This window comes from Shewanella sp. KCT, from assembly GCF_007636505.1.
Classification (GTDB): Bacteria; Pseudomonadota; Gammaproteobacteria; order Enterobacterales; family Shewanellaceae; genus Shewanella; species Shewanella halotolerans.
This window is the reverse complement of record NZ_LVDJ01000004.1, coordinates 229,824-345,166: the sequence shown is the minus strand read 5'-3', so window position 1 is coordinate 345,166 and position 115,343 is coordinate 229,824. Positions and strand designations below refer to the sequence as shown.

The following is a 115,343-nucleotide window of genomic DNA, read 5'->3' as shown; positions in this document are numbered from 1 at the left end:
TGAGACTCGGGCAGCTTGATAGACCAAGCCTTATGGGTCTTGATGCTAAAGAGGGTAAGCATCACCTTATCGACATCCTCATCTAAGGGGATGACACTGCCATCTTCCTTAACCACATAGAGATCGTCATTTGTAAAATTAAAACGATAGACACCCGCCAGCACCACTAGAACCAGCAAACCCACAATCAACAATAAGATCTTACGCGCCATAGACTTCCCTTTATCTCGCTTCACACTCATCGCGCCATGCCCTTTATGCAATGCCTCATACACGAAACGAGCTGAATTAAACAATATCAGCACGATACCCTGAGTAATACTCAGATACCATGCACAGCGCATTAAACTATCTTTATTTTTCAGTAATAAGACGCTAATTCGGCAAGATGAAGATGCTTGGTCAAAGCCAGAGCACTATGACAGAAGGCGAAAGCGACAGGAAAAGATTGGGCGGAGATCTGGACGCTTAATAATCCAAGGCCCTAAAAGAAAAATACCCCAGCAATCTTTGCTGGGGTAAACCAAAACTAGGATGATGGTTTTAAGGCTAGCATTGTTTTAGTTCTTAAACCGCTGCCAGCATTGATTCAAGATTGCAGTAACGCCGACCTGTGTAACCAAACGAGAGAGGGGTCATTCTCTGGCTCGGCTAACTGATTCAGGTCATCCCGATATCAACTGCCACCATTGTATTAAATTAAGAACAGACTGCAACGTGAATTCCTCTCAAGCTTTAGCTCAAGCTAAATAAGTCATCGCAAAACAGAGAGGTAATACCAGTGCAACTATATGATTATAAAAAGATAACCCCCGACATCAAAAATACCGGGGGTTATCGTCTTGTTATCAGAACAATGTTTTTAAGTTATTGATAACTGAAAATCGTAAAGACCTTAACAGCAACATGGATAAAATGCTGTTTTTTCAGCCACATCCTGCTACTTACGCTGGGCATAAAGGGCGGCGTATGGCTCGTCCCAATATGGTGGTGAACCGATATGATCCTTAATGAAGTCGATAAAGGCGCTCACCTTAGGTGCCAGGTGTTTACGTCTTGGGTAAACGGCCTGCAATGGCAGATGGTGGGTCAACTGCCATTCTGGCAATAAGGGAACCAGGGTGCCCTTCTCTATCTCATTCTCAAGCAGGTAACTGGCAAGATACACCACACCCAGGCCGCTCACCGCGGCGGACTTAAGCGCAGGCGCGTTGTCGACCCTGAAGTTACCCGATACGCCAATTTCACAGTAATCGTCACCCTTCTTAAACTGCCACACGCTGTGCTCATGCCACTCGCCGTGATACACAAGGCAGTTATGGTCCACCAGCTGCTCTGGACGCTCAGGATAACCATGCTTGGCCACATACTCGGGAGATGCCGCCAACAGGAACTGACACTTCATCAGGGGTCTGGCCACCATGCCAAGCGGCAGCTGCTCAGACATGGTCAACAGGAGATCTAAGCCCTCACTGACCACGTCAACCTTATGGTCCAACAGGCTAACCTGTAGCTCCAACTCAGGGTGTCTGGCCATAAAATCTGGTAAGGCTGGAATGATGTGCATGGTACCGAAGGATTGGGAGATCCCCACCTTGAGTACGCCGCGCGTGGCATCGTTGAGATTGTGTACGCTGGCGACTGCCTGATCGGCATCGCGAAGCAACTCTTCACCCTGGGCATAAAGCAGCTGTCCGGCCTCGGTTAAACTCAGACTCCGAGTGGTACGCTGTATCAGCTGAACACCTAATTTATGCTCAAGGTCGGCAACCTGAGTACTGACCTTTGATTTAGAAATCCCCAATTTTCGCGCGGCAGAGCTAAAGCTCCCAGCGCGAGCAACATGAGTAAAAATTGCAATAGGTTCTAAAAGTTCTAACATTTAAATAGCCTTAAGGTGTTTGCGACCCTATAAATACCAATTATAAATCATAGAGATACCTCCTAAGTGCGAAGTTATCCCCTTGACTATGCAGATTATTTTAAGAGTAGAGTCAGACTGTTAGCCATTTCGTTATCGAAATTTCGCCAGCATTGTTATTATTTTTTACAAGTATACCAAAGATTTGCTCTTTGATTCTAATACCTATTTTCTAGCCACTATACACCCAGTTAGGAGTGGAGGAAAAGTCATAACAAATGCAGGCCCAGAATAAAAAAAGCCCTGCACCCAAGGTAAGTGCAGGGAAATGTGGATGTTGCTATGCCAGAGGAAATCGTTTGCGGGCTATTCCCGCAGGGTTTGTTGCTTAGCGCTCACCAGTGGATAGTCACGTAGGGCCGGGACTTCGCTGCGCATCTGAGACTCTAGAGCCGCCAGCTGCTGGAAGTTGTCACACAGCTTATCGGCGCGCGCCTCGAGATCTGTGGCCTGCTGTTCAATCTGGGCTTCGATATCGTCGCCCACCTTGTCCATCTTGGCCGAGAAGGCGTTCATCTTCTCCTCGAAACTCTCGCCGTCGCCCTTCATCATCTCGCTACCCAGAGTCATCATCATGCTGCCGATAGAGCTCTGCACCAGCTGCTCCATCTCTTGCTCGAACTCTTTGCCAAAGGTGTCTTCGATAGAAGATTCGGTGGCGCCCAGGTAGAACTTATCGCCATTTTGGTAAGCAACCTTGTCGATGCGCTTCGACATGCCATCCATCATCTCATCTATCTTGGCTCCGGCGGCGTCACCCAGCAGCGGCGTGAGCGCCATGCTCACGGCGGTAGAGGCTATATCGACTGTGTCATGCACCACGTCGATCACCTCAGGAAGCTGCTTTGACACCTCACCGGCATATTGATTAACCAACGCCTGCTGCTTGTCGTTTAGCTCCACCTTGTCACCATTAACGTAGAGACGGCCAAGCTCGATGCGATACACTTCTTTCTTCGCCTCACTGACCACCAACTTGCTAGGTTCGACGGAAACATCGTAATTGAGGCTCACCTCGCACTGTTTGTCATCCCGTCCAAAGGAGATGTGGTTATCTTTATCTTCACCGGCCCAGGCGGCGCTGGTGGTGGCAAGTACAAAAGCTGTCAGTCCAAGAGATGCGGTCAATTTCTTCATATTCTTATTCCTTAAGTCATCGAAAATCACATGATGAGAAGCTTAAGGTGCACCATGTGTCGTTGATGACTAACAATACAGGTATCGTGCCAACTTTAACTAATTGAATATAATCAATGGGTTAGATAAAAATGACGATATATACCAAGACTATAAGTCGGCTATGGGCTAACAAAAGTAAAGCCTTCAACCAGTTTTTAGTAAATTTCACCATCGACGCGAATACAACTAAGACATGAAAAGTAGAATGCAGAGAAAGATAAAAACAAAGCAAAGAGTTAAATGAAAGAGCGCCTAATCAGGCGCTCTGTTAGAAGATAGAACGGCCCAGGGCTTGGGAGAGTTTCTCGAGTGCGGCGGTGCCCGCCAGAGAGTTACCGTTCTTATCTAGCTCGGGTGACCAAACACAGATGCTCATATCGCCCGGGATCACGGCGATGATGCCGCCGCCCACGCCGCTCTTACCCGGCATGCCGACCCGATAGGCAAACTCACCCGCACCATCGTACAGACCAGATGTGGCCAGCAGGGCGTTAAGCTTACGTGTCTGTATGGGCGAGACCACCTGCTCTGCCGAGAGGCTCTGGCCTCGATTGGCCAGATAGAGCATGGCTTTGGATAGATCGGCGCAGCTCATCTTCAGCGCGCAGTAGTGAAAGTAGTTTCTCAGCACCCTATCGACATCGTTATTAAAGTTGCCGAAGGACTTCATCAGGTAAGCGATGGCCGCGTTACGGGCGCTGTGCTCATATTCAGAGGCCGCGACACGCTTATCATAAATCACATGGGCGTTGGCGCTCAGCTTTCTGACCACCTCGAGCATATGATGCTTAGGCGCGCCGAGGCGGCTCTGCAACAGATCGGCGATGATCAGAGCGCCGGCGTTGATAAAGGGATTTCTCGGCACTCCGCGCTCGAGCTCTATCTGCACCAGGGAGTTAAAGGACTGCCCCGAGGGCTCCTTGCCGACGCGGGACCAGATCTCGGCCTCCTCATACAGGGTCAAAGCGACCGTGAGGCTAAAGACCTTAGAGATACTCTGGATCGAAAAGGGCTCGAGATAGTCTCCAGCCCCTATGGTTTGACCATCGATTGTGGTCACGGCGATCCCAAGCTTGGTAGGGTCCACCTCGGCCAGGGCGGGAATATAGTCGGCAACCTTGCCCTTTCCCAGCAGAGGACGCACCTGCTCGATAATGGTCTCGAGCAGGTCCTTCTGTGGCATTAGTTCCACCAGATATCGTAAAGCTCGCTAACCACGACATCTTTCACCGGCTGACTCTTCCAGAAGTCACTCACGGCTTGCCTGTCTTCTTCGGTGCACTTGCCGATAGTTTGAGTGGCGATGATGCCTTCCCACTCTTTATGGCCGCCACCGTGGAAACCCAGCTTTCTCACCTCGATCACCTGGTCGATAAACTGATCGACGATAGCATCGATCTGCTCTTCGCTTACCGAATCATCGAAGGTCCAATTCACATCGAAGCCGAACTCTTGAAACTCATCAATGCGTAATTTTTTACGTAAACGACGACTACGTGTTGCCATGTGTATTCCCTCTTTTTATAGAAATTAAGCTTACTCGGTACGCTCGAACATCAGATCCCAGACGCCATGCCCTAGACGATGGCCCCTGGCCTCAAACTTGGTCAGCGGACGATGATCGGGACGGGGCACAAAGTCGCCATCCTGCGCCTGGTTCTTATAGCCAGGCGCCGCGCTCATCACCTCTAACATGTGCTCGCTATAGTTTTCCCAATCGGTCGCCAGGTGGAACACACCACCTATCTTAAGGCAGCGGCGAATAAGCTCGGCAAATTCCGGCTGAACGATACGGCGCTTATGATGACGCTTCTTGTGCCAAGGATCTGGGAAGAATAGCTGTACTCTGGCCAGGCTGCCGCTTTGGATGCTGTTTTCCAACACCTCGATGGCGTCGTGGTGGAACACACGCAGGTTGGTGACGCCGGCCTCAGCCGCATCAGCAAGACAAGCACCTACGCCAGGCTTGTGAACTTCGATACCGATAAAGTTAAGCTCGGGAGCCGCCTTAGCCATCTCAACCAGTGAGGCGCCCATGCCGAACCCTATCTCCAGCACGGTATCGGCTTCGCGGCCAAACACCTTGACCAGATCCAGAGGCTCGGGCGAGTAGTCCAATCCCATCACAGGCCATTGTTGCTCCATCGCCTGCGCCTGGCCCTTGGTCAAACGTCCTTCTCGTAAAACAAAGCTTCTCACTTTGCGAAGGTATTTACCCTCTTCGTTAAACTCTGCGGTGGTCACTTCGCTCATTATTTTTCAGCCTCAGATCTGCCATTGGTTGGCCATATAGCGCCGAGAAAAAGTCAGCGTCAAGCGACTCTAGGCTCGACTCACAAACTCATATGATCCCACGGGATCCTGACACTTATATGATTGGAAAATTATAAAAAGAAGGGCATTATCCAAAGTTACTGCGCTAAGGCAAGCCCTATGTTGCCAAAGTATACCAATTATCCCACGGCGTGCGAGCCATGGCGCCCTTGAGATGCCATTTTGGTTGAGAAAAACCTTGCCCCTCTATAGACTGAGCGCCATGAAAACAGAGCAATTTCACCAGCGCATCGTCACCTGGTACGACAAACACGGACGCAAGCATCTTCCCTGGCAACAAGATAAGACCCCCTATAAGGTTTGGGTGTCCGAGATCATGTTGCAGCAGACTCAAGTCGCCACCGTTATCCCTTACTTCGAAGCCTTTATGGCGCGTTTCCCCACTATCTTGGACTTGGCAAGTGCCGAACAGGATGAGGTGCTGCACCACTGGACCGGCCTTGGCTATTACGCCAGGGCGCGTAACCTACATAAGAGCGCCCAGCTGATCGCCAGCGACTATGATGGTGTGTTCCCAACCCAGTTCGAGCAGGTACTCGCCCTGCCGGGCATTGGCCGCTCGACCGCTGGGGCGGTACTCTCACTCTCTCTTGGGCAGCATCACCCCATATTAGATGGCAACGTCAAGCGAGTGCTTGCCAGGCACGGCGCCATCGCCGGCTGGCCCGGTAAGCGCGAGGTGGAGGAGCAGCTATGGCAGCTCACCAACAGCCTGACCCCTAAGACAGGCGTAACCCAATATAATCAGGCGATGATGGATATTGGCGCCAGTATCTGCACCCGCTCTAAGCCCAGGTGCGAGCTCTGCCCCGTCGCCATCGACTGTAAGGCGCAGCTGATGGGCCGCCAGACTGAGTTTCCCGGCAAGAAACCGAAGAAGACGATTCCGGAAAAGCTCGGCTATATGCTAGTGATTAAAGATGACGATCGGGTGCTGATGAGCAAACGCCCACCGGCTGGGATCTGGGGCGGGCTCTGGTGCTTCCCACAGTTTGACAGCCAGGAGGCGCTCGAGGAGTTTGCCGAAACAAAAGGGCTTACACTCGAAAGTCAGGAGCCGATAGACAGTTTTCGTCACACCTTCAGCCATTTCCATCTGGATATCAGCGCCTTTGTGGCACACCAGGCCACAAGCGCACATGAGATCATGGAAGAGAGCGCCTCTCTCTGGTATAACATAGCCAAGCCACCCAAGGTTGGTCTGGCCGCCGCCACAGAGCGGATCCTCACCAACTTAGGTTCAGTATCAAATAAGGAGTAATCATGGCGCGTACAGTGAACTGCCAGTATCTTAAGAAAGAGGCAGACGGCCTAGCCTTTCAGCTCTACCCGGGTGAACTCGGTAAGCGAATTTTTGACAACATCAGCCAGGAAGCCTGGTCACTCTGGCAGGCCAAGCAGACCATGCTGATTAATGAGAAGAAACTCAACATGATGAATGTTGACGATCGCAAATTCCTCGAAGAGCAGATGGTTAACTTCCTGTTTGAGGGCAAAGAGGTCGAGATCGAAGGCTATGTGCCGCAAAAAGATGACGAGTAATAGATAGCTCGCTCTATAAAAGTAAAAAGCGCCAATGGGCGCTTTTTCTATAATGGGGACTTGCTTAAGCAGTCACTACTGACGAATGCCTTCTACCACGAGATCTAGGGTCACATGGCTGGACGCGGGACCCAGATCCATCTTGATATCATAGTCCTTCAAGGCAAATTCAGTCTGGCCGACGAAACCGGCGCGGTAGCCACCCCAAGGGTCTTGTCCCTCACCAATAAACTTTGCATCGATTGCCACAGGCTTAGTCACCCCGTTAAGGGTCAGCATGCCATTGAGCACAAACTTGCCGTCACCCAGCTCTTTGACCGAGGTCGATTTAAAGCTAGCCTCGGGATGCTTAGCCACATTAAGGAAATCCTCGCTTCTCAAGTGCTTGTCACGCTCGGCGTGGTTAGAGTCGAGGCTCGCCGTGTTGATCGTTACATTTACCTTGGCATCAGCGATATGCTTGCTATCGAAACTAAAGTCGCCAGCAAACTCGTTAAATCGCCCCACCACGAAGCTATAACCTAAGTGACTCACCTTAAACTGCACCGAGGCGTGGGCACCTTGGGTATCTATCACATAATCGGCGGCATTGGCGGTAGCCGGTAACATGAATGCACCCGCGCCTAGTGTGCTAATAAGTGCGGCGCTCAATATAGCCTTCTTCATTGTGTCTCCTTAATGTTTAACATGCGTTTCAAGCTTGCGTCTTTGTCGATGAAATGGTGTTTTAGTGCCCCAAGGGCATGCAGAGTTACCAAGGCGATAAAGCCATAGGCCAGATATTGATGTACCTTGCCTGCAATATCCGCCTGCCCCTCAAACAATAGCCCCAGGCTCGGCAGCTCGATGAGTGAGAAGACGCCAATGGCCCTGCCGTCGGCGGTCGAGATAAGATAGCCAGAAATCAAGATACCAAGCAGTATCAGATACAGCAGGCGATGCACCAAGCCCGCGGCCAGCTTCTCCCACCTTTGATGCCCGGGGAGCCCCTTAGGCGCCGGGTTTAAGCAACGCCACAGCAGACGGCACAGGGTTAACACCATCAGCAGCACGCCTATGCTCTTATGCAGATCCGGCGCTCGCTTATACCAGGCGCTGTAATAGGTCAGCTCGACCATCCACACGCCCAGGGCAAATAGCGTTAACACGGCAATCGCCGTCAGCCAATGCAGGCCTATGCTCACCAAGCCATAGCGGCTCTGGGTATTTTTAAACACGATTCATCCTCATTTATCACTTAACACCATATTAACTTCGATTTATATCGACGAATATCGCGTAATTTCGCCAATAAATTTCTAATTTTTAGAAAGGTAGCACTAAGACAAAATGGATAAGTGGGGCGTTGGGAAATAAGAGGCCTGAAAACGCGCCTTTAAGAACAAATAGTGGCTTAAATCTGGGTTTTAACCACAGCCACTGCGCTAAAAAACGGCATAAATGCCAAAAAGCCAGCACTTTGCACATTAACTAGCCATGCAGTTAAATTTCTCCAAAAAAGCGCTTGCAGGATAAATATCAGCGCTATATTATACGCGCACTCCAAACGGCAAGGGTCACAGAGACCTGGTTTGAAGTAGTTAACTAGACACTTAGTTTAGTTGCCCGAATAGCTCAGTCGGTAGAGCAGAGGATTGAAAATCCTCGTGTCCCTGGTTCGATTCCGGGTTCGGGCACCACAATTTAGCCGGCATAGCTCAGTTGGTAGAGCAACTGACTTGTAATCAGTAGGTCCCGAGTTCGACTCTTGGTGCCGGCACCATATAAAACAGCCTCGACAGTGTCGGGGCTTTTTTATATTTGAAATTTACCGCCCTTGATGGGATTCATGGCACTCCTGATACAAACATCCCCTCTCCTAATAAAGCCGTCATTAACGAGTTGCCCCTTTTGATACTAAGCAACAAAAAAGGAGCACTAGGCTCCTTTTAATTCGATAAACACTCTCGGCTATTTCCAGCTACGCATCTTATAGCCTTTCACGGCATAGAAGAGGATAAACAGGTAACAAGGCAACATCACCATATAGCCGCCCTGCTGACCAAGCGATGTGGCCGAGCTGGTTAATCCCCAAAACAGCGGACCGAATGCGCCACCTGCAATGCCCATCACCAATAGCGCAGAGCCTGTGCTGGTCAGTTTGCCCATGCCAGATAGCGCCAGCGGCCATACTGCTGGCCAGACGATGGCGTTAGCCAAGCCTAAGAAGGCGATCATCAACAGGGTATCTGGCAACATGGCGCCGCCGAAGGGAACCAGCAACGCATTGGCGATAGCATAGGACTCGTTGTCACCAAATAAGATCCCCAGCGTCAGCATTAGGCCTAGTATCGCCGAGATCATCAGCGCCTTAGGCTGAGAGATGAAACGGGGAATGGTCAGGATACCCAGGGAGTAGCCGATGACCATGCAGATCATGGTATAGGAGGTCATCACACCATAGTTTTCGACTCCGAGAGAGAGGGCGAAGGTGCCTATGGTATCGCCGGCGATCACTTCTACCGCCACATAGAAAAACAGTGCTACTACACCTAATGCCAGATTAGGATGAGACAGCGCCTCACGGGTATGCCCCTTGGTGCCCTGCCCTTGCTCGTCTTCATTTTCAAGCTCTGGCAGAGGCGACTTCTTCACCAGTAGCGCCAGCACACCGATAAAGATAGCCATGCCCAGATATGGGAACACTAGGCCATTGGCCATCTCGTCGATCTGCGCCTGGGTCAACTCTACGCCGACTCTGTCCTTAAAGCTATCGAGGATCAGGGCAGTAAACACCAGCGGCGCGATCACCCCTGCGCCCTTGTTGAGGATCCCCATGACACTCACGCGAGCGGCGGCCGACTCCTCGGGGCCGATTCTGACCACATAGGGATTCACCGCCGTCTGTAGCAGGGTCTGGCCCGTGCCCATCACCAGCTGAGCAAACAGAAATAACACAAATACCTGCGTCTTGGCCGCTGGTATGAATAGCAGGCCGGCTATCATCATGATCCCCATGCCCATCGCCATGCCCGTCTTGTAACCCACCTTACGGATCACCCATGCCGAGGGCAATGCGGTAAAGGTCACGGCGATATAAAAGGAGAAGAGAATGAGGGAGGCTTGAAGCGGGGTGAGTTGCAGGATCTGCTTGAGGTAAGGCATCAAGGACCCATTTAGCCAGGTCGCAAAACCCAGAATGAAGAAGAGTCCGGCAACGATCGCCATGGGGATCACGCTGCTGCGCTTACTTTCACTATTTAATGTCATTTCCATAAGCCTGTTTTCTTATAGTAATTAATCTTTGGATATCAGCTCGTGATATCGGCTTGGTACATTACAGCTTGGGCGGCAAGTAGCCCCCTTGTTTCATCGATGTTAAAACATAACCAGAAAAAAGACAACGCTGTCATTTTGGCTTTTTAGCCTTTGCAGGCTAACACAGCGTTTTCCTTATTAAATTGCCCAGCCATTATCTTCTATAAGACTTAAACCTTGATGAAGATGCCGCGCTTATACATCCAGTAGAGCAGCAGCCATTGCACCGAGAGCAAGGCGCTGGCAGACGCCAGTGGCTGCATCTCGATCGGCAGCGCCAGTATCGCGCCGCCAAATAGGCTGCTGGCAAGGTAGTCCCACTTCACCAGACTCGAGGCCAGATAGATGATGATGGCATTGCAGCCTATGACCACAAAGGCAAAAGCCAATCTGTGCAGCTTTAGCACATCCACCAGCGCATAGAAGATGGCAAGTAAGATAAGGCTCCAGCCCAGGGTGACCATAACAAAACTACTGGTCCAGAGATCTTTATTCACCGGAATATAAGGATTCATCAACCAGCCGAGCCCCAGGCTGAGCAAGCCAGCTAGTAACAGGATGCCAACCTTGGCCCATTCGCCCTTTGCCCCTCCCCACTTGGGATGAGACTTAACGATGAAGCGACCGGTAAAGACGCCGACTAAGGCATTGACTATGGCTGGAAGCGTCGAGAGGATCCCCTCAGGGTCTGTCGCCCTGCCCTGATAGCTAATACCGGGCAGAAACTTGCCGTCCACATAGGCGTTGATCGAACCAGACATAGAGAAGTCCCCGGCCACACCGCCGGGAACCGGCAGCAACAGCTGCATCGCGGCGTATCCAAGGAGTATACCGATGGCGACCAAGATCTGCGTCTTCAGCCCGGTATGCCACACCAGTAAGGCGGCGAAGAACCAGGCAAAGGCGATGCGTCCCAGCACGCTGGCATATCTCACCTCATCCGCCGCCATCGGCATGCCAGTGCCCCAGCCATGGTTATAGAGCACGCCAAACAGGAGGAGCAGCATCAGACGTTTTATCGCGTGGCGATAGAGGGAAAGACGCTCGGGCCAGGGCATTGAATCCAGGCGTTTGGGCGATAGGCCCAAGGCGACGCCGGAGAGGAAGATAAATAAAGGGAAGATAAGATCATAGAAGGTAAAGCCGTGCCACTGACTGTGGTGCATCTGGGCATCGGCGATACGCCAGCCCTGCCAGCCAGTCCAGACGAGCAGCGCCGCAAACAATGCCTCGCCCCCCAGGATCCAGAACATATCGAAGCCCCTTAGGGCATCGAGCGACATCAGCCTGGGTTTCGCGGCCGGTTTTGGATGGGTATCTGTTTTAGGTTCCATCAGGAGCCTCTCTCTTATCGTTATTATTATAAATCAAACACTAGGCTTAACCCGATCGGCACGAGCACTGAGCCTAATTAGCGCCTCAATTACGAGCAAAAATAGAGCGCTTGTTTCAGCGCCTTTTCCAATTCTCTAGCGCGACGACTAGGCATCTAATGGGGTCACTATGCCTGATAGACCAGCTGGCCATCTATGTAGGTGCGCGCCACTTGATTATCGCTGCCCAGCAACACCATATCCGCCCTGGCGCCTATGGTAAACACGCCGCGCTGACGATGACCGATAAACTCGGCGGGATATCTAGCCGCCATCCGCAGCGCCTCTTCCTGGGTCACGCCTAGCATGCTAACGCAGTTGTTGACCGCGCCAATCATATCCAGCACACATCCGGCAAGCTCGCCAGTTACTGCATTTAACCTGTCACCGCGGCGCACCACTTGGGTGCCAAACAGCTCGAAGCTGGCGTTATCGTCCATGCCCACAGGCGGCATGGCATCTGTCACCAGCATCACCTTGCCCCTTGGCTTGGCGGCGATAGCTACCTTAGCCGAAGCCGGATGCACATGGTGACCATCGACAATCAGGCCGCACCAGGCATCCTGACTTTCGAGCGCCGCGCCTACCATGCCCGGCGTCCTGGAATCCATGGGTGACATGGCGTTAAACAGGTGCGTGAAACCGGTAGCTCCCGCCTCAAGCGCCTTAATAACAGTGTCGTAGTCGGCATTAGAGTGACCGAGACAGACTCTGACGCCACATTCGACCAGGGCATGAATCACCTCTGGTGCGACGTTCTCCGGCGCCAGTGTCACCACCTTAGTCCCCAGATCATCACGGGCAAAAACCGCCAACTCTTCATCTGAGATACGTCGAATATAATTAGCCGGATGGACGCCCTTCTTGGGCACACTGAGGTGCGGCCCCTCGAAATGGATCCCCAGCACGCTTGGCGTATTCAGCGCCAGCGCCTCGGCCACTGCATCGGCGGCGGCGCGCATTACCTCAATTTCGTCGGTGATCAGGGTCGGCAAGAAACCCGTGGTGCCAAATCTGGCATGGGCCTGGCCTATGGTCTTTATCTTCTCGACGCTGGGCGCGTCGTTAAACAAGGCACCGCCGCCACCATTGACCTGAACATCAATAAAGCCAGGTACCAGGGTGCCGGCCAGCAAAATAGGCTCGACATCGCTCGCCCTATCGAAAGAGACGATACGCCCGTCCTCTATGGTGATGGCCTGGTTAAGGTGGAAGTGTTCGCCGTCAAATACCCGTTCGGCAATCAGTGTCTGTTTCATCGATTCGATTCCTGGCAAAACATCATCTACAACTCGTTAGCTTGGCTCACGCCTGACTGCTAAATCTTAACTGCTAAAACTTAAGTGCAAGAGCTTAACTGCAATAGCCTAACTACTAGAGCCTAGCTGCTGGCGCGCAAAATAGGCGGCGCCTAATTCGGGCGGGGCAAGGATTGGCGAGATCTTGTCGACCACCCGCCTATCCAACCAGGGAGCCAGAGGCTCGGCGAGGCCACCTATCATGGAGAAACGCGGCGGGTGGATCTCAAATAACTTGTGGGCCAAGGCACTGATATACGCGGCGCCCTCGACCACTATCGCCTTAGCCACCTCATCCTGGGCCTGTGCACAAGATAACACCGTGCGCGCCATGGTGGCATAACAACCGGATGATTTGCCCGCCAGATGCTCGACTATGCCCATGGCATCGTTCACCTTGAAGTGCTCCAACAGACGCTCTGTTAGCTGGGTAGCCGGGCCGAAGCCATCGAGATCTAACAGTACCTGCTGCGCGGCCTGTAAGCCAAGCCAGGCGCCGCTGCCCTTATCGCCCAGGGCAAAGCCGTGTCCGCCTAGGCTCAAGGACTGCTCGCCCACGTGGGCATAGCCGCAGGAGCCGGTACCTGTGATGATCACAGCGCCATCGCCACCTTTATGGGCGCCGATGCAGGCAGTGTGCAGATCTGTGGTGACATACATATCTGCGAATGGATGCTGCCATGCTTTGATCGCCTGATAGAGATGCGCGACATTGACTCCAGCCAGGCCTACGCCCGCCACCAGTGTCTTGCTGTCGCCAGCTTTTAGTCCGGCGTCTTCTAAGGCGAGCTCGGTCGCACGCGAGATAGAGTCGAAGGTATGTGTCAGGCCGTAAAGCGGATTTGCACGCCCGGCCACACCAGTGCCGATCACACTGTCATCGGCGGCGTAGATAGTCGCGCGGCATTTGCTGCCACCACCATCTATGCCTATGACGAGGGCCTGTTCCTCTGTCTGGTTAAATCCCATTACCAACCTCTTTCACAGTTTTATTATCCAGGGCATCTAGCTTCGCCCGCCCTGCCCACTGACTAAGTTAATGTCATGTTACAACAAAAATGACAACGCTGTCATTTAAAATGTTCGCTAAATTTGTGACAGCAAACTTCTCGGTCACTGCCCGGCTAACGCCTCTAAGGCGCCCAGATTTTTATTTGCTATTTAACAGGGAGGAAAGCGGTTATCGGCTCTTCGATAACCGCGCTAGCTTACATTGCATTTTCATTAGCTGGCTTAAGTCGCTTTTTCATTAGCTAGCTAAAATGAGCTATTTAGGCCAGTAGACTAATGCTGTCAGCGAAATACTAATTGACCTTGAGTATGCGCCCCTTGCGGATACCATCGGCGGCGACGCCTCTGACCTCTACTCTTCCTGAGACTCTAACCGCCTCTGTATATTGCTGCCACTGGCCGCCATCGAGTCGATACTCTATCCCAAGCCCGGGGTAGATGCTGTTCGCCTGCAGGTAACCCTCCTTGATCTTGGCGCCTAGGGTTGGCACACGATAGGCTATTCCTGCCCTATCCAGCTTAGCCAGCTCCTTATAGCCTAAGGTGTTGGCAAAGGTCTGCCACTGCACGCGCTGCTTCTCGCGCATCTCGGCCGTGAAGTAGTTTGTCTCAGGGCCATATTTAGCCCCCTGATATTGATATGGCACCTCCCAATCGGCTTTGTGCCATGCCCTTTCGGCGAGCACTAACAGGCGAGGAAACACCATATATTCCACCACTTGATCTGAGCGTATGGTCTCGCTCCAGAGCTGGCCCTGGATCCCTTTGAATCTAACGCCTTGATTTAGCGGGCCGCTGAGGCGTTTGCCCGCGTCATCCAGCTTAAGGGTATCGTCGGCTTCAAATGGCTTACCTTCTATATCCGTCCACTGCTCGGCGTTGGCCGGAAGGTTATCTGGCATGAAGCTAAAGAGTTTGCGCTCGTTGGTGCTGCGACTCGCCCAGTAGTATCCATGCTCTTTGGGATCGGCCTCGTAAGGGAAATCGAAATAGAGCACCTCGGGATTACTCAGTACCGTATCCCAGCCCAGGTTGGCCTGTGCATGGGCGCGCTTATGGCCGCCGTGGGCAACCACATCCCAGATGTTAGTTTGATTCTTTGCCGGCATACGCTCGGGTCGGGTATGGCTCATGCCATCGCTCCAGCCCGCGGTTTCAATCCCTTTATCGGCCAGCATCTTGGCTACCCGCTCGATGAAGTAAGCCCCATAATGTGCCTCGCTATCCAGGCCGCTGTCTTTGTCTGCAAGCAGTGCCTGACAGACGGGTGACTCGACCCAGGCACCGGCGGTTTCATCGGCGCCGATATGATAAAGCTCTAGGCTCTGACCTGCAGCCTGATGCAGCTTGGCTATCTCACTCACCACCTTATCGACAAAGTGATAACTGGAATCCATACAGACGTTGAGCGTATTGTCGTCATAATATTGGATCGAGGCGTAGCGGGTCTTATCCAGCGGATCGATGAGGCGATACTCGTTTGCAGCGGCTTCATTGCCTTCAGCCATCAGACGGCGATACCTGGCCTCCATCGACTTGATGGCGGCGCGCGAGTGACCCGGCATATCCATGGACGGTATCACCTGAATTTGGCGCGCGCCGGCATACTTAAGGATCTCGATATAATCGGCCTTTGAGTAGAAACCATTAACCTTACTATCGCCATCTGGGCCGCTGCCCAGCTGCGGCAATAAACAGGTATCTTCCTGCAGGTCGTGACAGCGACGACTGCCCACCAGGGTCAGCTCGGGCAGGCCGTCTATCTCTAGGCGCCAGCCCTCATCATCGGCCATATGCAAATGTAGCTTGTTTAGCTTATAGGCCGCCATCTGATCCAGCAGGTCTAAGATAAACTGCTTGCTGTGAAAATTACGCGCCACGTCGACATGCATGCCGCGAAAGTCATATCTAGGCTCATCTTCAATCTGCATGGCATTGAGCGATAGGGTGTCGAGAGAGATAAGGCTTGTTAGCGAGGCCAAGCCATAGGAGAAACCGGCATCGTCGCTGGCGCCTATGGTGATGCCATCTGAGGTAATATCGAGGCGATAGCCCCCTTCGGCGAGTTTAGTCTTCGACGGCTCTAACTTGAGTGGGATACCTTGAGGCGACGGCTTAACGCCAAGGCGGGCCAGGCGAGCCAAGGCCGCCTCCACAGACGCCTTAGCTACACCGCCAGCATCCAGATGATAGCCAGAGGCCAGGGATAACACTGGGCTTTGACTATTGATTATTTGTCGCTTGGGCGTTGGGATGATCGCGTTGACGGCAAGCTCAGGGCGACTCTCGATATCCTGGTTTGCATCAAACAAGACCTGAGGTGTCGCCCACTTAAGCTTATCGGTATCGCTACGCTTATATTGGCTCTCAGCACTGACATAAGTCTCGACATAGGGCCGCTGCTCCATGCCGGTACTGGCATCGACAGTCAGCTGAGTACTGCTGATGATCTCGGGCTTAAGGCCGGGAACGACGATATAGTAATTGGGCATGGCATCGGTTTCCGATAGCTGCCATAACTCACCGAGAAAGGCGATGTCGACCGGTTGACCTTTCTTGAAACCGCTAAATTTATCCGTGGGCGTGATGCGATGCAGATCCCCTTTAACCTGAGTCAGCTCAAAGGCATCGGTTAGCACCTGTTTTACCGGCCGCATCTGGCTGTAGTAGATAGCCCAATCCTTACGGCCAAAATCGACACCCGGGACTAATTCGATCTGGGCGGCAAAACAGCGGCCATCGACACCTGTTGAGGTGCACTGCTGAGGATAATTGGTCAGGGTGTGATAATTAACGGCAAGGCTAGTAGCAAACTGATACAGTACCTGCTGAGCAGAACTTTCGCTGACCTGCTGCGCCGCGACGCCTTTATCCTTGGCAATTTGGTTAGTGGTTGGCTGACTGCACCCAAACAGTCCCAGGCTCATGAGTAATGTTATTGGAATGAGCTTATTATTCATTGTTATCCTCACTTTTCTCGACTTGAACTATCAAGTCTCATTGCAGCCACCCTTCCCCGTCAGCATAGGCAATCAGCTTCCTGTTATTGCGATATCTGAGATAGCCACCACTTTATGCCAATCCTAATAAATAACTGTTCAAGCTAACTTGTTAAAACGTTCGATAACTGCATTACTTTTTTGATTGTAGAATCACTACTTACCTAAAAATTCAGCCTTGCTCTCAATCGTTTTCCCTGCGCTATTGCTGATCACTTACTTATTGCACTTGGTCTTATTTGCCGCCGCATCTTGCCCTATTTGCAAATAGATGCAACGGCGAAAACAGATCATCGTCAGACATTTATAAATCTGGCGGCTCCCCGAACCCCACCTGGCAATTACAAGCATCTAGAATTGGCATGTAATCAGGCTATAGAAAGCGTTCTGGCTACGGCAAGCAATCTGACAATGAAAGAAATCTGTTTATTTAATCTGAAGCTCTGCAAGACAACGAACGCCCAGCTCTGCTGTGCTTTGCTCGCTGCTCCGCATTTCCCTAGAGCCCACTCATCAGGCGTCACTCTAATCCAGAAAAAAGCGCTAGATGCATCATGTATCAAGTGCCACCGATAAAGGCGCCTTTTGAGACATAACACATCTAGCCATCTCTAGTATCTGGGGAGAGACTATAGGAAAAAACAAACACAATAACCATTGCTACAAACTTAATGGCTACTGCCAATGCACAGGTTAGGAGACCTCTTCCTAACAATGCAAACCTTACAAAACGAACGTGCCACACAAGCAAATGACAACGCTGTCATTTATTAATCTACCTAATAAAGAACAGAATTTCTACATTTTTTTGACATTCTGAGGCAATTTTTTATCTGCCCGTTGAAAACCGCCAGTCCCAGACACAGCTACAAAGACAGTACCCAACATCAAATGCCACATAAATATGACAACGCTGTCAACTGTTGATAACATCCAGGAGATACTCAAAGCCGAAAACGAGCACCAATGCTAACGAAAAGGACCTATGAGTATGGGTGTGGCGCCAGATGATAGTGTGGAGAAAATGGGAGGTCTTATGAGAAGAGTATCAAAAAGAGCAAGCTTATGCCCTCCCAGTGATAAATTTAATTCGAAGCGCCGAACAGTGAAAATTGCTCAACTTAACGCCTTTATCGCACCACTTTAGCGCCTACTAGATTTAATAGTACTTGCACTATGGTCGCCACTAGCGGTAAAAGATTAACCCAGCGTTTCCCTGCCTAACAAACAATGGGCTGGGAACAGACACCACAAACTAAAATTAACTAAGGTAAAAACATGGCAAAGATTGTCCCCCTATCGACAGAAAAGCATCTCAACATCAAGCTGACTCATTCAAACGATTTCAGCCGTTTCAACAAGGAACACCTGATCCCTGTACTGGCCAGGGAGATCCCTAGCCTGGCAGCCGAATTTCCCATCGTTTTCGTGAAGAATGGCGAGACCGGCCAGTTTATTCCAGTAGCCATCATGGGGATCGAGCCCGAAGTTAACCTCTACTGCCAGAGCAACCAATGGGATGCGCCAATCAGCCCAATCGGCTTTAGCAATGCGCCGCTGTCCATCGCCAGAACCTCGGAGGAAGGCGACAATGTGATCGTCTGCATCGATGAGGAGAGCCCTATGGTGTCAGAGGACGCTGGCAATCGACTCTTCACCGACGAGGGTGAACGTAGTGAATACCTGACGGCGCGAACCAATGCCCTGCTGGATGTCGCCGCCATGCATCAACAGACACAGGCTGTTTGCCAATACCTGGCAGATAAGAACTTACTGGTTTCTCAGCAGCTAACGATTAAGCTGGAAAGATCTGAGCAGAAGATCAACATCAATGGTGTCTACCTGATCGACGATAAGGTGCTGAACGAGCTAAGCGATGAGGATTTCCTCGAGCTTAGAAAGAAAGGTTTGCTGCCTATCGTCTATGCTCACAGAGCCTCACTTAACCAGCTGTCTCGCCTTATCGCCAAGCAAAATCAGTTCGATAAGCTGCAATAAGTATCCGCTACAAGCTAATGGCGGGACGTTGGATTAAACTGCGCCCCGCCAAAGCGATTGTGCCCATTCAGAACTCAAACGTCATAGCGCTTCGAGCTCAACATTTTTGTAAGCCATATACCGCGATCTTCTCTAGCAACTCCCTGTGTTCTGGCAGCTCCTTCATCAGGTGCTCACCCACACTCGCTATCTGCCGTGCCTGGGCCTGCCAGGCTTCTCTGCGATCTTTACCTGCAACTTGAGGCACCGTTGGATAATGCATGCCATAGAGGACATAGAGATAGTTCTCTAAGTCGAACACCTCAAACTTGCTGAAGAAATCTTGCCTTATGGGGTAATGGTTTTGCCAAAGCTTGAGTCGAGTGGCGAGCTCACTCGGAATCGTTGCCGGATCGCGATTATCGACCCAGAACGGCGAGTCACTCCTGTCTGACAGGCAGTAGTGCATCTTGATAAATTCGACGACGCGCTCCCAGGCATAGGTCATCACCTGATTAAATTGTTCAGAGAGCAAGGCAAGCGCCTCGCTATCCTTAGGCATGCGATTAGCCACGAAGCCTGCGGCAAAATCGGTCAGCAAGATAGAGGTGGCTTCCAAGGGCTCGAGGAAGCCCTGAGCCAACCCCAAGGAGAGGCAATTCTTATGCAAGAACTCACTGCGATAGCCAAGCTTCATCGGCAAGACCCGATATTGATACTGGGCGACATCCTGCCCCAGATATCGGGAGAGCTTGTTAAGCGCTGTGTCATCATCCATATGTTTAGAGGAGTAGACAAAGCCGACACCACGCCTATGGGTCAAGGCGATATCCCATATCCAGCCGGCCTGATGCGCCGTCGCCAGGGTATAAGGCGGGATCGCCTCATTCTCATCGATAGGTACCTGCACTGCTATCGCCTTGTCGGCAAACAGCTGATGAGACTTATCGACAAAGGGCACCTTGAGCGTCTTGTCGATAAGCAAGGATTCAAAGCCACTGCAATCGATAAAAAAGTCGGCGCCGATACTGCCCCGGCAATCGGTTTCCAGGGAGGCTATTTCACCATTTTCCCTTAACGTGACCTCTTGCACATTGGCCATGATATGTTCGACGTTGAAACGCCTGATGGCATTTTCGGCAAGCAGCTTGGCAAACTTAGCCGCATTGAGGTGATAGGCGTAACCCAGCGCTCCCTCATATTCGCTGTGGGTGATCCGCTTCGGCGCTCGTCCGGCTTCGCACACCTTGTGCTGAGGCGAGACCATGTCGCCGTATGCGGCATTAGCATTATCTAACCAATGTTGGGTCAGATCCTCCCCCAAAGGGCTCGGCATATCGAACAGGTGATGATAGAAGTTCCCTGCCCCGTGACGGTCCTTATCCATCCAATTGACGAACTTAATAGACTGCTTAAAGGTGACGTCACACCGACGAATAAACTCAGATTCACTTATCCCAAAGCGTTTCAGACTCTGACGAATGGCGGGCACTGTACCTTCGCCGACCCCTATGATGGGAATATCGGGAGACTCCACCAGCGTAATGGTCACGTCCAGGCGATGCTCAAGGGCCTTGCCCAGGTGATTGGCCGCCAACCAGCCTGCCGTGCCGCCGCCCAATATAAGGATACGCTTAATGTCCATGGTTTCACCTCTGCCCTACTCTTGGTCTAATTAAAGGTCGGTGCAAATAACAAGTTACTACTAAAAAGCCGGTGCTAATAAAAAGCCCAGCATAAGCCGGGCTTTGTACACTCATGTGTCGATTAGAAACGCAGTGCGACACCCACCTTGTATCTCGCTTCGCCTTCGAAGCTCCATACCGGGTAGTTATCTTTAAACTCGGCAATCACATCTGGGTTGTCGACAGGCGAGACACCTATCTGGATACTGTCTTCCTCTGTGAGGTTAACGGCTTCGAAGGTCAGATCCATCCAATCGGTCACGCTGTAGTTCATGCTCAGATCCAGCGAGCCATAGTCTTGGTGCTGACGGTTACCATAGAAACCTGGTAGCTCACGCATCATGTATTCGCTGCGCCAGTTGTAGGCCAAACGCGCAGAGAAGCTTTCCATCTCATAGTAGCCCACAAGGTTAACCGTGTGCTTAGAAGAGTCAGAGAAGACACCCACTTTATCTGGGTAATTCTCGGCTGGAGAGCCGGCATCGGCGAAGGTATAGTTAACCGAGTAGCCCAGGCCGTTTTCAAACGAGTCTTGCAGCTGCAGCTCAACCCCTTCGATATGACCACCGTTAGCATTGTACTTCTCGCTGACTGTCCAGCAGTCATAGACGCCAACACCACAGGCGCTGTAGCCTTGATCTCTGAGGTTATCGTCTTCGATGCCAATCTGTTGATTTAGCTTCTGACGTGTGGTGATGAAAGAGCTCACGTCTTTGATGAAGTAGGTCAAAGAGGCCAGACCCTCACCGCCGAAGTACCATTCCAGGCTCACATCGGCCTGGGTCGCCTTAAATGGCTCCAGAGCAACAGAACCACGGTTGAGTTTTTCGTTGCCTGGCGTGCCATCGTTCAGACCAGGAAGAGTCGAAGTAGCAAACAGGTCTGCGTAGTTAGGACGAGACATCACCTGAGCCGCCGTGGTACGTAGCAAGAGATCCGGTGCTAAGTCGAACGTCACGTTGATGCTTGGCAATACGTCGCTATAGCTCGACTTGTCAGTGCTCAACTCATCGGCGAACTGACCACTTGAGCTCAGCGCATAGTAATCAGACTCGATATCGGTGGAGATGAAACGTAGACCAAAGTTACCGCGGATCCCTTCCGCCTCGAAGTTAGCCATGGCGTAGGCGGCCAGGTTCTTCTCATTCAGGGTACCGTAACCAGACTTATCGCGGGTAAAGCCATCAACTGAGGCTTTAGCGTCACGGATCATGGCATCGAAATTTGGCTTAGGCAGAGTAAAACCTGCGCCAGATGAGATGGTGCCTGAGTAGTATTCAGAGGCATCCTTAGCCACTATGTCACCCACGATTGCCGCGTCAGTTTGCTGTGTCACGTCATGGTCGGCATAGCGCACGCCGGCTTTAATCGAGGTGATGGCACCAAAATCAACCGGGAAGGTCAGATCGAACTGAGCGTAGGTCTCTTCGTCGGTGTTAGGCTGTTTCTTCAGCGCCCAACCTGCAGTTTCTAGCTGACCATTGAAGTCGCCCGCATCGAAAGACTTGTTGGCAATGTCGATAATGATCTTCTCACCAGTAGCGTCATAGTGACCGGCGAAGTCACCAGGCTGACCGATAGAGTTACCATAGTTAGAGGTTAGGCTAGTACCACCATCTGCCTTGGTGTTACCGACGCGGCCTTCGAGGGTGAAACCTTCACCTTCATACTTGAAGTCCAGGTCATAGGTATCTGAAGACATCTCGGCTTCACGAGCCCAAGTCTGTGCCCAGGCAAATCCACCCTCGCCCGTATGGGTAATGTCGGTACAAACACCCGCAGCATTAGTCTTATTACAGGTGCTTACACCTTGCTGAGTAGGGAAGAGGAAGATAGAGGTGTTGGCGTTATTTGCTTTTAGATCTAGGCTAGTAACCGTTAGGCCGAACTCTAAGTTGTCGGTTGGACGATACTGAGCGGCAATGTTGTAAGCGGTGCGCTCACGATCTTGTTGGAAAGTTGTCGGTACAATTTCGCCCCAACCCAGTAAGGTTTCGATACCGTTGCGCTGATAGTCGGTTTGAGAGCCCGCAGCAGAGACCAGAACACCGAAGGTTTCGTCCTCATTAGCCCAGCTATACAAGCCAGAAACCGCAGGATCTGTCGCCTCAGAGACAGTACCATAGTCGCCCTTGGCACTTAAGAATAGGGTATTAGCATCTAAGTCCAGCGGCTTACGGGTCTTAACAACCACGGTACCACCGATACCACCTTCTGTGATGTCGGCCTGAGAAGACTTAAAGACTTCGATGCCACTGATCATCTCGGGTGGCAGCAGAGAATAGTTAAAGCTACGGTCGATAGCCTGTTGGTCAAACCAACCGGTCGAGGCAACCGAGTGACCATTTAACAGTGTGCGAGTTAGCTGAGCAGAGGCGCCGCGAATCGACACCTGCTGGCCTTGACCAAACTGGCGGTTAACGGTAACACCAGGAATACGACCCAGTGACTCACCTACATCGCCATCGGGGAATTTACCAATGTCTTCGGCCGTAACGGCGTCGACAACGGCATCAGAAAATCTTTTGGCGTTAATTGACGCCTTCATCGAAGCACGCAGACCACGTACTTCAATTTTTTCAATATTATCAGTATTAACCGCTTCTGCATCGGCCTCTGCCGCTAGAGCAGAAACAGACACTGCACCGCTCATCAGCAGGGCAATATTTGTAGCTAGTACACTTTTCTTAAAAGTAGATGGTCGCATCTCGTTTCCCTTCCATAACTTTATTATCTTTTTTCGTATTCATAACCATCCCCGAAGGAATGACAACGCTGTCATGTGAGTACAAAGATTACACAACAATTAACAGATGCGCCACAACAAAATAACCAAAAGCAGGAATTTCTTTGGATTTATACATTTATTAAACAAAACACGCTCTTTGCATCTTGTTGCAATTCACTGATAAACAAGGATAAAAATCACTAGCTTTCGAAACGGGACAAATGTAATTCGGGATAGAAATCAATTTGATGATTGCTTAATAGCGTAAAACTCAGCAATATTGTCGCCAGGGGAAGTGAGATCTGCTGTGTAACCATACAGTACATTGTTTGAGACATATTTGAATTCTGAAGCAGCTAGACGCTGTGCAGACACAAAGAGTATCCGCTAGATGAAAGTCACCATTAATGACGTCGCCAAATATGCCGGCGTCTCCATAAAAACGGTTTCACGGGTCACAAATAACGAGCCTTCGGTTCGTCAGGCGACGATTGATAAAGTGAATCAGGCGATTGCCGCACTTAATTACCAGCCTAATGTCGCTGCCCGTAATCTAGCCGGCACAAAATCCTATGTGATCGCCTTTGTCTACGACAACCCCAATGCCTACTATGTCATTGATATGCAAAATGGTATTTTGTCTTCCTGTAAGCAAAGAGGCTATGAGCTACTCATCCATCCCTGCGATGCTAAGTCAGATAATATCTGCCAGGAGCTGGTCGATATGGTGCGCCATGCCAGGCTGTCAGGCTTGGTATTAACCCCGCCTCTATCGGAAGACCCAAAAGTCTTGGCGGCCCTGGATCAGATTAACGCCAATTATGTACGCATTATTGCAGGTGAAGAGGTGAGCCCAACCGATGGCTTAGCGATCCTGGTCAACGATAAACATGGCGCGGTTTCCATCACCCAGCACCTTATCGATCTCGGCCATAAAAATATCGCCTTTCTGAGCGGTGACCACCAACACGAATCCACCAAGGAACGTCTTGCCGGTTTTAAGGCCGCCTTACAAAGCAATAATCTATCCCTTGACGAGTCCAACATCATCAATGGTCAGTATTCTTTTGAATCGGGTGTTGAAGGCGCTAAAACACTGCTGGCTAAAGCCAATCAACCTACGGCCATAGTCGCCTGTAACGATGAAATTGCCGCGGGGGCTCTCTTCGCTGCCAGATTAGCAGGGGTAGCAATACCCGAGGAACTCTCTATCGTGGGTTTCGAGGATAGCCCCTTCTCGAGACAGACCTGGCCTAAGCTAACCACAGTCCATCAGCCAAATAAGTTGATAGCGCAGACGGCAACCGAGTTACTTATCGAGAATCAGGGCAACAAGCAGAGTGAGACGACTCATCAGGTCTTCATTCCCGAGCCGGTACTGAGAGACTCATCGGCAAGCCCAAAGGCCTAGGAATCGGCATCAAACTTTGATTAATGATTATCTACAGACAATAAAAAACCGCTGATATCTCAGCGGTTTTTTTATAACTTTAGACCTAAACGGCTTCTTCGTTCTCTTCACCGGTACGAATTCGAATCACACGTTCGACTTCGGTAACAAATATCTTACCGTCACCTATCTTACCCGTTCTCGCAGTATCAACGATGACTTCGAGCGCCTGATCTAGCTGCTCATCTTGAATAACCAGCTCAATTTTTACCTTAGGCAGGAAATCCACCATATACTCGGCGCCGCGGTAGAGCTCCGTGTGCCCTTTCTGGCGTCCAAAACCTTTGACTTCAGAAACCGTCATGCCGGTAATACCGATCTCCGCCAGAGATTCGCGTACATCATCTAACTTAAACGGCTTAATAATGGCCTCGACCTTCTTCATCAAACGCTCCCTAAAATTCTGCTAACCCAATTCGACAAAACCTAAGTTTATTAGGCACTAGCTTATCACGTCCATCCAAACCACCAAAGATGATTATATCGAGAGATAAAATGATTCAATATTCATAGAGCAGAACAATATATACCCATCGCCTAAAGTTGAGCCAACTCTTCTATACTCAATGAACTCGCCCCAGAAACGAGTTCAGGTCATTGCAGGAAGCATAGACTACATACAGCAAGGATTAGCCATGAAACATCATAATGGATTTACACTCATTGAATTAATGGTCACACTCGCCGTTGCGACCATACTCCTCTCGGTTGGCCTACCAAGTCTTACAGATCTCTATCAGGCTTACCGAGCCGACGCCGCGATAAAGATGATTCAACAGACACTACAGTTTGCCAGAAATACTGCCATCAACTACGGGCTTAGGGTAACGGTTTGCCCAATAAAAGATAACCAATGTACCAATGACTGGCACCTAGGCCTGGGTGTATTTACCGACTCGGGGACCAGCAACCAGCTCGATGGCACAGACAAATTGCTGATGCAAACAGGTTCATTTGATAGCGGTGACTTTGTCTACTACAACCGAGCCTCTGCTCGTTTTCAGCCTGATGGGCTCGCATCAGGCAGCAACGGAACCTTAAGGTACTGCCCAGGCTCGGCCAACAGTCCTTATTCCAAAGCTGTTATCGTCAATCAAGCCGGTAGGATACGCTTTTCAAAGGAGAAAAATATTAGCTGTAACCAATAACAGATTCAAAGCTAACGACTCACGCCAATTTTAAACAAGCCGACAAATTATTGGCATTAAAAAGAATAGCTTATATATACTGAAATCCTAAAACTTCTCGCTTATACTAGTGTTAAGTGAATAGAGGATTTTACTCATGATGAAGAATAAAAATGGGTTCACACTGGTTGAACTCATGGTGACTATTGCAGTTGCAGCCATACTATTGGCTATTGGCGTTCCTGCTCTAACAACAGTTTATGAACAAGTTCGAGTAAACAATAACGTAGAAAAAATCAATAATATCCTCGCCTTTGCCCGAAACCAGGCCATCAGCTATGGCGCAGTAGTTAATGTATGTGCGTATGCATCTGAAACATCTTGCGGTACAGATTGGGGAAAGGGTATTCGAATTTATGTAGCGACAGGAAATAAAACACTACGTGTCATTGATAGCTTTAACAATAATGACGCCGTTTCTGGTCCCGAAACTGAGGTGACGTTTTCTTCAGAAGGGCTATCCCCTTCCAATGGAACCTTTATTTATTGTCCAAGTGGTAAAGCAAACTCCTCTAAAAGCGTTACTGTAAGTTCAAGTGGATTAATAACCTACGGCACAAATAATCAAGCTTGCTCTTAAACTGCATATGTAAAAGCCCATACCTAAATTAATATGGGCTTTTACTTAAAACTTTATCAAGCTTATCAGAGACTTGCACCTTATCCTAAACACCTATCTCAAAGTGCGCTTGTCTAGCGCTTTAGCTTGCTTACTGCTGAACTCTTCATTTAAAGGCACACACTCTTCAACGCTCTTGATAAAATACTTTTTACCTTTACTATCAGTTAATTGTTTCCCTGGCAAACTGGCAACTCTTAATTTAACATCCTTATCATTCCAGCGATAAAAAACGACTTGGTCGCCCTTTTTAGCGCTATTAATAAAGCACTTATAATCCTTCTTAGCCGCAAATGCCGAACTGGCGACACTTGATAGTACGATGCATAATACGCAAACTATTAATTTATTCATTTCCAACACTCCGCTGAAGGCCCTTTAACACCTGCAGATGTCATAGTAATGGTTCCACATGTCGAGTCTCTGCTAGCCTGTGCACCTTGTGCTGTTGCAGTAATAGTAAACGAGCTAGTACCGGATGAAGCCACACTATAATGCCCATGTTCGGTTACAAATGGACTCGCTCCCAATCCGAGCTTCGTCATATCCGTCGCATAGGCACGATTATCAAGATAATACTGCTCCTGCAAATTAGCGACTCGCATTACCGCTGCTACCCCTTCAGAGCGGCCACTCTTAGTCACATAATTGATATATGAAGGATAGGCTATTGCCGCCAATATTCCGACAATAGCAACGGTTATCATTAACTCAATTAGGGTAAACCCAAGTAGTGAACTTTTCTTCATTAAAACGCTACTCATCTATGTGGTAATAAATTTTGTTTGTGTTCAAGCCCGATTCAATATCTACAGTCCCTGAGCAATTCTCACCTTTTTCATCACATTTTCCTCGACCAATGATAAGAACTGCATCGGGATTATCGGGATCATTTGGGTCATCCGATTTTGGTGGAGTTATAATTTTGGGTGGCTGAGGGATACAGTTGTCACACACATCAATGACATACTCTTCTGAATACCTTCCCCCCTTATGCAGATCTAATGTATACAATTTCCCTACAGATTGGAGAGAACATGAATTTGGATCTGGCGCTGGGCCTGTTGGCGTAAACGAAGTGAAATATACTTTACCGCTAATGATCACTGACGGTGACAAACTTTTCTCACCAGCTCCTGCAAAATCATAATACCAACCTCTTTTCGCGCCAAAGGCGATATTTTCACTCTCAGTGGAAGGAGCTCCAGACGTAATGTTGTAAAGATTATCTGGATAGCTCAGCGGAGCTGGTACTGCGGTCCCACCTACACCAAACTGCTGTGTAATCACATTCCTATCTTGAAAAACAAAAAACATATCGTCTGTGGCGGTACCCAATGGATTGGCTCGGTTACCAGAACCTAAAGTCACCGCATCATAAGGAACATTCTGATAAGCCACTGTTGTCGTTGTACCAGATTCGTCTGTGACAGTGACTTTTGATGTATTGGTAAAATAAGTTTGTGCGACAGTAGGTTCATAAAAAAACCTCCTATCATTATTACTTAGTGCACCACCAGCTTTTGCAAATTTAAACCCACTCCAAGTAGCTTTGTCCTCTGAAGGCATGTCAATACGCCACACATTTCCACCAAGATCTGCCGCGTACAACCTGTCTGTTACACCATCGCTGTTGCTGTCTAATGTTGCTATTGAACCAACTATAGAATCTTCAATGTTAGGTAGCGATGTATTACCTGACGCGCCGAAAGAATGAATAAGTTGGCCATTCGCAGCATTTACAATATACACCATCCTTCCCGAAGCATTTTTGCCTCCGCCGCTGTCATAGCCAGCGTTATATCCGCCGCCAAAAATAATCACGGGTCCGTCAAAACCAGGGATCCTTGTCACGACCGGAGTTGACCATGTCTGTCCTAAATCTTCAAAGCCTACGGTTGTATTGGATATTTGCCACTTCAGACTAGGGACATCGCCTTTAACGTCCAATGCATAATAAGTTTGACCACCTCTGCGTAAACCAAAAAACAACCAAGCTTCGTCTATCGTCGCACCATTTCTTTGTACATAAGCTACAGGCGAACCATCCACCCCATAAACACTGTGGCCTGCGGAATAATCATTTCGCCTAATAACACTAATATTTGGCAGCAATTCATATGGCATAAAAGCCCAACTTTCGGATACTGCGTTACCAGTATCTTTAAATGCATGCATAAGACCATGATTAGTACCCACAAAAATCATAGTATGGTCACCGTAATCAATAGCCAAAGGCTGAGAATGCAGCGGATCTCCCATGATGTCAGCTCTAACACCATTGATGTCAATCGAGGTGTACTCTTCTACCTCTCCAGTATCTTTGTAAGAAGCAACGTCAACATTCCACCCTTGGATCCATTTAAACGCCCTAGTCAATTCATCATCTAAATTCTCAGTGGGTACCCCCATATAAGTCGCTAGATTGCTTTCCCCACCGGCAACCGAAGAAAACATACTAATAGTGGTATCGATCTCGATGTAAGATCCGTTAGGCAGAGGGCCGGCAAACTGCATTAAGCCACCTAAATCACTATAAAGACGTCGTTCTCTAGGGATGATGCTTCGTGCAGCTCCCCCTGCGGCAACGATATTGCCGCCATCAACGGGCTTGCCTTCATCATCGGTATATCCACTTTTATCACCGTTGGTACTGCAATCACTCCATATAGTACAAGCCGTACTAGCAATACTCCCCGATGAATCAATTGCTGGGTTCCCATTAGCATCAACTAACCCTCCGCTAGAGTTAACTTTTAACTTCTTAAGATTACCTGTCCATTTAGGACTTTGCGAAGGTTCAAAAAGGGCATAATAAGCGGCATCTAAAGTTCGGGTAGGATCTGCACTACTAAACGCTACACCTGGGGCTGAAAAACGCTGCCCTGTGCTATCAATCTCGCCAATGAGTTTAGTAATCGCTTCAATCAACTGAACTGTATTATCAGCCCTAGAATAAGTGCCTCTAAGTCCATTTTTTGGATCATTTGAACGTCTGGCCGTTTCTTTAAGCAAAGGCTCTGCCGCTTCTTCATCCTCACCCAAGCTAAAGCCAATGGTATGGGTTATAACACGTTGAAAACCATCTGCTGGAGACATATCGTTATTAAACATATACTCAGCTAATGCTGGCAGATAACTCTCTTTAGCGGGTTGGTCTCCCTCTGCGGGGCGATAAGTAAATGGCGTACCACCTACGGCAATAATTAAATTATCAGCTGATTTATCTAATACTGGCGCCCCGTCAGTAATGTAGATGATATGTGCGAGGCGATTACACTTTGATAACGGCGAAATATAATTTCCACCGCTTTCAATACTGGTATCATACATTGGCTGATTAGCATCATATTTAATATTGATGCCGTCACTGTTGCCGTTATAATCACTATCTGAATGACCAAAATGTATTGCGCCACCACTAAAATAACGGTAAGCCTCATATAAGGTTTCGCATAATGGGGTGTTGGTTTCTGCTGGTAGGTTAGTAATGGTATTAATTAACGCTTCCTTTTCAGAAGCCGTACGTTGTTTTATCCCTGCAACAATTCGCCCACCATCGCTGTCGCCCTCATTTGGAAAATTCAAATTAAATACGGCCAAACCGAAATCTACAGATGGAACCGTACTTATCACACTCGAGATGGCATTTTTAGCAATAGCTAAGCGAGTTTGATCTGGGAAATCAGAATTACTTCCTTCCGCAACATCTTTCTGGTAATGACGATACCAACGTAAATAGTTAGCTGAATAAAGCGTAACTAACTCACCTGTATTGAAACCACTGACACCAGGAGTTTCTCCCCAAGGAAAATATACTGCATTATTTCCATTACCTTCCTTTTTGCTGTCTACAGGGTAGCCAGTGTCAAATGATGTTATACTATTATTGTTATCAGTTCTTTTTGCAGGAATATCTTCCCAACAATCAACAGGATTATTTTGATCTTTGCCCGAGTTATTCTTTATCGGTTGCCAGGTGCCTTTACCATTTCCACTGGTAATGTACTCTCGAATATAACCGGTAAATCGTCCGTATTTATTTAACGCCTCTCTAGCAACAGAACATCCATTAAGCAAATCATTAAATCTATTGGTTTCTGAAGGGCTATCAGGAATACCTAAACCCGCTTCATCAATACCAACACCGATAGCAAAATAAACCATGCCATCATCATAGGAGTTAGCGCTATCTAATGGCTCGTATGGATTATCTGGATCATTAACGTACCCTCCCGGCAAACCTTCAACAATGGTGTCCATACTTCCTGAGTTATCGAAAATTATCAGCACTTGGGGCCGTACATTATTTTCCGCTGGATTAAGATAAAGATCAGTATCATCCGCAAAGGACTGAACAGGCAAAGCCAATGCTGTCACTAGGCTTGCAAAGATAATTTTATTAAACTTCATGACCCGCTCCCACTGAGCACTTCCTGCTCAATACCTGTAACAACCAAAACTTGCCCTAGATTATCTCGACCAAAACTAACCTGACTCGAGATTTCAATCCGGCGACATTTAAATAGATCCGTTCCACTAGCTGCAGCACTTCTCTGACAAGACACATTTTTAGGCTGCACAACTAAACTCCCCCCAACATTTACTAATGGTAAAGGAGTCAATATCTGCTTACCTCCAGAAAAAGAATTCTGATTATCAATCGCAGTCATGGTTGCCAAAAATGCAGGTGTTTTATTTAAAAGCACCGCTGCGACACCACCATCGGCCAATGCCTTTGCTTCAATGCGCTCGGCCCCAGCGCCCGCCATTCTTAATGACTGAGTAGAATTTACCGCCAGCGCTACCCCTATTACAGTCATAAGAATCAGAACGATTAGTGAAAAAAATAGCACAATACCCTTCTGTTTTCTCATCTAAAACCTCTACTAATTCCTAATCAATACTGGGTTTTCAAGCATGACAGTCGTCGACATCACTTTTCGCCTAAAATGCTTCTGGTCTTCCAAAATGGTTATAGTTTTATCACCCAACTGATATTGAGTATCATTAGTATAGCTAGGATCTTGATCCACCGAACGAACCAGCAAAAACACTTTTAATGCCACGATCCGTTGAAATGATTGGTTATCCCACATAACGGTATTCACACTACCTACGGGTACGTATCGGTTAGGGATATCATCACCATCATCATCAACCCCGTACAAAATCCTTAAGTTTTCTATTCCTTCAACGAGTTGCTCCTCGTTATTCATTCCGTTTGCAACGGAAAGTGTTCTTCTTCTTAAAACAGGAACTGTTCCATCATTTTTTACAAAATAGATATGATGTTGATATTCCCAAAATCGACTATTTGTGAGCACCGGAGTGACTTGATTTCCGGTAAAAAAAATCGCCTGGCTTGAGGTCGTTGCAACATAATGACTAGACCCATTATTTGGAACTAACGTATTAGGCCCAACCAAACGCTTAATTTGCAATACATCTGTATTCTCATTCACCCCGGTAAGACAACTAAAGCTTGTTCCACTAACACCAGCTTCATAGCCCCAAACCCGCCTAAAATGCGATGCGGTACCATTAGGAAGAGTCGCATTATTGACTCCCCCACCAATACAGTCGTTCGGTACGGCAGCAGAAGATATCGTAGTATTAGTTCCCACGATAAAATCTGTTCCTGTCATATCCCCCATGAAGGCAAGTTGACTGATATCTCGCTCCATAATAGCTAGAGCTATGCGACCATTCTCTTGCAACTGATTAAACTGACTTGTAGTCGTCACGTTAGAGGATGACATGCTAAACATAGTGAAAATGCCTGCCGATAAAAACAGACTAATAACGAGTGCTACCATCAACTCAACGAGAGACATCCCTGACTGATTGCGCATAATTAAAATCTTCATCCCGTTTAAATCACCGTTTGAACTGAATAGAGTCGTCGATTTTTGGTTGTTGAACCACAATCAGAAGTAGCGGAAGCAATTTTAGTTTCACGAATGCCCTTCCATGCCATAGTGACTGTCACGTCATTTCCTTCAACTACAATACAAGCAGTAGGCGTATCCAACCCTCCAACATTCTGAGTACCGACCTTCTCGGCTGTACCAAAAAATAATGTTTGCCACTCATAGAGATCCCAGGCTGTCATCTCAGAAGGTGAGCAAATCGTAACACCTTTGCATTCTTTACCAACACTGCTAGGCAAATTACTGTATTCACCCTCATAGTTATCAATTTCACTAGGATTCAATCGCATACGATTGATAATATCGTTGGCGTAGTAGGAAGCCTGGGTCTGTTGAAAAGACTCGAAGCTGCCTCGCTTAGAAACAACGTGTAGATTAAATATGCCGATCAGGCCAATAACAAGAATGACGAGCGAAACCATCACCTCTATTAGGGAAAACCCTTTCCCACGTTTTACCATGATGTCAAATCTCCGATATTAGCCATACTTTTGACAGTCGTTTCAGTCGTTTAGTCTTTTAAAATCTGAAAGTTAGCATAACTTTAAACTATACTAGTTAATCATAGATTAGTCGAATGTTACTCGCTAGTAATATTAGGTCTAAAAAGGAAATTCGATATGCCAAGGGTAATTTTTAGGCAACAAAAAAGGAGGCTTTAGCCTCCTTTTCTCATCAAAACAGTAAGATACCTAGCGTAGTTCAGCCGGTACGGCAAATACGGTATCTTCTTTACGCCCTTCCACTTCGGTGATCACGCTAGGTGCCAACTTGGCGATAGCATCGATAACCTGTTGTACCAACACCTCCGGCGCCGATGCGCCAGCGGTAACGGCAACCTTCTCGATATCGTTAAACCACTCAGGTTTAATGTCGTCGGCATTATCCACAAGATAAGACTGTGTGCCCTTCTTAATGGCCAGTTCCATCAAACGATTCGAGTTGGAGCTGTTCTTAGAACCCACCACAATGAAGAGGTCGACGTCATCGGCGACGTTACGCACCGCATCTTGTCGGTTCTGGGTCGCGTAGCAGATATCGTCCTTACGTGGTCCCTGGATTGACGGGAAACGCTTCTGCAAAGCCGCTATCACGTCTGCAGTATCGTCCATAGACAGAGTCGTCTGCGTCACGAAGCAGAGGTTTTCCGGGTCTTTCACCACTAAGGCTTCAACATCGGCCGGCGACTCCACCAACAACACGCCGCCCTCAGGGTTGTCGTATTGTCCCATGGTGCCTTCAACCTCTGGATGGCCCGCATGGCCGATAAGGATGCATTCAATACCCTTACGGCTGGCACGAGTGACCTGCAGATGCACCTTGGTCACCAATGGGCAGGTGGCATCGAATACTCGCAGGCCACGTTTTTTCGCCTCGGCACGAACCGCCTGGGATACACCGTGAGCACTGAAGATCACTATGCTGTCGTCCGGCACTTGGTCTAGTTCGTCAACAAATACCGCGCCCCGGTCTTTCAGGTTTTGCACAACATATCGATTATGCACCACTTCATGACGTACATATATTGGCGGCGAGAACAGTTCGAGCGCCCTCTCGACAATGCTGATGGCCCGATCGACACCGGCACAAAAACCTCGCGGATTGGCCAGTTTAATCTGCAGACTTTGAGGAGGTTGCGTCATGATTAGAGCTCCTGAACCACTTCCAATTCAAATGTCACCGCCCGTCCCGCCAATGGATGGTTAAGATCGACGGTTACCGAATCCCCTACTACCTCGCGGACGATACCTGGGATCTCACTGCCACCAGGACCGGCGAAACTGACGATTACGCCCGTTTCGAGCTGCATATCCGCAGGAAACTTACTCCTGTCCATATGGTGAATAGCATCCGGGTTTGACTCACCAAAGGCATCCGCAGCAGCCAGAGTAAAGCTATGCTTATCCCCTTGCTTCAGGCCCTTCAGCTCTGCTTCAAAAGCAGGACTCAAGGTTTGATCGCCTATGTTTAACTTGGCCGGTTTACCAGAGGCCTTAGTGCTATCTGCCGTCGAACCATCTTCCAGCAGGATATTCATATGGCACAATAATGATCGTGTAACTGTCACTTCTTACCCCTTTGCAACGTCTTCGCCATTTGGCTTACGCTCTGAAATAAACGAATCCAAGATGATGAGTCCGGCTCCGACACAGATCGCCGAATCGGCAATGTTGAAGGCGGGGAAATGACTCGTCTTCCAATAGAAATCGAGGAAATCGACCACAAAGCCATGCTGCAATCTATCGATTAAATTCCCCAGCGCACCACCAATGACTAAGGTATAGGCCAGATTCAGTCGCCATAATCCTTTCGGTTGCTTACGCAGCCAGACGGTCAGCAAGGTACTAAAGCCGACGGCAACCAAGGTAAATAGCCAACGCTGCCACCCACCGGCATCATTTAGAAAACTAAAGGCGGCACCATAATTTCTCACATAGGTGAAATTAAAAAATGGCAATAAGTTGACTGACTCTCTCAGGTCAAAATTGGCTAGTACCCATTGTTTGGATAGTTGATCGGCGACGAACACCAATACAACTACCCAATACCAACGTAAGCCACTCTCTTTCCAGCTAGATGGCATTCGATTCCCTTATGCGAACTGGCGAACTTCGCCATCACCTTCGATATTGGTCACACAGCGTGTACACAGCAGTGGATGCGCTTCAACCTGACCCACATCTTCTCTGTGATGCCAGCAGCGATCGCACTTGGCCGCCTCTGTCTTAGCCACTAATAGCTTAAGACCAACCAGCTCTGTCTCAATCGCATCGTCACCGGCATTCGCCAACGGGGCAATCTGAGTATTAGAGGTCAACAGCACGAAGCGCAGCTCATCACCCAGCAGCGCCAGAGACTCTTTTAAGGCCTCATCGGCATAAAGAGTCACTTCGGCTTCTAACGAACCGCCGACACGCTGCTCGCGGCGCGCCTGCTCGATGGCCTTGTTCACCTCATCACGTACTGTGATGAGATTTGCCCAATAGTCGTCACTCAGGTCACTATCTAGGGTCACAGAGACCAGGCCTTCGAACCAAGTCTGAGTAAAGACAAACTCTTCACGTTCACCCGGCAGCGATTGCCATACCTCATCGGCGGTAAAGCTGAGGATAGGCGCAATCCAGCGCACCATGGCTTCGGCAATCAGGAACAGCGCGCTCTGACAGCTACGACGTGCCAGGCTGTCACGCTTAGCCGTGTACTGTCTGTCTTTGATGATATCCAGGTAGAAACTGCCAAGCTCAACAGAGCAAAACTGCATTAGCTTCTGGGTCACTAGGTGGAAGTTATATTGCTCGTAAGCCTCTAAGATCTCGGCCTGCAAGGCGGCAGCGCGGCGCACCACCCAGCGATCCAGCGCAACCATATCTTCGATGGCAACTGTGTCGTTTACTGGATCGAAACCATTCAGGTTAGCCAGCAGGAAACGCGCCGTGTTACGGATACGACGGTAGGCATCGGCGCTACGCTTAAGGATCTCATCGGATACTGTCATCTCACCGCTATAATCGGTCGCCGCTACCCAAAGACGCAGAATGTCGGCGCCCAGTTTGTTGGTGACTTGCAGCGGGGCGATCACGTTACCTATCGACTTTGACATCTTACGGCCCTGACCATCCACGGTGAATCCATGGGTCAATACCTGCTTGTAAGGCGCCTTGCCGTTCATGGCAGTCGAGATCATCAGTGATGACATGAACCAACCACGGTGCTGGTCGCTACCTTCCAGGTAGAGATCCACCGGATGACCATTGTATTCAGGACGCGCGGCAACCACAGATGAGAAGGTAGAGCCTGAGTCATACCATACATCTAAAGTGTCTGTGACCTTACGGTATTGGTCGGCTTCTTCGCCTAACAGCTCTGCGGCGTCGAGATCCCACCAGGCCTGAATGCCTTCTTGTTCGATGCGATGGGCAACGCGCTCCATCAGGGCAACGCTGTCAGGGTGCAACTCTTCGGTATCACGGTGCACGAACAGGGTGATAGGCACGCCCCAGGTACGTTGACGTGAGATACACCAATCTGGACGATTCTCGACCATCTTCTCGATACGGCTCTGACCCCAGTCAGGGATCCATTGCGTCTTCTCAATCTCGCTCAGCGACTGAGTACGTAAGCCTTTTTGGTCCATAGAGATGAACCACTGCGGCGTCGCGCGGAAGATGATGGGAGTCTTATGGCGCCAGCAATGTGGGTAGCTGTGACGATAAGCCACATGATTAAGCAGTGCGCCCTTCTCTTCGAGCAATGCCACCACATTATCGTTGGCTTTAAAGACATGTTGGCCGGCGAAGAACTCGGTATCTGGCTTGTAGACGCCGTTATCCCCTACAGGGTTAGCCACTTCCAGGCCATACTTTTGACCAATCACGAAGTCATCCTGACCGTGACCAGGCGCGGTGTGTACTACACCGGTACCCGAATCGACAGTAACGTGGTCGCCTATGATGACAGGCACATCAAAATCATAGAAAGGATGCTTAAAGCGTAGCAGTTCCAGCGCCTGACCTTTCACTGTGCCCAGCACACTGTGCGACTCGGCGCCGTAACGCTCGATGCAAGACTCAACCAGCTCCTGCGCCACAATAATCGCGCGCTTGCTGCCATCTTTAGTGAACTCAACCAGATCGTAATTGATATCACCGGCCATTGAGAGACCACGGTTAGCAGGCAGTGTCCATGGCGTTGTAGTCCAGATAACGGTCGCCACTTCGGCGTCAAATTGCTCCAGGCCGAATTTAGCCAGCACAGCCGCTTGATCGACCGCCACAAAGGCAACGTCAATTGCAGGTGAAGTCTTATCTTCATATTCAACTTCCGCTTCAGCCAGTGCAGAACCACAATCGGTACACCAGTGCACAGGCTTAACACCTTTGTGCAGGTGGCCATTGTCGATCACCTTAGCCAAAGAGCGAACTATGTTGGCTTCGGTGTCGAAGTTCATGGTGAGGTATGGGTTTTGCCAGTCACCCAGCACGCCAAGACGGATAAAGTCTTCACGCTGACCATCTACCTGAGCCGCGGCATATTCGCGACACTTTTGACGAAACTCGGCCGCTGACACCTTCTGGCCAGGCTTACCCACTTTCTGCTCGACCTTAAGCTCGATTGGCAGACCGTGACAGTCCCAGCCTGGAATATAAGGCGCGTCAAAACCCGACAGGGTCTTAGACTTAATAATAATGTCTTTAAGGATCTTATTTACTGAGTGACCAATATGAATGCTACCGTTAGCGTACGGTGGGCCATCATGCAGAATGAATGGCTTAGCACCTGTGCGGCTTTCACGAATCTTTTGGTACAGTTTCTTTTCTGTCCAAGATTTCAACATCTCTGGCTCACGTTGTGCCAGATTACCACGCATCGGAAACTCAGTTTCCGGCAAGTTTAAAGTAGATTTATAGTCGCTCATTGATCCTATACCGTTAATTTAGCTGATTGCTCTCAGCCTGCATCGCAGCCAAGCAGGGCCTTGGCCCTGTCAGCATCATCTTTAATTTGTAGCTTCAGCGCATCTAAAGACTTAAATGGCTGTTCATCCCTAATCTTTGCCACCAGTTCGACTTCGACGGTGCGACCATAAAGGTCTCCTTCAAAATCAAACAGATGGACTTCTAGCTGACAATTTTGTCCGTTGACCGTTGGCCTAAAGCCAACGTTGGCCACCCCTTCATAGATATCACTACCATCCCAATACAGCTTAACGGCAAAGACGCCCCTGACCGGAGACACCTTGCGTTTCAAGGCGATATTGGCAGTAGGAAAACCTATGGTGCGACCAATTTTCTCGCCATGGGCAACCTTGCCACTCAGGGCATATGGATGGCCTAGCAGGCGTCTGGCCTGCTCCAGGTTCCCTTTGGCGAGTAGCCCACGAATCTCGGTCGAGCTCACCCGTTTATCCCCTAGGATAAAGCTATGGGTATTGACCACGGCGAAACCATATTTTTCACCGGCGGCCTTTAACATCTCAAAATTACCGCGACGCTGCTTGCCAAAACAGAAGTCATCCCCCACCACCAGGTATTTCACCCCTAGCTGTTTTACCAGGAGATCCTCGATAAAGGCTTCGGCGGGCATGGCGGCAAACTTCTGATTAAAATTGACGCACAGCAGACGATCTATGCCCAGCTCATCGAGCAAGACGATCTTATCGCGCAGCAGACTCAGCCTAGCCGGGGCATTATCCCCCTTAAACAACTCTTGCGGCTGAGGTTCGAATGTCATGAGTGTTGCAGGAACCCCATGTTGCTTGGCTTTTTTTACAAGGGCAGCAATGACTTCGGCATGCCCACGATGCACGCCGTCAAAGTTCCCAATAGTCAGCACGCAACCCTGGTGTCTGGGTAAAATATTATGTATACCGCGGATCAGTTCCATTACATTCAATAACTAGCAAGCATAAGTTCGCGGATTATATACCAGCTGAGAAGGATAATCAGCAATCAAAAGCCAGCTTTCATCCTCCAGGGGCGAATTCCTAACAATAACATAGCTAGCAGATAGACCACAGCCCCTGCGCCAATCAAATAGGCCAGCTGAGTTGCCCTGCCCATAAATGAAAACGCTAACCAGGTATCAACGCCTGGCAACAACAGATAAAGCACGGCGATCATCAACGCAGCGGCAACCAAGGTTTTGCCCATAAACACAAAGGTCTGACGAGGAATTTGGTACACCCCCGCGCGATGCAGACCACGGTAAAGCAGACTTGCATTGAGCAGCGCCGATAACGAGGTGGCTATCGCCAAGCCCACATAACCGAATGGAAACACAAAAATCAGGTTAAACACCATGTTACTCACCATGGCGACTATGCCGTAACGCACAGGGGTTTTGGTATCCTGACGGGAGTAATAGCCCGGCGCCAACACCTTGATCAGCATGAAGCTCAGCAGCCCCGAGCCATAGGCCATTAAACTATAAGAGGCCATATCCACATCATCTAGTGTGAAGGCGCCGCGCATAAAGAGCACCATCAACATGGGCTTAGCCAAGACGATCAGGCCGCACATGGCTGGCACCCCCATCAGCAGAATCGCCTTGATCCCCCAATCCATCGTCTTGGCAAACCCATCCCCCTCGGCGTTAACATGCTTCTTCGACAGCGCCGGCAAGATAACGGTAGCAATCGCGATACCAAACAGACCTAAGGGGAATTCCAGCAGTCGATCTGAGTAGTAGAGCCAACTGATGGAGCCCGTCACCAAGAAACTGGCGATAAAGGTATCGAGCAGCAGATTGATCTGCGACACAGACACGCCAAACAGCGCGGGAAGCATCAGGGTGCGGATCTTAACGACGCCCGGGTGATGCCAGCCCCATGACGGCTTAACCAAGGCCTTCTCTCTAAATAGAAAAGGAATCTGAAACAGAAACTGGATCAGGCCACCGGCGAAGACGCCCCAGGCCAGGCCTATCTCCGGCTGATCGAGCTTAGGCGCCAGAAACAGCGCCGCACTGATGATGGCAACATTTAAAAACACCGGCGTGAAGGCAGATACCGCAAAGCGACCACGGGTGTTGAGTATCGAGCCAGCCAGGGCTGTAAAGGTAATAAACCAGAGGTAGGGGAAGGTGATCTTCAACATTAGTGATGCCAGCTCGAACTTCTGACCATTTGGCTCATCGTTTAGCCAGGCCAGGAACCAGCCGCCACCAAACAGTGCCGTTAATAGTGGCGAAGCGATCACCCCCACCAGAGTCACTAACGTCACCACCAGTCCAAGCGTACCGGCTACCTTGGCGAGCAACTCGCGAACCGCCTGGTCGTCATGTTTCTCTTGATATTCGGTCAAGACAGGCACGAAGGCCTGGGCGAAGGCGCCTTCGGCAAATAATCGGCGTAAAAAATTTGGGATCTTGTTGGCAAAAAAGAAGACGTCGGCGCTACTCCCTGCCCCCATTAAATTGGCGATAACCACGTCTCGCACTAAGCCTAAAACACGAGAAATCAGCGTCATAGCACTCACGATCATGCCTGACTTAAATAGTTTCTTGCTCAAAGTTCCCCCTGAAACGAGCACTACAGGTGTATCGAGCAAGTTAAAAAGTCGACTACCCCCTGTCACCAAGCAGCAAATACTGCTAGAATAGCGCACCATATTACACGAGTTAGGTTGAAGAACGCCAAGTCTGCTCTGATTAATTTATCTTTAGGATAAAGATCCGATCATTGTCATTGACAAACTGACGAAAAAAAGGCATATTCCTCGACCTTTAAAAATATCTAACCCTTTTAGGAGTTGCACCTTGGCTAATAGCAAGTCTGCAAAGAAGCGCGCGCTTCAATCTGAAAAACGTCGTCAGCACAACGCTAGCCGTCGTTCTATGCTACGTTCTTACGTTAAGAAAGTAATCGCTGCGATCAACACTGGCGATCACAAAGCGGCAACTGAAGCATTCAATGCTGCACAACCAATTGTTGACCGTATGGCGACTAAAGGTCTTATTCACAAGAATAAAGCTGCCCGTCATAAGGCTCGTCTAAACGCTAAGATCAAAGCACTAGCTGCTTAATCTTTTAGCGATATAAAAAAACCGGCTCAGGCCGGTTTTTTTGTGCCTGTCGTTCGAGCACCAATCAATCTCGCCACTTCACACAAACAGCATTCAAGCGGCATTAGTGTCACTCGAAAATTCACAAACACCCTATGCCAGCAAACTCCCAGAGCCAAAAAACAAAAAAGCTGACGGCCAGTAGCCCATCAGCTTTCTATCTGCGCTATTTTCAAGCCTTTTAGTGGCAATAGATAGTGTTAAGTAACTTAATAATTTCAGATACTTCCTTGCTTTTCAGCGAATAAAATACCGTTTGCGCTTCTTTTCGCGTTTCGACCAAATTGTCTTTACGAAGCCATGCTAAGTGTTGCGACAGCGCAGATTGGCTAAGCCCTAGCTTTTTATTCATCTCACCGACGCACATCTCACCTTCGCTCAACAAGTAGCATAAGATGAACAGCCGGCGTTCATTTGCTAAAGCCTTTAGCAATACAACAGCATTATCCGCTCGTTGCTGCATCAATTCTATATTCATTACGAGCAATTTCTCCTAAAACAAACCCCGGCACTAATATAGCGTTGACTTAAAGATATAGTCGGGACATAAAGCACACTTTTTGCTAGATTGTTTTCAAAAATGGGACATACGTAATAAAAATAAAGGAAACTCATGAAAAGCTCCCCTCTCATCCTCCTAACGACACTCTTTTTCGGCGGCCTATTTGCCTGTCAAAATGCGGCGGCAACAGACACAAATCAAAGTGTTAGTGCCAAGCTACAGCAGCTAGCACTCTCTTCAAGCCTGGCATATGATATTGTCGAATCACTCACGGTCGAAGTAGGCCCTAGACTCGCGGGCAGCGACAAAGACTTGGTCGCCGTAGAGTGGGCAGAGAAAAAGTTAGGCTCCCTAGGTTTTGATAAGGTCTATAAGGAAGCCGTTCAGGTGCCCGTATGGCAACGAGGCGAGGCCACGGCCAATATCGTCTCCCCTTACGCCCAACCTTTGGTGATCACCGCCCTAGGTGGCAGCGTCGGCACGCCGGAAGAAGGGATCAGCGCGCCAATCGTCCGCTTCGAGACCCTGGATGCCCTTAAACAAGCCGATCCGAGTCTGGTTGCAGGCAAGATTGTCTTTATCGACCACATCACCCCTAGATTCAAGACGGGTAAAGGCTATGGCATGACGGTTGGCGGACGCTCACGGGGCGCCATCGCCGCGTCTGAGAAAGGCGCACTCGCCATAGTGATCCGCTCCATCGGCACAGACCATGACAGAATGGCCCATACTGGCATGATGCGCTATCAAGAAGGGGTAGATAAGATCCCGGCTGCAGCCATGTCCAATCCCGATGCAGACTTGGTGACCCTGATGCTTAAGCGCGATCCCAATGTCGTGCTGCATCTTGAGATGAGCCCCAAGAACCTTGGCTACGCCACATCCTATAATGTAATTGCCGAGGTTACCGGCAGCAGCAAACCCGATGAGATAGTGCTTATCGGTGCGCACTTAGATTCATGGGATGAAGGTACTGGTGCCATCGATGACGGCGCAGGCGTGGCCATTGTGACCGCCGCAGGCCACTATATTGCTCAATTACCCAAAAAACCTGCTCGCACGGTACGTGTCGTCCTCTACGCCGCCGAAGAACTGGGGTTAATTGGCGGTAAGAGCTACGCCAAAGACCATCAAGCCGAGCTGGCGAAACATTATATTGCCGCCGAATCTGATTTTGGCGCCGGGCGTATCTATCAGATCGACTTTAACGTTGCCGATAAGGCCTTTGCCGCCATGCAGGCTCATACCGGCTCGATGCAGGATAATGGCATCGCCCCAGGCAACAACAAGGCCTCTGGTGGCCCTGACGTCTCCATGCTGCCAGGCTATGGCGTACCTGTGGCGTCGCTCAGACAAGATGGCAGTGACTATTTCGACTATCACCACACGCCAAACGATACCTTGGATAAAATTGATCCTGAGGCGCTGGCGCAAAATGCGGCCGCCTACGCCCAGTTTGCTTACCTCATGGCGCAATCTGAGATTGAACTAAGACCGCTAACTCCTAAGGCCAAATAATCAAAGCAAGGCTTGATAATCGGCCTCAGATGATAGCCAACGTAAGTTCATGGCCAACGTGAACTTATGGCCAACGAAAGTTAATTTGCCTTAAGACTAAAAAAGCAGCCTATGGCTGCTTTTTTATCGCGTTGACAGAGTCTTTCACTCTGCAAATCAGTTCTTAGCTTAGGCTTGCTCTTCTCGCAGGAACACAGGCTCATTAACGCTGGACTCCGCCTCACTGTAGTAATAGCCCGCGGTGTCAAACTTAAGCAGCTCTTCATAGCGGCTCACTTTGTTATCAAGCATGTAGCGCACCATCATGCCGCGGGCCTTCTTGGCGAAGAAACTAATCACCTTATACTGACCATTCTTCTTATCCTTAAAGATAGGCGTGATCACCTGTCCCTGGACCTGCTTTGGCTTCACCGATTTAAAGTACTCGTTTGATGCCAGGTTCACCAGGATATCATCGCCCTGCTCGGCCAGCGCCTTGTTGACCTCCTGAGTGACGATATCGCCCCAAAACTGATATAGGTTCGCCCCGCGGTCATTCGCCAGCTTAGTGCCCATCTCCAGACGGTAAGCCTGCATCAGGTCCAGAGGGCGCAGCAGGCCATAGAGGCCTGACAGGATACGCAGATGCTGCTGAGCGCGCGCTAGGCTCTCCTCAGACAGAGTATCGGCATCCAGCCCGGTATAGACATCGCCACGAAAGGCAAACAGCGCCTGCTTGGCATTGCCCAGATTAAAATCGCGATGCCACTCGGCGAAACGCGCGGCATTGAGTCCGGCTATTTTGTCGCTGACCTTCATCAAGGAGGCGATATCGGCTGGTGTTAGCTCTCGACACACCTTTATCAAGGCTTCACTGTGTTCGAGCAGTGCAGGCAAAGTAAAGGTTTGGGTACTTGCTGGCGTTTCATAATCCAGGGTTTTAGCCGGAGAGACTAAGATCAGCATAAATTATCCTTTGTTTCTAACATTAAGCGAGGTGACTATCATACTGACGCAGACAGTAAAAAACCACGCCCTTGGAGCGTGGTTTTTTAGATGGAACTAATAGAGAGGCGCGATTAACCCGCTTGGGCTAGACCTCGGGGACGGCAATCGACTTACCTTCCTCTTTCGCCAAGACGTCGGCACTGGGCTTACCCTTCCAGATCTTCTCATCCAGACCGTTAAGCTCAGGGAAATGCGCCGCATCGAAGGTCGGCACCTTACCGGCTTTTAGCTGCACTTCGTAATCTTTGATCACCGCAAAGGCCACCTTAGAGAGCATGACGATGGCGGCAATATTCACTAGCGCCATCAAGCCCATAGAGACATCGGCAAAGTTCCACACCAGTTGCAGAGAGGCCACAGAACCCGCCATCACCATGGCCAAAACCAAGGCGCGGAAAGTATAGAGCACCTTCTTGCTCTTACTCAGGAACAGGATATTACTCTCCGCATAGCTGTAGTTAGCGATGATCGAAGAGAAGCAGAAGAGAATGATAGCGAAGGCGACAAAATAAGCAGCCCAGCCACCCACCTCGTTGGTGAGCGCTAATTGCAACAGACCTATGCCCTTCTGCTCACCCGGCGCATCCAGTACGCCCGATAACAAGATGATCGCCGCGGTAGCGCTACAGATCACTATGGTATCGACAAACACGCCAATCATCTGCACGAAGCCCTGAGAGGCTGGATGGTTAGGATTTGGAGATGCTGACGCCGCAATATTGGCCGCACTGCCCATACCCGCTTCGTTAGAGAATAACCCTCTTGCGATACCCGCCATCATGGCGCCCATGGCGCCGCCGGCGGCTTCTTCCCAACCAAAGGCGCTCTTGACGATATAAGCCAGCGCCGCAGGCACCTGCTCAAGGTTCATCACCAGAACGATCAGGGCAATCGCCAGATAAGCCACCGCCATCACAGGCACGATAAGCTCAGAGGCCTTAGCCACTTTCTTCAGGCCGCCGCTGATGATATAAGCCGCAACAGCGACGATCACCAGACCCACCATAGTCTTATCTAACCCAAAGGCATTGTTGAGTGCATCAGTCATGGTATTGGCCTGGGCCGCATTGAAGGCGAAACCGAAGGCGATGATCAGTAAGACAGAGAACAGGGAACCCATCCAGCGTTTGCCTAGCCCTTGCTCCATATAATAGGCCGGGCCACCACGGTACTGACCGTCGCTGTCTTTAACCTTGTATACCTGAGCCAGGGTCGACTCGATGAAGGCGGTTGCCATCCCAAGCAGGGCGATGAGCCACATCCAGAACACGGCGCCGGCGCCACCGACTGTAATTGCCACCGCGACACCTGCCATGTTACCCGTGCCCACACGGGCCGCCATAGAGGTACAAAATACCTGGAACGACGAAATGCCATTGGTTTTTTCACGGCCTTGTAGCACTAACTTGCTACCATGACCAAACATACGTAATTGGATAAAGCCCAATCTCAATGTAAACAACACGCCCGCAGCGACCAGCACGTAAATCAACACACTGCCCCACAGCATGCCGTTTACCGCGTTGATAGTCGAATCGACTAAATTTAATACAGATTCAAACATAGAACTTCTATAACCCTTAGGACGTTTATGGTGACCTTGCCGAGCAAGCCGCCACCTTTGTTGAATTTCCTTCCCAATTTGATCGAATATTTTCGGCAGGATTATCTTTTCGAATTATCCTTTCATGATGCCAAAACAACATGCCTGCCGAATTCGACACGCCAAAATAGCATACCATCAAAAAAGCACCATGTGATACAGATCACAGTTACCCATTTACATGACATTGCCATCACGCAATCAGACATAAATAAGCTACTGTATTAACGTAACTAACATGGTGTTTACCACCAAAAAATTAACATTCGGCAAATTTAATGACTTTGCAAAAATAAGATATTGAACACATTTTTGTAATAAAATTACAAATATAGTGCCTCACATGAGCTTTGATTAACTTATTGCTTACTATAAATGGGGTTATTTATGTCACAACAGCAAGAGATCACCGCACTAAAGAAATTTGTAAGAGCGACCAACTTCTTGGCCACCTCGCAAATCTACCTTAAGCAGAACGTACTGCACAAGCGTCCGCTAGAACATAGCGACATCAAACCCAGACTGCTAGGGCACTGGGGTACTTGTCCAGGTATCAACTTCGTCTACGCAAACGTCAACCGTCTCATCAAGAAAACCAACCGTCCTTTCCTCTACCTTGTCGGCCCAGGCCATGGCTTCCCAGCCGTACAAGCTAACCTGTTTATGGAAGGATCTTTGAGTCATTTCTACCCAGAGACGATTCCATACAACGAGACAGGTATCGAAGATATCTGTAAGAAATTTTCAGCCGCCTATGGCTACCCTTCTCACGCTAACCCAGAAGCACCGGGGCAGATCCTCGAAGGTGGTGAGCTAGGCTACTCACTCTCAGTTGCCTGGGGTGCCGTGCTGGATAACCCTAACCTAATCGCTACCGTACTTATCGGTGACGGTGAATCAGAAACCGGCCCACTGGCAGCCTCTTGGTATGCTAACCGTCTGGTATCTCCAGCCAACAACGGTGCCGTACTGCCAATCGTTCACATCAACGGCTACAAGATCTCTGGCCCAACCCGTATGGGACGCATGAGCCACGAAGAACTTGAGCTTGAATTCAAAGGCCTTGGCTACCACCCAATCATTGTCGACAGCGACCTTGAAGAAGATGTCTACGTACAGATGACCAAGGCGATGGATGAGTCCTATGCCATGATCGACGCCATTCAGACCAAGGCACGTAGCGGCGAAGATGTCGTTAAGCCTCGCTGGCCAGTGATTCTGATGCGCACCGCAAAAGGTTGGACAGGCGTTGCCGAAGACAATGGTAAGAAGCTAGAAGGCAACTGTGAATCTCACCAAGTTATCGTTAACAAGTGTGCGAAAGACAAACAACACCTTGAAGCCTTAGATCAATGGCTTGCCAGCTACAAGTTCAACGAACTCTATAGCATCAACGAGCAAAACCAGATCGTGTTTGACAAAGATATTCAGTCTTTGCTCCCACCAAAAGAACTTTGCTGTGGTCGTCAACACCTGAGCTACGGCGGCGAAGTGGTACGTTCACTGAACAATCCTAAGCTGGAAGACCTGGCCTACGGTGCAGAAACACCTCGAGGCCAACGTGGTTACTCTATGCTGAAGATGGGTCAATGGATGCGTGATGCATTCAAGCTCAACAGAGACCAGCGCAACCTGCGTATCTTCAGCCCTGACGAAACCTACTCTAACCAGCTGCAAGCTGTGTTTGAAGAGACAGATCGTGCATGGCAGTGGCCTATCGAAAGCTGGGACGAAGATATGTCTCGCGACGGTCGCGTACTCGAGCTACTATCTGAAAACCTGCTGTTTGGTATGCTACACGGCTACACAGTAACGGGCCGTCACGGCATGTTCCCAACTTATGAGTCATTCTCACAGGTGGTCTCCTCTATGGCCGACCAATACTGTAAGTATGTCTATGCAAGCCAAGGCGTACACTTCCGTAAGCCGGTTCCCGCTTGTAACGTCGTGCTCTCTTCACTGCTCGAGCGCCAAGACCACAACGGTTATTCTCACCAGAACCCTTCTTTCCTGGGGGCTATGCTTGAGAAACACCCAGAGATCATCTCGGCTTATCTGCCAGCAGATGCTAACTCTACCCTGGTCTACACAGAACGTGCCTTTGCCGATCGCGATAAGCTCAACATCATCGCCGCCGGTAAGAAAGAGTTGCCACAATGGTTAACTTTGGACGAAGCCCGTCAACAGGCTAAAGATGGTGTCATGGTGTGGGATTTCGCCTCAGATGAAAACCCAGACGTGGTACTGGCAGGCTGTGGTGACTATGTCACCCAAGAATGTATGGCCTCTCTGGTCATACTGCGTGAGCTGCTGCCAAGAGTGCGCGTACGCTTCGTCAGCGTAACCGAGCTAACCAGCAGCGGTCTGGGTAGCCGTAAGTTCCAAAGCAAGCCTTGGATGATGGATGAGATCTTCACCGCCGATAAGGGTGTGGTCTTCAACTACCACGGTTATCCAAATACCATCAAGAAACTGGTATTCGATTACAAGGGTAGCCACAGATTCCGCATCAAGGGCTATGAAGAGGAAGGTTCAACCACTACGCCATTCGATATGGGTGTGCGTAACGGTACTTCTCGCTACCACCTGGTTATCGATATGGCTTACAAGCTATTCCAACAAGGTGTGATCGACGAGACACAACACGTCGCCATCACCACTGACATGCTACAGCGTCTGGTTGACCACCGTAACTACATCAAGGCAAACGGTGTCGACCCAGAAAACATCGAAAACTGGATCTGGACACGTTAAGAATAGATTAACGCTACGTTAATTATTCTACTAGAAAAAAGGCGATTCCTAGCGGAAACGCCTTTTTTATTATCAAGTGACCAATGATCCTAAAAAAAATGCCTGTTAATCATGGCAATTTCTATATTCACGTAAGATAATACAAAGGCTAGCGATAATACCAAAGGAATCCCCCCACAAAGTGCTGGCATGTTTTTACAGGATAAAAACAGCATGGGGGAAGATAGTAAAACAAAGGAATTGGAAAATGATGAACAATACATTGAAAGCTATTCTGCTTACATCAATGCTCCCATTTGCAGCCAATGCAGCACAAGAACTCACCCCTTGGTACGTCGGTGGCGGTTTAGGCGTTAACAACTACGAGCCTAACTGCGATCAGAAGACCATGAAACAGTGTGGTGAAGACGATCCTTATGCTTGGGATGTATTTGGTGGTTACCTCTTTAACGACTATTTCGGTGTAGAACTAGGTTATCGTGACCTGGGCCGCGCCGAGTGGGTCGACTATGCCAACAAACTTAACGACGTCGGTGCTCGCGGTATGACACTCGGCCTGGTAGGTTTCTGGCCATTTGCCGACCGTTGGAGCCTGTCTGCCGAAGCGGGGGCAATGAACTACCTACTGTCGAACAACAAACAGTGGGGTAGCGAGTACTACAGCGACAGCGGTGTTGCACCATACTTTGGCGCAGGTATCGGCTACAACTTCACCGACAACCTCAAGCTGCAAGCCAAGTATCGTCGCTATGAGAATCTCGACGAAGACAAGTGGAACACACTTGATATGGAAAGCAATTACTGGGGTCTTGAACTGAGCTACCGTTTCGGTCGCGCAGCACCAGCCGCTGTGGCAGCACCTGTAGTTGTTGCACCAAAAGATTCAGACAACGACGGTGTGACAGACGACAAAGACCAATGTGCCAACACGCCAAGCAACCACAAGGTTGATGCCAATGGTTGTACGGTTTATCGCGAAGTCACCGAAAAGCATGAACTGGGTTCAATTCGCTTTGCCAACAACTCAGCCGAGGTGAACTCTGCGTCTTACGGTCAAATCGAAAAGTTGGCCAACTACATGAACCAAAACCCACGTGCAACCGTGTTAATCGGTGGTCACGCCTCTAACGTAGGTAACCCAGACTACAACATGGATCTGTCTGAGCGTCGTGCCAATGCCGTTGCCGAATTGCTGGTTAGCAAATACGGTATCAGCCAAGATCGCGTCAGCGCAAAAGGTTACGGTATCACTCAGCCTCTGATTGAGGGCCGTAGCGCCGAAGCCAACAAGGCTAACCGTCGCATCGAAGCCCACGTCACTGGCGTGCGTAAAGAGCCGGTTCTAAAGTAAGTCTTTACGATTAACTTAATGATCGACCTCACTAAAAATCGCTGCTTAGGCAGCGATTTTTTTTCCTGTCATAATTTAATGGTTATACTCTAAGTCCGTTTAGCACAAGCGTCGGTCAACTGAACGGCAACGGCTAAAATGCCTTTTACTGATATTTAGCAACTTTTCTGTAATTTTTTTTCATTCACGGTTGGAAATATCGGCAAAATCGCGTCTAATAGCCGTTAGTAAACCACACACTTAAGCTGCTTCTTAAGAAGGATGTAATTTTCATGGCTAATACACTAGAGCAATTCAAATCTATCACTACCATAGTTGCCGATACCGGTGACATCGAAGCCATCAAGCGTTATCAACCACAAGACGCCACCACCAACCCCTCTCTTATCCTGAAAGCAGCCCAAATTCCTGAATACAAGCACCTGATTGCCAATGCCATCGAATGGGCCAAGGCGCAGAGTGACGATCTGGCTCAGCAGGTCGAAGATGCCGGTGACAAGCTGGCGGTCAACATCGGCCTGGAGATCCTAAAGATTGTTCCTGGCCGCATCTCGACCGAGGTGGACGCTCGTCTTTCGTTCGACAAGGCTGGTTCTATCGAGAAGGCGCATAAATTGATCAAGCTCTATGAAGAGGCTGGCATAGACAAGTCTCGTATCCTGATCAAACTCGCCTCGACCTGGGAAGGGATCTGCGCCGCCAAAGAGCTTGAAAAGGAAGGCATCAACTGTAACCTGACGCTACTCTTCTGTTTTGCCCAGGCCAGAGCCTGTGCCGAAGCCGGCGTTTACCTGATCTCGCCTTTCGTCGGCCGTATTCTCGATTGGTACAAGAAAGACACTGGCCTAGAGTACAGCGCCGCAGAAGATCCAGGCGTTGTCTCAGTCACCAACATCTACAACTACTACAAGCGTCACGGCTACAAGACGGTTGTGATGGGCGCCAGCTTCCGTAACACGGGAGAGATCATCGAACTGGCAGGCTGTGACCGTCTAACTATCGGCCCTGCGCTGCTTGAAGAGATGGCCAACAGCGACACACCAGTCGTGCAAAAACTACAGGCGGCCAGTGAAGTGGTCGCTCCTGGTGCGGCGCTGAGCGAAGCCGAATTCCGTTGGGAGTTCAACCAAGATGCTATGGCGGTAGAGAAGCTGGCCGAAGGTATCCGCAACTTTGCCATCGATCAAGGCAAACTTGAAACCATGTTAAAAGCAGAACTCGAAGCCTAAGGGAATAGACGCCATGACTAAGCTTACTCAGCAAGACGCATGGGCCCAGCTCGAGGCACAAGCCGCGAAGCTGCCCCACATGCGCGAGCTATTTGAGGCCGATCCACAGCGCTTTGACAAGATGTCACTGTCCGCCTGCGGCCTGCTGCTGGATTACTCCAAGAACCGAGCCGATGAGCAGACGCTTGAACAGTTGTTTAAACTGGCCAAATCTGCCGGTCTAAGCGATAAGATCCGCGCCATGTTCGATGGCGAGATCATCAACAACACCGAAAAACGCGCCGTGCTGCACACAGCCCTCAGAGCCGAAGCCGACGAGGTCATTCTGGTCGATGGCCAGAATATCGTTCCCGAGGTAAAGCAGACTCAAGCCAAAATGGCCAAGTTCGTCGAGGCTGTCACCTCCGGCGAGTGGAAAGGCTACACGGGTAAGGCGATCACAGATATCGTTAGCATCGGAATTGGTGGCTCCTTCCTGGGACCTAAAATAGTTACTCAGGCCCTGAGACCATACTGGAATCCGGCGCTCAAGTGTCACTTCGTCGCCAACGTCGATGCCACCTCTCTGTGTGAGAAGCTGCGTCTGGTCGATCCGGAAACCACCCTTTTCGTGATGTCGTCTAAGTCTTTTGGCACCCAAGAGACGCTGACCAACACCCTGAGTGCCAAGGCCTGGTTCCTGGAAAATGGCGGCACCCAAGCGGATATCGCCAAGCACTTTGTAGCCGTTACCTCAAACGTGGCCAAGGCGACCGAATTCGGTATGGATGCGGACAACATCTTCCCTATGTGGGATTGGGTGGGCGGTCGTTATTCACTCTGGTCGGCCATAGGTCTGCCTATCGCCCTGTTGATCGGCATGGACAACTTCTACCAGCTGCTGGCTGGCGCCAAGTCGATGGACAAGCATTTTGTTGAGGCGCCGCTCGAACAGAATATGCCGGTGATCATGGGGCTGTTTTCCCTGCTCTATGGCAACTTCTACCAGGCACAATCCCATGTGGTATTGACCTATGATCATTACCTCAGAGGCCTGCCGGCTTACTTCCAGCAACTGGACATGGAGAGTAACGGTAAATCTGTCACCCTCAATGGCGACAGCGTCGACCATGCAACCGGCCCTGTTATCTGGGGCGGCGAAGGCACCAATGGTCAACACGCCTACCATCAGTTACTGCACCAAGGCACGGCACTGATCCCGGCAGACTTTATTCTGCCACTGCAGAGCCATAACCCGCTCGGCGAACATCATGTGCAGCTGGCCTCCAACTGTTTTGGCCAGACTCAGGCGCTGATGCAAGGCAGAACCTTCGATGAGGCACTCGCCGAACTCGACGGCAGCTCACTGAGCCAAGAAGAGAAAGCATTGATCGCTAAGCACAAGGTGATGGAAGGCAATAAGCCAAGCAACACCCTGCTGATGGACAAGCTGACACCGGAAACTCTGGGTGCCTTGATCGCCCTGTACGAGCATAGAACCTTCGTTCAAGGCGCGTTATGGGACATCAACTCCTTCGACCAATGGGGCGTCGAACTGGGTAAGACCCTAGGCAACGATGTGCTCGCACGTCTGCAAAGCGATGAAGAGGCTAAGGCGCTGGATGCCTCCAGCAACGCCCTCATCAATCTCTTTAGACGCGGCCACCTCTAAGCCTGCAACCTTAGCCGATAAAAAAGCCAGTTTTCACTGGCTTTTTTGTTATCTGCAGTAATATCCACCAGCAAACCTGCGCGACTTCCTATCCTACGGGCAAAAAACCGCCTGTTGCGCCATAAATGATTCACCCAGACTTAACATTATTGAAACATTTTTCTTGCACCATAAATTGGAAGTGTGATATTTAATTGTTGAGAAAAAATACAACAACAGGAGGTTGCCATGAATCGCTTAGATTATGGTAGTGCGCTAGATGATACCGTCATTGAAAGACCCAACAGTCGTTCGCGAAGCTCCAATAAGAAGCGAAAATGGCGAGAGATAGAGGCTATCAAAGAGAAACAGCGTTTGATTAAAGAGCTTCAGGATATCGACAGCAGTTTCGAATACGACTTAGATAACCTTCTGATGTAAATAGATACAAAAATAGCGCCTTAGGCGCTATTTTTGTATCTATAAGTTGTTAGTTGTTAGCTGTTAGTCATCGGCCTTGGCCAGATACTCTTTTAACTCTTCAAAGAGTAGGTTGTCGTCATCGCTAAATAAAGGGTCGCAGATCAGCTTCTCCTGGCATCTGTCTGCCACTTCCTGCCACTGGGCCTCTGTCATCCCCGCCTCCCAGATGGGGAACAACTTACCCTCTTCATACATCATGTGATTGCGCTGCGCCTCGACATACTCCTTCAGGGCCTGACTCAAGGTTTCATTCTGTACCGGGACGTCACTTAAGATAAGGTTTAGGGTAGACATCAGACTGGTTGAGCTTTCGATAAGGTTATGGTGCTCTTCCCCCAATTGCTTCTCCAAGGCCTCTTCGGGATGGGTCTGAATATAAAATTCGTTGATCAGATCCTCGAGCGGGTGATGACTATGCTCGGCATAGCTCTGCATATATTCGACGATATCTCGGATCAGATTAAAGTTGACGGCCTCGCCATGTTGCAGCCGCTGCTGCTTATTTTTAAGAATATTTAACAGTATCGCGATATGTTTATGGTCATTATGAAGTCTCGCTAACATCGTCACCTCCAACCTTCTAGACGCCTTTAGTTACTATAGTAAATTGTTGAACTTTTACTCACACTAATATGTAAGCCGTCATGATGACGTGACTCAGATCAAGAAAAACGAACATAAAATAATCACTTAAGATACGCTTCCCCCGAGCACATCCATCACCTTGCCCAGCGCAGATTGCAGACGGGTAAAGGCCTCGGAGGCCGATTTCACCTCCTTCAGGTTACGCTCGATAAGCGCCGTAAAATAATCTTCCTGCTCTATAGTCATGTCTAGCACATGGAAGCTGCCACGGATCTCTGTGGTCATGTTAATGAGCGCCGCACTAAATTTCTCATCATGCTCTAGGGTCGCAACGTTGATATCGCCGATAAGCGATTCGATGTCGAGAAACACCTGTGTCAGCGTCTGCTGGCGACTGATATCCAGGACGCGTGCCTCCAGCCCTTCGACTACCACGGCGATGATATCCCTCAGCCTGCCGTAGAGAACCTCATCGTTTATCGGCATATTCTTGATCAAGAAGGAAACATGCTTGTCGTTGCAGATGGTGCGGCAGCCAAAATCATACAGGCGACCATGTTTGTCCAATAGCTCGAGAATGTTCGACTCGATGGGGCTGATGGCCGCATGCCTGGGAGCAAAATACTCCACGTTTTCCCCACGTATCTCCAGGCAGGTGTTGAGATTGAGCTGCTGCATCAGATCAAAAAAGGCATCCGCCAGAGTCTGATGATCGTTACAGAGAAAACATTGACGGAAGAACTGCAGCACACAACCATACTGTGACGACTCAGTCATCGACTGAAAGGCCATATTGCGTGAGACAGACTCCGCCTGGATCAGCTCCCGCTGCTTCATCACATAGTGGGCGACGCTGTGCACCTTGGCCAGCAACTCCTTGAGCTCAAACGGCTTGGCGATGAAATCCACCGCATTCACCTCATAGGCCTTGAGCCGCTCCTCCAGGGTATTCATCCCAGAAACAAACAGCACGGCCACCTCTTGGTTGCTGGCCTGTAGCTCACGGCAGAGGGTAATGCCATCGGTATCGGGCAGGTTGATATCCATCAGCAGCAGATCCGGCTTCTGGGTTTGCAGGGCGGCGCGAAAATCCGCCGCGCCATAGAAGGGGCTCACCTTGAACTCATCTTGCAACATCTCGACGATCAACTCGCAGTAATCCCTGTCATCGTCTACAACCCAAATCTCCATGTTGTTCATCGCAATTCTCCTTGTACAAACTCAATCCCTATCTCTTCTAGGCCGCGTACGAAGGCGCGGATATCGAAGGGTTTCTGCAGCACCTGAAACGGCAGATCTTCCCGACTGCTGATGCCGACATCGCCGACATAGCCTGAGATCAGCAGCACAGGAATCGTTCGGTGCACGCTCAGGTCGGTCACCAGCTCATAACCGTTAATGCCCCCCGGCATCAAGAGATCTGAGATGATGAGGTCTATGTTATCTATGCCATCCTTAAACTGCTCCTTGACCAGCAGAGGATCCGTATAGGCCAGCACCTCCATCCCCATCATCTGACAGTAATCGCACAGCACCTCGAGCAGATCCGGCTCATCATCGACGATAAGCACCTTGATGGGGCGCGCCACCTTGGGATACTCAAGCGGACTGTGCTGGCGCTCAATCTGCCGCTCGATCGGCTTGATGGCCGGAAACCAGAGACGGATCTCAGTGCCATCAGCCCCCGTATGCATGATGCTCATATAACCGTTGGAGCGTTTGACGAAACCATACACCATGGAGAGCCCGAGCCCGGTACCCTTGCTTTTGTCTTTGGTGGTAAAAAATGGCTCAAAGATCTTATCCAGCAGCTTATCTGGGATCCCTCCGCCCTGATCGATCACCGACACCCAGACATAATCCCGGTTATCTGTGCTGACGGTATTGCCCACCCCGGGAAGGTAGCCAGACAGATACTGCTCGCCGGTCACTATGGTAATCTGTCCCTCCCCATGCATGGCATCTTTGGCATTCAGCACCAGATTGATCAAGGCATCCTCAAGGTCGCCGCGATCGACACAGATATCCCGCATCGATGGCTGAGGCTGAATGTTGAGGCTCACCTGGGTGGTCAAGGATTTCTCCAGCAGCTCCTCCAGGCTCTGTAGCACCTCGTTGACCTGCACCGGCTGGGCACTGAATTGTTCCTGCCGGGAAAACTGCAACAGGCGCCGCGTCAGGTCGGTGCCCCGCTGACAAGCCTTGAGCGCCGTAGCCAGATAGCGGGCGATAGAATCATCCTTACCCTTAAGCTCCATCAGCTCCAGATTGCCTTTGAGCACACCTAAGATGTTGTTGAAATCGTGGGCCACGCCCCCTACCAGCTGGCCCATGGCCTGCATTTTCTGGGTGCGGGCCATGGTATTTTGCATCAGCTTCTGCTCTGTGATGTCCCTGCCCACCAGGGTAAACAGGCTGCCATCTTCATACTGTTCGTTGAGGGCAATTAGATGGGTATGCAGGATCACCTTCTCCCCGGTGGCGGTGGAGCAGACCAGCTCGCCGGTAAACTCAAGGCGCAGCTCAATCGCCTCCAGCAGTTCCAGCGCCTTATCGTCCTGATCGCCGAAGAAGAGCTCGATCGACTTGCCAATAAGCTGACTGCGCGGATATTGGCTGATGGCGGTCGCCGCCGCATTGGCATACATGATCACCGGTGCCATCCCCTTCTGACGCGACGCAACTACTATCATATCTTCGCTATTACTGACGATAGACTGGTACATCTGGGTGTCGATAGACTTGATGATCTGCGCATTACGGCTCTGCTGCCAATCCTGGCTCTGCTGCAGCAACATGCCGCTGATGCTGTCGGCAATGAAGGTCTGATAGGAGGTGAGAAACGACAGCCAGCCCTTGCCCGGGCGATAGAAAAAGATATTGACGTCGAGCCCCTCTATGGGCCAAACCACGAAGCGTTGCCACAGGTGCGCCCCCCGCTGGCCATCCAGCAACGGCCAATCCTTCACCTGTCGCCACAGGGTGATATAACGCATGGAATCCCGACACCAGCAGGTCACATCGGCCGGCATCTCGTCGCTGGCCAGCAGACGACGGGAGAGAATCATCACAGATTCGGCGCCGCTGCTATCGGCCAGAATACGACACAGAGGCAAGAGCACATCGTCACCGCGAATAAACTGTCCCTGTAACTTCCCCAACTGGGCGATCAAGGCCGGGCCAAAGTCCATAAATTCAGATTGAGAGAGATCCTTAAACACGCTAGAGTCCATTCCACTATTGAAAAATGAAGAAGTCGGGCGAAATGCCTTTCATTGAGCATAGTCCAGCTTAGGAAAATCGCTCAAAATACCGATAAAATTTATAAACTTGTTTAAAGTTAGTGAGGAAAAATGCCAGACACTCATTGGGTCGGTGCCCATGTTAGCGCCGCCGGTGGTATCGCCAACGCGCCGCTGAACGCAGAGAAGATAGGTGCCAATGCCTTTGCCCTGTTCACCAAGAATCAGAGACGCTGGCAGGCGGCGCCGCTCTGCCCTTCGCAGATTGACGCCTTCAAGGCCAACTGCGAACAGGCCAATATTTGCCCCGATGCCATTCTGCCCCATGACAGCTACCTGATTAATCTTGGCCATCCAGATGAGGAGCAGCTAGCGCGCTCGCGAGAGGCCTTTCTCGACGAGATGCAGCGCTGCGAACAGATGGGGTTGACCCTGCTCAACTTTCATCCCGGTAGTCACCTCAACAAGATAGGCATAGACGAGTGCCTGGCCCGCATCAGCGAATCGATCAACCTAGCACTGGATAAGACGCAAGGCGTCAGCGCCATCATAGAAAACACCGCAGGCCAGGGCTCAAACCTGGGCCATAGCTTCGAGCAGCTGGCGCAGATCATCGACAAGGTAGAAGATAAGAGCCGAGTCGGTGTCTGTATCGACACCTGCCACATGTTTGCCGCCGGCTACGATTTAACCACTCTCGAGGCCTGTGAAGAGAGCTTCGGCCAATTTGATGCCATAGTGGGCAACCATTATCTTAAGGCAATGCACCTCAACGACAGCAAGACACCGCTGAACAGCCGGGTCGACAGGCACCACTCCCTCGGCGCCGGTTATATAGGTATGGACGCCTTTAGCTATATCATGAAACACCCGGCGACCAGGCAGATCCCCCTCATATTAGAGACGATAGAACCTGAGATCTGGCAGCAAGAGATCAACTGGCTACGTAGCCAGACACGCTAAAGCAGGCACTTGTAAACCACAGCAATCACCCTGACCTGATTATCCCTGTCGAAGTGATCTTCCTGTAGCCAGACGATATGAGTGCCCTGCAGGGCCTCACCTTGCTGCTTGGCATTATCCTGCGCCGCCCTTAGCGGCGCCTCCCCTCTGCCTATCCCAGTCACCATGGCGAAGCTATCGCAATGGGTCACCTCGAAATCATAGGCCTCATTGATTCGAGAATAGAGCTGTGGCTCATTTGAGGCGCAGGCGGTCAGTAAACAAAGGCCAGGTAAAATCACTCTAAGATGCAACACGTAACGGCTCTGTCAAATAATGGCTAATGAAAAAGGCCTGTAAGATAAGTGATTTAGCAGAGCTTGGTTGTGATAATCATCACGCCGGTCTCAAGGTCATTGATACATTTGGCAACCTAGGTAATTGGCGCGATTCGATGCAAACGCCTTGCTGATAATGCTAATAAAATACGGCGCAGAGGTTAGCAGCAGCCCCATCTAAACAACTGAATTGAAACAACTGGATTGTAACAACTGGATTGACAGAGCCTAATTGAACTAAAAAGCTGTGCAAAAAGATAAAGCAGACAGAAGCGGGCAGAAAAAAGCCAAGGCACTATCGCCTTGGCTGTTAAGCATAAATAACCAGGTAGAAGCTAAGCCAAGGTCTCAAACAGGTGAGCCTTGAGGCGGGCAAAATCGGCAGGCAGTTCGGCAGACAGGATAGGCTTATCCTTCACCGCTTGCAGCTCTGGCGGCAGCTCCAGTTCGATAGCCAGCGCCTGCTCCACCACCTCTTTAAACTTGGCAGGGTGGGCCGTACCGAGGAAGATCCCCTGCTCATCGGCCGACATGGTTAACGACAGCGCCTTAGCCGCAATCGCTGCGTGAGGCTCAGATAGATAACCGCCGCGATAGAGCTCATCCAGCGCCTCCACCGTATCTTGCTCGGAGAGACCGACGCCCACCAGTTCGCTCAGCGGCCAGTTCATCACCTCCATGATGGTCTCAACCCTGGGCCAGTTGCTCGGCTCGGCCACATCCATGGCATTAGAGAGGGTCGCGACGGTTGCCTTAGGCGACCACTGACCATCGGCCAGATAGCGCGGCACAGTATCGTTACTGTTGGTGGCCGCCACGAAACGCTTCACCGGCAGTCCCATCGCCTTGGCAAATAAGCCCGCCGTGAGGTTGCCGAAATTACCGCTGGGCACGGCGATCACAGGCTCGCCTTGGTTAACCAGTTTAAACTGGGCAACCGCCTCGAAGTAGTAGCAGATCTGCGCCAGTAAACGGCTGATGTTGATAGAGTTGGCCGAGTTAAGATGCAGGCCATCACGCACATCGCTGTCTTCGAAGGCTGCCTTAACCATATCCTGACAGGCATCGAAATCACTCTCCACCGCCACCGTATGAATATTATCGCCCAAGGTGGTAAACATCTTCTCCTGTAGCAGGCTGATCTTGCCCTTTGGATAGAGCACCACCACCTGTACCTTATCCAGCCCGTAGAAGGCATCGGCAACGGCGGCGCCGGTATCACCCGAGGTGGCAGTCAATATGGTGAGTTTATCTTCCTGGGCCAGGCTATTGAGGCACTGAGCCATGAAGCGGGCGCCGAAGTCTTTAAATGCCAGGGTAGGGCCATGAAATAGCTCCAGACAGAAACGTCTGTCATCGGCCTTGGTCAGCGGCAGCTCAAAGTTAAAGGCGCGGTCCACCAGACCATCTACCATCTCCTGGCCCAGCTCGTCGGCCAACCAGGCACCTAAGATCGCCTTAGAACGCTCGACGAAGTCCATCGCCAACAGCGCATCGACATTATCTAACTTGGGGATAGAGACAGGAAAAAACAGGCCACGATCTTTCCCCAGGCCCAGCTTGACCGCCTGAGTGAAACTAACCTTCTGTGAGGGGTGCTTTAAGTTATAGAGTTCCATCTTGATCCGCCTATTAATCTAAAATTGCTGCATCTACACGGCGCGTGCCGAGCATATCGATTTGACATATATGGGAAAAACCCGCGCCGGAGGTAACATAGTTTGCATCCAGCCAGGCCTTGGCCTTGTTAGCCGTCTCCAGGTTATCTGTCACGGAGAACAGCGTGGGGCCACTGCCCGAGATCCCCGTGGTGGCCATGCCAAGCTCATCTAAGGCCGCGTGCGCCTGCTCATAGCCGGGAATTTCCGATGCGCGGTAAGGTTCGGCCAGCACATCTTTTAATACCTCTATGGCCAGCTTGGCATCCTGACAGTAGCTGGCGTGTACGAATGCGCTCAGGTAGCGGCCAAAATCGATCGCCACCGACTTATCATACTGAGCCGGCAGCAATGCCCGCATCTTAGCGGTCGACAGGGAGATCCCAGGATAAGCCACAACCCAATACCAGTCTTTAAACACGGGCAGGCCCTGACACACGGCGCTAGGGGTATCCAGCATCAACTGCATGCCGCCAAGGTAACAGGGCGCCACATTATCATAGTGGACCGAGCCGCTGATCTTGCCCTCAAACTCCCCCATCAGTCTCAGTAAGGCGTCGCTATCATAGGGACGATCGAAATGCTCGTTCAGGGCGTACAGGGCGGCGACCACAGAGCTGGCGCTGGAGCCAAGGCCGCTCCCCACCGGCAGGTTTTTCTCTAAGGTCATGGCAACGCCGGCGCGGCTACCTAGCTGCTCAAGAAAGAAGGTCGCGCATTGGTAGACGATATTCTCTTCGCTGGCCGCCGGTAACTTGTCGGCCCAATGACCGGTCAGGGCAAGCGATACCCCATGGGGCGCCGATTCAATGGCGACCCGATCGCCGAGCAGGCTGCCATCTATCGGCTCCAAAGCGGCGCCCAACAGATCGAAGCCGACTCCGACGTTACCCATAGAGGCCGGCGCGTAAACCGTTAAACTCATACGCCCATCTCCCGTGTCCAGTTAAGGGTTCTCAGCAGGTCGGCAAAGACACCCGCCGCCGTCACCTCTGTGCCCGCACCGTAGCCACGCAGCACGAATGGGATCGGCTGATAGTAACGGCTATAGAAGGCCAACGCGTTCTCACCGCCCTTGACGCTGTAGAGGGGATCCATCGCATCCACCTCGGCGATCTTCACCCGGCAGCCCTCTTCGTCTATTTGTCCCACATAACGCAGCACCTTACCCGCCGCCTTGGCGCTATTTACGCGCTGGGCAAGTTCGCCATCAAGTGCGCTCAGGTTCGCCATAAAGGTCTCGACATCGCCAGAGGCGTCGAAATGGCTCGGCAACACAGACTCCACCTGAATGTCACTCAGCTCTATCTGCATCCCCACCTCACGGGCAAGAATCAGCACCTTTCGGGCCACATCCATGCCGCTTAGATCGTCTCTTGGGTCAGGCTCGGTAAAGCATTTCTCACGGGCGATACCTGTCGCCTCCGACAGACTCATCCCCTCATCGAGCATACCGAAGATGTAGGAGAGTGAACCCGAGAGAATGCCGTTGAATTTCTGCAGCTTATCACCGGCGAACAACAGCTTCTTCAGGTTGTCGATAACCGGCAGGCCTGCACCAACCGTGGTTTCATAGAGGAACTGGCGACGCTGATGCAAAGCTGTCTGTCTCAGGGCGCGGTAGTAGTCATAGTCACGGGTGTTGGCCTTCTTGTTAGGAGTCACCACATGCAGGCCGGCATTCATTACCGCAACATATTGATCAGATACCGCTTCGTTAGAGGTACAATCCACCAGCACAGGATTTAGTAGCTGCTGGTCTTTGGCCCAGGCGAGCATCTTATCCAGGTCGCAGCCTTGCTGGCTGTCGGCCAGGAGTCCCTGCCAATGATTGAGATCTATCCCCTTGGCATCGAGCAGCATATGACGAGAGTTAGCCACGCCACAGACACGCACCGTAATGTGCTGGGCCTTCAACATCTCTGCCTGCTGCTTGATCTGCTCGAGCAGGCCGGCACCTACATTACCGCAGCCCACCAGGAAGACATCCAGATAGTGCTGCACATCGAAGAAACTCTGATGACAGGCGGCGATGGCATGCTTGGTCTTACGCAGCTCGATAACCGCCGAGATGGAGCGCTCTGAGGAGCCTTGGGCGATAGCCACTATGTTGACATTGGCCTGGGCTAATGCCTGGAAGAATTTACCGGCGACTCCCTTGTGAGTGCGCATGCCGTCACCGATCAGTGAGACGATGGCCAGATTGTGGCGCATGGCGATCTGCTCGAGGATCTCGCTCTTAAGCTCCAACTCAAACTCCTGCTCCAGCGCCAGACGCACCCGCTCGGCATCCTGGGTCGCCACACAGAAGCTGATGCTGTATTCCGAAGAGCTTTGAGTGATGAGGGAGACTGATACCCCGGAGCGGGAGATGGCGCCCAGGGTACGGCTTGCCATGCCCACCATGCCCTTCATGCCGGGACCGGCGATATCAAACATGGTCTGCTCGTCGAGATTAGAGATAGCCTTAACGTTCAGCCCTGTCTCGTCCACTTGATTCGACACTAAGGTGCCGGGCGCCTGAGGGTTGAAGCTGTTACGTATATAGCAAGGGATATGGTACTGGGCGATAGGGGCGATAGTCTTAGGATGTAGCACCTTGGCGCCGAAATAAGACAGCTCCATCGCCTCTTGATAACTGAGCTGAGTCAAAAGCTTGGCATCGGCGACGACGCGTGGGTCAGTGTTATAGACCCCATCCACGTCGGTCCAGATCTCGCAGCAGCTGGCATCGATACAGGCCGACAGCACCGCCGCCGAATAGTCTGAGCCGTTACGGCCCAGGGTGACCACACGACCATCCTTATCGCCGGCAGTAAAGCCTGGCATCACCCACACCTGATGGGCATCGAGAGAAAGCTCGGCAAAACGCTGCTTGCTGGCAGCGATATCGACAACCGACTCCAGCGCCGGCCCGTGTGCCACAAACAGCTGTTGTGGCACCAGCTGATTGGCCGACACGCCCGCGGCCAACATCAACTGCTCCATCAGCGCCGCAGAGAGGCGCTCGCCACCGACCACGATCTCGGCGCGAACGGAGTCGGGGCACTCACCCAGCAAGACCACGCCTTGCAGCTTGTCTTGCCAGTGCTTGAGCTGCGCCGCCAGAACAGCTTCTAGGCTATCGGACTGCTCGCCGCTCAGTACCTCACTGGCCGCCTGGCCATAGAGGGTCTTAAAGACCTCATGCACCTGACTCAAGACGGGAGAGAAATCATCTCCGGCCACCGCCAGGTCGACCATCTCCAGCAAACCGTTGGTCACGGTTGCCGGAGCGCTTAACACCACAGCCGTCGGCTGCTCTGCGGCCGAAGCCAAGACGATTTGCGCCGCACTATTAAACCTCTGCCAGTTGGCCAGCGAGGTACCACCGAACTTCATTACCTTCATCTTCTCTCCTTAGTACCGCGCCCCAGAAACAAAAAAACCCGCTCCTTGATGGGGAGCGGGCTTAGTCATTTCAAATCATTTCTTTCGAGTATGCTTAGCCGGCCCCCACGCTGGTAATCGTGGTGGTTGTAATAGTGGTGGTTACTACAAGATTAAGGCTAAACATTTAAATTCTTTTCGTCGTATCAAAACATATTCGTTGAAGTCTCTACAGAATTGCCTTTTTTGCCCCAAGGTGTCAACCCCTGAAATGAAACTTTATAAAAATACACTTTGGGCACAAGGCAAACCACAAGCCTTAAAATCAAATGACAAGAGATAGATTTCCAGTCATCTAAGGGTGACTTAGACTGAGTCACCCTATCAAAAGCACCTCATCTCACTAACAACTAAAGCATTATTAAACAGCAAGATAGAAACATAAAAGCAATCTAGCCCAGGATAAAACCTACCTTTAACACAACTAATTCGCCTACCGAAATGAGAGGCCCAAAACCCACTGTTACCCCATAAATTTAACCACCAGCAAAGCAAAATATTTTCCCACAAATAATGAATAACAAATCAAAATGAAATTATTAAACCTGCCCACCTTCTCCCAGGGCCTAAGCGAATGAAAAAAAATTTACCGATTTTCCCTCAAGAAGCTGCGCTAGGTCATCGCCAAGGCCAACAAAGCGAGCTAAAATGCCGCCACATTCTGAATTGGAGGCGATATGATAATCACCCAACACAAAGCTGTTAGCATCCATTACCGCTTAACGAACCAGCAAGGTGAGTTGATCGAGAGTTCATTTGAAGGTGAGCCAATGCTTTACCTTCACGGTGCAGAAAACATGATCCCAGGCCTTGAGCAGGCGCTCGAAGGCAAAAGTGTTGGCGACAAGCTCGACGTTACCGTAGAAGCCGAGCAGGCTTACGGTCCTTACCACGATGGTTTACGCCAAGATGTCCCATTAGCAGCCTTCGGCGATATCGAAGATATCGTGCCAGGCATGCGTTTTATCGCCGAAACAGAGATGGGCCAACGTCCGGTACAAGTCACCGAAGTGAAAGACGATGTGGTCGTAGTTGACGGTAACCACCCACTCGCGGGTCAAACCCTTAACTTCACCGTTGAAGTACTGTCAGTACGCGACGCTAGCGCCGAAGAGATCGCCCATGGCCATATCCATGCGGCCGGCGGCTGTGGTAGCCACGAGCATAGCCATGAAGGTGGTTGCTGTGGCGGCGAAGGTCATGGTCACCATGGCGGTTGCTGTAGCGAAGATCCTGAGAAGCCAGCCAAAGAAGGTTGTGACGGCAACGGCGGTTGCGGCTGCCAGCACTAAGCTCTAAAGGCATTAGTTACTAGAGATATTAGTAACTAGAGGCATTAGACACTAGTTACTCAATCTAAAGCCTTAATTTGACGCTGGGGCGTCAATCTCAGGTAGGATTCTGAATAGAGTCGGCCACCTTTTACTAGGTGATGCCGACTCTTTTATTTTATGCTTCAAGACAAAATCAGCTCGCTGCGTATTAACGATAAGGATATCGACATGATAGCTCAGCCCGTCTATGAAAAACTCCCGACCATCTACCTGCTCATCGCAACAAGTACCATACTGCTGAGTCCGGCGCCCCTTCCCGTGCTCTTAGGCGTGATCATCTTCCTGCTCGGCGCGCGTATCTTCAACATGCGCTCTCAGAACCGGCGGAGCGACAATCCCAAGCGTCGCAGGCGCGGACTCTTGCCTGAAGCCCTCTACAACTTGCTGCCCTATGCATACCTGCTAGGCGCCCTGTTTGTCTTTCGCCATGGCGACTCGAATTATCTGATGTTTGCCGGCGCAGGATTAACCTGTTTCGCACTGTTTCGTCTGGCGCAGCGCCGCAGCTATCGTCAGCACCAACGCCCAGTGCCTATTCGGGTGATCTAGTTAGAAAGCTTCCGGTTAGAGCTGCTAGTTAACAGACTGAGTCGTGTAAAAGCTTGCCGTTAGAGAATGAGCGCCTTGATGCGATCGCGCTGCTCTACTGGCATATGTTTGAGGTAATTGGAACAACGTGTGATGGTGGCAATACTGATCTCGAACTCGGCGGCAATCTGTCGCTGGCTCATCTCTCCCAGTAATAAAGCCTGAAACACCTTCAGCCGCCCGGCAATGGCGCTGCGTTCCTCTTCGGTGAGCAGCAAGTCGAACAGATCCATCAAGGCGTCAGTGTCTTGATGATTGACCACTTTCTCTAAAACCAGATCCCAATTTGCGCGCACTTTGGCTCCAAAACTGTCATTGCCTACCAGTACAAGCAAGTGTACCAAGAAACCTGTCACGCTGGCTATCATGGCCATCGATGCGATTAGTCAGGCGTCTAAGGGTTAGACACATTCGGACACATTTTGGCCGGGCTTTTAGAGAAAAATCTATAGTATCTGATAGTTAATTAAGATTAGAATGTTTGCGTTAGATCACATAAAACCACAAAGTAGTGAGAATGATTGCCATGAAAAAACAGTTTAAATTAAGCCTGCTAGCCTTAGCCGGCAGTGCCTTACTGGCCTCAGCGGTACAAGCCAATAACTTCAAAGAGACAGACGATGCGATTCACTATCGTCAATCTGCTTTTGGCCTGATCGCTCACAACTTTGGCGACATGGGCGCCATGCTTAAGGGCAAGAAGCCGTTCGACGCCGAAGTCTTTGCCATGCGTGCACAAAACGTTGCCGCACTGAGCAAGCTACCTGCCGAAGGTTTCGTTGCCGGTTCTGACAAGGGCCACACAGATGCGCTAGCAAAAATCTGGAGCGACAAGGCCGATTTCGACGCTAAGATGAGCGCTTTCCAAGACAATGCCGCTAAACTCGCCGTTGCCGCACAATCAAGCGATCAAAATGCTATCAAGCAAGCCTTTATGAATACCGGCAAGAGCTGTAAGGGTTGCCACGACGTCTACAAGAAAGACTAATTCAACACGACTATTGCAGACGACTAATCAGACGACTAGCAAGAGCACTCGTTAGACGAATAAAAAGGGAGCTGTTAAGCTCCCTTTTTTATCCTTTGCTTCAGCGCGGCCAATCACGCTTCAATTTACTACCGCTTCAACCTAACAAGGATAAGACCTAATAACACTAAGACTTAACAAGGCTAAGACCTAATAACGCTAAAGCATGGCCGCGATTGGCCAAATCAGATAGTTCACCACCAGGCCCGCTAACACGCCGACCAGGGTCAGGGCCATCAGGCCTGAGCTAAACTTAAACTCGGTGACACTCTCACGGCTGACACTCTTATAGCCGGTGATCATGGCGCCCACCAACTTGTCGCCTTTTATGCCGTGCCAGATAACTGCAAGAATATGCAAAACCGCCAGCAACAGGAGTAAATTGAAATTTTGCTTATGCAGCCAGGTCAGAGTCCCGGCCAGCTCGCTGCTCACATAACTGTATAGCGGCCCTTCGGTAAAGATTTCGTCTGTGGCAAACAGGCCTGTGGTGAGCTGAGCAACCAACACCAAGATCATCGCCACCACCATATAACCGCCGAGCGGATTATGGCCTATGCTACGACCCTGGGGCTGTTTGACATAGGCCAGCACCTGAGTCGGCGACTTAACGAAATGACTAAAGCGCGAGGTCTCGCTACCCACTATGCCCCAGAGAATACGAAAACCAATCAAGATCAATAGGCCATAGGCAAATACCTGATGCCATTGCATCTCCCCCACCTCGGCGCTCAACCATAGACCACCGAGCAGCGCTATCATGGACCAATGAAACAGGCGCGTAGGCAGATCCCATACCTTAATTTTTACCTGGCCAGACTGAGGGTTTTCTACTGAGGACATCTTATAACTCATCGCTTTAGAAAATAATGAAATTGATGATATTTGAAGCGATAGGGAGAGGCAAATAGATTTATGTAAGCAGTGTTATCCAGTCAAATATGCAGCCTAAAATAGAGAAATACAAGCCATTCCTAATGTTTATTTTGCAATTTTGTCTAAGGGCTCAAATAACCAACGAACGGAAAATAATGGCAGCAAAAAGTTGATCTAGATCACGTTTTATGGGGGCTAAATTGGTAATCTGAAGTCAAGGAAACAACGAAAGGTTCGACATATGATAAAGATTACAAGTAAAGATTTCGAAGTCACCACTCCTATCCGTGAACGTATCGAGAGCCGTTTAGAAAAACTAAGTAGACACGATGTACAGCTCATAAATCCACATGTAATCATAGGTCAAGAGAAGCAAGGGTTTAAGATAGAAGCTTCAGTCGGTATACCAAGCAACACCTTATTTGCTCAGGCGAAAGACAAAGATCTCTATGCAGCAATCAATGCAATGGGTCAGAAATTGGAGAAACAGCTCAATCGCCTCAGCCACAAACCGGAAGGAGCTCGCTACACAGCTCCAGCGACAAGCCCAACGCCAGAAAGCGCCGAATTAGACGACGAGTATGAGGAGACAATAGATAAGGAATACGCGGCGTAACAGATTTAACGGTAAGTGGCGAAACATCGCCTCAGGCATAGACCGAGGAACGAACGCTAACGAACTGGCACAAAAGCCACTTACCCAAACTTGGTGGATAGTTAAATCGCCACCTAAATAAAAGGTACAGCGACAGGCAAAAGACGAGGACGGACATTCAAACCAGCCACAGGCCTTCAGTAAGAAGCCGTGGAACTCAGCTAACGAACTAGCTATGTTGTCCGCCCTTGTTATACTTACTATTAAGTGCCGTCTCTGATGTCACATGCAAGCCAACACAGGAGTAAGAGGTCACATTAGCCAAACGCAAGACGTTAATCTTTCACGTTTGATTTATTGTAGGCGACTCACACAACCTAAGGCTTAAGATGAGCCCAAATAGGAACCAGGCATAGCGCCAAACAAGTCGTCCCCGAGAGCCATAGGGTAGCCGCTGAGATAGTCTCAGGTAATTGCACCCTAAGTAGTGAGAAAGGAGCGCAGTCCCATTTTAATATTGAGTGCTTTTTCCCTAACTGAGGCAGCCAGATAGCCAATAAAGGCAACCAACGTAGTAGACGTTAACAGGCCATTGGATCACCGCTAGTCGATTAGCCCGCTGCCTCGCCCTTATCACCTGCCGCAGAGCTTTCATCTGCAGGCGACAAGCAAAGGAGGATGCCCCATCTTAAATTCTGATCTTTTACTCTCCCGGCGCACCCAAAGAGGTGCGCTTTCTATTTGTGACAAGTCAATTCGCTCACTCGGGGCTCCTACTACCACAGGTATAAATTCTCACTTTGTCCCTTTTTTAATTGACAGAGTATTGAGCAGGGCTTAATTTGAAGGCTATGAAAATGAACACCCAAGCTTTTTTTACTTTCTTTTTTATTCCACCCTTCTAGGGAGGCGGAATTTCGGTGTAAAAACGAAAGTAAAAATTCCAAGGCCTCCCATTATGGGGGGCTTTTTTATTTGCATGAGTAATCGAGAAGCGTTCAACGACAGAGGACAGCATGACCAAACCACATCCCCTTAGCCATACCCGGGAACAGATCACCGCACTCGACAATGAACTACTGGCACTGCTGGCCAAACGACGGGCACTGAGTCTTGATGTCGCACGCAGCAAAGAGGTCGATATTCGCCCGATACGCGACACCCAGAGAGAGAAAGAACTGCTGGCCCGCCTGGTTAAGCAGGGACGCGAGCAGGGACTCGATGCCCACTATGTCCTCTCTCTCTATCAGAGCATCATCGAAGACTCAGTATTAAACCAGCAGGCCTACCTGCAGGGCCGTGCCAATCCAGACTTTCAGAAGCAGCAATACAACATCGCCTATCTGGGCGCCCGCGGCTCCTACTCCTATCTCGCCGCTACCCGCTACTGCGAACGTCGTCAGGTAGGCATGCAGGATCTGGGTTGCAAGAGCTTCGATGAGATAGTGCAGGCGGTGGAATCCGGTCATGCGGACTACGGCTTCCTGCCGATCGAAAACACCTCCTCAGGCTCGATCAACGAAGTCTATGACGTGCTGCAACACACCAGCCTGGCCATCGTCGGCGAGACCACCATAGAGGTAGGCCATTGCCTACTGGCCAAGCCGGGCACCAACGTTAAGCAGATCAAGACCATCTATGCCCATCCGCAACCCATCAGTCAGTGCAGTCGCTACCTGAGCCAACATGGCGAGTTCAAACTGGAATACTGCTCCAGCAGCGCCGAGGCCATGGAGCGGGTACTCGAGGCCGACGACAACAGCGTCGCCGCCATCGGCAGCGTCGAAGGGGGCGCCCTGTATCAACTCGAGGCTGTTGAGCGCGAGCTGGCCAACCAAAAGATCAACCAGAGCCGCTTCATAGTGGTGGCAAGAAAGGCGATTGCGGTGCCCGAGCAGCTGCCGGCCAAGACAACTCTCATCATGGCCACGGGACAGAAGCCCGGCGCCCTGGTTGAAGCCCTGCTTATCCTAAAGGCCCATGATCTCAACATGAGCAAGCTCGAATCCCGCCCTATTCCAGGCACGCCATGGGAAGAGATGTTCTATCTGGATCTCGACGCGAATCTAGCAAGCAACGAGATGCAGCAGGCATTGAAGGAGCTTGAACGGATCACCCGCTTTATCAAGGTGCTGGGCTGCTACCCTTGCGAAACCGTCAACCCCACCCAGCTAAGCAACAGTCAGCTGATGATTGAGCCCACCACCAGCCGCGAGGCGGACCAACAGGCCAAAGAGAAACAGGACGCCAAACACCAGCGTCATAGCCTGGCCGAACATCCTCAGGTCACTAGTGTCATCTGCAGACAGTTACAGCTAGGCGACGGTCAGTTTGGCGCCATCGCCCAACTGGCACTGACCCAAGAGTCTGGCCACTACGGCCAGCTGGCGAAACAGATAAAGGAAGCGGGTTTCCAGGCAGTGACCGTCAGCGAGCTAAACGCCAACCCCATGGCCAATCGCCAACTGAGTGAGATGCGCAGAGCCCTGAACCAGTTTGATCTCGCCTGTATCGTCGCCATCGAAAATGAGAGCGAGCTCCCTCTGGCCTGTGATCACGCCGACATGCTGCTGATCAGCGGCAAGCAGATGCACAATCGCGATCTGCTTGAACAGGTGGGTGCGCTGCACATGCCGGTGATCTTAGAGCGCAACACCATGGCCAGCCTGGATGAGTGGCTGGGCGCCGCCGAGGTCATCTTAGCTGCGGGCAATCAACAGTTGGCCCTGAGTGAAGCCGGCATCAGGACCTTCAACGAGCAGCAGCGGCCAACCTTAGATCTCTCGGGACTGATCAGCCTCAAGGAGAGAAGCCACCTGCCGGTACTGCTCAACACCCGCTACGCCTGTCAGCAAGAGGAACTTGCCAGCCAGGCGGGCGCGGCCAAGGCGCTCAAGGCCGATGGTCTCGTACTGGGGCTGAGCGACCCACAGCAACTTAAGGCCCATAGCGACATTCTTGCCCGTCTCTACCGCGGCTAGTCACTTGTGTCATAACAAGAGCTGCTAAGTCATAAAAAAAAGAGGACCAGAGGTCCTCTTTTTTTTGCCGATAAGCTTAAATCGCCAGGCCATCCACCAGATTCATCCAACCTTTGATGGTGCGATGACAAAACCACAAGAGCGCCAGCAGTGACAGACTCACGGCCATCCAGCCTTGAGGCACTAAGTAGGCCAGCAATAATAGCGAAAACAGAGAGATAATCGACCAACGCTGCCAACGTATGTGAGAATAGAGCAGGCTACTCATCTTATCCCCCTTCTGCCCGAGACTGATCACCAAGGCAAACAGGGGCGGCAATAACAGCAGCGGAAAAGCCGACATCAAGGCATACAGGAGATGGCCAAGACTATGGTCGTCTAAAACGACAGGCTGTGACGTAGTCGATACCATAAAGGGCGCTCCACACAAATTCCACACAGGGGATAAAGAGTGAACCAGATGCCATACTGCGCCTAGTCCTTATCATTAACCATACTGTGTCATCGTCTTTTGCGCAAATCTTGCGATCGATTTATCCCATCGCAACAATTTTGCTGGCAGAGTGCCAAACTGTCTGCGCTGGCAATAGCGCCTCAGCCAAAAGAGATGCCGAAAAACTGGCGAGGTCCTTGATGAAAATCCTCGCCTTTGCCAGCCAATACCTCTTATCCAGCCAACACCTCTTATGCCAAAGAGAGGGTCACATCAGACTTTAATCGCGTCGAGCAGGCGAGAATAAAGCCCTGCGCTACCTCGGCCGGCGTCAGCGTCATCTCACTGCAGGACTCTGTCTCGCCGCTTAGCACCTGACACTTACAGGCGCCGCAGACCCCTGAGCGACAGGCGGCGATAATGGGCAACCCTTTCGCCTCTATCCCCTCCAGTACCGTCTGCTCTCCAGTGAGCGGCGTAGACAGCTCACCAATTTGCAGCATGAAGGGAGTAGAACCCGCAACCTCGTCCAACCCTTCTACTTGCTGTGAAGACGCAGAGGACGGCACGCCGAAGCTCTCCTGATGATAACGACTCATGTCAAACCCAGCATCTTGCAACATTGCCTTCACCGCCTGCATATAGGGCTCTGGGCCACAGACGAACACTGTGCGATCAAGATAATCGGGCACGGCCTTCGCGAGCATCTCCAAGTTTAATCTGCCCTCGAAACTAGCACAGGCCTCGAGTAACTCGCCCGACTCCAAGCTGCAGTGCAGCGCCATATTGGGATGACGCTGGGCCATCTTCAGCAGCGCCTCATGAAAAATGAGATCTTCCTTGGCCTTAGCGCTGTGCACGAAGGCGATATCACTGCCCACCTGAGTGTCCGTCAGCCAACGCGACATGGAATACATGGGGGTAATACCACTGCCGGCGCTTAAGAAGAGATAGCGACTGGCGGGAATATCGATCAGATTAAAGGCGCCAGCCGGGCCGCTGACGTTGACGCTGTGCCCCGCCTTGAGGTTATCGATTAGGTAATTGGACACCCGCCCGCCAGGAATACGCTTGATGGTTACCACTAGGGAATAGGGGCGCGAAGGCGACGAAGAGATGGTATAGCTGCGGGCGACCCGCTCTCCCTGAATATCCAGCAGGAAGGTGATGAACTGACCCGGCTTAAAATGAAACTTAACCGGCTGCGCCCCTTGAAAGCGAAAGCTGGTCACATCATGGGTTTCCTGCCAGCGCTCGACACAAACAAGCCTAGTCTCGCCTGCTTGCCAGTTGGGTGATAGATAATCTTGTTGATTCATGGGTGACTTACCAAAAAAGAAAAAACGCCCACGGCAGTACCGTGGACGTTTGGGGGCGTTTTAGGCAACGTTTAAGATGGCGTTAAGATCTTGCTCCACCGTGGTGGTAGAACGCAGGCCAAACTTGTCTTCTAGCACCTTAAGCAGGTTTGGCGTCAAGAAGGCTGGCGCGCTAGGGCCTGTGCGTATGTTCTTCACCCCCAGTGACAATAGGGTCAGCAGGATAACGATCGCCTTCTGCTCAAACCAGGAAAGCACCAGGCTCAGCGGCAGTTCGTTGATCTCGCACTCGAACACCTCAGACAGGGCGATCGCCAGCTGAATCGCCGAGTAGGCATCGTTGCACTGACCGATATCCAGCAAGCGTGGAATGCCGTTGATATCACCGAAGGCTAGCTTGTTAAACTTATACTTACCACAGCCTAAGGTCATGATGATGGAGTCCTTTGGCGCCGCCTTGGCGATGTCGGTAAAGTAGCTGCGCTCGGCCTTGTCACCGTCACAACCACCGACCAGGAAGAAGTGCTTGATGGCACCACTCTTCACATTCTCCACAACGGCAGGCGCGGCGGCCATTAACGCATTGCGAGCGAAACCTATGGTGATGTGATGGGGGATCTCATCATAGGCGAAGCCCTCAAGGGATAAGGCCTTATCGATCACCGCAGAGAAGTCATCCCCCACGATATGGGTCACGCCCGGCCAACCCACTATGCTGCGGGTAAAGATACGGTCGGCGTAGTCGCCCACATTAGGATCGATAATACAGTTAGAGGTCATCACCACCGCACCAGGGAAGTTGGCGAACTCTTTCTGTTGGTTTTGCCACGCACTGCCGTAGTTGCCTACCAGGTGTGGATACTTCTTCAATTCGGGATAGGCCAGCGCCGGTAGCATCTCGCCGTGGGTGAAGACGTTGATCCCCTTACCCTCGGTCTGCTTAAGAATAAGCTCGAGATCTTTCATGTCGTGGCCCGACACCAGAATCGCCTTGCCCTTCACCGCAACCGTGTTGACCTGAGTAGGCTCCGGATGACCGAAGGCCTGAGTCTCGCCATCATCGAGCATGGCCATCACGCGATAGTTCAGCTGACCTATCTCCATCGCGGTGGCAAACAGCTTGTCGGCATCGACAGAATCTGAGCCCAAGAAGGCCATGATCTCATGAAACTTAGCCGCCACCTCAGCGTCAGTTTGATCCAGCACACGGGCATGCTCCATGTAGGCGGCCGCGCCTTTAAGACCATAGAGACAGAGCAGACGCAGGCCCATGATATCCTCGTTGACCTCCTCTTTGCCGCGATTAGGTAGCGCCTGAGCGGCCTGGGCCAACATATCTTCTTTCACGCTGGCGAGTACTAGGCTGGCGGCGGGGATCAGTGTCTCAACAGGCTGCCCCTGTGCCTTACAAGCCGCCTCATAGGCCGCCTGAAGCTGGGCGCGGTAGACATAGGCCTGCTGGGTATAGGCCATGATGCGCTCGTCATCGAAGTTCACATTGGTCAGGGTAGCGAAGAACGCCTTAGGCACGAAGGTGTCGATGGCCGGGTCAATGATGCCGAAGGCGCGCGCCTTCTCGGCATAGGCAGATACGCCTTGTAAGATATAAATCAGCAGATCTTGCAGATCTGAGGTGGCCGCTAGTTTGCCACACATGCCTTGGGAATAACTACAACCATTGCCGGCAGGGGTACGAATGGTTTGCTCACACTGAATACAAAACACAATACTGCTCCTTTATTTAATCATGCTTTTTCTTTGCATGTTTTAAGCGGAGTCTACTGTGGTAAACACAGGCACAAAAGTGAAACTTGCGAGCAATGTGAGAAACTATGAAGCGGATCAAATTAGCTCATGCGAAACTAAACTGTTAAAAAATATCGTAAAACAATTTAAAACAGCAAGTTATCCTTTAAATAGGCCCAAAAGAAAGACGGCGCCCTAAGTGTCAATCACTCGGACGCCGCCAGGGAGTTTTAATCTAGGGAAGGTGCGGACAAGTCGTCGCACAGCTCTGGCTTTGATAGCAGCGACAGTTCAAGGCATTCAACTGAAAGCATGCCGAGGCCTGCTGAAGTTGAATAACGCCGAAATGGTGTTGCTATCAAAGCCCCGCAGGGCGAGGCTTACAGCGGTATTTGCTGCGTTACAGTTCTTGCGAAGGACTAGGGCCATTCGCTGCAAACTGTGCCTTGCATCTATCCACTTTAAGCACACGCAGAGCAAGCACGGGACTTATTCGCACCTTCCCTAGGTTAGCAATTAACCTGTCTTCATATCATTAACCGACTGCAACATGGCCCGGCTCTCGCGCTGGAACTGAGGTGCAAAATCCCCAAACCAGGCCGCCACCTCCTCGAACTCGCGAATGAAACCTTGCCTGTCGCCTCGTTTCAGGAGTTCAAGCGCCTGGGCATAGTTATCTAGGTAATCCCCTATTGCGGTCAGGCTCTCCTGTTGGGCGAAGATGATATCGGCATAGAGTTCGGGACTCTGGGCAAACAGGCGCCCGACCATCGCCAGCTCCAGCCGGTAGATGGGCGAACTGAACTGCAATAGATTGTCGATATCCGCCGCCTCACGATAGAGGTTCAGACCGTAGACGAAGGAGGAGAAGTGGCGCATCGCCTGCACCAGCTGCATCGCCTTGTCGTGCTGCTTAGCATCGGCCTCGACCAGGCGAGCGCCCCAGATCCCTATCTGTTCCAGCAACCATTCGTACTGCTCACGGCCGCGGCCATGACACACCACAACCACCTGCTTGGCCAGGCTGCCCACATCCGGGCCGAACATGGGGTGCAGACCCACTACCGGGCCCTGATGGCTGGCGAGCATCGCTTCAAGCGGCTTCTCTTTGATGGAGGTGAGATCGGCCAGGATGCATCTGCTCGGCAGGCTGGTAAGCTTGTCGCGAATCAGCTCACAGGTGATGCTAATGGGTACAGTGACTATCACCATCCCTGCCCCGTCAAATATCGCCTCGGCCTGCTGCCAGTCGTCTTTATCAAGAGATTTCACCTGATAGCCGGACAGACTCAGCATCTGCGCAAACAGGCCGCCAAGCTTGCCCTGACCACCGACGATCACCACATGTCCCAGATCTGTCTTCACCTGCTTGAAACCGACGTCCTTCTCGTTGAGATAGGACTCGCGCATCAGGCGGCGCAGAATATCTTCGATCAGCTGGGGCGAGACATTCATCTTGGCCGCCTCTTCCCGGCGCTTGGCCAACATGGAGGCCTCGCGCTGAGGCGCGTAGATGGGCACACCGGCCGCATGCTTGACCCCGCCCACCTGGGCCACGAGATCCAAGCGTTTACGCAGCAGATGCAGCAGCTGTTGATCGACGCTGTCGATATGCTCTCTTAGTTTTTCCAGTTCGTTAGTGGTTTTCTCACTCATTTGCGCGTGTTCCATCAGGCATTGACCGCCTTGAGCATAGCAAATCTGCCTGGTAAAACCGATGCCAATTGTGCCGCCCCCTGACGTAGAAGATCTTCCGTGGTCTGCCAGTCGATGCAGGCATCGGTTACCGACACCCCGTAGGCCAACTCACTCATCGGCTTGTCGCTGCTCTGATTGCCTTCGTTCAAATGACTCTCCAGCATGACGCCTATGATCGACTTATTACCGTTGGCAATCTGATCAAACACATCCTGACAGACGCTCGGCTGGCGGGTGTGATCTTTACTCGAGTTACCGTGGCTGCAATCCACCACCAAGCGGGCGTTAAGCTTGGCCGCATGCAGCTGCTGCTCACACTCGGCCACGCTCGAAGCGTCATAGTTAGGAGTCTTGCCGCCGCGCAGGATCACGTGACCATCTGGGTTACCCGCGGTCTGTAGCAGCGCTACCTGACCCGCCTGGTTGATCCCCATAAATCTGTGGCTGCTGGCCGCCGATTGCAGCGCGTTGATCGCGACACCTAACTTGCCGTCTGTACCATTCTTGAAGCCGACCGGCATAGAGAGTCCCGAGGCCATCTCCCTGTGAGTCTGAGATTCTGTGGTGCGCGCGCCGATAGCCGACCAGGTGACCAGCTCAGAGATGTATTGCGGGCTGATAGGATCCAGCGCCTCGGTGGCCACCGGCAGTCCCAGCTCCGCCAGCCAGATCATCAATTCGCGCGCCTGACGCAGGCCTTTCTCGACATCGAAAGACTCATCCATATCGGGATCGTTGATCATCCCCTTCCAGCCCACTGTGGTACGTGGCTTCTCGAAGTAGACCCGCATCAGGATATAGAACTCATCTTTAAGCTCATCGTGTAGCGTCTTAAGGCGCAGCGCGTACTCTTTGGCCGAGGCGATGTCGTGGATAGAACAGGGGCCGCTGACCACCAGCACGCGGTTATCACGCTTATGGACTATGTCCGATACGGTGCGGCGCGCGTTAAGCACATAATGATAGGCGGCAGTCGACAGGGGCAGTTGTTGTTTTAACTCTTCCGGGGTCACCAGCACCTTCTCCGAGCTGATGTGAACATTATTAATCGTGTCTTGCTGCATACCTGTCACCAACCTAGTGTGTTTTCTCATACCTAAAATGCAATATCGTAATGGTACACCATTACACCTGTGAACTAACTATGCCTGCTGCATAAATTTAGATCAAGCATAAATTTGCTTTTCAAGCAGAATTCACGATCGAAGCGGTAAAAGCCTCATTGAGCGCTGGCTGAAAAGAGAGATTTTGTCACTAGAGTGGATTTACCAAGAGAGGTTTAGCCAAGTGGGGTCAGCCAGGCAAGAGAATAGGAAAAGGGAAAAGGGAAAAGGGAAAAGGGAAAAGGGAAAATGCACAAGGCTATGCTAAAGATGACAGCGCCCCCATTAGTGAACGCCTAAAAACAAAAACCCGCCATAAGGCGGGTCATTGTGCGAACACTGCATCTTTTTTTACGTTTTAGCGAGTGCTTACTTAGCAAGCTTCTCGCGGATACGTGCAGACTTACCTGAACGCTCACGTAGGTAGTAAAGCTTAGCACGACGAACACGGCCGCGACGCTTAACTTCGATGCTAGAGATGAGCGGGCTGTGAGTTTGAAACGCACGCTCAACACCTTCGCCATTAGAGATCTTACGTACAGTGAATGCAGAGTGCAGACCACGGTTACGCTTAGCGATAACAACACCTTCGAACGCCTGTAGACGCTCTTTACCGCCTTCAACAACACGTACTTTTACAACTACTGTGTCACCTGCACCAAATTCTGGTACGTCTTGCTTCATTTGCTCATCGTTGAGCATTTTAATGATGTTATTCATGAATAAACTCCATACTAGTAATAACTGACCACTTTTACTCGCCTGCTTGGGCGGTATTAACAAACTCGGCTAATAGCTTGGTTTGTTCATCAGTCAGAGCTAGATTTTCAAATAATTCTGGTCGCCGCAGTAAAGTTCTTCCGAGACTCTGCTGCAATCGCCAGCGTCTAATATTTTCGTGGTTGCCGCTAAGCAATACCGTCGGTACATCAATACCATCTAGGCTTTCGGGGCGAGTATAGTGGGGACAATCCAGTAATCCGTCAGAGAAGGAGTCCTGCTCTGCCGACGCTTGTTTACCTAGCACGCCAGGAACCAAACGAGAGACCGAATCGATCAGGGTCATCGCTGGGAGTTCACCGCCCGAGAGCACGTAATCTCCAATCGACCACTCTTCGTCCACTTCCGTTTGAATAATGCGTTCATCGATACCTTCGTAGCGACCACACACTAAAATCAAACGCTCCGATTTAGCTAACTCTTCGACGCCCTGCTGTGTCAGCTTACGTCCCTGAGGAGAAAGATAAATCACCTTAGCCTTATCACCCGCAGCGGCTTTCGCTGCATGGATGGCATCACGTAGAGGCTGCACCATCATCAACATGCCAGGTCCGCCGCCGTAAGGCCTATCGTCCACTGTTCTATGTTTATCATGGGTGAAATCTCTGGGATTCCACGTTTGCAACTCTAACAAACCGTTACTTACGGCCCGACCCGTTACACCAAAGTCTGTTACGGCACGAAACATCTCTGGAAACAGGGTTACTACCCCTAACCACATCTGCTGCCCCTTGACTTAGAAGTCCGGATCCCAATCCACTAAAATTTGTTTTTCCGCCAGATTCACCTCTAGGATGAACTGCTCGGTAACAAAAGGAATCATACGTTCCGTTTTGCCAAAGCCATCTTTCGCGTTGGCCTTCACAAGCAGCACGTCGTTCGATCCTGTTTCCACGATCTGGTCGACCTTGCCCATCTTGTAGCCTTTAGTATTCACCACCTCACAGCCGATAAGATCACGCCAGTAGAATTCATCTTCCGGCAGTGCCTTCATCGCCTCGGCGGGAATGGCAATCTCACAGTTAGTGAGCATTTGCGCTTGGTCTCGAGTGGTTACGCCTTCAAGGGCGGCGATAATCGCCTTACCTTGGTAGCGCCACTGTGCAACCTTGACTTCGCGCCATTCGCCTTGCTCTTTAATCAACCAAGGTGAATAGTCAAAAATATCTTCGACAGAATCGGTATAGCTAGTGATCTTCAACCAACCTTTAATGCCGTGACTAGCGCCTAATTTGCCTAGTACGACAGGTTCTTGGTGACTACTCATCAATCTATACCTAAACGCTATTAAGCAGCAGCTTTACGAGCGTCTTTGATCAGTTTCGCTACACGATCAGTAGTAGCAGCACCGTTAGCAACCCAGTGTTCTACACGTTCAAGATCTAAGCGAAGAGCTTCTTCTTGACCACGAGCAACAGGGTTGAAGAAGCCAACACGTTCGATGAAACGACCGTCACGAGCGTTACGGCTATCAGCAACAACGATGTTATAAAATGGACGCTTTTTTGCGCCGCCTCGAGCTAAACGAATGGTAACCATGCGTCTTTTATCCTCTAATGATTTGCTTCGTTCTGAAGCAAAAATAAAAACTGGAACCCCGTGTTCGCGAAGAGTCCCAGATAGAAAGCCGCACGATTCTACCTGAACCGGCGACAAATGCAACGTTTTTCACGCAAAAATAGTAAGCCCACTAAGGGCTGAAAACCCTTAATGGACTTAGCTAAATCTATACAAAGTCAGACGATTAACGTCCCGGCATCTTCATCCCGGGAGGCAGCATACCGCTCATGCCGCGCATCATCTTCTTCATGCCACCTTTGCCGGACATCTTCTTCATCATCTTCTGCATCTGAGTGAACTGCTTAAGCAGACGATTGACGTCCTGGATCTGGGTACCTGAACCCATGGCAATACGACGCTTACGAGAACCCTTGATGATCTCTGGACGCTTACGCTCGCCTGGGGTCATAGAGTTAATAATAGCCTCCATTTGTCCCGTTAGCTTGCCGTCCTGCACCTGAGCCAAGGCTTCTGGAGGAAGTTGACCGACACCGGGCAGCTTTTCGAGCATGTTCATCATGCCGCCCATGTTCTTCATCTGTTGCAGCTGTTCACGGAAGTCTTCTAGGTCGAAGCTACCACCTTGCTTGACCTTAGAGGCCAGCTTCATCGCCTTCTCTTTGTCGACGCCGCGCTCAACCTCTTCGATCAAGGAAAGCACATCGCCCATACCCAGAATGCGCGAGGCAACACGGTCCGGATGGAAAGGCTCGAGCGCATCTGTCTTCTCGCCCACACCCAGGAACTTAATCGGCTTGCCGGTAATATGGCGAATCGACAGCGCCGCACCACCGCGAGCGTCACCGTCGACCTTAGTCAGTACCACGCCGGTCAGCGGCAAGGCTTCGTTGAAGGCCTTGGCGGTGTTAGCCGCATCCTGACCTGTCATGGCATCGACCACAAACAGGGTTTCTACCGGTTTGACCGCGGCGTGTAGCGCCTTGATCTCGTCCATCATGCTCTCATCGACGTGCAGACGACCCGCGGTATCGACGATCACCACATCGATAAACTTGAGCTTGGCGTGGGCCATGGCCGCATCGACGATCTCGATAGGCTTTTGCGAAACATCCGATGGGAAGAACTCGACCTCGACCTCATTGGCCAAGGTTTCCAGCTGCTTGATCGCCGCCGGACGATAAACGTCGGCGCTGACCACCAATACAGATTTCTTCTGTCTTTCACGCAGGAACTTAGACAGCTTGGCGACACTTGTGGTCTTACCCGCACCTTGCAGACCGGCCATCATGATCACCGCTGGCGGCTGCGCCGAGAGGTTTAGCGCCTCGTTGGCTTCGCCCATGGCATTTTCGAGCTCACTCTGGACGATCTTGATGAAGGCCTGGCCTGGACTCAGGCTCTTGGTGACCTCTTGGCCTACGGCGCGCTCTTTAACGCTATTAACAAAGGCGCGTACAACGGGCAAGGCGACGTCGGCTTCCAGCAGCGCCATGCGCACTTCGCGTAACGTTTCTTTAATATTGTCTTCTGTAAGGCGACCACGACCACTAATATTTTTCAGGGTGCGTGATAATCTGTCGGTGAGGTTCTCAAACATTATCGCGTTCTTTACCGTTTAGAATTTACATGGTTGGGGCAGTATTATAGCGATGCGCAGATATTATGCTACCGCACAGCGTAAGTTATGGCTTAGGCAAGTTATCTGCTGTAGGGTAAAAATGTCAAAACTTAGGAGTAACGCTCAGAAAGTGCTAATTTTTGTGTGTAAAGCCTCTGCCCAAAATAGCATCCATCGTGTTATTCTAACGATCAACTAAGGATAAAAACTCGACCGCCTCGCGCTGGTCGATGACCACAAGAAAGCTCACATAACGATAGGTTAATTTTCGATGGTGATTTTTTCGGCTTCAGCCATTTTCTTCTACAGTATCGCACTCGTCTTGGTCGTCAGCCGACTGTTTCATGCCGATGGTCCAAACCGTAAAGCCGTAGCCGCCTTCGCCGCCGTGGCCGTGGTGCTTCATGCCGCCGCCCTGTCTCAGGCCATCTTCACCGGTGACGGTCAAAACTTTAGCCTGACCAATGTGATCTCCATGGTGAACTGGATCATCTCATTCACCTTCACCATCTTGATGTTCCGCCTCAAGGTGATCGTGGTCGTGCCTGTGGTCTACGCCTGCTCCGTCATCTCTGTGGCCCTATTGTGGCTATTACCGCCTAAATATATCACCCACTTCGAGCTTTACCCCGAGGTGCTGGCCCACGTGGTACTGTCGCTGATGGCCTATAGTGCCCTGATGATAGCCGCGCTTTATGCCATCCAACTGGCCATGATTCAAAACAAGCTGAAGAAAAAGCAGCTGATGCTGAGCCCGGCGATACCGCCGCTGATGACGGTAGAGAAGCAACTCTATCATCTGGTGATCATCGGCGTGGTGCTCTTGAGTCTGTCGCTGGCGACCGGCTTTATCTTCCTCGATGATATGTTTGCCGACGGCCAGGGCCATAAGGCGATCCTCTCTATCATGGCTTGGTTTACCTATATCGCCATGCTGGCACAGCAGTATTGGGTAGGTTGTAAGATCCGCACCGCTGTGGCCTACACCCTGACTGGCGCAACCCTGCTGTCACTGGCCTACTTCGGCGCCCGCATCGTCAAAGAGTTGATCCTGCAATAGGCCTGACCCCCTAAATTCCGCTCAATTCACCTAGGTCAAGATGGACGAAAGTGCGACCTAGGTGAACTTGACTCACAGCCCAAATCGCTGTATTTACTTAATCTTAACGCTATTCTTACTCATCAACGCCAAAGTGGGGCCACTGATTGGAAGCTATATCCACCAGCGTACTTGTCATCATCCTGTTCGTACTCATCATCATCTCCGCCTATTTTTCCGGCTCAGAAACCGCCATGATGTCGCTCAATCGCTATCGCTTGCGTCATCTGGCCAACAATGGCCATAAGGGCGCGAAACGCGCCATTAGATTGCTAGAACGCCCAGACAGACTGATCGGCTTGATTCTGATTGGCAACAACCTGGTGAACATCCTCGCTTCGGCCATAGCCACCATATTGGGGATTCGCTTGTTTGGTGATGTTGGGGTGGCCATCGCCACGGGTGTGCTCACTCTGGTGGTATTAGTCTTTGCCGAGGTGACGCCAAAAACTGTGGCCGCCCTGCACCCTGAGCGTATCGCCTTTCCGTCCAGCGTACTGCTCAAAGCCCTGTTGGTGGTGCTCTCCCCCCTGGTGAAGATAGTTAACTTTATCACGTCCACCTTCCTGCGCCTGCTGGGCATCCGCTCGGTGAAGGCCGATGACGCCTTGAGCCAGGAGGAGCTGCGCACAGTTGTGCACGAGGCCGGCGCCCTGATCCCCCAGCGCCACCAGGAGATGCTGCTCTCTATCATGGATCTGGAAAAAGTCACGGTAGAAGACATCATGATCCCGCGCTCGGATCTCTACGCCATCAACGTTAACGACGACTTTAGCCGCATCAATAAGCAGGTGATTCAGAGCCCGCACACCCGGGTTTTGCTCTACCGGGATAACATAGACGATGCCGTCGGCTTTGTTCACCTAAGAGATGCCCTGCGCCTGCAATCCAAGCAGCAGTTTAGTAAGTCATCCCTGCTGCGGGCGGTAAAAGAGATCTACTTCATCCCCGAGGGGACTCCCCTCAACGTGCAGCTGGCGAACTTCCAGCAGAACAAGGAACGTATCGGCTTAGTAGTAGACGAGTATGGGGATATTCAGGGGTTGGTAACGCTGGAAGATATTCTCGAGGAAATAGTCGGCGACTTTACCACCTCTATGATCACCACGCCTAGCGAAGATATCAACCAGCAGCAAGATGGCAGCTTCCTCATCGACGCCACCATCAACATCCGCGATCTCAACAAGGAGATGGACTGGCACTTCCCCATCGATGGACCTAAGACGCTCAACGGTCTGATCCTTGAGTATCTCGAGGAGATCCCCGAGCCTAACACCTCGATGCGTCTCTCAGGCTATCCACTTGAGGTAGTCGAGGTGGCCGACAACATGGTGAAGACGGTGCGGGTCATGCCCCAGCACTACAAGGCGCCCAAAGGCAGTCGCAACTAATCCTCACCATTGCTCAAAAAAGGCGCTCTAAGGCGCCTTTTTGTTATCCTATATCGACCACTCATTCACTAGCTCTTAGTCTTAGTCGCATGGGTCAGGGCCCGGCGCTTATCTCTTGCCAATGGGGTGATCGCCTCGTCTAAGTCGCGCTCTAATCCAAGCATGAAGTAAAGCTCGGCCATCAGGAAGAAGGGGCCGATCAACAGCTGGTTAAGATCGTCAATAAAGGCCGGCTTAGCCTTCTCATACTTGTGGCCGATCAGCTGGAAGATCCAGCCAATCACGAACACGCCGATGGCGATGGGCCAGGCCTGTTCCATCCGCGATACCAAGAAGGAGGTGTAAAGCACGGGCAGAATAAATAGCATCAGCCCCAGCGCCAGTTTGGCATGCAGCGCAAAGTAATAGAGCAAGACGCCGCAGGCAAACAGCACGGCCACATTGAGTTCAAACCCTGTGGAGCCAAAGCTATACAGGCTAAAGGGGATGGTGTTTAACATCACGAAGGCCGACCAGATGATCAGCGGGATACCGACAAAGTGGGTCTTGATGTTAGTGGGGTTGAGGTGAACACTCTTGTAGGTGGATAACTGCTCGATCGCAGATTTCATGGCTCGGCTCCATCGTCTTTTTATCTTGCGAGACCAAAGCCAGCCCTATCTTGGCAACCGCCATTAAGGTAATTAGGCTAAGTTTGACGCTCGTCTCAGTTAGCCTAACCTAAAACATTTTATTAACATATGCCAGTGCAATGCATCGACACAAAGCGCCGAAAACGAAATTAAAACAGCCTGTATTTCTGAACCTTAGCGCAGATGGGACTAATGAACAGCCAGTTAAACAGCAGCTGCATTACCCCATCTATCAAGGCCAATAGCTAGTTTGACTCGAGGATCACGGTCGCCGTGGCATAGTGTTTCTCATCGGCAATGGAGAGATGGGCACGGCTGCCGCCCAACAGACTCAGCCGCTCGGCCGCACCGCCTTGAAAGGCGATAAGCGGCGCACCGTTAGCATCGTTACTGATCTCGATATGCTGGAAGGAGACACCGCGTCCAATGCCGGTACCCAGAGCCTTGGCGGCCGCCTCTTTGGCGGCAAAACGCTTAGCCAAATAGCGACCGGGTTGGGAGGAAGCCAAGAATATTGCCATCTCGGTTTGGGTCAACACACGCTTGGCCAGCGGACACTTGGCCAGCGCCACTTCATCTCCCGCCGCAGGCACCTTGTCGGCGACGCGCGCGATCTCGACAATATCAGTCCCTAAACCAACAATCATACGCTCTTCCCTACCCGCAACGACATGATATCAACCCCGATGCTCAGACGACTACTGACCGCTGCGACCTTCGACCATCAGCTGCTTCATGTCACGCACCGCCTTGTCCAAGCCATCGATAGCTGCGCGGGCGATGATGGCATGACCGATATTAAGCTCATATAGCTCAGGAATGGCCGCGATAGGCTTCACATTGTGATAATGAAGACCATGGCCCGCGTTGACCACCAGCCCCTTGCCGTGGGCATAAGTTGCCATCTGGGTAATGCGTGCCAGCTCCTTGGCTTGCTCGACATCTGTCTCGGCGTCGGCATAGCAACCTGTGTGTAGCTCGATAACCGGCGCGCCTACGGCGACGGTGGCGTCGATCTGCACAGGATCGGCATCGATAAACAGCGACACCTTGATACCCAGGGCTGTTAAACGATCGACCGCGGCGCGGATCTTCTCCTGCTGGCCCGCCACATCCAGGCCGCCTTCTGTGGTCAGCTCTTCACGCTTCTCAGGTACCAAACAAACATAGGCAGGCTTCACCTCACAGGCGATATCCAACATTTCGTCGGTCACCGCCATCTCGAAGTTCATGCGCGTCTTGATAGTCTTGGCCAGCAGGTAGATGTCTCTGTCGCAGATATGACGTCTGTCTTCACGCAGATGCACGGTAATGCCCTCGGCGCCGGCATGCTCGGCAACGGCTGCGGCATGGACAGGATCCGGGTAACTGGTCCCACGGGCCTGACGTAAGGTGGCAATGTGATCAATATTAACGCCTAGATGAATACGGCTCATGGAAAGTCCTTAAGTGTAGAGTGTCGCGATTGGAATTTTGTGCCTATTTTACTAAAGCTTAAGGGAAGGCCACAAGGGAAACACCCGATGAATGTGCGCAACTCTCTACTGCTAACATGGATGGGGAGCTACTTGCTGTAACTCGATGGCCTGTTGCCCTTTAAAAACAGCGCCCGCGACTTAAGCGGCTTGTCCCCAAGCAGCGGCGACAGTAACTGCCTCATCAGCAGCTTAGCCTGTTTAAAGTCGGCCTCTGCCAGCCTGTCTTCCTCCAGGGCGCGCAGCATCTCGCCGCTAAAATGGTTTGGCTTGGGGCCGAGCGCCGTACTAAAGCCCTCTTCGGACAACAGGCGATAGTAGAAATCGGTCTCTATAGGACTACCTTCGATATCCAGATTCAGCGATGGCATCACCCCAAGCTCCTTGAGCAGCGAAAGCTCAAACTGTCTGAGCTGCGCCTCGCTAAAGGCGGCGGCCATGGCCATCAGTGTCTTATGATAGGTAAAGAAGAACTGCTCGGCGCCATGCTCTACCGACAAGCAGCGTACCAACAACTCGTTAAGATACAGACCCGCAAAGCTATCACTGCCGCTCAGGGGCACTGCCGGACTGGCGGCCTCTACCTGATACAGGCTCTTGAGGCTGCTTCGCCCCGATAGCTGAAACAGCAGGGGCTGAAAGGGTTGCAGTATGCTCTTTATCGAGGTCTTGCCACTGCCCAGGCGCGCGACGGCATCGACCCTGCCCAGGCCGTCGACCAACAGATTGACCAGCACGCTCGACTCCCGATAGGGACGGGTGTGCAGTACATATCCCCTGTGCATTGCCCGCTTCCTTAATCCCTGTTTACCAAAAACAATGCCGACAAAAAAGCCGAGATAACCACAACGTTAGCGTGACTACCTCGGCTTAACATTAATCTGTCGACTTAGCTCTCGCCGTAGCCTAATGAGCGCAGGGCGCGCTCATCATCGGCCCAGCCAGACTTAACCTTGACCCAGACCTCGAGGAAGACCTTGTTATCGAACAGGACCTCCATATCTTGACGGGCTTGGGTGGCAATGGTGCGAATACGTTCACCCTTGTTGCCGATCACCATACGCTTCTGGGTCTCGCGCTCCACCAAGATCAAGGCATTGATCTGATAGACGCCGTTTTCCATCATCTTAAACTGCTCTATCTCTACCGTGGCATCGTAGGGCAGCTCGTCGCCGAGGAAACGCATCAGCTTTTCGCGCACTATCTCAGAGGCCATAAACTTCTGAGAACGGTCGGTGACATAATCCTCGGGGAAGTAGTGCGGCGACTCTGGTACCGACTCTAAGGCCAGCTCCATGATGCGCTGCACATTGGTGCCATGGGTTGCCGAGATAGGCAAGATCTCATCAAATTCAAACTTGGCCGCCAGGGTCTGCAGATGCGGGAACAGCGCCTCTTTGTCCTTGATGTTATCCACCTTGTTGATGGCCAGAATCGTCTTGCGGCCATCGTCACGGTTATGAAGCTTCTTCAGCACCATCTCATCGTCGGCGGTCCAGTTAAGACCATCGACCACGAATACCACCAGGCTAACCTCGGCCAAAGAGCTGGACGCCGCGCGATTCATCAGACGGTTGATGGCGCGCTTCTCTTCGATATGCAGACCTGGGGTATCGATAAACACCACCTGACGCGGGCCATCGGTGTGAATGCCCATGATGCGGTGACGCGTGGTCTGCGGCTTCTTAGAGGTGATAGAGATCTTCTGACCCAGTAGCTTATTCAGCAGGGTCGACTTACCGACGTTAGGGCGGCCGACGATGGCCACCATGCCGCAGTAGGTCACCTCATATTGGCTACCACTGCGGCCGCTGTTCATCCTCGCCAGCAGCTCGTCTAGACTCGGCTCTTGTGCGCCTTCAGGCTGCTCGGGTTTGTTACTCATTTCTTAATACGCTCCAACACTTCTGCTGCGGCAATCTGCTCCGCCTTTCTGCGGGAATTGGCCACGCCGATAACGGCTTCTTTTAGCTGCTCCACCTTACACTCCACGGTGAAGGTTTGCGCATGGGCTTCGCCGCTGATGTTCACCACTGTATAGACAGGGAGCGGCTGCTTAAATCCCTGCAGGTGCTCCTGCAGCAGGGTCTTGGGATCTTTCTGATTGACCGGCTCGATCACCGCTAGACGGCTCTTATACCAGTTTAGTACTAAAGTGCGACAGGTCTCGATGTCGGCATCCAGATAGATGGCACCTATGATCGCCTCCATGGCATCGGCCAGGATAGACTCACGGCGAAAACCACCGCTCTTGAGCTCACCAGGGCCCAGCTTGAGATAATCGCCGAGCTTAAACTCCTTGGCGATCTCCGCCAGCATCTTGCCGCATACGAGCGTCGCGCGCATCCGGCTCAGGTCACCCTCGGTCGCCTTAGGAAACTGATGATACAAGGCGTCAGAGATGACGATAGAGAGAATAGAGTCGCCTAAAAACTCCAGTCTTTCGTTATGCTTGCTCGCCGCACTGCGGTGAGTTAACGCCTGCTCCAGCAGTGCGATCTGCTGAAATTGATAACCTAATATTCTACCCAAACGCGGTAGATTCTTAATGGGTTCCATCTACACAATTCCGCCTACACGGTTAAAGCGTACGCCTGTCGGTACCCAAGTTGGTAAAAAGTCCGACGGCTTGCGCTCAAATTCAAAACTAATCCAGATCGCTACCGCCTTGCCGACCAGGTTGGCTTCGGGCACGAAGCCCCAGAAGCGTGAGTCTGTGCTATTGTCGCGGTTGTCACCCATCATGAAATACTGACCTTCAGGCACGACAAACTCACCCACCGCCAAATTCCCCTCGCGGAAATAGTAAGAGGTCGGCTCGCCGCGTCCTGGGTTGATCAGGATATCGTGGGTCACATCGCCCAGCTGCTCCTTGTAGCGCAGCAGCGGGATATTATCCTGGGTAAATTCGCCCTGATTGACACCGGCGCGCTCTATCTTCTCAAGCTTAGGACACTCGCTCTGTCCCTTTGGGCAGGCTTTCTGAATATAGAGGTCCTTGTTGCGATAGACGATGCGATCCCCCGGCAGGCCGATGACTCGCTTGATGTAGTCGATCTGCGGGTTTTCTGGGTATTTAAATACCGCCACGTCGCCGCGCTGTGGCTTGCCTGTTTCGATAAGCTTGCTACGCCACACAGGATCTTTCAGCCCATAACTAAACTTCTCTACCAGGATGAAGTCGCCCACCAGCAAGGTTGGCATCATAGATCCTGAAGGAATCTGAAAAGGCTCGTAGATAAAAGAGCGTAGGATCAACACGAAAGCGATAACCGGAAAAATAGAACGCGAGGTCTCCACTATGGCAGACTCACGCACGATTTTTTCGGCGCTCTCTTCGCTAATCTCCTGGTTGGCCGCCTGGGCCATGGCCAGCTTCTGCTGACGCTTGGGGGCTAAGACTAAGGCATCGAACATCCAGATCAGGCCGCTGCCTAGGGTCACCAAGACCAGAATAAGGGAAAAATAAGCTGCCATACGCTAACTAACTCCTGAAAAATGCTCCAGCAAAATAAGGGGGATATCGCCTGCCTAGCAGGCCATTAGCCCATTTATACTGTAACAAACAAAGCGCCGCAAACCGCGGCGCTCATTATCAATCACTATTAACAATTATTAACTAAAAAGTGATTACTCATTGATCTTCAGCACGGCGAGGAAGGCCTCTTGCGGGACTTCGACGTTACCCACCTGCTTCATGCGCTTCTTACCCTCTTTCTGCTTCTGCAGCAGCTTCTTCTTACGGGAGACGTCGCCGCCGTAACACTTAGCGGTTACGTCTTTACGCAGGGCCTTGACCGATGAACGGGCGATGATCTGGCTGCCGACGGCCGCCTGAATCGCAATATCGAACATCTGTCTTGGGATCAGTTCCTTCATCTTGTTCACCAAGGCCAGGCCTTGATAACGCACGTTCGCCTTGTGAAGGATCATCGCCAGGGCATCGACGCGATCGCCATTGATCAGTACGTCCAGACGCACCATGTCCGCCGGCTCGAAGCGTTTGAAGTTATATTCCAGCGATGCATAACCGCGACTGGTCGACTTCAAGCGGTCGAAGAAGTCCATCACCACCTCGGCCATCGGCATATCATAGGTGATCGCCACCTGGTTGCCGTGGTAGACCATGTTGGTCTGCACGCCGCGCTTCTCGATACACAGGGTGATCACGTTACCCAGGTACTCTTTTGGTACCAGGATGTTGGTCTCAACGATAGGCTCACGCATCTCTTCGATGTTGTTCATCGGCGGAAGATCCGATGGGTTATCGACGTAGATGGTCTCGCCCTTGGTGGTCACCACCTCGTAGACTACGGTCGGCGCCGTGGTGATCAGATCCAGGTTATATTCGCGCTCGAGACGCTCCTGAATGATCTCCATGTGCAGCAGACCCAAATAACCGATACGGAAACCGAAACCCAGTGCCGAAGAGGTTTCCGGCTCGAAGAAGAGTGAGGCATCGTTCAGGCTCAGCTTGTTGAGCGCGTCACGGAAGTTCTCATAGTCGTCGGTCGAGATTGGGAATACACCGGCATAAACCTGCGGCTTCACCTTCTTAAAACCAGGCAGCGGCTTGTCGGCGCCATTCTTGGCCAGTGTCAAAGTATCGCCCACAGGCGCGCCGTGGATCTCTTTGATACCCGCAATCACAAAGCCCACTTCACCTGTACTCAGCTGAGCCGTGTCTGTCTGCTTAGGCGTGAAGATACCGACGCGATCGGCCGTATGGGTCTGGCCGGTCGACATCACCTTGAACTTGTCACCCTTCTTGAGCACACCATTCTTGATACGCACCAAGGAAACGACGCCCAGGTAGCTGTCGAACCAAGAATCGATGATCAACGCCTGCAGCGGCGCTTCAGGGTCACCTTCTGGTGGCGGGATCTGCGCAACGATAGTTTCCAGTACGTCGCTGATACCTAAACCTGTCTTGGCCGAGCAGCGCACCGCATCGGCGGCCTCGATACCCACGATATCCTCGATCTCCTCGGCGACACGCTCTGGGTCAGCCTGGGGAAGGTCTATCTTATTCAGTACAGGCACCACGTCCAGATCCATGTCCAGCGCGGTATAGCAGTTTGCCAGGGTCTGAGCCTCAACGCCTTGACCGGCATCGACCACCAAGAGGGCACCTTCACAGGCAGCCAGCGAGCGTGATACTTCATAGGAGAAATCCACGTGACCAGGGGTATCGATGAAGTTCAGCTGGTAGGTTTCACCATCTTTAGCTTTGTAATCGAGAGTCACACTCTGGGCTTTAATGGTAATGCCGCGCTCACGCTCGAGATCCATTGAGTCCAATACCTGCGCCGCCATCTCACGGTCAGACAGGCCGCCGCACTCTTGAATAAGACGGTCAGAAAGGGTTGATTTGCCATGGTCAATATGGGCAATAATCGAAAAGTTTCTAATATGCTTCATTGTGCGAAATGACTAAACTCGAAATTGAAATTGATCTAAAAGTGCCGAATTGTACCCGATCGCTAAACTAATACCAATTGGAATCCATCGGACAAGGAAAATAATAGACTAGTTGGCAGGGGAAATACCGTCTATGGCCCGGCCAAGGCGGGAGAGGATCACCGGCTGGCTGTTGATCTCCAGCGATTTTGCCCAGCGCCGACCCAGCCACCAGGCACTTGCCGCGCCGCTCAGACCAAGGGCGATAGTCAGCAGGTCGCTGCTCACGAGTTCTGCCAGGCCAGCGAGGAAATGTCCCAAGGTGGCGCCAATAAACAGGCCCGCCAGCGGCATAAGGTAGACGATCGCGGCCGCCTTTAAGATCACACTCTCAGGCAGGCCAAGTTTTAACAGTTCACCGGGTTCATACTGAGTGTCGCTAGGCAGCGAGAAGCGCTGCACCTTGGGCGAGAACGCCTTAGACACGGCAGAGGTGCCACAGGTGTCATTGTTATCGCAATGATTACAGGCGTTTTTAACTTTCACTTCGACCGTGACCCAGCCATCGCCTGGGCACCTGATCACTGTGGCGGTTTCTTCCATCATAGCGGGATCACTCTATGGTGATGCTTTTGGCGATGCGGCTGAGTGTCTCGGCCGGCACCTTGCCCACGGCAACCACCTCAGCATTGCCCACACGCTCGGCGGCCAAAGAGAGACCGTTGCGGGTCATCAGCTCGTCGGGCAGCGCCGTCTCGCCGGCTCTTGCCACATACACAGAGATGTTCACTAGGCCATCGCTCAGGGCGATATACTCGACCGACTCGTGGCTGCCGATGAGCCTGTGATTATCCTTGACCACGATCTTAAAGCCTTGAGGTAACCATTTGAACTGCCAGTTGTCAGCCTGCTCACGCTGGGGCTGAGGCATGATCTCGGGCCAATCCTGCTTATAGGCTTCGCGCAGGATCGCCGGCGCATCGTCAAGAACAATCAACTCAACCACCAGCACCTGCTCCAGCAGCTGCTTCTCTAGGTTCAGCATGTCGTAACGTAGCGGCAGATAGGTATCCATATCCAGCCATACCTGATAGCTATAGCGATTGTCATCGTTGGGAATAATCCGCACTAACTGGCTGGGACGCCCGGCCAGACGCGAACGTCCACCCAGGACAAACTGATAACCCGACTCTAGATCAGAGATAACGCCGGCAAACGCAGGTGGCAACACGCCTTGAATACGCTCGGCTCGCACGCTGTAGGCGGGTTGGTCATGTTCGATAAAGGTAACTGTATTGCCCACGCGCACGGCATTTTTCGGCGGGCCATTGAGGTGCTCGAGAAAAGCGACTTCTTGGTCTTCGACCTTGCCGTGAAGATAAACCAGGGGGCGTATGTGATCCGCTTGCAGATGGATCAGGGACATCTTGAATTCTTGCCCTTTCAAGGCGAGGCTCATATTTTCGAGCCAAGCCTTAGCGGACAACTCTTCCTGAGCACTGGCAGGGAAGACGAGGACTAACAGGGCCAACCAAATAAGACGCAAGCTAACTCCTTAATAATACCAATCGACACAAAGAGTATAGTCAGTGTGACCAGTATAAATAGCTTTTAGTGATTCACCGGGATAGGCGTAAGCTCACCATTGTCGTCTATATTGGCACTGTTATTCAATCTTTGCTGCAGCATATGATCTTGAATATAGGTGTTGATGCGATGACGCTGCTCCATCACTCGCTCATTGGTATAACTTTGATTCTGTTGTACCGGGCCAGTCTGTAGGCTCACAGGCGACGCGCTGCCAATCAGCGGACGGGTATTGAGCACTGGCATAGGCGCATCTTCGACGCCACCCTGATTATAATTCTGCACGCCGATCACGGCGACCAAGGCGACGCTGGCGGCGATGGCATATTGACCAAACTGCTTAAACAGCGGAACCACACTCGCAAGTTGACGTTGAGGCGCCACCTCAGGCGTTTCGACACGCTTAGGCACAAGGATACTAGGCTCAAGCTCAATCGCTGCGGCAATGTTGGCACTGAGATCGAGATTGATCGCAGCGGGCAACTCACCACGCATAGCATCACCTATCATGTGATAATCACGCCACTTCTCATGTGAATCCGTATCGGCGGCGAGTTGCGCCAACTCCTGCTCGTCGATTTCACCATCAACGGCAGCGGAAACCCATTCCTGACCTAACTTATCCATTTATCACCCATATAAATTTAGTGTATCGAATAAAATGCTTCATCGTTCCAGCAAAGGCTGCAACTTCTTGTCGATGGCTTCACGCGCCCTAAAGATACGTGAACGCACTGTGCCCACTGGACACTCCATCACATTGGCAATCTCTTCATAACTCATGCCATCGAGCTCACGCAGAGAAATAGCCATCTTCAATTCTTCCGGCAAGGTATCGAGCGTATCGAAGACCACTTTCTGAATCTCATCTGACAACATGAGACGCTCAGGGGAGGCAAACTCCTTTAGCGCATCACTGCCGTCGTAATATTCGGCCTCTTCCGCATCGACATCGTTGGCAGGCGCTCGCCTACCCTGTGCCACTAAATGATTTTTCGCAGTATTGACCGCGATGCGATACAACCAAGTATAAAACGCACTCTCACCCCTAAAGTTAGGCAACGCACGATAAGCTTTGATAAAGGCTTCCTGTGCCACATCTGCCACGTCGGCCTGATTACGCACATAACGGGCAATCAGATTAATCACTTTGCTCTGGTATTTATGTACCAGCAGGTTAAAAGCGTTTTTATCTCCTTGTTGCACTCGCTCAACGAGTTGTTGATCACTTATCTGTCCACTCATCCGAGCCGACTACTCCTAAATCTAAAATGCTGATTTCTCAGTCGCTCGAATCATATTCACATATGTAGACTAGCCCACATCGAAAAAGTTCTAAAAAAAATTGCGATATCCACATTTATTTTCTACGGCGAGATCAGTATCCATAAATGGCGTCTTGGTTTACCATAGACAATACTCGCATAACTTACCATGATACCTGATGAAACAAGTAGTTGAACATCAATCTGACGTTTTGGTTATCGGCAGCGGGGCTGCTGGTCTGACTTTAGCGCTACATCTGGCTGAAAAATCAAACGTTATCTTACTCTCAAAAGGCCCACTCAGCGAAGGCTCAACCTACTACGCCCAGGGCGGTATCGCGTCAGTGTTCGATGAAGAGGATACCATCGAATCTCACGTCACCGATACCTTGATCGCCGGGGCCGGGTTATGCGATGAAGAAGTTGTGACCTTTACCGCCGAAAACGCCAAGAGCGCCATGGAGTGGTTGATTCACTGCGGCGTCGCCTTCGATAAAGAAGAAACCGCCGACGGCGACGAGAGCAAGGCCCCCTATCATCTGACCCGCGAAGGTGGCCATAGCCACAGACGCATCCTGCACGCGGCCGATGCCACGGGTAAAGAGGTGCAGGTGACGCTACAGGAGCGTGCCCTGAGTCACCCCAACATCAAGGTACTGGAGCGCTACAACGCCATCGACCTTATCACCACACGTAAGCTCAAGCGCCCGGGCAACCGCGTCCTCGGCGCCTATGTGTGGAACCGTAACGAAGAGCATGTTGAAACCGTTAAGGCTCGCTTCGTCGCACTGGCCACAGGTGGCAGCTCTAAGGTGTACCAATATACCTCTAACCCAGATATCGCCTCGGGCGATGGCATCGCCATGGCCTGGCGCTCGGGCTGCCGGGTGGCCAACATGGAGTTCAACCAGTTCCACCCCACCTGTCTCTACCACGCCGATGCCCGCAACTTTTTGTTGACCGAGGCACTGCGCGGTGAAGGCGCCTACCTTAAGCGTCCCGATGGCAGCCGCTTCATGCCGGACTTCGACGAGCGCGGCGAACTCGCGCCTCGCGATATCGTGGCCCGCGCCATCGACTATGAGATGAAACGCTTAGGTGTCGACTGTGTCTACCTAGATATCAGCCACAAGCCGGCCGACTTTGTCATCAAGCACTTCCCCACTATCTATAGACGCTGTCTGGAACTGGGAATAGATATCACCAAAGATGCTATCCCTGTGGTACCGGCAGCCCACTATACCTGCGGTGGCGTGATGACAGACCTTCATGGTCAGACAGATCTCAATGGTCTCTACGCCATCGGCGAAGTGGCCTATACCGGCCTGCACGGCGCGAACCGTCTGGCCAGCAACTCGCTGCTTGAGTGTCTGGTGTTTGCCCGCGCGGCAGCCGAAGATATCGAGAGCCAGCTGGCCAAGATCCCTATGCCGGGTACCCTGCCCGCCTGGGATGAGAGTAAGGTATCGAACTCGGATGAAGAGGTAGTGATCGCCCACAACTGGCACGAACTACGTCTGTTCATGTGGGACTATGTGGGGATTGTGCGTTCAGACAAGCGCCTCGAACGCGCCCTGCGCCGCTGCGCCATGCTGCAGCAGGAGATCCAGGAGTACTACAGCAACTTCCGCGTGAGTAACAACTTACTCGAGCTGCGTAACCTGGTCCAGGTCGCTGAGCTGATCATCCGCTGCGCCATGGAGCGAAAGGAAAGCCGCGGCCTACATTACAATATCGACCATCCCAACAAGAGTAATAATCCGCTACCAACCATATTGCATCCAGAGCAATAGCGGTAAGGGCGTTAGCCAAATCTCAGTAGCAGGCGACACAGGTGCCGATAACCTGTGTCGTCAAACATATCCCGCCATAAGATAACCAGGCGTTTCTGCTCTCCCTCGTATAACCAGAACAACACTACCAAGGGACTGACCCAAATCCTGCGATAACTAAGCTGTTGCTCGATTGCTTCGTCAACCTGCTGCACTTGCATACGCGAATCTAACTCGTCGCGGATAAGACCAATTCTGCCCGACTCATCCAGCCAGAAGGCAAGAGACCAACGTCTTAGCGCAATAAACTGATAGAGGAAGAAAGTGATTGTAGCCGTTAACAGGCCATACTTGAGGGTGAGAAACCAGAGAGAGGCAATTGGCGGCCAGACCAGAAAAGCACTCAGGCACAGAGCCGCAAAACAGACCAGCGAGAGTCGCTGGTCGAAGGAGGCTGTCAGGTGAAAGTTATGGCGCCGCCCGGCCACGAACTTTGACCACCATGTCGGCGAGCTGCGGGTCTGGACAGGCCTCATGGCCCATAAACCAGGCAAACAACTCAGGATCTTCACACTCTAACAGACGAACGAAAACCGCCTTATCATCTATAGACAGCTGTTCATATTGGGTCTCAACAAAGGGTTGAAACAATACATCAAGCTCTAACATGCCCCGTCGGCACGCCCATCTTACTCTGGCTATGTTCATTGGCTCTGACACACAACTACTCCCCTATTTTCGATTGGCGATAGTGTACCAGTTAGGCCGCCGGCTTCACACCGTTTTATAGCCGCTCCACCTCGAGATCCTTACCGGCGAAGAGATCGCTAAAGTCGGTTTCCAGCAGGGATTTTACCGCCGGATGTTGGATCATCCGCTCGGCAAACATCACATGGTAGACCTCCTTTATATCGTCAGTCTCACCCAGAATCTGCATATCGTGGGCAAGAATATCCTGCTTATAGATAGATGGCGCCACGAAAATACCCTGCTTGAAGAAGCCAAACGCCTTCATCATGGCCGCATCATCGAACTCGCCGAGTATGGTGACATCCAGGCCATTCTCATCGAACCAGTGATGTAGCTGCTGGCCGAGCGAGGTGCGCTTGCCCGGGATCAACAACTTGCCCTCTTCCAGACAGGCGGGAAAGGGTTTGTCATAGGTGGTCGAAGAGAAAAACGCCACGCCGCACTCGCCGAGCTTCTTCGATAGGATCTCCGGATACTTGAGCGACTCACCGGCGCAGTCGGATAAGATCATATCCAGCTTATGGGCCCTTAAGCGCTCCATCAGGCTCTCGTGGGTCGCCTCATAACAGGCTAGATGCATAGAACCATCGCTGGGCACAACCGAGAGCAGCACCCGACTGGCCAGCGCCTTAGAGAGCGCATCGGCGATACCCACCTCGAACAAGATATTATTATCCTTTTGATAATTCAGGATATCTAACATCTCATAGCTCAGGCTGAACATCTTATCGGCGTAGCGAAACACCAGTTCGCCCAGCTCGGTGGGCTCAAGATTACGCCCCACCCGCTTAAACAGAGTACCGTTGAGGCGCTGCTCGAGTACGCGGATCTGCCCAGTTACCGTTTGCGGGGTCAAACATAAGGTTTCGGCGGCCTTGGCCACCGAGCCCTTCTTATGCACCATCCAGAAATAATAGAGATGGTTATAGTTCAGATGCGACATCAAGGCTCGCGTCTCTCCTGCTATTTAAGACGTTGGCAATCCATCATGTTGTACATGACTTCGCTTAGCGTCTCTATCGAATCCACCTTGCCCATATCCAAGGCCTCGGAGAGCCCCTGCACCAGGCTGTCGCGATCGGGCAGGCGTCCCTCGCAGTAGGTGCGATTAGCCTCTTCGAAGCGCTTACCACTACGGTACTTGAGGGCGCGGGACTCATATCCATTAGTCTCGACCCGCTTGCCCATCGCATTAGGCTTAAACATGAGGGCACCGTCGACAACCCCCTCCAAGTAATGCTGACAGGCGACGCTGTTGACATCTTTATCGCACGCCTCTAGCTGGCTGGCATAGGCGCCCCCGGTCAAGCCGAATGAGAGCATGAGTGTCACGACGAGTTTTTTCATGATTTTTCTCCTTTCTCTGGAAGCACCTTAGATAACCAAAAATATCCTATCACCGCCGACATGATCGACCCGGTCAGAATGCCAAGCCGCGCCAGATCGCCGTAGGCCTCGCCATCGCCGATAAAGGCCAGGGATGAGATGAACATCGACATGGTAAAGCCGATACCACACATCACGGCCACAGGGGCGATATGACGCCAGCCCATGCCATCAGGCAATGCAGCCAGCTTAAGCTTGACCGCCACGAAGCTAAACAGCATTACCCCAAGCGGTTTACCCAGCAGTAGGCCAAGAGCGATACCCACAGGCACAGGAGATAACAGATCCCCAAGGCTCATGCCCGACAGATCGACCCCGGCATTGGCAAAGGCAAAGATAGGCAATATGACAAAGGTGCTCCATGGGTGCAGGCTATGCTCCAGATGCTCTGACGGTGAGCTACCATCTTTGGCCCGCAGCGGAATACAAAATGCGATGATCACACCGGCCAGGGTAGCGTGTACCCCAGATTTGAGCACGGCGATCCAGAGGATCAGGCCCACCACCCCATAAGGAGCAAGCGCGGTCACACCCTTTCGATTTAGCCCCACCAAGATCACTATCGCCAGCGCAGCAACCACTAAGCTGATGGCAGAGAGATCTGTGCTATAGAACATGGCGATAATCACCACTACACCCAAGTCATCTATGATGGCCAGCGCCAGCAAGAACACCTTAAGCGCCACCGGCACCCGGCTCCCCAGCAGCGCCATGATACCTAGCGCGAAGGCAATATCGGTCGCGGCAGGAATAGCCCAGCCTGCCTGGGTAATAGGGTCGGCATAGTTAAAGATCAGGTAGATCGCTGCGGGGAAGATCATGCCACCTATGGCGGCAAAGGTTGGCAAGGATGCCTGCTCGCGGCTCGACAATGCGCCTTCCAGCAGCTCACGCTTCACTTCCAGGCCGATCAACATGAAAAACAGCGCCATCAGGCCGTCGTTAATCCAGTGGATCAGCGTCTTATCAATATCCAGACTGCCCACACGCACCTGCATCTCTGTGTGCAGGAAGCCTTGATACAGACCTGATAGCGGGGAGTTCGCCATTATCATCGCCAAGATAACGGCCGCCATCAATAAGATGCCACCGGCCGATTCCTGGCTCAGAAAATTTCTAATCGCCTTTTCCATAAATAAACTCCAAAAACACTTAATGTATTGAGTCTAGCGGAATGCAACCTAGCTGAATAATCGTTTGCATCGGCATTAAACATCGGTAATTCCGAGGTATTAAGTGTAGTCAGTCACCGCTGACTAATCAATAGCATGCAGTTTTACTTAGCGGGAGTGGCGATTAAAACCATATGTGACGGGGATCACAGGCAGATTGAGATTGAAAGGGAGATTTTTTATGCAGAATAAATTAATAAAGCGCGGCGACTCACAAAGAGTCTGCCGCGCCTTACCTCAGAAATTCCTCAGTCTTAAGGATGACACTTAAACAGAGAAGGGATACTGAATCGCCTCGTGGTGCTGATAACCAGTCACCTCGAAATCGTCCATGGTGACCCAGGTCTCGAGATCTTCCAGCGACTTGATATCCGGATTGATGCTTAGCTTAGGCGACGGGAAGGGCTCGCGCTTAAGCTGCACCTCCTGCATCAGGGGTAACTGATCTTCATAGATGTGCGCATTGACTATCTTATGGTAGGCCTTACCCGGTTTGTGACCTGTGATCTGCGCCACAATCGCCAGCAGGGCAAACACCTGCACCTGATTGAAGTTTAGCCCTAGGGGAACGTCGCAGGAGCGCTGGAAACTGTTGAGGTATAAGGTATCGCCCAGCAAAGAGAAGTTATGGGTGTGCATGCAGGGACGCAGACAGCCCATATGAAATTCACCTGGATTGTAGAAGCTTAAGATCTCGCCGCGATCATCGACCCCTTTAGACAGGTTGTCGATTATCTTTCTTAGCTGATCTACTGTGCCGCCATCTGGCTTTGCCCAGGCTCTGCCCTGCACCCCGTACACCCGGCCCATATCGTCATGACCCTTACGGTGAGGGTTATTCAGCCAAGCGCTGTTTTCATTGGCGTTGGCATCCCAGGTCTTGGCGCCCAATTTTCTGAAGTCGGCGGCATTGTCATAGCCCCTGAGGTAACCCAGCAGCTCGGCAATCGCCCCCTTCCAGAAACTCTTACGCGTGGTGATCAGGGGAAACTCGTTGGCGGCCACATCATATTCCAGATCGGCATTGATCACGGTTAAACAGCGCTTTCCCGTGCGCTCGTTTTCAACCCAGACGCCCTCATTGATGATTCGTTCACATAATGCCAAATACTGTTTCATCTTATCCTACTTATCATTGTTGCTTGGATGGGGACTTTAGCGCCCTTCCCTAATCGAGTCTTAATCTAGCTTTAGCCGAGCCTTTGTTCTATCAACCGCTTTTTTACGGCCATCTCTAGCTGAGGGCTAACTTGATCCCGGTAAAGAATAACATGATGGCGAAGATTTTCTTCAATCTTGCCGTGGGCCAGACACTGGCCGCCTTCGCCCCCAGTGGCGCCGTCAACATAGAGGTGCAGACGATGCCGAACAAGGCGGGTAGATAGATATAGCCTAGGGTGTATTCGGGCAGCCCTTGAGTCGCCCAGCCAGCAAACACATAGCTGAGACTACCAAACAGGGCGATCATCAGCCCTGTCACCGAGGAGAAACCTATGGCGTGGCGCATCTGCACGCCGCACCAGGTCAAAAATGGGATAAACAAGATGCCGCCGCCTATGCCCATTAGTGCGGCTATGATGGCGACAAACATTGCGGTAACAAACAGAGAGGGACTCGCGGGTAAGCTACGCTCGCCCTCTGCCGCCTTAAAGGGAAACACCATCTGCAGCGCCATCAACACCAAGAAACCAGCAAATACCTGCTTGAGTAGCTGAGCAGAAAACAGCGAGGAGATAAAACCTGCGGACAGGGCACCAACTATTAAGCCCGGCAGCATGATGGTGAGTAGATGCCAGGGAATATTACCGCGGGCATGATGAGCCCGGGCAGATGAGGCCCCGGTTAGAATGATCGCCGCCAGCGAGGTGGCAATAGCCACATGGGTCAAATGCTCAGGCACCACGCCCGCCATGGGCAGAAGAAACAGCAATACAGGTACGGCTATCACGCCACCGCCAATGCCTAACAGGCCCGCCATAAAACCGATGAAGGCCCCCAGGGCAATACAACTGACAACTATGGTGAACATGTAACCTCGACGGCAGTGGCGAAAGGAGGCATTAGCTTAAAGGAATTACCGACAGATTGAAATTGCCTAACGCTCACAGAGAGAAACTCACTTATAGGAATTCGTCCAGACCTTTCTCTTTCAGATACAGCGTCAGCAGTTCCCTCACCTCGAAGCCGTTGGTGAGTGACAACGCCTGGGCAAGCAGCTCACTCAAGTCCTGATAGGACACCCTACGGATCAGATAATTGATCTTGGCAAGACTGCCCTGGTTCATACTCAGCTGGGTATAGCCCATGGCGACCAGCAGCAATACGCCCATGGGTTCGCCTGCCAGTTCACCACAGACGCTGATCGGCAGGCGATACTCTCGGCACGCCAACCTCGCCTGGGTCAGCGCCCGTAAGATCCCCGGATGATAGGAGTCATACAACGTACTGACTCTTGGGTTGTTTCTATCGACCGCCAGCAGATATTGAGTCAGGTCGTTCGAGCCTACAGAGATAAAGTCGACCCGTTTGGCCACCTCTTCGAGCTGAAACAGCAACGCAGGCACCTCCAGCATTATGCCTATCTTAGGCCGCTGCAGGTCTGGATGAACATCTTGCTTCACCTCGAGATAAGCCTGCTCCAGATAGGCGATAGCCTGATCTATCTCGTCCAAACAGCAGACCATGGGCAGCAGAATATGCAGCTGCTCACCGCCCCCCGAAGCATTGAGCATGGCTCTGAGCTGCACCAGAAACAGCTCAGGATGATCCAACGTCAGACGGATCCCGCGCCAGCCGAGGAAAGGGTTCTCCTCGATAATAGGCAGATAAGACAATGGCTTGTCACCGCCCACATCCAGGGTGCGCATCACCACGGGACGCCCAAGCGCGGCATTCAACACCTGACGATAGACCTCGACCTGTTCGGCCTCGCTGGGGAAGCGGGTCTGTAACATGAAAGGGATCTCGGTGCGATACAGGCCGACACCGTCGGCGCCTTCGGCGATTTCCGAGGCCAGGCTGCTTAACAGCCCGGCATTAAGATAGAGATGAATTCGGCGCTCATCTAAGGTCAATGCAGGCTTAGACAGCTCCTCGGCATAACGTTTCTGCAGCGCCTTCTCCGCCGAGATCAGGCTGCGATACTCACCGATCAGCGTCGGTGTGGGCGAGATCAGCACCTGTCCGCGGTTGGCGTTTAGGATCAGCTGTTTGCCATCGATACCGGCATTGAGGATCCCCTCGACACCTATCACCGCCGGGACGCCGAAGGCGCGCGCTAAGATAGCCGCGTGGGAGTTAACCCCACCTAGCTCTGTTACTATGCCCACCAGCTTGTGCTGGGGGAACTCGGCGAGCATGGTCGCCGTGGCTTCCTTGGTCACCAGGATCACGGGCACATCCAGTTCCAGCTGCATCTTCTGCGGCTCGATCAGCTCACGCAGCACCCTCTGGCCCAGATCGCGAATATCCGTCGCCCGTTCCTGCATATAAGGGTCTTGCATCTGCTGGAAATGATCTATGTAGCGCAGCGACACCCGGCTCACCGCCGAGATAGCCGTCCAGCCCGCCTGGATCTCCCGTCCATATTCACCGCCCAGGCTGGTATCATCCAGCAGCAGTTGCAGAGCTGAGAAGATAGACTGCACCTCTTTCTCATTCTCGCCATCGAAGCGCTGTGACAGGGCGCTGAGGGTGTTGCGACAGGCATCCAGCGCCTGACTCAGGGCGAGCAGTTCTTCGTCAACCTGCTGGGTGCGACGCCCCTGCTGCTCAAGAGGAATCTCGCCCCCCAGCACCATGGCGTGAGCGATCACCACGCCACTGGCTGCCGAGGTACCGGTATAGACACACTTGTCCGGCGCCGATTTCACCTCGGCCTTCTTACGCTGCTCACGCACCGCCACCGCCAACTGGGCGGCGAGCGTCATCAGGAAGGCCTCTTCGGCCTCGCTAAACTGGCGCGCGTCGGCCTGCTGCACCACCAGCACGCCTAGGATTAATTTCTGATAAATGATGGGGACGGCGAGAAAGGCACGAAAATCTTCCTCGTCGACTTCGGTGAATAGCTTAAATCTGGGGTGTTGCTGGGCATCGGCCAGGTTGACCGGCTCTTCGCGTTCGGCTACCAGACCAACCAGGCCCTGGCTTATAGGCATCTTGACCTTGCCCACGGCTCTCGGGTCCAAGCCATCGGTGGCCGACAACACCAGCTCCTGCTCTTCCAGGATATAGATGGAGCAACACTGGGTCTCCATCGCCGACTTGGTCTGGCTAACAAGCAAAGAGAGGGCTGATTGAAGATCATCGGCTGCGGCTACGGCCTGAGTGATGTCTCTGAGCGTCTTTAACACAGCCTACCTCTCCCTCTATTACTTGCCATCTTAGCTACCTGCGGCGACCTCTTCTTCTGCCGCCTTGAGTATTTTCCTGGGCCTGAAACGGCAAGGCCGTCGGCGCAAACTCTTTCATTACCTTTCGGTACACGTCTCGTTTAAAGGATACCACCTGTCTGACCGGATACCAGTAACTGACCCAACGCCAGTCATCAAACTCCGGGTGGCCGCTTGCCGCCAGATCGATGGCAGACTCCTGACTCTTCAACTGTAATAGAAACCACTTCTGCTTCTGTCCGATACATAAGGGTTTACTGTCTTGCCTAATTAACCGTTTAGGTAATCTATAACGCAACCAGGAACGAGTTGAGGTTAACACTTGCACATGTTCAGGCCTTAACCCAACTTCTTCATACAACTCCCGATACATGGCTTGCTCGGCGCTTTCGCCTTCATCCACGCCACCTTGCGGAAATTGCCAGGAATGTTGACCAAATCTTCTGGCCCACATCACCTGCCCAAAGCGATTACAGATAATGATGCCTACATTTGCACGAAAGCCGTCACTATCAATCACATGGACTCCAAAATGAAATATTCTAATGAATCGATTGTTTCACAAAGCGGCGTCGGCGGCAATTCCCCATTAACAGATATTGTTTGGATAAAAAACTAAAATTTTTACTTTTATCAACAGAGCCTGGCGAGCAAACTCGGGGATATCCACAAAATCTGTGGATATCTCTGTTTGAAACTCAGTTAAAATTGTCAATTTAGCCAAATCACAGATCAAAACCCAAGCAGATGCCAGCCGAAATTTAAACGATAAACAACTGTAATTAAATAAAAATTAATTGTTCACACTATGAGATCATTTGTTCACACTCAGAGATCGCACAAAAAACACCCAAAGCCTGTGTCAAGTAAAAAACCAAATAAAGTCCCCAAAGGTTATTCACAGACAAATAGATTTATCGACTCTTACAGCGGAAAAATGTCATCAAAATCCCCTTGACAAGGGTTTTTTTATTCTGCCATGTGACAGACTTATTCAGTTATCCAATAAATCTGTGGATAAGTGTGTTGGAAAGGGTGGGGAAATCACAGAGTAACTTAAATAACTCGCGATGTTCCTAAATGAACAATATGGCTAAAGCTATGTTTTTCAGTAACTTAATTTAAAAAGGCTCAAGGATCTCCCTGTCCTAAAAAGATCGCACAATTTTTAACCTCGATTGATTAAGTGCATAACTCGGGTAAAATCCCCCCCATGAAAAGTAAAATTCTTCCCCCCGAATCCCTCGACGAGCTAATGCAGCGCGCCCAGGAGATGGCCGGACTCACTCTGGGGCAGCTGGCCGAGCTTCACCATGTCGCCGTGCCGAGCAACCTGAAACGAGACAAAGGCTGGATAGGCCAGCTTATCGAACTCGAACTGGGGGCCACCGCCGGCTCTAAGCCGGAGCAGGACTTTCTCCATCTCGGCGTCGAGCTCAAAACCATCCCTGTGGATGAATCGGGTAAGCCGCTAGAGACCACCTATGTCACCGTCGCCCCGCTGATGAATATCAACGGCCTCAGATGGCAGGAGAGTCTGGTGTACCACAAGCTACAGCGGGTGCTGTGGATCCCGGTGGAAGGCATTCGCCACAAGCCGATTGGCGAACGGCGCATCGGCAGTCCCATCCTCTGGACCCCGAGCGAAGAAGAAATGGCGCAGATACGTCAGGACTGGGAAGAGATCATGGAGCTTATCGCCTTAGGCAAGGTCGAGCAGATCACCGCCCGTCACGGCGAGGTGCTGCAGCTCAGGCCCAAAGGCGCCAACAGCCGCGCGCTCACCCAGAGCATAGCGCAGGATGGTCAGGTTAAACTCACCAACCCGCGGGGCTTCTATCTTAAGATCCCCTTCACCCAGCAGATCTTGAGCCGCTATTTCTAGGCGATTTGAGCCGCTATTTGCCGGCGATTTGCGCTGCTATTAGTGGGCGATTCAAACCAGATTTCAGTATCTAGTCAAAAGGGGTGACAGAGAAGGGTCATTTCTCACACTTTAGACTTTTAGATAATCGACAAAGTGCGCCCCTTTCTGTCAGCATCCCCCAAGAAAAAAACAATCACCACGGTCACTTAACACTTGTTCAACATAAATTTGTCGCTTTTTTGGCACATCTAGACTTCATTTGACTTAGATCACAAATATCACTGGAAATTGTAGGGGTGTTTTCTATACACTAGCGCATCCTGAGATTTGTGCAGCATTTAGGAATTTTCTGTCACTGTGAGAGCACGCATTCAAGCAAAGAAGCTCGTATTTGCCATTTTCGCTTGGGCTATTGCCATGGCGGCCTTTGTGTTTTTCCGCTATGCGCAAACACCAGAGCTGCCCCAATGGGCGGTAGGCACAGCCGATCTCGCGACCCTGGCGATCTATATGGGGATCATCTTTGGTAGTCTGCACTGGATGTCGAACCTGATCGCCGACTTTAGCGCCATCAATCGCCTGCCCTATCTGTTTTCGGTGATCTTCAAGGGACTCTTCCTCTTGCTTGGGGCGACCACCCTCGCCTACATGACCCAGTTCCTCAACATGTGGGCCATCGAGAACCATATGTCGACCCTCAGGCAAATGTTGACCGCACATATTCTCTACAGCCCCTCGTTCCAGGCCCTGATCATCTACCTGGTGGTGGTGCGTGTCGGCCTGGCCTTCATTGAGCAGATGGCGCTGTTGGTCGGCCCACGTATTCTGTTTAATATCGGCTTGGGTAAATACCACAGGCCAAGGTACGAACAGCGCCTGTTTCTCTATCTGGACATGGTGGCCTCGACCACCCACGCGGAATCTCTGGGTGACTATCGCTTCAGTCGCCTGATCCAGGACTGCTTTAGCCTGTTATCGGACACTGTGGTCAATAACGACGCCGAGATCTATCGCTACATGGGTGATGCCGTGCTGATCCACTGGCCACTGGAAAACGGCATCATAGAAGATCGCAGCTTCAATATTTATTATGAGTTCAGCCAGCAGCTTAACTGGCAGCGCAAGTACTTCGAAGAGCAGTATGGTTTCGTGCCTAAGTTTAAGGCGGCGGCCCACTGTGGTCAGGTGGTGGCGGCTGTGGTTGGGGTGCAAAAGCAAGAGATCAGCTTCTTCAGCGACGTGCTCAATACCCTGGCGAGACTCCAAGATCAGTGTAACCCACTGGGGCAGCGGATGCTAATCTCAGGCTCACTGCAGTCTCTTATCGATACTGGCGACAGTCACTACGACTTTACCAACCTTGGTCCAATCAAACTCAAGGGGAAACAACACTCTATCGAGGTGTATGGCGTTTCCCCCAAGGGTAGCAACAGTTAGGGCTAACTCTCCGCCTGTTCCAACAAGCTTTGAATCGCCTTACCTAAGGTTCTGAAAGTCATGATACGGCTGGAGGTCTGACGCCAGACCAGGCCGATATCCCGGTAAGGCGCCTCGCCCGGCGGCGTCAGGGCGGTGAGATCCGTATCGTTCAAAATCCCCGCATCTATCGCCATCTGTGGCAAGAAGGTGGTCCCCAACTTGCTGTTTACCATCTGTACCAGGGTATGCAGACTCGTCGCCGCGAAGGGGTTGATCTTGTCGCTATCCGCCAGACTGCAGGCGCTGATGGCATGGCCGGTAATACAGTGTTCCGACTGCAACAGGAAGATGCTCTCATCGGGCAGCGCCTTGTAATCTATCGGCTGGTGCACCTCACTGCTGAGCTCCTTATGCATCACCAGCTTAAAGGGATCTATCCCCACCTTCATGCTGTGATAGCCACTGGTGTCGGCCGGCAGAGCCAGCAGCAACAGATCCAGCTCGCCCTTACCCAGGGCGTCCAATAGTCGCTCAGTGGTATCTTCCTTCAGAAACAACGTCAGTTCGGGGTATTCCTGCTGACAGAGTTTCACCACCCGGCTCAGCAGAAACGGCGCAATGGTGGGAATACAGCCCAGGCGAATATCCCCCGTCATAGGCTGGCCCTGATGCTTAACCAGCTCCACCAGATCGTCGACGTCGGTGAGCAACTTGCGCGAGCGCTGCACCACCTCCTCGCCGATGGCGGTGAAGATGAAGGACTTATGATCACGCTCGATCAGCTGATGACCCAGCTGTTCCTCCAGGTTTTGAATCCCACTCGACAGGGTCGACTGGCTCACGTGGCACAACTTGGCCGCGCGATTAAAGTTCTGTTCCTGATAGAGATTGACCAGATAGTAAAGGTTTTTCAGGCTCGGCAGATGTTTCATAAAATCGATTACCAACTTCCATTTACATTCAATTACTCAATCTAACTCTAGCACAAGCGGCCCCAGGATTAACCCTTTCTTATGCCAGAAGTGTGAAGCGCTGCCCAAAAGCGGCCAAATAGTACACAAATAAAAACGCCCCCGATGATCTTTCATCGAGGGCGCTATCAATCTTTGCTGGCTTTTATGTACAGGCTTTAGCGTACAGGCTTGGCCTACTACTTTGCCGTTTTAGGCCTTAGATTCCAGATAGGCCTTCAGCTCGGCCAGATCTTTGCTGGCATTGTCCACGATCACCTGCAGCCAGGTGCCGTGCTCGGCTGGCCACTCGGCCGCCTCGCCATGTTGCAGCAACTGAGCATACTGCTGGATGCGTTTCAGTCCCACAGAACCGGCAGCGCCTTTGAATTTGTGCGCCTCAGAACATAAGGTATCTTTGTCTTGTGCTTCCTTAGCGTTGACCAGGTTGCCAACATACTCGGGCATCAACTGTTCAAACAAGACGACACTCTTTAGCAAAGTGCCCGCACCGATAGCGCTGCAGTACTGCTCAAGTGTGTTGAGATCCAATATTGATTCTAACTCGGCTGTTGCCATCTTAAGGCACCTCTCGAAAAAAGCTGACGGGACAAGAATAAAATTCACCCCATAATAGCGCCTAGAATGGCGGGCGCAACTAATTGAAGCATATGCAAGTTAAATACCTCCTTATTTAACCTTTCATTAACCATGCGTTAAATTAATTGCTCAATTGTTCACGTTTTTTGCGCCTAAACCGACAAATGATCACCTGCCGAATCGGTCAAATAATGCCCCTGGCCGCCCAGGCGTTCCAGGTTCTTGACGATGGCCACCAACCCCTCCCAGCGATAGGCACACCAGTCGGGTGCCAGCAGCATAGGCTTCTTGGCGTAGGCGGTAACACGATGAAAAATCACTTCTTTAGGCGTGAGACGAATCAACTCGCCGACACTCTCGGCGTAGGCTTCCTGGGTCAATAAACTCATTCGCCCTGCCCGCCAGGCCTTGGCCATGGTGCTGCCCTCGACGATATGCAGTGGATGAATTTTGAGCCCATCGACCCCGGCATCCAGCACCGCCCTGTGACTGGCTAAATAGTCCTCATGGTTCTCACCTGGCAGCCCCAAGATCAGGTGGGTACACACCTTTAATCCCGCCTTTCTCGCCCGGGTGACAGTATCACGATACTCCTCGAAACCATGTCCACGATTGATCCGCTTAAGCGTCTCAAGGTTGGCGCTTTGCAGGCCGAGCTCCAGCCACACCTCCAGGCCACGGGCCTGATAACCGGCCAGCAGGGCGATCACCTCGTCGCTGACACAATCGGGGCGGGTGCCGACACACAGGCCGACGATATCGCTGTCGGCCACCGCCTCATCATAGCGCTGTTTGAGCAACTGATACTCATCATAGGTGCTGGTGTAGGCCTGAAAGTAGGCGATGAACTTGCTGGATTTGCCCTGGGCGCGCTGGCGGCCATTGGCCAGCTGCACGGCGATGCTGTCTACCGAGCCATGCTCATGGCTGAAGGAGGCCACATTACAGAAGGTACAGCCACCCCGTCCCAGGCTGCCGTCACGATTGGGGCAGGTAAACTTGGCATCCAGGGTCAGCTTCTTGAGGCGCTGGCCATACTGACGCTTGCAATGCAGGCCAAAGGTGTTGACATGGCTATCCAGTCCCACGGGGTATTCTCTCGTTCGATAAAAGGGCGGCGATTGTAACTGGCTTGATGGCGCCATTCTTGGTGCTACATCAATTTTTGGCGCCTTTCCCGGCGCGCCAGCTCACAAAGCTGGTGCAAACTTAGGGGCGCAGCACAGTATCGGCTAATACATTGGTCTAAGATTTGTTAAATAATTCACTGTATATGCAATAAAAATCACTTTTTTAGATTAAAAGACAATAATCCTTTTTGTTACATTTTGGTAAAAAATATTCAGGACAACTTCCAAAATTCTTTTTATTCATAATGTTATACAGCAACTTTTACAGTTGACGTTAACGTAAGGTTAAATTATAAACCGTATTAAACGCCCTACCCTAGTCATACTTTATGCATAAATTTGAATTGACCTTTTACTAGGCAAAAGTTAATTTGGATGGTTCGGGTGCACATCAATCGCTTGAATTTCCCCGACGTAGTATTGGTTAGTATTAGGGAGTTTTTATATGAGCTTGTATCACCCCAGTTTTGAACGAGATAACTGTGGTTTTGGCTTAATCGCCCAGATGGATGGCGAAGCCAGCCATAGAATTGTACGTACAGCCATTCATGGCCTGGATCGCATGAAACACCGTGGTGGTATTGCCGCCGACGGTCGTACCGGCGATGGTTGTGGCCTACTTATGCAACTCCCCATTAAATTCTTCGAAGCCGTGGCCAGCGAGAACGACTGGCACCTGAGCCGTAAGTTTGCCGTGGGCATGCTGTTCTTAAGCCAAGATGAGGAAAAGGCCAACTACACCAAACGCACCCTGGAACGTGAGCTGGAGAAAGAGACACTGAGTGTGGCCGGTTGGCGTGAAGTCCCGGTCAACCCTGAGGTATTAGGCCCCATAGGCCAGGCCAGCCAGCCCAAGATCTGGCAGGTGCTGATCAACTCGCCCATAGGTTGGCGTGAGAAAGATCTCGAGCGTCGCCTCTATATGGCCCGTCGCCGCCTCGAGCAGCAGATGACAGACTGTAAAGACTTCTATGTTGCCAGCCTCTCTGGCCAGGTGATCGTCTACAAGGGGCTGATGATGCCCGCCGATCTACCGGCCTTCTATCCGGATCTGGCCGACATACGTCTGCAAAGCGCCATCTGCCTATTCCATCAGCGCTTCTCAACCAATACCTCGCCCAAGTGGCCGCTGGCACAGCCGTTCCGTTATCTTGCCCACAACGGCGAGATCAACACCATAACCGGTAACCGTCAGTGGGCCCGCGCCCGCGCCTACAAATTTAATGCGCCGCTGCTGCCGGATCTGCAGCAGGCCGCGCCTTTCGTCAACGAGAGCGGATCCGACTCCTCCTCATTAGATAACATGCTGGAGATGCTACTTGCCGGCGGCATGGACCTCTACCGTGCCATGCGCTTGCTTATTCCGCCCGCGTGGCAGAGTAACCCAGAGATGGACGATGAGCTGAAGGCCTTCTACGACTTCAACTCCATGCATATGGAGCCCTGGGACGGCCCGGCAGGCATAGTGATGACCAACGGCCGCCATGTGGCCTGCGCCGTCGACCGTAACGGCCTGCGCCCGTCACGCTATGTGATCACCAAAGACCGTATCCTGACCCTGGCCTCTGAGATCGGCATCTGGGACTATGCCCCGGACGAAGTGGTCGAGAAGGGCCGTGTAGGCCCGGGTGAGCTGTTGGTGCTCGACACCCTCAACGGTCAACTCTACTCCTCGTTTGAGATCGATAACGACCTTAAGCGCCGCCACCCCTACAAGGAGTGGATGGCCAAGAACAGTCAGACCCTGATCCCCGCCGAGCAGATGCCGAGCGAAGCCCAGGGCGTATGTGAGTTCTCCGCCGACACCCTGCTGCAATATCAGAAGCAGTTCGGCTACTCCCGCGAGGAGCTTGAGCAGGTGATCTGGGTACTGGCCGAGAAAGGCGAAGAAGCCACAGGCTCCATGGGCGACGATACGCCTATGGCCGTGCTGTCGAAGAAGTCCCGTACCCTGTACGACTACTTCCGTCAGAAATTCGCCCAGGTGACCAACCCGCCAATCGATCCGCTGCGTGAAAAGCATGTGATGTCCCTGGCCACCTGTGTCGGCCGTGAGCAGAACCTGTTTAACGAGACCACGGGCCACGCCTACCGCGTGATGTTCAGCTCGCCTATCCTGCTCTACAGCGACTTCAACCAGCTGCTGGCACTGGATTCAACCTACTACCGCGCTAACACTGTCGATCTTAACTATGACCTTAGTGAAGGCTTAGAGGCAGCCATTCGCCGAGTCTGCGACGAGGCCGAGCGCCTGGCACGTACCGGCACCACACTGCTGATCCTCTCCGACAGGGCAACCGACAAGAGCAAGCAGGTGATCCCCGCCGCCATGGCCGTGGGCGCCGTGCAGCGCGTGCTGGTCGACAAGAGCCTGAGATGCGACACCAACATCATAGTCGAGACCGCCTCGGCCAGAGATCCGCACCACTTCGCGGTGCTGCTGGGCTTTGGCGCCACAGCCATCTATCCTTATCTGGCCTACGAGAGCATCTCGGCGCTGGCCAGCCGTCATGGCGTACGCGAGACCCAGCAGCTGATGCTCAACTTCCGTCAGGGCATAGACAAGGGGCTGCGTAAGATCATGTCTAAGATGGGGATCAGTACCGTTGCCTCCTACCGCTGTAGTCAGCAGTTCGAAGCCATCGGCCTGTCATCTGAGGTGGTCGAGCTCTGCTTTAAGGGTGTGGTCAGCCGCATCGAAGGCGCGAGCTTTGCCCTGCTGGAGAAAGATCAACAGACACTGCAAAAGCTTGCCTTCCAGGCCCATCAGCCCCTGCCTCAGGGCGGCCTGCTGAAATATGTTGAAGGCGGTGAGTACCACTGCTTCAACCCAGATGTGGTCAACACACTGCAGCAGAGCCTGCGCGATCAGGACTATGGCGTCTACAAGCGCTTCACCGAGTTGGTGGACGACAGACCTGTGGCGACCCTGAGGGATCTTTTCACCGTCAAGGGTGACAATCAGGCTGTCGAACTCGACAAGGTCGAGGGCGCCGAGACCCTTTACCCAAGATTCGACAGCGCCGCCATGAGTATCGGCGCCCTCAGCCCAGAGGCCCACGAGGCGCTGGCCGTGGCCATGAACCGCCTCGGCGGTCGCTCCAACTCGGGCGAAGGCGGGGAAGATCCGCGCCGCTTCAACTCGGAGCGTAATTCGGCCATCAAGCAGATCGCCTCGGGCCGCTTCGGCGTCACGGCGCACTATCTGGTGAACGCCGAGGTACTGCAGATCAAGGTCGCCCAGGGCGCCAAGCCCGGCGAAGGCGGTCAGCTGCCAGGCGACAAGGTGAGCGTAGAGATCGCCGCGCTGCGTAACGCGCGCCCCGGCGTCACCCTGATCTCACCGCCGCCGCACCATGATATCTACTCCATCGAAGACTTGGCTCAGCTGATCTTCGACCTTAAGCAGATCAACCCCAAGGCGATGATCTCGGTCAAGCTGGTATCCGAGCCAGGCGTTGGCACCATCGCCACCGGCGTGGCCAAGGCCTATGCCGACATGATCACCATCTCTGGCTACGACGGTGGCACGGGCGCAAGCCCTATCACCTCGGTGAAATATGCCGGTAGCCCGTGGGAGCTAGGTTTGGCTGAGGTGCATCAGTCGCTGGTCGCCAACGGCCTGCGCCACAAGATCCGCCTGCAGGTGGACGGTGGCCTCAAGACGGGGACAGACGTGATCAAGGCGGCCCTGCTGGGCGCCGAAAGCTTCGGCTTCGGTACCGTGCCTATGATCGCCCTGGGTTGTAAGTACCTGCGTATCTGCCACCTGAACAACTGCGCCACCGGCGTGGCGACCCAGAACAAGCAGCTGAGGGACAATCACTACCACGGCCTGCCCGAGCGCGTGATGACCTACTTCGAGTTTATGGCCCGCGAGATCCGCGAGTGGATGGCCGCTCTCGGGGTGACCGAGTTCGAACAGCTAGTGGGTCGCAGCGACTGGCTCGCGGCGCTTGAAGGCGCCACAGACAAGCAGCAACAGCTGGATCTGTCCGCCATCCTCCACAAACCAGAGGTACCAGAGGGCTGCGCCCTCACCTGGCGCGAGACCAACCCGACCGACGACAAGGGCAAGCTTAACCAGAAGATTTTGAGCCACTGCCAAGCAGCCGTCGATCAGGGCGAGCCACTGACCGCGCGCTTCGAGATCAACAACACCGACCGCTCGGTAGGCGCGGCGCTGTCTGGCTACATTGCCACCAAAGTCGGCCGTCAGGGTGCCAAGGCGCCGATACAGCTTAACTTCAGCGGCAGCGCGGGCCAGAGCTTCGGCGTCTGGAACGCCCCGGGCCTATCACTGGATCTGTGCGGCGATGCCAACGACTATGTAGGCAAAGGCATGTCGGGCGGCAAGATCACCCTCTATCCGCCTGTGGGTAGCATGTTCCAGAGCGAAAAGAGCGTCATCCTGGGCAACACCTGTCTCTACGGCGCCAGCGGCGGTAAGCTGTTTGCGGCCGGTCAGGCGGGCGAACGTTTCGCAGTGCGTAACTCTGGCGCCATCGCCGTGGTCGAAGGCCTGGGCGATAACGGCTGTGAGTATATGACTGGCGGCATCGTGGTAGTGCTGGGTAAGACGGGCGTTAACTTCGGCGCCGGCATGACGGGCGGCTTCGCCTATGTGTTCGACCGCTTCGGCCACTTCAACCGCCGTCTCAATACCGAGATGGTGGATATGCAGAAGGTGACGGCGCCGATACAGCAACAGCACCTCAAGGGGCTGATCGAAGAGCACGTGGCCGAGACCGGCAGCGAGCACGCCAAGATGTTGTTGAACGACTTTGAAAACTGGATCGATTGTTTCGTCCTGGTCAAGCCTAAGAATGTGGCGCTCGATGATCTCCTGCGTCTGGAACAAACTGAACCTGCATTAGCAGTGGTAGCGGGGTAATGGCCATGAGTAACGATTTTCAATTTATCGAAGTAGGCCGTAAGGATCCGACCAAGCATGACGCCAAGCATCGCGCCACGCAGTTTATCGAGATCTATCAGCCCTTTGCACAGCCTCAGGTCAACGAGCAGGCAGACCGCTGCCTCGACTGTGGTAACCCATATTGTGAGTGGAAATGCCCGCTGCACAACTATATCCCCAACTGGCTGAAGCTGGCCAAACAGGGACGCATACTCGAGGCGGCCGAGCTGGTGCATGAGACCAACACACTGCCTGAGATCTGTGGCCGCGTCTGTCCCCAGGACAGATTATGTGAAGGCGCCTGTACCCTCAACGACGACTTTGGCGCCGTCACCATAGGCAATGTGGAGAAATACATTACCGACACCGCCATCGCCCAGGGCTGGCGCCCGGACATGAGCAAGGTGGTCAAGCGTCAGGAGCGCGTCGCCATCATAGGCGCGGGCCCAGCCGGACTTGGCTGCGCCGACATCCTCGCCCGCAATGGCGTCAAGGCGGTGGTATTCGACAAGCATCCTCAGATAGGCGGCCTGCTCACCTACGGCATTCCCGCCTTCAAGCTGGATAAGTCTGTCATGGAGATCCGCCGCACCGTCCTCGAGGGGATGGGCATAGAGTTTAAGCTGGGCGTCACCGTGGGCCAAGATATCGGCTTCGACACCCTACTGGCCGACTATGATGCCGTCTTCCTCGGCATGGGCACCTACACCCCGATGAAAGCCGGGCTGGAGAACGAAGATGCCAAGGGCGTCTACCAGGCCCTGCCCTACCTGATTGGTAACACCCACAATGTCATGGGTACCACAGACGAAGAGACCCCATATCTGAGCCTGGCCGGTCAGAAAGTAGTAGTGCTCGGGGGCGGCGATACCGCCATGGACTGTGTACGCACCGCCGTCAGACAGGGCGCCAGCGAGGTAACCTGTGTCTACCGCCGCGACGAAGCCAACATGCCTGGCTCACGCCGCGAGGTGCAGAACGCCCGCGAAGAGGGGGTCAACTTCCTGTTCAACCGTCAGCCGACGGCCATCAAGACCAGTGACGGCGCAGTCAGCGGCATCGAATGTGTCGAAACCGCCCTGGGCGCACCGGACGACTCGGGTCGTCGCCGCCCAGAGCCGATCGAGGGTAGCGAACAGCTGATCGAGGCCGATGCCATCATTATCGCCTTCGGCTT

The 115,343-nt window shown here is 51.7% G+C and carries 100 protein-coding genes, 2 tRNA genes and 1 other annotated feature (2 of these 103 cut by a window edge); of the genes, 28 read left to right on the top strand and 74 right to left on the bottom strand.

The window, feature by feature from the left end; translation table 11 throughout:
* The 6 genes from AYI87_RS08540 to trmB all read right to left on the bottom strand — a co-directional run.
* Positions 1-212, bottom strand: the 5' end (the start) of a protein-coding gene (locus tag AYI87_RS08540) for a hypothetical protein (protein WP_260865106.1). 463 nt of this gene lie to the left of the window's left edge; the window shows 212 of its 675 coding nt (coding positions 1-212); the start codon lies at positions 210-212; its stop codon lies off the left edge, out of view.
* Positions 213-940: 728 nt separating this feature from the next.
* Positions 941-1,882 (bottom strand): LysR family transcriptional regulator, encoded by a 942-nt coding sequence (locus tag AYI87_RS08535; protein ID WP_011864932.1) that lies wholly within the window; start codon positions 1,880-1,882, stop codon positions 941-943.
* Between the two features lie 345 nt (positions 1,883-2,227).
* Entirely contained in the window at positions 2,228-3,058 is an 831-nt protein-coding gene (locus AYI87_RS08530; RefSeq protein WP_144201218.1) for a YggN family protein, read from the bottom strand.
* A 310-nt stretch (positions 3,059-3,368) separates the two neighbouring features.
* Complete coding sequence (gene glsB, locus AYI87_RS08525; protein ID WP_144201216.1) at positions 3,369-4,283, bottom strand: glutaminase B; 915 nt, start codon at positions 4,281-4,283, stop codon at positions 3,369-3,371.
* Positions 4,283-4,606: a YggL family protein gene (locus AYI87_RS08520; protein WP_011864929.1), complete on the bottom strand. Its 324-nt coding sequence runs from the start codon at positions 4,604-4,606 to the stop codon at positions 4,283-4,285. Before AYI87_RS08520 ends, glsB begins: the two co-directional genes overlap by 1 nt.
* 30 nt (positions 4,607-4,636) lie before the next feature.
* Positions 4,637-5,353 carry a tRNA (guanosine(46)-N7)-methyltransferase TrmB gene (gene trmB / locus AYI87_RS08515; RefSeq protein ID WP_144201214.1) on the bottom strand — a complete coding sequence of 239 codons (717 nt, stop codon included), beginning with the start codon at positions 5,351-5,353 and terminating at the stop codon, positions 4,637-4,639.
* A gap of 283 nt (positions 5,354-5,636) precedes the next feature.
* Here trmB and mutY point away from each other — a divergent pair, with 283 nt between their 5' ends.
* Both mutY and AYI87_RS08505 read left to right on the top strand, forming a co-directional pair.
* The gene (gene mutY, locus AYI87_RS08510; RefSeq protein ID WP_144201212.1) at positions 5,637-6,695 is read left to right on the top strand and encodes an A/G-specific adenine glycosylase; all 1,059 of its coding nucleotides are present in this window, start codon (positions 5,637-5,639) and stop codon (positions 6,693-6,695) included.
* 2 nt (positions 6,696-6,697) lie between these two features.
* Positions 6,698-6,976 carry an oxidative damage protection protein gene (locus AYI87_RS08505; RefSeq protein ID WP_011864926.1) on the top strand — a complete coding sequence of 93 codons (279 nt, stop codon included), beginning with the start codon at positions 6,698-6,700 and terminating at the stop codon, positions 6,974-6,976.
* Between the two features lie 75 nt (positions 6,977-7,051).
* Here the strand turns inward: AYI87_RS08505 and AYI87_RS08500 are convergent, their stop codons facing one another.
* Positions 7,052-7,642, bottom strand: a complete 591-nt coding sequence (locus AYI87_RS08500; RefSeq protein ID WP_144201210.1) for a YceI family protein — start codon at positions 7,640-7,642, stop codon at positions 7,052-7,054.
* Positions 7,639-8,193, bottom strand: coding sequence for a cytochrome b (locus AYI87_RS08495; protein ID WP_144201208.1), 555 nt, complete (start codon positions 8,191-8,193; stop codon positions 7,639-7,641). Before AYI87_RS08495 ends, AYI87_RS08500 begins: the two co-directional genes overlap by 4 nt.
* 386 nt (positions 8,194-8,579) lie before the next feature.
* Between AYI87_RS08495 and AYI87_RS08490 the strand changes: the two genes are divergently transcribed.
* Positions 8,580-8,655: transfer RNA gene (locus tag AYI87_RS08490), tRNA-Phe, on the top strand.
* 7 nt (positions 8,656-8,662) lie between these two features.
* Positions 8,663-8,738 (top strand) — tRNA-Thr (locus AYI87_RS08485).
* A 188-nt stretch (positions 8,739-8,926) separates the two neighbouring features.
* Here AYI87_RS08485 and nagP read toward each other — a convergent pair.
* From nagP to AYI87_RS08460, 5 genes are all read right to left on the bottom strand, one after another.
* Complete coding sequence (gene nagP / locus AYI87_RS08480) at positions 8,927-10,231, bottom strand: N-acetylglucosamine MFS transporter NagP (RefSeq protein ID WP_409928966.1); 1,305 nt, start codon at positions 10,229-10,231, stop codon at positions 8,927-8,929.
* A gap of 212 nt (positions 10,232-10,443) precedes the next feature.
* Positions 10,444-11,607 carry a transmembrane glucosamine N-acetyltransferase NagX gene (gene nagX, locus AYI87_RS08475; protein WP_144201205.1) on the bottom strand — a complete coding sequence of 388 codons (1,164 nt, stop codon included), beginning with the start codon at positions 11,605-11,607 and terminating at the stop codon, positions 10,444-10,446.
* A 167-nt stretch (positions 11,608-11,774) separates the two neighbouring features.
* Positions 11,775-12,905, bottom strand: coding sequence for an N-acetylglucosamine-6-phosphate deacetylase (gene nagA, locus AYI87_RS08470; protein ID WP_144201203.1), 1,131 nt, complete (start codon positions 12,903-12,905; stop codon positions 11,775-11,777).
* A gap of 108 nt (positions 12,906-13,013) precedes the next feature.
* Positions 13,014-13,913, bottom strand: a complete 900-nt coding sequence (gene nagK / locus AYI87_RS08465; RefSeq protein ID WP_144201201.1) for an N-acetylglucosamine kinase — start codon at positions 13,911-13,913, stop codon at positions 13,014-13,016.
* A 335-nt stretch (positions 13,914-14,248) separates the two neighbouring features.
* The gene (locus tag AYI87_RS08460) at positions 14,249-16,915 is read right to left on the bottom strand and encodes a family 20 glycosylhydrolase (RefSeq protein ID WP_144201199.1); all 2,667 of its coding nucleotides are present in this window, start codon (positions 16,913-16,915) and stop codon (positions 14,249-14,251) included.
* A gap of 1,317 nt (positions 16,916-18,232) precedes the next feature.
* Between AYI87_RS08460 and AYI87_RS08455 the strand changes: the two genes are divergently transcribed.
* Positions 18,233-18,952, top strand: coding sequence for a SapC family protein (locus AYI87_RS08455; protein ID WP_011864918.1), 720 nt, complete (start codon positions 18,233-18,235; stop codon positions 18,950-18,952).
* 97 nt (positions 18,953-19,049) lie between these two features.
* On the opposite strand, the gene AYI87_RS08450 is transcribed toward AYI87_RS08455, so the two are convergent.
* Positions 19,050-20,576 carry a tryptophan halogenase family protein gene (locus AYI87_RS08450; RefSeq protein WP_144201197.1) on the bottom strand — a complete coding sequence of 509 codons (1,527 nt, stop codon included), beginning with the start codon at positions 20,574-20,576 and terminating at the stop codon, positions 19,050-19,052.
* A gap of 122 nt (positions 20,577-20,698) precedes the next feature.
* On the bottom strand, positions 20,699-23,323 hold the full coding sequence (locus tag AYI87_RS08445; protein ID WP_144201195.1) for a TonB-dependent receptor: 2,625 nt from the start codon (positions 23,321-23,323) through the stop codon (positions 20,699-20,701).
* A 412-nt stretch (positions 23,324-23,735) separates the two neighbouring features.
* Between AYI87_RS08445 and AYI87_RS08440 the strand changes: the two genes are divergently transcribed.
* Positions 23,736-24,755 (top strand): LacI family DNA-binding transcriptional regulator, encoded by a 1,020-nt coding sequence (locus tag AYI87_RS08440; RefSeq protein WP_144201193.1) that lies wholly within the window; start codon positions 23,736-23,738, stop codon positions 24,753-24,755.
* Positions 24,756-24,840: 85 nt separating this feature from the next.
* On the opposite strand, the gene AYI87_RS08435 is transcribed toward AYI87_RS08440, so the two are convergent.
* On the bottom strand, positions 24,841-25,179 hold the full coding sequence (locus AYI87_RS08435; RefSeq protein WP_011864914.1) for a P-II family nitrogen regulator: 339 nt from the start codon (positions 25,177-25,179) through the stop codon (positions 24,841-24,843).
* A 250-nt stretch (positions 25,180-25,429) separates the two neighbouring features.
* Here AYI87_RS08435 and AYI87_RS08430 point away from each other — a divergent pair, with 250 nt between their 5' ends.
* Both AYI87_RS08430 and AYI87_RS08425 read left to right on the top strand, forming a co-directional pair.
* Entirely contained in the window at positions 25,430-25,942 is a 513-nt protein-coding gene (locus tag AYI87_RS08430) for a GspH/FimT family pseudopilin (protein ID WP_144201191.1), read from the top strand.
* Positions 25,943-26,078: 136 nt separating this feature from the next.
* Positions 26,079-26,561, top strand: a complete 483-nt coding sequence (locus AYI87_RS08425; protein WP_144201189.1) for a GspH/FimT family pseudopilin — start codon at positions 26,079-26,081, stop codon at positions 26,559-26,561.
* Between the two features lie 93 nt (positions 26,562-26,654).
* Here AYI87_RS08425 and AYI87_RS08420 read toward each other — a convergent pair whose 3' ends face one another.
* The 12 genes from AYI87_RS08420 to murJ form a co-directional block, all read right to left on the bottom strand.
* Positions 26,655-26,954: a TapY2 family type IVa secretion system protein gene (locus AYI87_RS08420; RefSeq protein ID WP_144201187.1), complete on the bottom strand. Its 300-nt coding sequence runs from the start codon at positions 26,952-26,954 to the stop codon at positions 26,655-26,657.
* Positions 26,951-27,349, bottom strand: a complete 399-nt coding sequence (locus AYI87_RS08415) for a type IV pilin protein (RefSeq protein WP_033539829.1) — start codon at positions 27,347-27,349, stop codon at positions 26,951-26,953. Before AYI87_RS08415 ends, AYI87_RS08420 begins: the two co-directional genes overlap by 4 nt.
* 7 nt (positions 27,350-27,356) lie before the next feature.
* Positions 27,357-31,013, bottom strand: a complete 3,657-nt coding sequence (locus AYI87_RS08410; protein WP_144201185.1) for a pilus assembly protein — start codon at positions 31,011-31,013, stop codon at positions 27,357-27,359.
* Positions 31,010-31,477, bottom strand: a complete 468-nt coding sequence (locus AYI87_RS08405) for a PilX N-terminal domain-containing pilus assembly protein (RefSeq protein ID WP_144201183.1) — start codon at positions 31,475-31,477, stop codon at positions 31,010-31,012. Before AYI87_RS08405 ends, AYI87_RS08410 begins: the two co-directional genes overlap by 4 nt.
* Before the next feature lie 12 nt (positions 31,478-31,489).
* A complete protein-coding gene (locus AYI87_RS08400) occupies positions 31,490-32,470 on the bottom strand; it encodes a PilW family protein (RefSeq protein WP_144201181.1) in 981 nt (326 codons plus the stop codon).
* Between the two features lie 5 nt (positions 32,471-32,475).
* Positions 32,476-32,994, bottom strand: coding sequence for a type IV pilus modification protein PilV (gene pilV, locus AYI87_RS08395; protein WP_144201179.1), 519 nt, complete (start codon positions 32,992-32,994; stop codon positions 32,476-32,478).
* Between the two features lie 231 nt (positions 32,995-33,225).
* Positions 33,226-34,155: a 4-hydroxy-3-methylbut-2-enyl diphosphate reductase gene (gene ispH, locus AYI87_RS08390; protein WP_186300593.1), complete on the bottom strand. Its 930-nt coding sequence runs from the start codon at positions 34,153-34,155 to the stop codon at positions 33,226-33,228.
* Positions 34,156-34,178: 23 nt separating this feature from the next.
* Positions 34,179-34,601 carry an FKBP-type peptidyl-prolyl cis-trans isomerase gene (fkpB, locus tag AYI87_RS08385; protein WP_144201175.1) on the bottom strand — a complete coding sequence of 141 codons (423 nt, stop codon included), beginning with the start codon at positions 34,599-34,601 and terminating at the stop codon, positions 34,179-34,181.
* 3 nt (positions 34,602-34,604) lie between these two features.
* Positions 34,605-35,117, bottom strand: a complete 513-nt coding sequence (lspA, locus tag AYI87_RS08380; RefSeq protein WP_144201173.1) for a signal peptidase II — start codon at positions 35,115-35,117, stop codon at positions 34,605-34,607.
* A gap of 9 nt (positions 35,118-35,126) precedes the next feature.
* The gene (ileS, locus tag AYI87_RS08375) at positions 35,127-37,949 is read right to left on the bottom strand and encodes an isoleucine--tRNA ligase (protein ID WP_144201171.1); all 2,823 of its coding nucleotides are present in this window, start codon (positions 37,947-37,949) and stop codon (positions 35,127-35,129) included.
* Between the two features lie 32 nt (positions 37,950-37,981).
* Positions 37,982-38,917, bottom strand: a complete 936-nt coding sequence (gene ribF / locus AYI87_RS08370; RefSeq protein WP_011864902.1) for a bifunctional riboflavin kinase/FAD synthetase — start codon at positions 38,915-38,917, stop codon at positions 37,982-37,984.
* A 65-nt stretch (positions 38,918-38,982) separates the two neighbouring features.
* Entirely contained in the window at positions 38,983-40,542 is a 1,560-nt protein-coding gene (gene murJ / locus AYI87_RS08365) for a murein biosynthesis integral membrane protein MurJ (RefSeq protein ID WP_144201170.1), read from the bottom strand.
* 247 nt (positions 40,543-40,789) lie between these two features.
* Here murJ and rpsT point away from each other — a divergent pair, with 247 nt between their 5' ends.
* On the top strand, positions 40,790-41,056 hold the full coding sequence (gene rpsT / locus AYI87_RS08360; protein WP_011864900.1) for a 30S ribosomal protein S20: 267 nt from the start codon (positions 40,790-40,792) through the stop codon (positions 41,054-41,056).
* A gap of 220 nt (positions 41,057-41,276) precedes the next feature.
* Here the strand turns inward: rpsT and AYI87_RS08355 are convergent, their stop codons facing one another.
* A complete protein-coding gene (locus AYI87_RS08355) occupies positions 41,277-41,573 on the bottom strand; it encodes an ArsR/SmtB family transcription factor (RefSeq protein WP_011864899.1) in 297 nt (98 codons plus the stop codon).
* A gap of 135 nt (positions 41,574-41,708) precedes the next feature.
* Between AYI87_RS08355 and AYI87_RS08350 the strand changes: the two genes are divergently transcribed.
* Positions 41,709-43,115 carry a M28 family peptidase gene (locus AYI87_RS08350; RefSeq protein WP_144201168.1) on the top strand — a complete coding sequence of 469 codons (1,407 nt, stop codon included), beginning with the start codon at positions 41,709-41,711 and terminating at the stop codon, positions 43,113-43,115.
* A gap of 168 nt (positions 43,116-43,283) precedes the next feature.
* Here the strand turns inward: AYI87_RS08350 and yaaA are convergent, their stop codons facing one another.
* Together yaaA and AYI87_RS08340 are read right to left on the bottom strand one after the other, a co-directional pair.
* Positions 43,284-44,060 carry a peroxide stress protein YaaA gene (gene yaaA / locus AYI87_RS08345; protein ID WP_144201166.1) on the bottom strand — a complete coding sequence of 259 codons (777 nt, stop codon included), beginning with the start codon at positions 44,058-44,060 and terminating at the stop codon, positions 43,284-43,286.
* A gap of 127 nt (positions 44,061-44,187) precedes the next feature.
* Positions 44,188-45,666: an alanine/glycine:cation symporter family protein gene (locus AYI87_RS08340; RefSeq protein ID WP_144201164.1), complete on the bottom strand. Its 1,479-nt coding sequence runs from the start codon at positions 45,664-45,666 to the stop codon at positions 44,188-44,190.
* A gap of 426 nt (positions 45,667-46,092) precedes the next feature.
* Here AYI87_RS08340 and AYI87_RS08335 point away from each other — a divergent pair, with 426 nt between their 5' ends.
* From AYI87_RS08335 to AYI87_RS08315, 5 genes are all read left to right on the top strand, one after another.
* Positions 46,093-48,459, top strand: a complete 2,367-nt coding sequence (locus tag AYI87_RS08335) for a phosphoketolase family protein (RefSeq protein ID WP_144201162.1) — start codon at positions 46,093-46,095, stop codon at positions 48,457-48,459.
* A gap of 247 nt (positions 48,460-48,706) precedes the next feature.
* Entirely contained in the window at positions 48,707-49,810 is a 1,104-nt protein-coding gene (locus AYI87_RS08330; RefSeq protein WP_144201160.1) for an OmpA family protein, read from the top strand.
* Between the two features lie 272 nt (positions 49,811-50,082).
* Positions 50,083-51,039 (top strand): transaldolase, encoded by a 957-nt coding sequence (tal, locus tag AYI87_RS08325; RefSeq protein WP_144201158.1) that lies wholly within the window; start codon positions 50,083-50,085, stop codon positions 51,037-51,039.
* A gap of 13 nt (positions 51,040-51,052) precedes the next feature.
* Entirely contained in the window at positions 51,053-52,690 is a 1,638-nt protein-coding gene (gene pgi, locus AYI87_RS08320; RefSeq protein WP_144201156.1) for a glucose-6-phosphate isomerase, read from the top strand.
* Between the two features lie 228 nt (positions 52,691-52,918).
* Complete coding sequence (locus AYI87_RS08315; protein WP_011864891.1) at positions 52,919-53,110, top strand: DUF3545 family protein; 192 nt, start codon at positions 52,919-52,921, stop codon at positions 53,108-53,110.
* 63 nt (positions 53,111-53,173) lie between these two features.
* Here AYI87_RS08315 and AYI87_RS08310 read toward each other — a convergent pair whose 3' ends face one another.
* From AYI87_RS08310 to AYI87_RS08300, 3 genes are all read right to left on the bottom strand, one after another.
* Positions 53,174-53,716: a hemerythrin domain-containing protein gene (locus tag AYI87_RS08310; RefSeq protein WP_011864890.1), complete on the bottom strand. Its 543-nt coding sequence runs from the start codon at positions 53,714-53,716 to the stop codon at positions 53,174-53,176.
* A gap of 126 nt (positions 53,717-53,842) precedes the next feature.
* Positions 53,843-54,937 (bottom strand): response regulator transcription factor, encoded by a 1,095-nt coding sequence (locus AYI87_RS08305; RefSeq protein ID WP_144201154.1) that lies wholly within the window; start codon positions 54,935-54,937, stop codon positions 53,843-53,845.
* Positions 54,934-56,958 (bottom strand): ATP-binding protein, encoded by a 2,025-nt coding sequence (locus AYI87_RS08300; protein ID WP_260865105.1) that lies wholly within the window; start codon positions 56,956-56,958, stop codon positions 54,934-54,936. Before AYI87_RS08300 ends, AYI87_RS08305 begins: the two co-directional genes overlap by 4 nt.
* A 132-nt stretch (positions 56,959-57,090) precedes the next feature.
* On the opposite strand from AYI87_RS08300, the gene nfo reads away from it, so the two are divergent.
* On the top strand, positions 57,091-57,942 hold the full coding sequence (nfo, locus tag AYI87_RS08295; protein ID WP_144201150.1) for a deoxyribonuclease IV: 852 nt from the start codon (positions 57,091-57,093) through the stop codon (positions 57,940-57,942).
* Here nfo and AYI87_RS08290 read toward each other — a convergent pair.
* The 4 genes from AYI87_RS08290 to thrA form a co-directional block, all read right to left on the bottom strand.
* On the bottom strand, positions 57,939-58,235 hold the full coding sequence (locus AYI87_RS08290) for a hypothetical protein (RefSeq protein WP_011864886.1): 297 nt from the start codon (positions 58,233-58,235) through the stop codon (positions 57,939-57,941). The genes nfo and AYI87_RS08290 overlap by 4 nt on opposite strands.
* 359 nt (positions 58,236-58,594) lie before the next feature.
* Entirely contained in the window at positions 58,595-59,878 is a 1,284-nt protein-coding gene (gene thrC, locus AYI87_RS08285; protein WP_144201148.1) for a threonine synthase, read from the bottom strand.
* 13 nt (positions 59,879-59,891) lie between these two features.
* Complete coding sequence (gene thrB, locus AYI87_RS08280; RefSeq protein ID WP_144201146.1) at positions 59,892-60,842, bottom strand: homoserine kinase; 951 nt, start codon at positions 60,840-60,842, stop codon at positions 59,892-59,894.
* Positions 60,839-63,307, bottom strand: coding sequence for a bifunctional aspartate kinase/homoserine dehydrogenase I (gene thrA, locus AYI87_RS08275; RefSeq protein WP_144201144.1), 2,469 nt, complete (start codon positions 63,305-63,307; stop codon positions 60,839-60,841). The genes thrB and thrA overlap by 4 nt, the downstream gene beginning before the upstream one ends.
* A 716-nt stretch (positions 63,308-64,023) precedes the next feature.
* Here thrA and slyD point away from each other — a divergent pair.
* On the top strand, positions 64,024-64,638 hold the full coding sequence (gene slyD / locus AYI87_RS08270) for a peptidylprolyl isomerase (RefSeq protein ID WP_144201142.1): 615 nt from the start codon (positions 64,024-64,026) through the stop codon (positions 64,636-64,638).
* Positions 64,639-64,797: 159 nt separating this feature from the next.
* Positions 64,798-65,229, top strand: coding sequence for a hypothetical protein (locus AYI87_RS08265; protein ID WP_144201140.1), 432 nt, complete (start codon positions 64,798-64,800; stop codon positions 65,227-65,229).
* 59 nt (positions 65,230-65,288) lie between these two features.
* On the opposite strand, the gene trpR is transcribed toward AYI87_RS08265, so the two are convergent.
* Positions 65,289-65,564, bottom strand: a complete 276-nt coding sequence (gene trpR, locus AYI87_RS08260; RefSeq protein WP_144201138.1) for a trp operon repressor — start codon at positions 65,562-65,564, stop codon at positions 65,289-65,291.
* A gap of 230 nt (positions 65,565-65,794) precedes the next feature.
* On the opposite strand from trpR, the gene AYI87_RS08255 reads away from it, so the two are divergent.
* Complete coding sequence (locus AYI87_RS08255; protein ID WP_144201136.1) at positions 65,795-66,256, top strand: c-type cytochrome; 462 nt, start codon at positions 65,795-65,797, stop codon at positions 66,254-66,256.
* A 198-nt stretch (positions 66,257-66,454) separates the two neighbouring features.
* Here AYI87_RS08255 and AYI87_RS08250 read toward each other — a convergent pair whose 3' ends face one another.
* Positions 66,455-67,138, bottom strand: coding sequence for a cytochrome b/b6 domain-containing protein (locus AYI87_RS08250; protein WP_260865104.1), 684 nt, complete (start codon positions 67,136-67,138; stop codon positions 66,455-66,457).
* Between the two features lie 274 nt (positions 67,139-67,412).
* Here AYI87_RS08250 and hpf point away from each other — a divergent pair, with 274 nt between their 5' ends.
* A complete protein-coding gene (gene hpf, locus AYI87_RS08245; RefSeq protein ID WP_144201132.1) occupies positions 67,413-67,787 on the top strand; it encodes a ribosome hibernation-promoting factor, HPF/YfiA family in 375 nt (124 codons plus the stop codon).
* An 832-nt stretch (positions 67,788-68,619) separates the two neighbouring features.
* Positions 68,620-68,742 (top strand) — a sequence feature (Phe leader region).
* Between the two features lie 40 nt (positions 68,743-68,782).
* Complete coding sequence (locus AYI87_RS08240) at positions 68,783-70,747, top strand: chorismate mutase (RefSeq protein WP_144201130.1); 1,965 nt, start codon at positions 68,783-68,785, stop codon at positions 70,745-70,747.
* A 76-nt stretch (positions 70,748-70,823) separates the two neighbouring features.
* Here AYI87_RS08240 and AYI87_RS08235 read toward each other — a convergent pair whose 3' ends face one another.
* The 10 genes from AYI87_RS08235 to ffh form a co-directional block, all read right to left on the bottom strand.
* Complete coding sequence (locus AYI87_RS08235; RefSeq protein ID WP_144201128.1) at positions 70,824-71,159, bottom strand: hypothetical protein; 336 nt, start codon at positions 71,157-71,159, stop codon at positions 70,824-70,826.
* Positions 71,160-71,431: 272 nt separating this feature from the next.
* Positions 71,432-72,499 (bottom strand): hybrid-cluster NAD(P)-dependent oxidoreductase, encoded by a 1,068-nt coding sequence (locus tag AYI87_RS08230; RefSeq protein ID WP_144201127.1) that lies wholly within the window; start codon positions 72,497-72,499, stop codon positions 71,432-71,434.
* Positions 72,500-72,559: 60 nt separating this feature from the next.
* Positions 72,560-74,224 carry a hydroxylamine reductase gene (gene hcp / locus AYI87_RS08225; RefSeq protein ID WP_144201125.1) on the bottom strand — a complete coding sequence of 555 codons (1,665 nt, stop codon included), beginning with the start codon at positions 74,222-74,224 and terminating at the stop codon, positions 72,560-72,562.
* A gap of 537 nt (positions 74,225-74,761) precedes the next feature.
* Complete coding sequence (tyrA, locus tag AYI87_RS08220; protein ID WP_144201123.1) at positions 74,762-75,901, bottom strand: bifunctional chorismate mutase/prephenate dehydrogenase; 1,140 nt, start codon at positions 75,899-75,901, stop codon at positions 74,762-74,764.
* A 14-nt stretch (positions 75,902-75,915) separates the two neighbouring features.
* Entirely contained in the window at positions 75,916-77,007 is a 1,092-nt protein-coding gene (locus tag AYI87_RS08215) for a 3-deoxy-7-phosphoheptulonate synthase (RefSeq protein WP_011864871.1), read from the bottom strand.
* Between the two features lie 408 nt (positions 77,008-77,415).
* The gene (gene rplS, locus AYI87_RS08210) at positions 77,416-77,766 is read right to left on the bottom strand and encodes a 50S ribosomal protein L19 (protein ID WP_011864870.1); all 351 of its coding nucleotides are present in this window, start codon (positions 77,764-77,766) and stop codon (positions 77,416-77,418) included.
* A gap of 34 nt (positions 77,767-77,800) precedes the next feature.
* Complete coding sequence (gene trmD, locus AYI87_RS08205) at positions 77,801-78,547, bottom strand: tRNA (guanosine(37)-N1)-methyltransferase TrmD (protein ID WP_144201121.1); 747 nt, start codon at positions 78,545-78,547, stop codon at positions 77,801-77,803.
* A 15-nt stretch (positions 78,548-78,562) separates the two neighbouring features.
* Positions 78,563-79,093, bottom strand: a complete 531-nt coding sequence (rimM, locus tag AYI87_RS08200; RefSeq protein ID WP_011864868.1) for a ribosome maturation factor RimM — start codon at positions 79,091-79,093, stop codon at positions 78,563-78,565.
* A gap of 20 nt (positions 79,094-79,113) precedes the next feature.
* Positions 79,114-79,365 (bottom strand): 30S ribosomal protein S16, encoded by a 252-nt coding sequence (gene rpsP / locus AYI87_RS08195; RefSeq protein WP_144201119.1) that lies wholly within the window; start codon positions 79,363-79,365, stop codon positions 79,114-79,116.
* Between the two features lie 205 nt (positions 79,366-79,570).
* Positions 79,571-80,944, bottom strand: coding sequence for a signal recognition particle protein (ffh, locus tag AYI87_RS08190; RefSeq protein WP_144201117.1), 1,374 nt, complete (start codon positions 80,942-80,944; stop codon positions 79,571-79,573).
* Positions 80,945-81,236: 292 nt separating this feature from the next.
* Between ffh and AYI87_RS08185 the strand changes: the two genes are divergently transcribed.
* Positions 81,237-82,025: an inner membrane protein YpjD gene (locus AYI87_RS08185; RefSeq protein ID WP_144201115.1), complete on the top strand. Its 789-nt coding sequence runs from the start codon at positions 81,237-81,239 to the stop codon at positions 82,023-82,025.
* 146 nt (positions 82,026-82,171) lie between these two features.
* On the top strand, positions 82,172-83,455 hold the full coding sequence (locus AYI87_RS08180; RefSeq protein WP_144201113.1) for an HlyC/CorC family transporter: 1,284 nt from the start codon (positions 82,172-82,174) through the stop codon (positions 83,453-83,455).
* 68 nt (positions 83,456-83,523) lie between these two features.
* Here AYI87_RS08180 and AYI87_RS08175 read toward each other — a convergent pair whose 3' ends face one another.
* The 12 genes from AYI87_RS08175 to rpoE all read right to left on the bottom strand — a co-directional run bounded on the left by AYI87_RS08175 (position 83,524) and on the right by rpoE (position 93,794).
* Positions 83,524-84,066, bottom strand: coding sequence for a DUF962 domain-containing protein (locus AYI87_RS08175; RefSeq protein ID WP_144201111.1), 543 nt, complete (start codon positions 84,064-84,066; stop codon positions 83,524-83,526).
* Positions 84,067-84,332: 266 nt separating this feature from the next.
* Positions 84,333-84,734, bottom strand: a complete 402-nt coding sequence (gene acpS, locus AYI87_RS08170; RefSeq protein ID WP_144201109.1) for a holo-ACP synthase — start codon at positions 84,732-84,734, stop codon at positions 84,333-84,335.
* A 51-nt stretch (positions 84,735-84,785) separates the two neighbouring features.
* Positions 84,786-85,523 (bottom strand): pyridoxine 5'-phosphate synthase, encoded by a 738-nt coding sequence (pdxJ, locus tag AYI87_RS08165; protein WP_144201107.1) that lies wholly within the window; start codon positions 85,521-85,523, stop codon positions 84,786-84,788.
* Positions 85,524-85,651: 128 nt separating this feature from the next.
* Positions 85,652-86,347 (bottom strand): DNA repair protein RecO, encoded by a 696-nt coding sequence (gene recO, locus AYI87_RS08160; RefSeq protein ID WP_144201105.1) that lies wholly within the window; start codon positions 86,345-86,347, stop codon positions 85,652-85,654.
* A gap of 104 nt (positions 86,348-86,451) precedes the next feature.
* Positions 86,452-87,447, bottom strand: coding sequence for a GTPase Era (gene era, locus AYI87_RS08155; RefSeq protein ID WP_011864859.1), 996 nt, complete (start codon positions 87,445-87,447; stop codon positions 86,452-86,454).
* Complete coding sequence (rnc, locus tag AYI87_RS08150) at positions 87,444-88,121, bottom strand: ribonuclease III (RefSeq protein ID WP_011864858.1); 678 nt, start codon at positions 88,119-88,121, stop codon at positions 87,444-87,446. The genes era and rnc overlap by 4 nt, the downstream gene beginning before the upstream one ends.
* The gene (lepB, locus tag AYI87_RS08145) at positions 88,122-89,039 is read right to left on the bottom strand and encodes a signal peptidase I (RefSeq protein WP_144201103.1); all 918 of its coding nucleotides are present in this window, start codon (positions 89,037-89,039) and stop codon (positions 88,122-88,124) included.
* Between the two features lie 153 nt (positions 89,040-89,192).
* Entirely contained in the window at positions 89,193-90,983 is a 1,791-nt protein-coding gene (gene lepA / locus AYI87_RS08140; protein ID WP_144201101.1) for a translation elongation factor 4, read from the bottom strand.
* Positions 90,984-91,091: 108 nt separating this feature from the next.
* Positions 91,092-91,568, bottom strand: a complete 477-nt coding sequence (locus AYI87_RS08135) for a SoxR reducing system RseC family protein (protein WP_144201099.1) — start codon at positions 91,566-91,568, stop codon at positions 91,092-91,094.
* Between the two features lie 7 nt (positions 91,569-91,575).
* The gene (locus tag AYI87_RS08130) at positions 91,576-92,508 is read right to left on the bottom strand and encodes a MucB/RseB C-terminal domain-containing protein (RefSeq protein WP_144201097.1); all 933 of its coding nucleotides are present in this window, start codon (positions 92,506-92,508) and stop codon (positions 91,576-91,578) included.
* Between the two features lie 65 nt (positions 92,509-92,573).
* A complete protein-coding gene (locus AYI87_RS08125) occupies positions 92,574-93,176 on the bottom strand; it encodes a sigma-E factor negative regulatory protein (RefSeq protein WP_011864853.1) in 603 nt (200 codons plus the stop codon).
* A gap of 39 nt (positions 93,177-93,215) precedes the next feature.
* Positions 93,216-93,794 carry an RNA polymerase sigma factor RpoE gene (rpoE, locus tag AYI87_RS08120; protein ID WP_011864852.1) on the bottom strand — a complete coding sequence of 193 codons (579 nt, stop codon included), beginning with the start codon at positions 93,792-93,794 and terminating at the stop codon, positions 93,216-93,218.
* Positions 93,795-93,993: 199 nt separating this feature from the next.
* On the opposite strand from rpoE, the gene nadB reads away from it, so the two are divergent.
* Positions 93,994-95,607 carry an L-aspartate oxidase gene (gene nadB / locus AYI87_RS08115; protein WP_011864851.1) on the top strand — a complete coding sequence of 538 codons (1,614 nt, stop codon included), beginning with the start codon at positions 93,994-93,996 and terminating at the stop codon, positions 95,605-95,607.
* An 11-nt stretch (positions 95,608-95,618) separates the two neighbouring features.
* On the opposite strand, the gene AYI87_RS08110 is transcribed toward nadB, so the two are convergent.
* From AYI87_RS08110 to rppH, 9 genes are all read right to left on the bottom strand, one after another.
* A complete protein-coding gene (locus tag AYI87_RS08110) occupies positions 95,619-96,074 on the bottom strand; it encodes a protein YgfX (protein WP_144201095.1) in 456 nt (151 codons plus the stop codon).
* Complete coding sequence (locus AYI87_RS08105; RefSeq protein ID WP_041406484.1) at positions 96,055-96,294, bottom strand: succinate dehydrogenase assembly factor 2; 240 nt, start codon at positions 96,292-96,294, stop codon at positions 96,055-96,057. The genes AYI87_RS08110 and AYI87_RS08105 overlap by 20 nt, the downstream gene beginning before the upstream one ends.
* A 76-nt stretch (positions 96,295-96,370) precedes the next feature.
* Positions 96,371-97,279 carry a transcriptional activator NhaR gene (gene nhaR, locus AYI87_RS08100; protein ID WP_011864848.1) on the bottom strand — a complete coding sequence of 303 codons (909 nt, stop codon included), beginning with the start codon at positions 97,277-97,279 and terminating at the stop codon, positions 96,371-96,373.
* Positions 97,280-97,299: 20 nt separating this feature from the next.
* Positions 97,300-97,683: a hypothetical protein gene (locus tag AYI87_RS08095; protein ID WP_011864847.1), complete on the bottom strand. Its 384-nt coding sequence runs from the start codon at positions 97,681-97,683 to the stop codon at positions 97,300-97,302.
* The gene (nhaA, locus tag AYI87_RS08090; protein ID WP_144201093.1) at positions 97,680-98,855 is read right to left on the bottom strand and encodes a Na+/H+ antiporter NhaA; all 1,176 of its coding nucleotides are present in this window, start codon (positions 98,853-98,855) and stop codon (positions 97,680-97,682) included. The genes AYI87_RS08095 and nhaA overlap by 4 nt, the downstream gene beginning before the upstream one ends.
* A gap of 306 nt (positions 98,856-99,161) precedes the next feature.
* Positions 99,162-100,013, bottom strand: a complete 852-nt coding sequence (locus AYI87_RS08085) for a thymidylate synthase (protein WP_144201092.1) — start codon at positions 100,011-100,013, stop codon at positions 99,162-99,164.
* Between the two features lie 115 nt (positions 100,014-100,128).
* Positions 100,129-100,923, bottom strand: a complete 795-nt coding sequence (locus AYI87_RS08080; protein WP_144201090.1) for a sulfite exporter TauE/SafE family protein — start codon at positions 100,921-100,923, stop codon at positions 100,129-100,131.
* A gap of 91 nt (positions 100,924-101,014) precedes the next feature.
* Entirely contained in the window at positions 101,015-103,246 is a 2,232-nt protein-coding gene (gene ptsP, locus AYI87_RS08075) for a phosphoenolpyruvate--protein phosphotransferase (RefSeq protein ID WP_144201088.1), read from the bottom strand.
* A gap of 34 nt (positions 103,247-103,280) precedes the next feature.
* Positions 103,281-103,805: an RNA pyrophosphohydrolase gene (gene rppH / locus AYI87_RS08070; protein ID WP_011864842.1), complete on the bottom strand. Its 525-nt coding sequence runs from the start codon at positions 103,803-103,805 to the stop codon at positions 103,281-103,283.
* A gap of 693 nt (positions 103,806-104,498) precedes the next feature.
* Here rppH and mutH point away from each other — a divergent pair.
* Both mutH and AYI87_RS08060 read left to right on the top strand, forming a co-directional pair.
* Positions 104,499-105,170 (top strand): DNA mismatch repair endonuclease MutH, encoded by a 672-nt coding sequence (gene mutH, locus AYI87_RS08065; RefSeq protein WP_011864841.1) that lies wholly within the window; start codon positions 104,499-104,501, stop codon positions 105,168-105,170.
* A 339-nt stretch (positions 105,171-105,509) separates the two neighbouring features.
* Positions 105,510-106,589 (top strand): adenylate/guanylate cyclase domain-containing protein, encoded by a 1,080-nt coding sequence (locus tag AYI87_RS08060; protein WP_041406482.1) that lies wholly within the window; start codon positions 105,510-105,512, stop codon positions 106,587-106,589.
* A gap of 2 nt (positions 106,590-106,591) precedes the next feature.
* On the opposite strand, the gene oxyR is transcribed toward AYI87_RS08060, so the two are convergent.
* The 3 genes from oxyR to AYI87_RS08045 form a co-directional block, all read right to left on the bottom strand.
* Positions 106,592-107,503: a hydrogen peroxide-inducible genes transcriptional activator OxyR gene (gene oxyR / locus AYI87_RS08055; protein ID WP_144201086.1), complete on the bottom strand. Its 912-nt coding sequence runs from the start codon at positions 107,501-107,503 to the stop codon at positions 106,592-106,594.
* A gap of 231 nt (positions 107,504-107,734) precedes the next feature.
* Complete coding sequence (locus AYI87_RS08050; RefSeq protein ID WP_144201084.1) at positions 107,735-108,100, bottom strand: Hpt domain-containing protein; 366 nt, start codon at positions 108,098-108,100, stop codon at positions 107,735-107,737.
* A gap of 173 nt (positions 108,101-108,273) precedes the next feature.
* The gene (locus AYI87_RS08045) at positions 108,274-109,209 is read right to left on the bottom strand and encodes a TIGR01212 family radical SAM protein (RefSeq protein WP_144201082.1); all 936 of its coding nucleotides are present in this window, start codon (positions 109,207-109,209) and stop codon (positions 108,274-108,276) included.
* A 487-nt stretch (positions 109,210-109,696) separates the two neighbouring features.
* Between AYI87_RS08045 and gltB the strand changes: the two genes are divergently transcribed.
* Entirely contained in the window at positions 109,697-114,145 is a 4,449-nt protein-coding gene (gltB, locus tag AYI87_RS08040; RefSeq protein ID WP_144201080.1) for a glutamate synthase large subunit, read from the top strand.
* 5 nt (positions 114,146-114,150) lie between these two features.
* Positions 114,151-115,343 carry the 5' portion of an FAD-dependent oxidoreductase gene (locus AYI87_RS08035; protein WP_144201078.1) on the top strand. 217 nt of this gene lie beyond the right edge of the window, so 1,193 of the gene's 1,410 nt are visible here — the first part of the coding sequence; its start codon is at positions 114,151-114,153; its stop codon lies beyond the right edge, outside the window.

Coding starts and splice junctions, on each gene's coding strand:
- AYI87_RS08415 (WP_033539829.1), bottom strand. CDS start 27,349: ATGAAGAAAAGTTCACTACTTGGGTTTACCCTAATTGAGTTAATGATA.
- AYI87_RS08505 (WP_011864926.1), top strand. CDS start 6,698: ATGGCGCGTACAGTGAACTGCCAGTATCTTAAGAAAGAGGCAGACGGC.
- AYI87_RS08435 (WP_011864914.1), bottom strand. CDS start 25,179: ATGAAGAAGGTCGAGGCCATTATTAAGCCGTTTAAGTTAGATGATGTA.
- AYI87_RS08450 (WP_144201197.1), bottom strand. CDS start 20,576: ATGGACATTAAGCGTATCCTTATATTGGGCGGCGGCACGGCAGGCTGG.
- AYI87_RS08185 (WP_144201115.1), top strand. CDS start 81,237: ATGGTGATTTTTTCGGCTTCAGCCATTTTCTTCTACAGTATCGCACTC.
- AYI87_RS08050 (WP_144201084.1), bottom strand. CDS start 108,100: ATGGCAACAGCCGAGTTAGAATCAATATTGGATCTCAACACACTTGAG.
- hpf (WP_144201132.1), top strand. CDS start 67,413: ATGATAAAGATTACAAGTAAAGATTTCGAAGTCACCACTCCTATCCGT.
- AYI87_RS08520 (WP_011864929.1), bottom strand. CDS start 4,606: ATGGCAACACGTAGTCGTCGTTTACGTAAAAAATTACGCATTGATGAG.
- slyD (WP_144201142.1), top strand. CDS start 64,024: ATGATAATCACCCAACACAAAGCTGTTAGCATCCATTACCGCTTAACG.
- AYI87_RS08240 (WP_144201130.1), top strand. CDS start 68,783: ATGACCAAACCACATCCCCTTAGCCATACCCGGGAACAGATCACCGCA.
- mutY (WP_144201212.1), top strand. CDS start 5,637: ATGAAAACAGAGCAATTTCACCAGCGCATCGTCACCTGGTACGACAAA.
- lepA (WP_144201101.1), bottom strand. CDS start 90,983: ATGAAGCATATTAGAAACTTTTCGATTATTGCCCATATTGACCATGGC.
- nhaR (WP_011864848.1), bottom strand. CDS start 97,279: ATGTCGCATCTGAACTATAACCATCTCTATTATTTCTGGATGGTGCAT.
- AYI87_RS08445 (WP_144201195.1), bottom strand. CDS start 23,323: ATGCGACCATCTACTTTTAAGAAAAGTGTACTAGCTACAAATATTGCC.
- AYI87_RS08135 (WP_144201099.1), bottom strand. CDS start 91,568: ATGATGGAAGAAACCGCCACAGTGATCAGGTGCCCAGGCGATGGCTGG.
- AYI87_RS08080 (WP_144201090.1), bottom strand. CDS start 100,923: ATGTTCACCATAGTTGTCAGTTGTATTGCCCTGGGGGCCTTCATCGGT.
- lepB (WP_144201103.1), bottom strand. CDS start 89,039: ATGGCAGCTTATTTTTCCCTTATTCTGGTCTTGGTGACCCTAGGCAGC.
- gltB (WP_144201080.1), top strand. CDS start 109,697: ATGAGCTTGTATCACCCCAGTTTTGAACGAGATAACTGTGGTTTTGGC.
- rplS (WP_011864870.1), bottom strand. CDS start 77,766: ATGAATAACATCATTAAAATGCTCAACGATGAGCAAATGAAGCAAGAC.
- AYI87_RS08250 (WP_260865104.1), bottom strand. CDS start 67,138: ATGTCCTCAGTAGAAAACCCTCAGTCTGGCCAGGTAAAAATTAAGGTA.
- pdxJ (WP_144201107.1), bottom strand. CDS start 85,523: ATGAGCCGTATTCATCTAGGCGTTAATATTGATCACATTGCCACCTTA.
- AYI87_RS08355 (WP_011864899.1), bottom strand. CDS start 41,573: ATGAATATAGAATTGATGCAGCAACGAGCGGATAATGCTGTTGTATTG.
- AYI87_RS08340 (WP_144201164.1), bottom strand. CDS start 45,666: ATGTTTGAATCTGTATTAAATTTAGTCGATTCGACTATCAACGCGGTA.
- AYI87_RS08530 (WP_144201218.1), bottom strand. CDS start 3,058: ATGAAGAAATTGACCGCATCTCTTGGACTGACAGCTTTTGTACTTGCC.
- AYI87_RS08255 (WP_144201136.1), top strand. CDS start 65,795: ATGAAAAAACAGTTTAAATTAAGCCTGCTAGCCTTAGCCGGCAGTGCC.
- rimM (WP_011864868.1), bottom strand. CDS start 79,093: ATGAGTAGTCACCAAGAACCTGTCGTACTAGGCAAATTAGGCGCTAGT.
- pilV (WP_144201179.1), bottom strand. CDS start 32,994: ATGGTAAAACGTGGGAAAGGGTTTTCCCTAATAGAGGTGATGGTTTCG.
- AYI87_RS08315 (WP_011864891.1), top strand. CDS start 52,919: ATGAATCGCTTAGATTATGGTAGTGCGCTAGATGATACCGTCATTGAA.
- AYI87_RS08405 (WP_144201183.1), bottom strand. CDS start 31,477: ATGAGAAAACAGAAGGGTATTGTGCTATTTTTTTCACTAATCGTTCTG.
- rpsP (WP_144201119.1), bottom strand. CDS start 79,365: ATGGTTACCATTCGTTTAGCTCGAGGCGGCGCAAAAAAGCGTCCATTT.
- AYI87_RS08425 (WP_144201189.1), top strand. CDS start 26,079: ATGATGAAGAATAAAAATGGGTTCACACTGGTTGAACTCATGGTGACT.
- AYI87_RS08215 (WP_011864871.1), bottom strand. CDS start 77,007: ATGCAGCAAGACACGATTAATAATGTTCACATCAGCTCGGAGAAGGTG.
- AYI87_RS08535 (WP_011864932.1), bottom strand. CDS start 1,882: ATGTTAGAACTTTTAGAACCTATTGCAATTTTTACTCATGTTGCTCGC.
- ileS (WP_144201171.1), bottom strand. CDS start 37,949: ATGAGCGACTATAAATCTACTTTAAACTTGCCGGAAACTGAGTTTCCG.
- tyrA (WP_144201123.1), bottom strand. CDS start 75,901: ATGAGTGAGAAAACCACTAACGAACTGGAAAAACTAAGAGAGCATATC.
- AYI87_RS08335 (WP_144201162.1), top strand. CDS start 46,093: ATGTCACAACAGCAAGAGATCACCGCACTAAAGAAATTTGTAAGAGCG.
- rpoE (WP_011864852.1), bottom strand. CDS start 93,794: ATGAGTGGACAGATAAGTGATCAACAACTCGTTGAGCGAGTGCAACAA.
- pgi (WP_144201156.1), top strand. CDS start 51,053: ATGACTAAGCTTACTCAGCAAGACGCATGGGCCCAGCTCGAGGCACAA.
- AYI87_RS08460 (WP_144201199.1), bottom strand. CDS start 16,915: ATGAATAATAAGCTCATTCCAATAACATTACTCATGAGCCTGGGACTG.
- AYI87_RS08175 (WP_144201111.1), bottom strand. CDS start 84,066: ATGAAATCTGCGATCGAGCAGTTATCCACCTACAAGAGTGTTCACCTC.
- thrA (WP_144201144.1), bottom strand. CDS start 63,307: ATGAAGGTAATGAAGTTCGGTGGTACCTCGCTGGCCAACTGGCAGAGG.
- AYI87_RS08305 (WP_144201154.1), bottom strand. CDS start 54,937: ATGAACAACATGGAGATTTGGGTTGTAGACGATGACAGGGATTACTGC.
- acpS (WP_144201109.1), bottom strand. CDS start 84,734: ATGATTGTTGGTTTAGGGACTGATATTGTCGAGATCGCGCGCGTCGCC.
- oxyR (WP_144201086.1), bottom strand. CDS start 107,503: ATGAAACATCTGCCGAGCCTGAAAAACCTTTACTATCTGGTCAATCTC.
- nagA (WP_144201203.1), bottom strand. CDS start 12,905: ATGAAACAGACACTGATTGCCGAACGGGTATTTGACGGCGAACACTTC.
- nagP (WP_409928966.1), bottom strand. CDS start 10,231: ATGGAAATGACATTAAATAGTGAAAGTAAGCGCAGCAGCGTGATCCCC.
- AYI87_RS08500 (WP_144201210.1), bottom strand. CDS start 7,642: ATGAAGAAGGCTATATTGAGCGCCGCACTTATTAGCACACTAGGCGCG.
- AYI87_RS08085 (WP_144201092.1), bottom strand. CDS start 100,013: ATGAAACAGTATTTGGCATTATGTGAACGAATCATCAATGAGGGCGTC.
- AYI87_RS08330 (WP_144201160.1), top strand. CDS start 48,707: ATGATGAACAATACATTGAAAGCTATTCTGCTTACATCAATGCTCCCA.
- ribF (WP_011864902.1), bottom strand. CDS start 38,917: ATGGAACTGATCCGCGGTATACATAATATTTTACCCAGACACCAGGGT.
- trmD (WP_144201121.1), bottom strand. CDS start 78,547: ATGTGGTTAGGGGTAGTAACCCTGTTTCCAGAGATGTTTCGTGCCGTA.
- era (WP_011864859.1), bottom strand. CDS start 87,447: ATGAGTAACAAACCCGAGCAGCCTGAAGGCGCACAAGAGCCGAGTCTA.
- yaaA (WP_144201166.1), bottom strand. CDS start 44,060: ATGCTGATCTTAGTCTCTCCGGCTAAAACCCTGGATTATGAAACGCCA.
- AYI87_RS08125 (WP_011864853.1), bottom strand. CDS start 93,176: ATGGATAAGTTAGGTCAGGAATGGGTTTCCGCTGCCGTTGATGGTGAA.
- thrB (WP_144201146.1), bottom strand. CDS start 60,842: ATGAGTTTAACGGTTTACGCGCCGGCCTCTATGGGTAACGTCGGAGTC.
- AYI87_RS08455 (WP_011864918.1), top strand. CDS start 18,233: ATGGCAAAGATTGTCCCCCTATCGACAGAAAAGCATCTCAACATCAAG.
- thrC (WP_144201148.1), bottom strand. CDS start 59,878: ATGGAACTCTATAACTTAAAGCACCCCTCACAGAAGGTTAGTTTCACT.
- recO (WP_144201105.1), bottom strand. CDS start 86,347: ATGCACAGGGGATATGTACTGCACACCCGTCCCTATCGGGAGTCGAGC.
- AYI87_RS08230 (WP_144201127.1), bottom strand. CDS start 72,499: ATGAATCAACAAGATTATCTATCACCCAACTGGCAAGCAGGCGAGACT.
- trmB (WP_144201214.1), bottom strand. CDS start 5,353: ATGAGCGAAGTGACCACCGCAGAGTTTAACGAAGAGGGTAAATACCTT.
- nagX (WP_144201205.1), bottom strand. CDS start 11,607: ATGGAACCTAAAACAGATACCCATCCAAAACCGGCCGCGAAACCCAGG.
- AYI87_RS08440 (WP_144201193.1), top strand. CDS start 23,736: ATGAAAGTCACCATTAATGACGTCGCCAAATATGCCGGCGTCTCCATA.
- nfo (WP_144201150.1), top strand. CDS start 57,091: ATGCCAGACACTCATTGGGTCGGTGCCCATGTTAGCGCCGCCGGTGGT.
- AYI87_RS08235 (WP_144201128.1), bottom strand. CDS start 71,159: ATGGTATCGACTACGTCACAGCCTGTCGTTTTAGACGACCATAGTCTT.
- AYI87_RS08350 (WP_144201168.1), top strand. CDS start 41,709: ATGAAAAGCTCCCCTCTCATCCTCCTAACGACACTCTTTTTCGGCGGC.
- lspA (WP_144201173.1), bottom strand. CDS start 35,117: ATGCCATCTAGCTGGAAAGAGAGTGGCTTACGTTGGTATTGGGTAGTT.
- AYI87_RS08265 (WP_144201140.1), top strand. CDS start 64,798: ATGCTTCAAGACAAAATCAGCTCGCTGCGTATTAACGATAAGGATATC.
- mutH (WP_011864841.1), top strand. CDS start 104,499: ATGAAAAGTAAAATTCTTCCCCCCGAATCCCTCGACGAGCTAATGCAG.
- nhaA (WP_144201093.1), bottom strand. CDS start 98,855: ATGGAAAAGGCGATTAGAAATTTTCTGAGCCAGGAATCGGCCGGTGGC.
- tal (WP_144201158.1), top strand. CDS start 50,083: ATGGCTAATACACTAGAGCAATTCAAATCTATCACTACCATAGTTGCC.
- AYI87_RS08105 (WP_041406484.1), bottom strand. CDS start 96,294: ATGAACATAGCCAGAGTAAGATGGGCGTGCCGACGGGGCATGTTAGAG.
- nagK (WP_144201201.1), bottom strand. CDS start 13,913: ATGGGATTTAACCAGACAGAGGAACAGGCCCTCGTCATAGGCATAGAT.
- AYI87_RS08420 (WP_144201187.1), bottom strand. CDS start 26,954: ATGAATAAATTAATAGTTTGCGTATTATGCATCGTACTATCAAGTGTC.
- AYI87_RS08430 (WP_144201191.1), top strand. CDS start 25,430: ATGAAACATCATAATGGATTTACACTCATTGAATTAATGGTCACACTC.
- ffh (WP_144201117.1), bottom strand. CDS start 80,944: ATGTTTGAGAACCTCACCGACAGATTATCACGCACCCTGAAAAATATT.
- nadB (WP_011864851.1), top strand. CDS start 93,994: ATGAAACAAGTAGTTGAACATCAATCTGACGTTTTGGTTATCGGCAGC.
- AYI87_RS08410 (WP_144201185.1), bottom strand. CDS start 31,013: ATGAAGTTTAATAAAATTATCTTTGCAAGCCTAGTGACAGCATTGGCT.
- AYI87_RS08095 (WP_011864847.1), bottom strand. CDS start 97,683: ATGAAAAAACTCGTCGTGACACTCATGCTCTCATTCGGCTTGACCGGG.
- glsB (WP_144201216.1), bottom strand. CDS start 4,283: ATGCCACAGAAGGACCTGCTCGAGACCATTATCGAGCAGGTGCGTCCT.
- AYI87_RS08310 (WP_011864890.1), bottom strand. CDS start 53,716: ATGTTAGCGAGACTTCATAATGACCATAAACATATCGCGATACTGTTA.
- AYI87_RS08400 (WP_144201181.1), bottom strand. CDS start 32,470: ATGAAGATTTTAATTATGCGCAATCAGTCAGGGATGTCTCTCGTTGAG.
- rnc (WP_011864858.1), bottom strand. CDS start 88,121: ATGGAACCCATTAAGAATCTACCGCGTTTGGGTAGAATATTAGGTTAT.